Consider the following 110,707-nt stretch of genomic DNA (forward strand, 5'->3'; position numbering starts at 1 on the left):
GGCTGGGAGCGCTGGCCCTGGTGTGGTTGCTGGCGTCCTGGGTGCCGAAACGCCGGATGCTCGCTTGACCCAGCCATTACCCTCGGTGTCGTGCTCATTACCGCATGGGTCTTCGTGGGCGTTCTGGCCGGGGTCAGCGGCGTGCTCATCGGCTGTCTGGCGCTTCGCCGGGCCCAGGCCACGGTGGAGGACTGCCGGCGGATGCTCGCCCGGCAGATGCACGAGGGCGGGTGCGATCTCAAGGCGGTCAGAGACGTGGCCGTCTGCCGGTACGACGCCCTCGCGGAGATGACCGGGCGGCTGTCGTTCTCGGTGGCGATGATCAATGGGCTGGGCGACGGCATCGTGCTGACCTCGATCAACGGGCGCAGTGAGACGCGTACGTACGTGCGGTCCGTGGTGGGAGGTAAGGGCGAGCAGCAGCTGTCGCCCGAAGAGGAGGAGGCCGTACGCGCGGCCCGCCTGGGGCTGGGACCGCTGATCACGGCGCGGGCTTCGTGGGACCTGTAGCCGGTCGCTCGGTCACGGCGGAGGTTCCGTTCACGCGGCGGTTCGGGTACGGCGGAGGTTCCGTTCACGCGGCGGTTCGGGTACGGCGGAGGTTCCGTTCACGCGGCGGTTCGGGTACGGCGGAGGTTCCGTTCACGCGGCGGTTCGGGTACGGCGGAGGTTTCCCGACACCTGTGGGCGGCGGTTCGGTCACGGCGCTGTCACGCGCTCGGCCGAATGCTCACCATGCGCTGTCCACCTGCGGATACTCTGGACTCATGCCCCGACTCGCCTATCTCGGACCCGAAGGCACCTTCACCGAAGAGGCCCTGCGGCTCCTCGACCCCACCGCCGAGCGCCTGCCCTGCGCCAACGTGAGCGCCGCGCTCAACGCCGCCCGTACGGGCGATGCCGACGGCGCCGTCGTGCCGCTGGAAAACTCCATCGAGGGCGCCATCACCACGACGCTCGACGAGTTCGCCTGGGGCGAGCCGCTGCTGATCACGGCCGAGCTGCTGCTGCCCGTGCAGTTCTCGCTGCTGGCCCGGCCCGACACCGAGATCGCCCACGTCAAGCGGGTCTACACGCACCCAGCGGCCATCACCCAGTGCCGCGCCTTCATCTCGCGCGAGCTGCCCGACGCCGTCGTGGTGTCCGCCCCGTCGACGGCGGCCGCGGCCCAGGAGGTGTCGCTGCCCGGCTCTCCCTACGACGCGGCCATCGCCGCTCGCATCGCGGGCGAGCACTACGGGCTGGTCGAGCTGGCCTCCGACATCGGCGACAGGTCCGACACGGTGACCAGGTTCGTCCGGGTCGGCCGCCCCCAGCCGCTGCCCGCGCCGACCGGTTCCGACCGCACCACGCTGGTGGTCTTCCTCGCCGACGACCACCCGGGCGCGCTGCTGGAGATGCTGACGGAGTTCTCCGTACGCGGGGTCAACCTGACGCGCATCGAGTCGCGGCCGACCGGCGACGGCATCGGCCGCTACTTCTTCCATTTCGACTTCGAGGGGCACATCGCCGACGCCCGTGTCGGCGAGGCGATCGCGGGGCTGCACCGCGTCTGCGGCGAGGTGCGGTTCCTGGGGAGCTATCCGCGGGCCGACGGGGTGACGCCGCAGATCAGGCGCGGCACGTCCGACGACGCGTTCGGCGAGGCGGCCGAGTGGCTGACGCGGGTCCGCGCCGGCCAGGTCTGAGCCGGCCGACGGCTCGTGACGCGGTGTGGCGGCAAGGTCTGAGCGCAGAGAGGCCGGCCCGGGTCTGAGCCTGGCGACGCTGGGCGACGGCCAGGTGGCGCCGGGTGGCGGCGACTCGGCGTAATAGAGGGGCGGGCCGCCGTCCAAGGCCGGTAGCCTTTCGTTGTGATTGACCTGCGTACCCTTCGTGAGGATCCCGACCGGCTACGGGCGTCGCAGCGTGCCCGCGGTGAGGACGACTCCGTCGTCGACACGCTGCTCGACCTGGACGAACGCCGGCGTTCCGCGCTGACCGCGTTCGAGTCCATGCGCGCCGAGCAGAAGAGCATGGGCAAATCGGTCTCCAAGGCGCAGGGCGAGGAGAAGGCCGCTCTGCTGCAGCGGGCCAAGGACCTCGCGAGCCAGGTCAAGGCCGCCGAGGCAGAGGCGGAGAAGCTGGGTGCCGAGCTCGACGAGGTGCTCCAGACGGTCCCCAACATCGTCGACGAGGGCGCTCCTGAGGGCGGCGAGGACGACTACGTCGTGCTGGAGACCCACGGCGAGCCGCGCGAGTTCGACTTCACCCCCAAGGACCACCTGGAGCTGGGCGAGGCGCTCGGGGCCATCGACATGGAGCGGGGCGCCAAGGTGTCCGGCTCGCGGTTCTTCTTCCTCAGGGGCGTCGGCGCCCGGCTGCAGCTCGGCCTGCTCAACATGGCCATGCAGCAGGCGATCGAGGCAGGGTTCACGCCGATGATCACTCCGGTGCTGGTCAAGCCGGAGACCATGCAGGGCACTGGTTTCCACGTGGCCCACGACAAGGAGATCTACCGCCTCCCCGAGGACGACCTCTATCTGGTCGGCACCTCCGAGGTGTCGCTGGCCGGCTATCACGCGCAGGAGATCCTCGCGGCCGACGACCTGCCGCTGCGCTACGCGGGCTGGTCGTCGTGCTTCCGGCGCGAGGCGGGCTCGTACGGCAAGGACACCAGGGGCATCATCCGGGTCCACCAGTTCGACAAGGTCGAGATGTTCTCCTACGTGCGCCCCGAGGAGGCCCAGGAGGAGCACCGGCGGCTGCTCGCCTGGGAGGAGGAGATGCTGGCCAAGATCGAGGTCCCCTACCGCGTCATCGACACGGCGGCGGGCGACCTCGGCATGTCGGCGGCCCGCAAGTTCGACTGCGAGGCGTGGATCCCGACCCAGGGCCGCTACCGCGAGCTGACCTCGACCTCCAACTGCACCGAGTTCCAGGCGCGCAGGCTCGCCGTCCGCTATCGCGACAAGGACGGCAAGCCCCAACACCTGGCCACGCTCAACGGCACGCTGGCCACGACCCGCTGGATCGTCGCGATTCTGGAGAACCACCAGCAGGCCGACGGTTCCGTGGTGGTCCCGCAGGCGCTGCGCCCCTACGTCGGCCTCGACGTGCTGGAGCCGGCCAAATAGCCCGCGGCGCTCAGCGCCCGAACCCGAAGAGCCCTCCGACCCGCCCGGCGATCCGGTCGAACTGGTAGTAGAGCGCCGGCGGGACGAGCGGCTGCAACACCGAGTGCCGCTGGCCCAGCAGCGTGATCACCTGCATGGGCGAGCGGTCGATGTAGCGCGGGAGGCTCTCGAACCATCGGGCGCTGTAGCGGGCGGCCCTCTGCGGCGACCGGAGCTTCGACTTCGACTCGCGTTCGTAGGCGGTGAGGGCCGTTTCGAGATCTTTCTCCTGGTAGAGCGCCTTGGCCAGGACGGAGGCGTCCGCCAGGGCCAGGGCGGTGCCCGCGCCGATGGAATAGTGCGTGGTGTGTGCGGCGTCCCCCACCAGCACGACGTTGCCGTGGTGCCAGGTGCGGTTGGTCAGCGTACGGAAGTGCAGCCAGTGCGCGGTGCCGTCGGCCTGCGCCCGTCCGATCAGCGGGTGCCCGTCGAGGATGTCGGCGAAGAGCTTCTCCAGGATGGCCAGGCTGTCGGCCTCCTTCCCCTGGTCGAGCCCGAGTCCCCGCCAGGTCTCGGGGGTGCACTCGATGACGCAGGTGCTGTGCTCCTGGCTGTACTTGTAGCCGTAACACCAGATCCAGCCGTGCTCGGTCTCCACGAAGGCGAAGACGAACGCGTCGAAGACCTTGGTGGTGCCGAGCCAGATGTAGATGTTCTGGCCGGTATGGAACTCGGGGCCGAAGTGCTCGGCGTGGCGATCGCGCAGCACGCTGTTGACGCCGTCGCCCGCCACGACGAGGTCGGCGTCGCCGAACCCGTCCTGGTCGGTGATCTCGCGCTCCCACTCGATGCGTACGCCGAGCGACTCGGCGCGTTCCGCGAGGATGCCCAGCAACCGGCGCCGGCTGATGCCGTAGCCGGCCTCTCCTTGCTCGACCGTCACCGTGGCGCGGTCGCGGATGTCCGCGACCCAGGAGTCCCACCGGACCGAGCTCTCGCTGATGGCCCGCGCGGAGTCGGCGTCGGCCCGGTGGAGATCGTTGAACAGTTCGTCCCAGTAGGTCACGCCCCAGCCGTACGTCGAGCCGGCCGGGTTCCGTTCGTAGATGGTGATGTCGTGGGACGGGTCCACACGTTTCATCAGGATCGAGAAGTACAGGTTGGCGGGTCCACCGCCGACGCAGGCGACTTTCACCGGAGCCCCCATTGTGACGCAAAGTAATCAATCTGTGTCACAGAGTAGCAGATGGGTGGAGTCGCCCACGGGACCCGGCCGTCCGGGGGTCACGGGCCGGAGCGGCCGGCGTCGTTCCTGATGAGGGCGGCGCCCGCCACCAGCACGAGAGCGGTGAGCACCGCGGCGATCACGACGGCGACCTCGTACGCGTCGGGCGCGCCGCCGGCCCAGCCGTGGAAGGGCAGGTATACGGCCGCGAAGACGAGCGGCGCGCCCCCGACGCCGACCGCAGCCGTCACGGGACGCGCCCGGCCCCCGAACGCCAGCACGAGACACGCCAGAGTGCCGAGCGCGGCGGCGACCCCGCCGAGCACGACCACACCGAAGGCGTCATGATCCAGAAGGGCGGCCTCGGCGACGATGCCGAAGAGGCCCAGGCAGGCGAAGACGGCGAAGCCGGTGTAAACGCGGTGGAACTGCCGCACCCCCGCCCCGACGCCGCCGAACAGCATGCAGGCGGCCAGGAAGAGCGCCACGCTGCGCTCCAGGCTCACGTCCACGGTCGCGGCCTGCTCCGCGGCCTGGCCGGGCCAGCCCACCCGCCGCCACGTGCCCTGGACGTCGCGGACCAGGATGCCGTCCAGGCCGTTCGCGACGACCACGACGTGCCCGCCGGGCCGGGGCACCGCGGCCAGGCCCATCGAGTGCCGGTCGTGGCTGCCGGAGTAGGTCCTGCGCAGCCGCTCGCGGTCGTCGTCGGACGTGGTCCACGACGGCCGCCACGAGTCGCCGCCGTCGTCGGACTGCTGTACGGCCATCCGGCCGGGAACCACCCGGTAGCACCGGGTCGCCTGCATGGGCACGCACGCGGCGCTCTGCGGGCGCCTGGGCTCGTCCGCCGTCGCCCGATCGCTCTCCGACCACGTGGCTCCGCCGTCGCGGGAGATCTGGTCCTGGCCGCCCGAGACGTGGACGACGATCCGGTCGCCGTCCACCTCCACAAATTCCGCGGCGGGCATGTGGACGGCCGACGTGGCGGCCACCGCCAGCACGGTCAGCGGCATCGCCGCGATGATCCGCCACTTGGGGGAGTGGGTGTGGAGGCTGCGCCCGCGTACCCACCAGGCCAGCGCGAGCGCCGGGAGGGCCAGCAGATCCGTGGGGTCGGCCAGGACGCGCGACGGGCCCGCCACGAGGGTCCAGACCTGGGAGGCGGCCTCAGCGCCCGTCTCCGTGGATTTCACGAGCGTGAACAGCGCCCCGGTGAGCAAGGTGGCCGCCAGATCGGCCCGCCGCCAGAAGAGCAGCGCCAGCAGGGCGGGCGCCACCATGAGGCCCGCCACGTCGCTGAGCTTGCCCGTGACGAACCCGGGCCAGGCCTGCTTCAGCAGGTGGTCGTTGACCAGCAGCACGAAGACCCCGGCGACGGTCACGGGGTGACATGACCACGCATACCTCATATAGAGGTCGATGTATCAGAGGGTCCGGCGGTTCAACGGCTGTGTGAGTCGAGTCACAGCCGTGACCAAGTCGACACATGCGAAGACCGGAGCCCGCTGGAATGCGAACCCCGGTCTCTCTCGCTGCTACAGGTCAGATGGCTCGGACCTGCGAGGCCTGCGGCCCCTTCTGGCCCTGCGTGATCTCGAACTCGACCCGCTGGCCGTCTTCAAGGCTGCGGTAGCCGTTGCCGACGATCTCGGAGAAGTGCACGAACACGTCCGGCGCACCGCCGTCCGGGGCGATGAAGCCGAAGCCCTTCTCGGCGTTGAACCACTTGACGGTTCCCTGAGCCATAAAAGCTCTCCCTCAGGATGTGAATCTATGGGACCCACACCTCGTGGATCCCGGTGTGTCGTACAGCAAGCACCCGGGGTGGCTCAGACAAAGTCATGCTGGTTTTCACTACGGGATCAGCTAATACAACGCCATCACATCTAACACCATTCTGGAGCGTTGGTGTTCCCGTCGCTAGGAAGATTTCTGTCAGGCGGCATCACCAGGCAAACTGGAACCTGTTATGCAGAGCCTTCCCACACCCCGTCTTGTGGCCACCGACCTCGACGGCACCGCGTTGCGGACCGACGGAACCGTGTCTCCCCGCACGGCCGCGGCCTTCGCCAAAGTCGAGGAAACGGGGGCTGCGCTGGTGTTCGTGACGGGGCGGCCGCCGCGCTGGATGGGCGGGGTCGCGGGTGCGGTGCGTCACCACGGGCTCGCCATCTGTGCGAACGGAGCGCTGATCTACGATCTCCATACCGAACGGATAGTGGAATCTCACCTGATCACGGTCGACGTACTCGAGGAAGTCGTGGCTCAGCTAAGAGCGAACGTGTCCGATCTCGCATTTTCGGTCGAGTATGAAGCCGGTTTTGCGCACGAGTCGGATTTCCTCCTCGGCGCCCTTGACAAGGCCAAGGGGACCGCCCGCGTCGACTCCCTTACCGCACGTCCGTGCGCCAAGCTGCTGGCCCTGCACCCGGGCATGGGCGCGGACGAACTCCAGGCCACCGTGCACGAGCTGGTGGGGCATCTGGTGACCGCCACCCACTCCAGCCGCAGAGGCCTGATCGAGATGAGCGCCCAAGGCGTCACGAAGGCCAGCGCCCTGGCGGCGCTGGCCGCACAGAACGAGATCAAACCCGCACAGACCGTGGCGTTCGGCGACATGCCAAACGACCTGCCCATGCTGAGCTGGGCAGGCACGTCGTACGCCGTCGCGAACGCGCATCCCGCCGTGCTGGCGGCGGTCGATCACGTGACCGCGACCAACGACGACGACGGCGTCGCGCAGGTGATCGAGAAGCTCTACAGGTAGGGGCCGGAACCACCGGGCGGCCGCGGCTGCGGCTCCTCACCGTGCGGCACCCCGGGCAGCGCCCTGCGCATCTGCTCAAGCTGGGCACGGGCGGCCATCTGCTGCGCGAACAGCGTGGTCTGGATGCCGTGGAACAACCCCTCGAGCCAGCCGACCAGCTGGGCGTGCGCGATGCGCAGCTCGGCCTCGCTCGGCGGCGTGCCGGTCTCGTCGGTGAACGGGAGCGACAGGCGCTCCAGCTCGTCGACCAGCTCCGGCGCCAGGCCGTCCTCGAGCTCCTTGATGGACGACTCGTGGATCTCCTTCAACCGCTTGCGGCTGGCCTCGTCGAGGGGGGCCGCGCGGACCTCCTCGAGAAGCTGCCTGATCATGCTGCCGATGCGCATCACCTTCGCGGGCTGCTCGACCAGGTTGGTGACCGACCGATCGTCCTCGCCGCTATCGCCCTGACCTTGGAAGTCGGGGCCCACCACCACGATGTGGGGGGTGTTGTTGTCCTCAGCATTCATAACTCTCACCGTACTAGCAGGATCTTGCCGACGTGCTCCCCCGAATCCAACATTCGGTGAGCTTCGGCGGCGTCCGCCATGGGCACCTCCGCGTGGACCACGGGACGCACCGCACCGGCCCCGACCAGCGGCCAGACGTTGTCGACGACGCTGCGTACGATCGCGCCCTTCTCCTCCACGGGACGCGAGCGCAGCGCCGTCGCGTGCACGGCCGCGCGCTTGGCGAGCAGGGCGCCCATGTCGAGTTCGGCCTTGCGGCCGCCCTGGAGCCCGATGATCACCAGCCGGCCGCCGGTGCGCAGCGCCTTGATGTTGCCCGCGAGGTATTTCGCGCCCATGATGTCGAGGATCACGTCGGCGCGTACTTTGTCCGCGAAGTCCTCCTCGCGATAGTTGATCACCTCGTCGGCGCCGAGCTCCTTGACCCGCTCGGCCTTCTCCGCCGAGCCGACGGTCGCGACCACGTGGGAGCCGAGCGCCTTGGCCAGCTGCACCGCGAACGTCCCGATCCCGCTCGCGCCGCCGTGCACGAGCAGCGTCTCGCCCCTGCGCAGCCGCCCGGTCATGAACACGTTGGACCAGACGGTGCAGGCCACCTCGGGCAGCCCGGCCGCCTCGCGCGGCGACACCCCGTCGGGCAGCGGCATGACCTGCTGCCAGGGCACGGCTACGCGCTCGGCGTAACCGCCGCCTCCGAGCAGCGCGCACACCGCGTCGCCGGCCTTGAACTGCTCGACGTCGGCGCCCACCTCGGCCACCACGCCCGACGCCTCCAGCCCCGGATAGGGGGACGATCCGGGCGGAGGGTCGTAGAACCCCTGACGTTGCAGGACATCGGCACGATTGACCGCCGACGCGGTCACGTCGATGAGCACGTCTCCGCGCCCTACTCCGGGATCGGGCACGTCGTGCCACTCCAGCACCTCGGGGCCGCCCGGCTCGGTGATCTCAATGGCTCGCATGCGAACCACGGTAGCCGGGCAAAGAAGTTGTGGGTTGGCGGGCTGCGCAGGAGTGGGTGGCGTTAATCTGCAAGGTATTTGCTGCCCCTTTAGACCCACCCGAGGGGGAACACGGTGGCAAGACACGATCGAGAAGAATCTCTCGAGGAACAGCTGGCCTGGCTCGACGCGATCAAGGAGACGGAGGAGACCCCCGTCTCTGTCAGCGCCTCGACTGCTTCTGCCGACGAGCCGGTCGCCTCGCCGTACCCCCAGGACCCGTGGCAGCTGGTGCCCCAGCAGCACGAGACGCCGACGCCGCCGCTGTTCCGCGCGGCCGTCGACTCCGTGTACGGCACGGCCGCGGCCGAGGACGTACCCGAAGGGGAGAGCGAGGCCGGGGAGTGGCTCGGCGAGGCCGGCGCCGCCAAGACGGAGGAGCCGGCGGCGCCGCCGGCGGACTACCCCTTCAACACCCCGCTGAAGCCGCTGCCGCGCCCCGACGACACCGAGACCTTCACGCTGTCGTTCGCGCCGCCGGAGACGGCCGGCAAGGACAGGACGGAGGAGCCGGCGGACGATCCGTGGCCCACGCCGACCGAGTGGCCGCCGCCCGCGGAGTCATCCGCGTCCCCGTCCCCGGCGCCGTCCACCCAGCCGTCCGCCCAGCAGGCCGAGGGATCGGCCGGGGAGGATCCGCTGGCGGACCGGCAGCCGGCCGCGGCTGAGGAGACCTCACGGTCGGAGGAGACCTCACGCGCGGAGAAGAAGGCGGAGGAGAAGGGGGAGGAGAAGCCGGCCGACGAGGAGAAGCCCGCCTGGGAGAGCACACTGCCCGGGAACGAGCCTCCGCAGTGGTCGGCCGGATCCGATGAGACCCTTCCCGGGAACGAGGCCCCGCGGTGGACCGGCTCCGACGAGACCCTGCCGAGGAACGAGCGCCCGCGGTGGACCGACTCCGGGCCCCAGTGGGCCGGCCCCGAGCGGCGGGCCGAGCCCGAGCAGCAGCCGGAGGACGGTGCGCAGCCCGACGAGCGCTCCCCGTGGGCCGAGCCGGTCCAGGAGGACCGTCCCCGGCACCAGGACCGTCCCATGCGGCTGGAGTACTCCCAGCGCCAGGACCGCCCGCCGCACGACGACCCGCTGAGCGACAGATCCCCGCACGACGGGCCACAGCGCGACACATCCCCGCACGGCGATCCGCTACGGGACGCCCCGCTGCACGGCGGGTCCGGGTACGGCCGGTCCCAGCACAGCGGTCCCCAGCACGGCGGATCCCAGCAGAGCGAGTCCCAGAACAGCGGTCCCCAGCACAGCGGTCCCCAGTACAGCGGTTCCCAGTACAGCGGTTCCCAGTACAGCGGTCCCCAGCACAGCGGTCCCCAGCACAGCGGTCCCCAGCACGGTGGGTCGCGCCAGGAGGGTCCGTGGCACGACGCCCCCCAGCGGGAGCGTCCCGCCGAGCAGGGAGGTTCGCCGTGGGCCGACCAGCCCGAGTGGCGCCCCGCGGACCGGGACATCCCGCCGGCGCCGCCGCGCCGCCGCCCCGCCCCGGCGCCCGTCTTCAGCGCCCCGCCCAGACCTCCGGTCACCGGCAGGCCGACCGCCGAGAGCCTCGACCCGGAGTCCCTGCTCCGCGGACGGCGTAACGCTCCCTCCAAGGGGTGGCGGCGCGTGGTGTACAAGGCGTCGGGAGGCTGGATCAAGCCGGGCGAACCCCCGGAGGTGCGCCGCCGCCGCGAGCTCGTCACCAGGGCCCGCACTCCGGTGACCGCCGGGCACCACCGCGTGGCCGTGCTGAGCCTCAAGGGCGGCGTGGGCAAGACCACGACCACGGTCGGACTGGGCGCCACCCTCGCCCAGATCCGCGGCGACCGTGTCATCGCCGTGGACGCCAACCCCGACAGGGGCACGCTCTCCGACAAGCTCGTCCTGGAGACCTCGGCGACCGTGCGTGACCTGCTCAACGAGCGCGACCAGGTCAAGCGCTACGTCGACATCAGGGCGTTCACCTCGCAGGCGCCCTCGCGGCTGGAGGTGCTCGCCTCCGACCGCGACCCGTCGGTCTCCGAGGCGTTCAGCGGCGGCGACTACCAGGCCGTCTCCCAGGTGCTGGAGAACTTCTACTCCATCTGCATCACCGACTGCGGCACCGGCCTGCTCCACTCCGCCATGGGCGGCGTGCTCGGGCTCGCCGACCAGATCGTGCTGGTCAGCTCCCCGTCCGTGGACGGCGCCAGGGCGGCGTCGGCGACGCTCGACTGGCTGGAGGCGCACCACTACGGCGATCTGGTGAAGAACGCCACCGTGGTGCTGTGCAGCGTCAGGCCGCGCTCGAAGTCGGCGGTCGACATCAAGAAGCTGGAGGCCCATTTCGCCGCCAGGTGCCGCGCGGTGGTCCGGGTGCCGTACGACCCGCATCTAGAGGAGGGCGCGGAGATCGACCTGGACCGGCTCCAGGAGACCACCAGGGACGCCTACCTGCAGCTCGCCGCCTGCGTGGGCGACGGCTTCGCGGGTCTCCCCGAGTGAGGCCGCGGAGGCCGGCATAGCGAGGCCGTAAGAACGCCGGAACGCCCTGGTCTGCTGCCCTGTGCGGGCGGACAATCGCTGCATGGCAGTCTCACCGGGAGGGCCAGGCTTCGCGATCTTCACCGTCTGCTGGCTCGCGTTCCAGGCGTTCGTCATGACCACGATCGGGACGAACGTCGGGGAACGGTCAGGTCCCGCGGCCGGTTTCGTGGCCTTCGCCGCGGCCGGGGTGCTCCTCGTCTCCGCCTATCTGGGCATCGTCTGGCTCGCGGGCGCGGTCATGCGAAAGAGCGGGCACAAGCAGCAGCGGCACGCCGAAGTGATGACTGAGAGCCGGGTCCGTTCGGAATTGGGATCGGCAACGGCCGCACCGCAACCGTCCACCCCCTGGAAGCGCGACGCCCATCAGTCACGCGAGACGGAATAGGCTCAGGCGACAGGTCGGGCAGAAGTGAGGTCGGTGGACGGGTGAGCAAGTCGTTCGTGCATCTGCACGTACACACTGAGTACAGCATGCTGGACGGGGCGGCCAAGATCAAACCGCTGTTCAAAGAGGCGGCGCGGCTTGATATGCCGGCCATCGCCATGTCGGATCACGGCAACATGTTCGGTGCGTACGAGTTCCAGAAGGTGGCGAAGGACAGCCCCGTCAAACCGATCATCGGCATCGAGGCCTACGTGGCGCCGGAGTCCCGGTTCTTCAAGAAACCGGTCTTCTGGGGTTCTCGTGCCGAGACCGGTGTCGCGGACGGCGAGGGCGGCAAGGACGTCTCCGGCGGCGGCCGGTTCACCCACATGACCATGTGGGCGAAAGACGCGGACGGGCTGCGCAACCTGTTCCGGCTGTCGTCGCTGGCGTCGGTCGAGGGTTACTACGGCAAGCCCCGCATGGACCAGGATCTGGTCGCGCAGCACGCGTCCGGGATCATCGCCACCACCGGCTGCCCGTCCGGCGCCGTACAGACGCGTTTGCGGCTCGGCCAGTACGACGAGGCCGTCAGGGTCGCCGGCGAATACCAGGAGATCTTCGGCAAGGAGAACTACTTCCTGGAGTTGATGGACCACGGCATCGACATCGAGCGGGAGGTGCGGGCCGACCTGCTGCGGCTGGCCAAGCAGCTCGACATCCCGCTGCTGGTCACCAACGACTCCCACTACGTCACCGAGGACCAGGCCGACGCCCACGACAGCCTCCTGTGCGTCGGCGTCGGCAAGAACAAGGACGACCCGAACCGGTTCCGGTTCAACGGCTCCGGCTACTACCTCAAGCCGGCCGACGAGATGTACGCGCTGTTCCCCGAACTGCCGCAGGCGTGCGACAACACGCTGCTGGTCGCCGAGATGGTCGGCGACTACAGCGACGTGTTCGCCCAGGTGGATCGCATGCCTGACTATCCCGACGTGCCCGAGGGCGAGACGCAGGAGTCGTGGCTTCGTCAGGAGGTGGAGCGCGGCCTGGAGATGCGGTACGGCACCCCCGTCCCCGCCGAGGTGATGGAGCGGTACGAGACCGAGATGAAGGTCATCGGGCCGATGGGCTTCTCCTCCTACTTCCTCGTGGTGGCCGACATCTGCCGATACGCGCGGGACAACGGCATCCCGGTGGGTCCCGGTCGCGGCAGCGCCACCGGATCGATCGTCGCCTACGCCACGCGGATCACGGAGCTCGATCCGCTGGAGCACGGCCTGCTGTTCGAGCGGTTCCTGAATCCGGAGCGGATCAACCCGCCGGACGTCGACCTCGACTTCGACGACCGCCACCGGGACCGGATGGTCAACTACGTCACCGACAAGTACGGCAGCGCGATGACCGCGCAGGTCAACACGTTCGGCACGATCAAGGCCAAGGCCGCCGTCAAGGACGCGTCCCGCATTCTCGGCTACCCGTTCGCCGTCGGTGACAAGATCACCAAGGCGATGCCGCCGGACGTCATGGGCAAGGGCGTCCCCCTGGCGGACATGTTCAACGAGGATCACCCGCGCTACAACGAGGGCGGTGAGATTCGCGCGCTGTACGAGAGCGACCCGGACGTGAAGAAGGTGATCGACACCGGCCGCGGCATCGAGGGACTGATCCGCGGCACCGGTGTGCACGCGGCCGCGGTCATCCTGTCGTCGGCGCCGCTGATGGACCTGATCCCCTTGCACCGGCGGGACAAAGACGGTGTGATCATCACCGGGTTCGACTACCCGTCGTGCGAAGACATGGGCCTGGTCAAGATGGACTTCCTGGGGCTGCGCAACCTGGGCATCATCGACCACGCCATCAAGATCATCGAGCAGAACCGGGGCATCACGCTCGACACCCTGACCATCCCGCTCGACGACGCGAAGACCTACCAGCTCATGGCGCGCGGGGACACCCTGGGCGTGTTCCAGCTCGACGGCGGCCCGATGCGCCAGCTCCTGAAACTGATGGAGCCGACCCGGTTCGAGGACATCGCCGCCGTGCTCGCCCTGTACCGGCCGGGCCCGATGGCGGCCAACGCGCACACCAACTACGCGCACAGGAAGAACGCCCGGCAGGACATCGAGCCCATCCACCCGGAGCTGAAGGACGCCCTGGACCCGATCCTGGGCCCGACGTTCCACCTGCTCGTCTACCAGGAGCAGATCATGGCCGTCGCGCGGGAGCTGGCCGGCTACACCCTGGGCGGCGCCGACCTGCTGCGTCGCGCCATGGGCAAGAAGAAGAAAGAGATCCTGGACGCGGAGTTCGCCAACTTCCAGAAGGGCATGCGCGCCAACGGCTACAGCGACGACGCCATCCAGGCCCTGTGGGACGTCATGCTGCCGTTCTCCGGCTACGCCTTCAACAAGTCCCACACCGCCGGGTACGGCCTGGTCGCCTACTGGACCGCGTACCTGAAGGCCAACTACCCCGCCGAGTACATGGCCGCCCTGCTGACCTCCGTGGGAGACGACAAGGACAAGGCGGCCGTCTACCTCGCCGAGTGCCGCAAAATGGGCATCCAGGTCCTGCCCCCGGACGTCAACGACAGCCAGCTCGACTTCGTCGCGGTCGGCGACACCCAGGTGCGGTTCGGCATGGGCGCGGTTCGCAACGTCGGCGAGAACGTCGTCGACGCGATCGTGAAGGCCCGTAAGGAGAAGGGCCTCTACCAGGACTTCAACGACTTCCTCGGCAAGATCCCGCTGACCGCCTGCAACAAGCGGGTCATCGAGTCGTTGATCAAGGCAGGGGCGTTCGACTCGCGCGACCACCCGCGCAAGGGCCTGCTCATGGTTCACGAACAGGCCGTCGACCAGGTCAGCGGCATCAAGAAGCAGGAGGCGCACGGCCAGGACTCACTGTTCGGCGGCCTGGCCGACGCGGGCGCCGACGAGGTGTTCACCGTCACGGTCCCCGACATGGAGTGGGACAAGAAGACGAAGCTCGACTTCGAGCGGGAGATGCTCGGCCTGTACGTCTCCGACCATCCCCTGGCCGGCACCGAACGGATCCTGGCCAGGAACCGCGACACCACGATCGCCGACCTGCTCGAGTCCGGCCGCGACGACCGCGGCGACATCGCCGTGTGCGGCCTCGTCACCAAGGTGGACAAGAGAGTCAACAAGGCCGGCAATCTCTGGGCGATCGCCACGGTCGAGGACATGGACGCCGCCGTCGAGTGCCTGTTCTTCCCCAAGAGCTACGTGCTGTACGCCGACTCGCTGCGCGAGGACATCGTGGTGGCCGTCCGTGGCCAGATCAACAACCGGGACGGCGCCATCAGCATCTTCGCGACGGATCTCACCCCGATCGACGTGTCCGGCGTCAACAGTGACGGCGCCCCGATCACCCTCCTGCTCAGGGAGGAACGCGTCACCCCGCAGTTGCTCGAAGAGCTCCGGCACGTGCTGAAGCTGCACGAGGGCAAGGTCCCGCTGCACATCAACCTGAAGCGCCCGGCCGGGAAGACCATGGTGCTGGCGGTGCCGGACTTCCCCGTCAACGCGGAGCCCAGCTTCGCCGCCGATGTGAAGGCGCTGCTGGGGCCGGAAGCAATCACGCTGTGAACCAGCGGGTGGATGTGGTGACGTCGGCAGAGCCGCCTGTGTGCCCGCGCTGCCGCGGTGAGGCGCTGCTGTGGGCCCGGGTCCCGTACGGGTGGGCCAACAGGGAAGGCGGGCGGGTGGCTGGGCGCACGGGGGTGGTGCTGTGCCCGGCGTGCGACGCGCAGGCGCCGAACGCGGCCGCGCTGATCACCTGGTTCCATGTCCACGGCCAGGCCGACGACGAGGACGAGGAGTTCGTGCGCCTGCTGGTGGGGTGGGCCACCAGCGTGTCCGTGCCGCCGCTGGACGAGCACGCGCCGGAGGCCGAGATCGAGCGGTGGCTGCGCGGGGACCTGTAGTGACACGGCTCGCCCCGCCGGCCGGACGACCCGGCGGGGCGGCCCTCAACGGCACTTCAGCAGCTCTGAAGCGTGGCGGAGGGTGTGGGATTCGAACCCACGAGGCCATCGCTGACCTGGCCGCTTTCAAGGCGGCTGCACTCGTCCACTATGCGAACCCTCCCGTGCGGAAACCACGATAGCGGCTGTGGTGGCAGGGGTGTACGTTCAGGAGGTGGCGGATCTCGACGTCGAGGTGGAGCGCGGGCGGTGCCGCGCGCTGGTGCGGCTCGACGGTGACCTCGACAAGCTCACGGCGCCGCTGCTCAAGGAGTGGCTGGTCAAGCTCTACACCGAGGGCTTCGTGCAGGTCGTCATCGACACCTCCAGGCTCGAGTTCTGTGACTCCAGCGGGTTGTGGGTGCTGGTGGAGCACCGGCGCAGGGTGGCCGAGCACGCCGGGTCGTTACGGCTCGTCGGGGTGCACGGCGTGCTGCAGCGGGTGCTCGACGTGACGCGCCTCGGTGCCGCCTTCGACAGCGTCGCGTCCGCCGACTGCTGACCCGCCCGCACCTGCCTCGCATGCCCGGGCCACCCGCGGGCCCTACGCGCCGAGCTGGGCCAGCAGCCACTTCGGGCCCATGGTCTCGGCCCCCAGCGCGCCGACCCGCTCCTTCAGCTCTCGGTCGGCGGTGACGACGACCACGCGCTCCCACGGCCTGGCCCTGCGTACGACGTCGACGATCGCGTCGTCGCCGCTGCCGGTGGCGGCGACCACCTGGATGCCCGGGACGTCCGGCGCGTTCCTCGCCGCGCCCTCGACGACGGCCACCATCCTGGGGAACCACTGGGCCAGCACCGGATGCGCCAGACGGCGCCGGGAGACGTCCTGGAGCAGGCGGGTCGCCGCGCCGAGCCGGTCGTGCCACCAGCCGTGCTCGGCCCGCGCGCCGACGATGTTGGCCACGTCGAGGACGATGATCTCGGGCTTGATCGCCGCCTGCACCTCGCCCCAGGTCGCGGCGAAGCCCGGATGGAGGTTCCTGCCGGTGACCTCGGGCAGCGGCAGCCAGCGCAGCTCGTCGCTCTCGGCGTTGGCGGGCGCCGCGGCCAGCAGCTCGGCCGACTCGGCGATCACCGTCTCGAACACCCACCCGCCGTGGTCGTCGAGGTAGACGCCCTGCACGCGGAGCGCGTCGCCGGCGAGCGCGGCCTCCTCGCGGGCCTCGCGCAGCGCGCTGGTGACGGCGTCCTCGTGGCTGTCGCGGGCTCCGCCCGGCAGGCCCCACGTGCCGCCGTGGTGGCTCCACACGGCGCGTTTCTGCATGAGCACGTGCGGGACGCCGCGGTCGTCATGGTGTACGACGAGAAGCCCCGACGCGCCGTGGATGCCCCAGTGGCGGTGCCCCAGGGCGCATTCGGTCCAGCCGTCGCCGTCTCTGGCCGTCATGGCGTGATGCTCAGCCTCCGCCCTTGGAGAAATGCTGGTAGTCCTTGGTGCCCGACCAGTAGCCGCCCCACTCCCAGCCGACCCGGGCGAACGCCTTGACGACCTTGTCACCAGGATTTATCACACCTTTACCCTTGGTCGGGCGCTCAGTGAACTTTTTCGCATTTTGGTGTGCAGTGTTGCCACTTGCGGTGACATAGGGGTTCTCGCGGGGATTGATGTCTATCGCTTCCCCATAGGCGTGATTGGACCAGTTGCTCGATCCGGTGGCCCGGCGGCAGTTGAAGGCCGAGGTGTTGTCGGCGTCGATCGAGTCGTAGTCGTCCGCTTTGTACGCGTCGACCAGCTTCATCTGCCGGATCGGCCAGCGCCAGTCGTACAACTTCTCGAAGACCGTCTCGATGTCGTCGGTGACCGTCTTGCGCACCACCAGCTCCCCGGTGTGCGGCTTGTCGTCGAACCCCCAGTACGTCAGCGTGACCAGCCGCAGGTCGCGGTAGGAGACCGGGCAGCCGGCCTGCCATGAGTACGGCAGCCGGTCGCGGGTGACCCGGGAGACCTTGGAGCTGAACGGCGGCGGGCCCGCCGGCTTCGACGTGGGCGTGACGGCCACGGGCCTGGGCGTCTCGTGTGCCGGATCGGACGCGGGAGGGACGGGAACGGAGGTCGTGGGCGACGCGCCCTGCTCCTGAGCTCCACACGAAACGGACGCGAGCACCACGAACGCCATGGCGGCAGTACGTTTCATCTGGCCACCATATGCGACGTCGGAGCAGGTCAGGGGACGACCAGCACCGTACGGCGAGCCCGTTTGGCCAGCTTGGCCGCGACCGAGCCGCCCAGGCGGGAGCGCGAGCGGCCCACCACGATGGCGTCGGCCCGGTAGGCGCCCGCCAGCGTCTCCAGCTCGCGCGCCGCGTCACCGCGCACGCTGACGAACCGCCAGGGGACGCCCGCGCCCTTCAGTTCGTCCCTGAGGTCCTCGGTCAGGTCGGCCGCCGCGTCGGGGATGACGGGCGACCCGGCGAAGAACCACAGTGACGGGCTGTAGAGCGACTCCACGAAGGCGACGACGAGCGCGGCGTCGTCTCTCCGGGCGAGCCCGGCCGCGTACGCGAGCGCGTTGCGGCTCGGGCCCGATCCGTCGTATCCCACGACGAGAAGGCCGGCGCCGTCCTTGCCGATCTCGAACCGCCCTGCGGGGAGCCGGCCTTCCAACGGCTCCCAGTGGGGGTCCGTGCCACTGCCGAACACGGCTTGTCTCTCGTCAGGCGTCGGCGTGCTTGCCGCGGCGGGTCAGCTCGCGCAGCGCGTCGGCCGCGTAGATCACGAGGGACACGAACGAGAGCGCGGCGATCGAGCCGCCGAGCCACAGGTCGTTGACGGTCGCGTCCGCGTAGGCCGCGCCGCGTGGCTGGTAGCCGACCACGAAGGGGGCCGCGACGAGCCACAGGCCGCCGAGGAACAACAGGACGAGGGCGGATACGCCCAGCTTGGCCTTCAACGGTTCTCCTCCACTCCCACCAGGGATCCCTTGCCGTTCGGGCGGTGGTCGCCGCTCGAACGCGGGGTGTTGGTCAAGTCCTCGCGCAACGCCTCGACGAGGGGGGCGAGCAGGGTGGCCAGCTCCGCGGACGACGCCTGCGGCGCGGGGGCGGGCACCGGCTCGGGCACCGGCTCGGGGACGCGCCGCCTCACCTCCACCAGGCCGCGCGCCACCAGGTCCGCGTGGATGGCCAGCACGAACGCGATCGTGCCCGCCAGCCCCACGACGGCCACGCCGAGGCCGGTGAAGAACTCGGACCGGGTGGCGTCCGTCCAGTCGCCCGTCTCCGGCTGGGTGCCGAGGGCGAAAGGCGCGATCATCAGCCACAGCCCGGCCAGGGCGGCCAGGGCGGCCGTGACGGCGCCGACAAACTTGCGAATCATTGCGAGATTCCTCCCGTTACAAGGTCTTTCTGCGGTGGCGCGGCCTGCGCGATCAGGGCGCGTGAGGTGGGCCGCAACACGTCCTGGGCGACCGACCTGGCCCGTTCCCGCTCGGAGCGGCCGTCCGGCGGCGCCATCCTCGCGACCGCGGTGAGCAGCGCGGAGCGCTCGCCGTTCGTCCGCTCGATACGCTGGGCCACGAGCTCCAGCAGCAGCCCGGCCAGCACCAGGTCGTCCTTGCTGAGCGGCTTGGGGTCGGGCGGCGCCGCCATGGTCGACCCGCGCAGCGGCAGCTCCTTGAGGAAGATCGTGGCCACGAACCCGAGCAGGGCGATGGGCACGCCCACCATGAACACGGTTTCCAGGCCGCGCGTGAACGACTCCAGCACGATGTGTCTGATCGGCTCGGGCAGCCGCTGGATGGCGTCGGGGCTGCCGAGCTTGACCTCGGAGCCGCCGGGCAGCGCGATGTGCGCGGCCCGCAGCATCTCGGCCATCTCGTCCTTGAGCCGGTTGGTCAGGATCGCGCCGAACGCGGCCACGCCGACTGCGCCGCCCAGCGAGCGGAAGAACGAGACACCCGACGTGGTGGAGGCCATGTCACGCGGCTCGGAGCCGTTCTGGGCGGCCAGGATCAGCATCTGCATGGACATGCCGAGCCCGGTGCCCAGCACCGCGACGTCGAACCCGATGAGCCACTCGCTGGAGTCGACGTGCAGCCTGGACAGCAGGAGCAGCCCGGCGGCCACCACCAGCAGGCCCGCGACAGGGAAGAGCTTCCACCTGCCGGTCTTGGTGACGATCTTCCCGGAGACCACGCCGGACACGAACAGCGCAGCCACCATGGGCAGCGTCATCAGACCGGAGTCCGTCGGGCTGAGGCCCTTGACGATCTGCAGATACTGCGGCAGGTAGATCATCGCGCCGAACATCGCCATGCCCACGAAGAGCGAGGCGAGGCTGGTGAGCACGAACGTACGGTTGCGGAACAGCCGCGGCGGCAGGATGGGGTCGCGCGCGGTCCGCTCGGACAGCACGGCGAGCGCCAGCATGAGCAGGCCGATCGCGGCGAGGAAATAGGTCCAGACCGAGTTCCACTCGAACTCGTTGCCGCCGAGCGTCAGCAGCAGCATGAGCGCGCTCGCGCTGGCCGTGATGGTCGTCGCGCCCCAGATGTCGACCGAGGTCTTCCGCTTGACGACCGGAAGTTTCAGCACCTTCTGGATCACCAGGAAGGACACGATGGCGAACGGCACGACCACGTAGAAGCACCAGCGCCAGCCCAGCCAGTCGGCGTCCACGATGAACCCGCCGAGCAGCGGCCCCGCGACCGTGGAGATGCCGAAGACCGCCCCCATGTAGCCGGAGTACCGGCCGCGCTCGCGGGGCGAGACGATGTCGCCGAGGATCACCTGGGACAGCGCCGACAGGCCGCCGACACCCAGGCCCTGCACGGCCCGCGCCGCGATGAGCTGCCCCATGTCCTGGGACATCCCGGCGACGGCCGATGCGGCGACGAACAATCCCAGCGCGGTCTGGAAGAGCAGCTTGCGCCCGAACAGGTCGGACAGTTTCCCCCACAACGGCGTGGACACCGTCATCGTCAGCATGGTCGCGCTCGCGACCCACGAGTACTGGTCCTGACCGCCGAGTTCCCCCACGATCGTCGGCAGCGCGGTGCCCACCACGGAAGTCGAGATCATCGACGTGAGCATCGCGAGCATCAGCCCGGACATGATCTCGAGAATTTCGCGGTGGGTGTACTGCCGCTTCGTGGAGGTCGCGGTATGTGCCTGGGCTACCAAGACACCACATCCCCCTTGAAAACGTCCTTACCCGGTGGAGTATACGCCCGTTTACTAGCCGCGCGGCAAGTGGGTCGTCGCCCACGCGCCGCCGACTAGAGTTCTGGTATGGACGCCCAGGCAACGGAGGCGGGAGCCAGGCCGCGCGACCGGGAGGCCACGCGCGAGCGCATCTTGCAGGCGGCCCGCACCTTGTTCGGTGAGCACGGCTACGAGACGGTGACCGTACGCATGATCGCCGCGGCGGCCGAGGCCAACGTCGCCCTGGTGGGCCGCTATTTCGGCTCCAAGGCCGGGCTCTTCGACGCCGTCCTGCAGGGCGAGCCGACGCTCGGCAACCTGTTCGAGGGAGACGCGGAAGCCCTGCCGCGCCGGCTGGCCGAATACGCCGCCGAGCGCATGCGGCGACCGCCGGACAGCCCGATCCTGCGGGCGCTCGAACGTTCCGCGGCCCACCCCGAGGTGCGGGCCGTGGCCCGTGAGCGCCTCATCACCGCCGTGCTCAATCCCATCGTCGAGCACCTCGACGGTCCCGACGCGCTGGTCAGGGCTCGCATGGCCACCGCAGTCTTCCTGGGCATCGGCGCCACCCGCCGCCGCCTCGGCCCGCAGGAGCCCACGCCGGCCGACGTCGACCGCCTCACCGCGGTCTTCGAGGCGTGCCTGGCCGGCTGAAAGTTTCAGCTCCCGAGGCGGCTCTGGCCTGGGGTTATGGCGTGATGATCGATCCGATGTCTTGGTGCGGGCGGGGATGGCTACCTACGATCCGGAGTGCCGGTGGGAGCGCTCCCACACGACGGACGGAGTAAAACCCATGTCTCGCAGGAAGCCCCTGTTGGCGGTGCTCCTCGCCGCGGCCGCCACGGCCGCCGCGGGGGCGGTCGTCCTCTCCTCGTCCACAGCCAGGGCCGCCGACTCCGCTTTCTACGTGGATCCCCAGACGAACGCCGCCGAATGGGTGGCCGCCAACCCGGGCGACAGCCGTACGCCCGTGATCAGGGACCGGATCGCCGCCGTGCCGCAGGGCAGGTGGTTCGCCACGTACAACCCCTCGACCGTGCGCGGCCAGGTCGACGCGTACGTCGGCGCGGCAGCGGCGGCGGGCAAGAACCCCATCATGGTCGTGTACGCCATGCCGAACCGCGACTGCGGCGGCGCCAGCGCGGGCGGCGCCCCCGACCACGCCGCCTACCGGGGCTGGATCGACGAGATCGCCGCCGGGCTCGGCGGCCGGCCCGCGACCATCGTGCTGGAGCCCGACGCGCTGGCGATCATGTCCAACTGCATGAACTCCTCCGAGCAGGCCGAGGTCCAGGCCTCCATGGCGTACGCGGGCAAGAAGTTCAGGGCCACGTCGTCGCAGGCCAAGGTGTACTTCGACGTCGGGCACGACGCCTGGCTGTCCGCCTCGGAGGCCGCGGCCAGGCTGAACGGCGCCGACGTTGCCGGCAGCGCCGACGGCATCGCGGTCAACACCTCCAACTACCGGTCCACGCCCGGCCTGGTGTCGTACGCGAAGAGCGTGATCGCGGCGACCGGCGTGTCCGGGCTGAAGGCGGTCATCGACACCAGCCGCAACGGCAACGGCCCTTCCGGCAGCGAGTGGTGCGACCCGCCAGGACGCGCGACGGGCATCTGGAGCACCACGGACACGGGTGACGCGGCCATCGCCGCCTTCCTGTGGGTCAAGCCGCCCGGCGAGGCCGACGGGTGCATCGCGGCCGCCGGGCAGTTCGTGCCGCAGCGGGCGTACGACCTGGCCATGGCCGCGCCCTCGCCCACGGTCAGCCCCACGGTCACGCCGACCGTGACACCCACCGTGACCCCCACGGCAGGCCCCGGCGGGTGCACGGCGACGTACAAGGTGACGAGCGAGTGGCAGGGCGGCTTCCAGGGCGAGGTCACCGTCACGAACACGGGCTCGTCCCCGCTCGGCGGCTGGCAGGTCGGCTGGACGTTCCCCGACGGGCAGACGATCTCGCAACTCTGGAACGGCACCCTGTCCGGCGGCGGCGGCTCCGTCTCCGTCACCAACCTCGGCTGGAACGGCGCCGTGGCGGCGGGCGGCAGCACCACGTTCGGCTTCCTCGCCGCTCACAGCGGTCAGAACGGCACGCCGTCCGGCCTCACCTGCACCGCTTCCTGATCGATCGCCGGGCCCCGCCGGGGCCCGGCGAAATATCCGCGTCCCGCACGATGTTGCACAGAGCCATCCGCACTCCTCGAAAGGCGCGTACCCATGGCTCTGCCGCTGTCCATTCTTGATCTAGCGCACATCGGCGAGGGCGAGACGGCGCGCGACAGCTTCACCGCGAGCGTGGCGCTCGCCCAGCGCGCGGAAGAGCTCGGCTACAAGCGCATCTGGTACGCCGAGCACCACAACATGCCGAGCATCGCCTCCTCGGCGACGAGCGTGCTGATCGCCCACGTCGCCGCGCACACCAGCACCATCCGCCTCGGCGCGGGCGGCGTCATGCTCCCCAACCACGCGCCGCTGACCATCGCCGAGCAGTTCGGCACCCTGGAGACCCTCCACCCCGGGCGCATCGACCTCGGCCTCGGCCGGGCGCCGGGCAGCGACCAGCAGACCATGCGCGCCCTGCGCCGCAGCCCCGCCTCCGCCGATTCGTTCCCGCAGGACGTGCTCGAACTGCAGGGCTACCTGACGGGCGAGTCCCGCATCCCCGGCGTCGACGCCACCCCCGGCAAGGGCACCGACGTGCCGCTCTACATCCTCGGCTCCTCCCTGTTCGGCGCCCAGCTCGCGGCGGCCCTCGGCCTGCCGTACGCGTTCGCCTCGCACTTCGCGCCCAACGCGCTGGAGGAGGCCGTGGCCGTCTACCGGCGCGACTTCAAGCCGTCCGCGCAGCTCGACCGGCCGCACGTCATCGCGGCGCTCAACGTGATCGCCGCCGAGACGACGGAGGAGGCCGAGGAGCAGTTCCTGGCCTCCAAGCGGCTCAGGGTGACCCGGTTCCTCGGCCGGGGGCGCACGTTCACGCAGGAGGAGGCCGACATGATCCTGGAGTCGCCGGCCGGGCAGCAGATCGTGCAGATGGCCAAATACTCCGCCGTCGGCAACCCGGCCGAGGTCGAGGCTTACGTCGCCCGCTTCGCCGAGCACGCCCGGGCCGACGAGCTGATCGTCGCCTTCGCGGCCGTCGACAGGAAGGCCTGGATGCGCTCGGCCGAGCTCCTGGCGGAGGCCCACGGCCTGCGCGCCTGAGCGATCGGGGTCAGTCGGCGACGAGGCGCATCCTGCGGCCTTCGCGCTCGCGCTGCCGCCGCACCACGTACGTGCCCGGCGCGCACCCCGTTCCTCCATGCTCGGGGTGCAGCAGGTAGACGGTGGCCTGCGCCTGGAACATGCCGATCGCCAGCCGGTCGGAGTCCAGCACCTGGTCCGTCCACAGGCACGTGCCGGGGTCGGCGACGAGCGTGTGCGGGTTGCCGCCGGCCTCGCCGCGCAGCAGCTCGACGCCCGCCGACGGCACCGGCTCCCACCTGGCGCCGGGCCGGGCCCTGACGGAGCCGGCGACCATCGCGAGCGGGATGACGATCAGGTCGCCCTGGGCCTGGAGGCCGTCGACGACGGGGATGCGGACCGACTGCTCGAGGTGGTCGAGCACGGTGAGCCCGGTCCGCCGGGTCAGGGAAGCAAGAGTCACGTTCATGGTCATCACCTCAGGTTCTGCGCTGGAGTCCGGAGTAGTGCTCGGCGGACAGCCCGTAGGTCCAGCCGGCGGCGGCGATCGGATCGTCGAAGGCCGGCACGGTGAGCCCGTAGCGGCGCCGGTGGCCGTCGCGTTCGACGGATCCGTTGACGGCGAGGAGCACCCTCGTTCCCCCTCGCATGTCGTAGAGCTGCAGCTCGCAGCCCGGATTGCCGGGGTCGGGCGCGGCGGCGACGAGCCGCAGCCTGGCCTTCTCGACGTACGAGGCCCAGCCCATGTGCTCGATCGCGCACCGCCTGACCTCCACGTTCGGCTCGTCCGCGATCCGCCGCACGCTCGGATCCGTGATCACCCAGGCGGGCACCGGCATGCCGTGCCAGGCGTGCAGGTCCCAGCCGTCCGCGTACCGCACGGCCGGGCCGTCCGCGCAGTGCGGCCGGACCTCGCCGTTCTCGCCCCACACCTCGGTGTGCAGGGCGACGGGACGTTCGGAGACCACGCACGTGTCCTCCCTGGGCCACCACCAGCCGCACGACGTGGTCGCGGCCGTCCACAGGTCGAGACGGCGCAGCTGCTCGCCGGTGAAGACCGCGCCGGCGGCACGGCGCAGCGCGTCGTACTCGGCGATCCAGGAGACGTACAGCGTGTCGTACCAGACGCGCCGGAGCACCGGCGACTCGTGCGCCGCGTTCAACGCCGGGACGAGGGTGCTGGTGACGGACCGCTGGAGCGGGAAGAACGTCGTACGGCGGATGACCTGGTCGAGCGGCTGCTGACGCTGTCTGGTCCGTGCGTCGAGCTCGTGGCGCAGCGTGCTCGCCAGCGTGGACAGCCGTCCGGGCACGGGCCACTCGGCCAGGCGGTCGACGGTCTCCCAGGCGCGGGTCCCCGGCGGCACGGTCGCCAGGCCCTTGGCGGGCGACGAGACCCAGTGGAAACGGGGTGGGGGCAGGCCGATCAGGCGGTAGAGCCCTGAGATGGCGGCCTCTGCGGCCGGACGGTCGGCGGGCCGCGTCGACAACGCCCGGCCCAGCCATGTTTCGCGGATTGCGGCAGCTTCCCGCTGCACGTGGACGCTCACCGGATGCGGGTGGCGTCGTCCTTTCTCACGATCATGGATGAATAGTGACAGATCGGCGTCGGCCGTGTCCAGCGGCTAGCGGGCCTGGCCCCGCTCCTCGGTCGTCGCGAGGGTGGAGGTGCCGCCATCGGGTAGCTCGCGGTGGGTGAAGATGTCGATCAGCGCCTGCACGGGCATGTCGGCCTCGGTGTGGTGGCGGAATCTCAGGCCGGGCTCGATGTGGTAGTGGTTGCGGCGGCCGACCCTGTTGCGCTGGATGTAGCCGGCCCCCTCCAGGTCGGAGACGATGCTCTGGGCCGCGCGCTCGGTGATGCCGATCGATGCGGCGATGTCACGGACCCGCACTTGCGGGTCGACGGCGATCGCCAGGAGCACCCGGGCATGGTTGGTCAGGAACGTCCATGCTGTGCGACGCGTGCCCTCGTTGTCCATCCCCGTGCGGCTCCTCCCGGCGTTGAGCTGACCAGCAGTATACGGTGACCTGCAGCTCGTTGCGCGAAGTTTGATTGCCGAAAAGCTATTCCGGTATTGTTCTTACTAGTTTACCGTAGAGGTGTCCAGCCGCCCAGGTTTGGACCCCGTGAGGATCAGGGGGGATGCGATGTCGCACGCGAGGCATACCGTCAAGCCGCGACCGGCTTACGGATCGCGTCGCCCGACGAGCGCGGCTCGGCACGTGCGCCGAGACCGTCACACGACGACACCCGACACCTTGTGCGCCGACGAGGGCGACATGGTGTTGTCAGCGCCTCCGCCCACGCCGGAGCACCTGTTGTACGTGGATGACATCCTGCAGGTCACCTGCACCGTCAAAGCCGGGCCCTCCGTGATCAATCTCATCGGTGAGATCGACTCCAGCAACAGCGGAGAGGTCCTGCGCACGCTGACCGAGGCCCGCTACATCGACGATCAACTGATCATCGACGTCAGCGGCGTCACCTTCGCCGACGTGTCGGCCGTCCGGGCCCTGCAGTCCTTCGCCTCCGGCGGCTCAGCCACCATCCGCAACGCTCAGCCGCAGCTGAACCGCCTGGCGGGACTGCTCGGCCTGACCCTTTTCGACTGACGACCCGCCCCCGTTCCTGCGGGGGCGGGTCAGTCCAGGCAGAAGTCGTTGCCCTCGGGGTCGGTCATCACGATGAAGCCGGCGCTCATCGGGAGATCGGGTTCGTGGCGGCGGACCCGCGTCGCGCCCAACGCGACGAGCCGGTCGCACTCGGCCTCCAGCGCCGCCATCCGCTCGTCTCCCTCCAGTCCCGGAGCCGCGCGGACGTCGAGGTGAACGCGGTTCTTGGCCACTTTGTCCTCCGGCACCCGCTGGAAGAACAGCCGCGGGCCCGGCCCGTCGGGATCCTCGACGGCCGACGCCATGTTGCGCTGGTCCTCCGGCACGCCGGCCCGCGCGAGGAAGTCGTCCCACGCGGCCAGCGGGTCGGCTCCCTCGGGCACGTCGACCCCGGGAGGGCCGGGATGGACGTAACCCAGCACGTCACGCCAGAAGGTCGACAGCGCCTTCGGGTCGTGGGCGTCGAAGGTGACCTGGATCTCGCGGCTCATCGGGTCGCTCCGTTCGCGGTGGCCTGCGTGCGCAGGTAGAGGTCGCGCAGCAGGCAGACCTCCGACAGGTGGTGGATCAGCTCCCGGTGGATGTGCAGCACCAGGTCGGCCATGGGCGCGTCGGGGTAGGGCTCCTTGTCGCCGACCGGGACCAGGAGCCCGTCCTCGCCGAGGCCGCGCACCCCGGCCAGCCAGACGTCGAGCTGGGTCTCGAGCTGGTCGAGCGCGGTGGCCGCGCCGCCGGCGTACTCCCAGGTCTCGTACGACGCCGGCGGCGCGCCGAAGTGCGCCGCGTTGCGCATGGCGAGCACGCCGACGATGACGTGGCCGAGTCGCCAGGCGATCGTGGTGAAGGGCGCGGGGGACGGCTCGGGAAAGGCGTAGTCGATCGTGAAATTCCCGGCGCCGGCCTGCACGGGCGCCGTCGAAGTGCCGCGGGGCCGCACGCTCCAGGCGTCCGGCACCGGTGACCAGAGGTATTCGTCGTCGGTGAGGCCGTCGAATCGGGGCCTGAGGTGATGGTTCCAATGCCACTCCGCCTGCTCGCGCAGCGTGCGGTTCCAGTCGAGTGCTTCTCTGTCCATGAAGTCACTGTCCCCTCTCCAGCGGACAGGATCGGTCCGCTATCTGGCAGGGTGGACACATGGACGTGGCGAACGGTGCGGAGCGGGGGACGACCGAGCGGGTGCTCACCCTGCTCGGGCTGCTGCAGCAGCGCCAGGTCTGGACCGGCCCCGAGCTCGCCGACCGGCTGGGGGTCACGCCGCGCACCGTACGCCGTGACGTCGAGCGGCTGCGCACGCTCGGCTACCCGGTGCACGCCACCCAGGGCGTCGGCGGCGGTTACCGCCTGGGCCGCGGGCAGGACCTGCCGCCGCTCCTTCTCGACGACCAGGAGGCCATCGCCACCGCGGTCTCGCTGCTCGCCGGCGCGGGCGGCGCGGTCGCCGGCGCCGGCGACGCCGCGCTGCGGGCGCTGACCAAGCTCGACCGGGTGCTGCCCACCCGGCTGCGGCACGAGATCCGCGCCCTGTCCGGCTCGGTCGAGTCGTTCGGCGGAGGCCGCACGCCGGTCGACCCCGAGGTGCTCATGACTTTGGCCCGGGCCTGCCGCGACGAGGTCGAGGCCGGCTTCGACTACCCGTCAGGCGACGAGGTGCGACGGCGGCGGGTCGAGCCCTACCGCCTCGTCGCCTCCGACCGGCGCTGGTACCTCCTCGCCTACGACCTCGACCGCGACGGCTGGCGCAGCTTCCGCGTCGACCGGATGATCGACGTGACGGCCCGGACCTGGCGCTTCCGCCCGCGCCGGGCGCCCGACGCGGCGGCGTACGTGCAGGAAAGCGTGGCGAGCCGGGTCTACCCGCACCAGGCGCGCTTCCTCGTGCACGCCCCGGCCGGCACGGTTCGCGCGCAGGTCCCGCCGTCGGCGGCCGTGGTGCGACCGCGCGGAGCCGGGCAGTGCGAGGTGCTCAGCGGCGCCGGCAACCTCGACCTCGTGCTCATGCACGTGCTCCTGCTGGGGCACGGCTTCGAGGTGCTCGACCCTCCGGAGCTCGGCAGGCGCTGCCGCGAGCTGGCGGAGAGGCTGCTCGCGGCAGGCACGGCCGACGCCGGACCGGTGTGATCACCCCCACTGGCCGGGCTGGTAGGCGCCGGCGGGCTGCTGGGTGATGATGTTCAGCCGGTTGACGGTGTTCATGATGGCGACGAGGGACACCAGAGCGGCGAGCTGGTCCTCGTCGTAGTGCTTGGCGGCGTTCGCCCAGGCCTCGTCGGTGACGCCGCCGGCCGCGTCGGCGACGCGGGTGCCCTGCTCGGCCAGCTCCAGCGCGGCCCGCTCGGCGTCGGTGAAGACCGTCGCCTCCCGCCACGCCGCGACCAGGTTGAGGCGCACCGAGGTCTCCCCGCGGTGCGCGGCCTCCTTGGTGTGCATGTCGACGCAGACGCTGCAGCCGTTGATCTGGCTGACGCGCAGCGCCACCAGCTCCTGCGTCGTGGCGGGCAGGGGCGAATCGTTCACGACCTTGCCCGCGGAGAAGACGTACTTCGAGAACTTCGCCGCGACAGCGTTGTTGTGGTAGTCGAAACGGGTGTCCATGGATGATCTCCTTGCCGGTTGTACGGTTACACCGCATCGACGACGCGGCCCGGCGAGATGTGATGTGATCCGCGTCTCCCTCATGGCGAGCCATGGCTCAGCCGCCTGACCTTTTCGCCGGCAAATTCTCCGTAGCCAGGCTTTCACGGAAACTCCGGCAGGGTCCCGGCGACGTTGTCCGCGTTTTGCGGGTGACACTAAGCTCGGCGGCGACGGTGAAATGCCTGGCCCGAAATCGGAGGCGTTAGTGGGATTTTTCGCGAGAAATGCGCTGCGGCTGGCGGCGGTCGTGATGGCCGGTTGCGGCGTGGTGCTGACCGGCGCCGTCAGTTCGGTGGCAGAACCACGACCTCCTTCTCAGCTCGCCCGGCTGACCGGCGCTGACCTGGGCACGGTCATCACCATGATGCCCGGCCTCTTCTGCGGCAACCGGCTCGTCGCCTACAACTCTCCTTCGTCCAACTCGCCCACGAAGTGCGTCAACGGCGCCGAAAACAGCGGCAACTCCACCAACAGCGGCAATTACCACAACGAAGGCGATCCCATCAACAGCGGAAACTTCGCGAACGGGAACGGCTCCACGGGCAGCAACAACGCGACCAGCAGCGGCAACGCGGCCAACGGGTCCCAGACCCACTCGGTGCGCCGATGACGCACCACGCGCGGACATTCGGAAGGATGGAAAAGGTGAGCAGGGCCGGACTGCTCCTCGCCGGTTGCGGGCTGGCGGTGCTCGCGGCCGGGACACCGGCTTCTGCCGAGCACCAGGTGCTCATGGTTGATTCCGCGTATTCCGCGGCGGAGGCCGGAAACCCCCGGCCCAGGGGGAACGCCAGGAAAACGGGAAATTACTGGAGCAAGGGCCGGTCCGTCAACAGCGGCAACTTCTCCAACGTGATCGATTCGTACAGGTCCAACAATTCGCTACGCGGCAGCGCCAACAACGTCAACGGCCCGCAATGGCTCATCGTGAGATCCGGCGGAGGCAAGTGAGGTCGCCGCCGTCAACGTGGCTTGGCCCGGAACGCCCGGCGATAGGCGCCGGGCGTTGTGCCCAGGGCGTTGAGGAAGCGCCTGCGGAGGTTGGTGGCCGAGGAGAGACCGACGCGGCGGGCGACGGCGTCCAACGGGAGGTCGGACGATTCCAGCAGGTCCTGGGCCGTGGCGATCCGCTGCGCGAGCAGCCACTGCCCCGGGCTGGTGCCGAGCTGGTCGACGAACCGCCGGGTGAGCGTACGCGTCGAGAGGCCCGCGTGCGCGGCCATGCTCTCGATGGTGACCGGTTCGCCGAGCCGTCCGGCGACCCACTCCAGCAACGGCGCGAGCGTGCCGTCGATCTGAGCGGGGTGCGGCGGCGCCGAATACTGCAACTGCCCGCCCTCGCGGTGCGGCGGCATGACCATGGTCCGTGCGATGTGCGCGGCATACCAGGCGCCCTGGTCGCTGCGTACCAGGTGCATGCACAGGTCGATGCCGGCCCCGGCGCCGGCGCTGGTCGCCACGTCGCCGTGGTCGACGTACAGCACGTCAGGGTCGAGCAGGACGCCCGGGAAGCGCCCGGCGAGCTTGTCCGCCAGTGCCCAGTGCGTGGTCGCCCGCCGCCCGTCCAGCAGACCGGCGTACGCCAGCGCGAAGGCGCCGGAGCAGATGCTGACCACCCGCGTGCCGCGGGAGTGCGCCCGGCGCAGTGCCTGGACGACCGCGGGCGAGGGCGGATCGTCGGCGGGCAGCCAGCCCGGGACGATCACGGTGTCGGCACGGTCGAGCGCGTCCAGCCCGTCGGCCACGAGCATGTCGTAGCCGGCGTGCGTCGCGACCCGGCCGGGACGCTCCGTGCACACGCTGAAGGTGTACCGCGTGGGGAGCCCTGGCCGCTCGATCCCGAACACCTGGGCCGCGCAGCCGAGCTCGAAAGGGGACTGCGGTGGGCGGATCAGTGCCGTTACCCGATGCATGGCGTGAAAGTACCGCATGATGTCTTTCCTGACACTCGGCGGGGGCACGGTCGGCCGCCAGGCTGGCACTATGACGACAGAACAGAGCACCTCTGCCTATGTGTGGGCCGCCGTCCAGGACGCCCCGGTTCGCGAACTTTTCCCGGGCATCCGGGCGCGGATGTTGTGGGAGGGCGACAACGGCGCGAAGGCCTGCGTGCTGGAGATGGACGCGAACACCTGCTGGCAGGGCATCGACGTCCACGAACCCGGCCCCGAGGAGGTCTTCGTGGTCTCCGGCGTCTTCAACGACGGCGACCGGGACTACCCGGCGGGCTCCTTCATCCACGCCCCCGCTGGCTCCTCGCACGTGCCGCAGACGACGACGGGCTGCACGCTGTTCCTCTTCTACCCGGAGGGCTGACCGCCGGACGGGCTCCCGGCGTCACCAGGCGCCTGCCGCTTTCTCGGACGGCAGAAAGGAGCCACCCGGTGGTCCCGGGTGGCTCCGGCGACGGATGTCCCGGTCAGAACACCGTCTCGACGTTCGCGGAACGTACCGTCCACGGCGGCCCGCACGTGCCGCGCCCGGTGAACCGGTTCCCGGCGAAGATGATCGGGCTGGCGAACTGGTAACCGTCGGAGCAGGTCACCACGACCCTGATCGCCCCGCTGAACACCGAGCAGTCGATGTCGATGTAGTACGCCGGGATGGGGATGTTGCGGGAGCACGAGTAGGTGGCGGCCAGCGACGCCGCGCCGTCCTTGCCCGGGACGTCCGGGAGGGCAGCGGTCGACTGGTCGGCGAACCCTCGTTCGGGCGCCGCGGCGGCCGAACCCGTGCGGAGCGCGACGGAGAACAGCAGTGCCGCGAGCGCGGCCAGCACGCCGATGAGCGTTCTTCTCGCATGTACAGCCATGTGATCGAACCTCTCGCTGGATTTCCTGGCGGCCGGCCGAGCCTTGTCAGTGCTACTTTCGCCAAGCCAGGAGCGCCGGTCATCGTCACTTGCCGTAAATCTCCGCCGCGGCGGCCGGGGGACGGTTGTCACTGATGTCAAAGGGCTCCGGCACGGTGACCGGCGCGGTCAGGCCAGGCCGTGCTCGGTCCACGCGCCCGCCAGCATCCGCGTGACGGTGGTGCTCAGCACCCGTACGCCGTGCGTGGAGCCCGGCTCGATCCCCACCAGTTCCCGCACCCGCCGCAGCCGATAGTCCAGAGTGCGGGGATGGATGTGCAGGGATTCGGCCGTACGCAGGCGGTTCATGTCGTTGCGGTAATAGGCGTCCAGCGTGGGCACCAGTTCTGGCCCGTCGCCGAGCCGCTGCGCGGTCTCCCGCAACCACTGGTCCACCTGCGGCGTCTCCACCGCGCCCAGCTCCGCGAACACGTCGGCCACCCCGTACGACCGGCGCGGCACCCGCTCGATCGGCGCCACCCGGCTGACCTTCCGCGCCAGCGCGGCAGCCTGGACGAGCGCGCGGCGGCGCCCGTGTGCGGTGCCGACCGAGCACGGCCGCCCCACGACCTCCGCGACCGCCTGCGCCAGCGCCAACCCTGACCCCTCCGCCGCCGCCCGGTGCTCCGGCCGCGTCCCGTGATACGGCACGAGCGCCACGAACTCGTCCGGCTCCTGCCATCCGAACGGCACGCGGTGCCGCTGCAGCAGAGTGCGGACGACCTCCTCCCGGCACGCCTTCGGCGGCGCCGTGGCCACCCGGACCACCGTGACCAGGTAGTGCTCCGCCACCGGCACCCCGAGGCTGCCGGCCAGCTCGCCGGCCATGGGGTCGTCGTGCAGCACCATGGTGGCCAGCAGGTGGACGCGCGAGGCGGTCGGCAGGAAACGCTCATAGCCCCGGAGATAGCCGCGGGTGTAGACCGCCTGCGCCGCCGCGCCCTGCCGGGCCAGCCAGTCGATCATGCGCATCGTGTCGGTCAGATCGCCGGGTCCGGCCGCCTCCGAGATCTCTCGCATGGTGAAGGCCGCGTGCAGCGCGAGCGCGCCGCGCTGGCAGCCCGGAGCCACGCCCTGCATGCCGCGCTGCTCGCCGACCGACTCGATGAAGGCCAGGTCGCCCTCCAGCAGCGGCTCGCCGGAGGCGGCCAGCTCGGCCGTCCGTTGCCGTACGACGACCGCGAACTCCACCATCGACGCCCGCGCTCGCGGCTCGATCGCCTGGAAACCGGCGAGCTCGCCGACGCAGGCGTCCACCACTCTCCTCGCGTTGTCGTCGACCCGGCTTTTGAGCATGCCGAAGAGGTCGCCCATGAATTCTCCCCGTGACGTCGCCATTGGTCTTGTCCTTCTGAAACGCGCGCCCGGTATTCGTCGGCCGGACGCTTTCGTATCAGCGGATTCTTGGAAAACGGCGCTTGGCCAGGTGGGGATGGTGGACATCGCCATTATGGGCGTGGGGTGCGGTGAAAGTTTCATTCGGCCCGCGATTCGTGACGGCCGAAATTATTACACACGATCACCATGCGGATGCTTTCCGCCCCGGCGGTATTCCGAAGCCCTCTATAATGATTTCCGGAGCCTTCACTCTGGGTGAGGACCCGGATTACTCCCGTACGCTTCCGGCACACGAAGGGGCCCGGCACGGATGGTCGTGCCGGGCCCCTCGTCAGGGGTCTACTTCTTGAGGGTGAAGGCCGCGGTGATGGTCTGCGCGACGCGGTTGCCCGCGCGGTCCCACGCCTCGGCCCGTACGGTCACCGGACCCGTGGCGCTGCCCGGGTGCCGTACCTCGGCGGTGAACTCGCCCTTGCCGCGCGGACGCACCTTGGCCTTGGTCCAGGTGCCGCCGCCGTCGTAGCTGACCTGAAGGTCGAGCCCGGTGACCGCCGGGGCGTGGCCCTTGCCGGGCTGCCGGTCAGCGGTGACGGTGAACCGGTGTTTGCGCCCGGCGGTGACCTGGCCGGACAGGTCGAGCCCGAGGTCGTACCGCAGGAAGATCAGCGGCTCCGGGCGGCAGGGCGTTTCCGTCCGCGGGAAGTTGCCCCAGTGCTCCAGCCACGTGCCCGTGCACCGGTAGCCGTCCGTGACGCTGTCCTTCTTCGCGGTCTGCGAGTTGAAGGTCCAGGTTGTCGTGGTCTGGTCGAACTGGTGGGTGAGCCGGTACCGGCCCGGCTCCGGCGGCAGCCGGTAGCTCAGCAGGTCACCGATGTACGGGTCCGCGACCTGCGGGACCTCGGTGCCGTCCGCGCGTTCCAGCCGGACCGTCTCGTCGCCGAAGAACTGGCCGAAGTGGGTTCGCGCCTCCTGGCCGATCTGGTGCGGGTCAGGGGAGGTCGAGTAGCGCAGGCTCGGCCAGAAGAGGTCGCCCTGCCGGCATCCGCTGCACAACCCCATGTCGCTGGGAATGAACGGCATCGGGTAGCCGTCGGGCACGGAGCCGGCCAGCGGCGGAGCGACCGCCGGGACCTTCGGCCCGTCGTCCCACGCGACCTTGGTGCGGCCCGGCCTGTCGAAGCGGTCGTAACGCAGCTGGCGCGGGGTGTTCAGGCCGGCGTCGCCGACGGCGTGCCGGACGACCGTGTCGGAGGCGACCGGGCCGAGATACTCGGTGACGCGCCACGGCGCGGGAGCGAACGGCGGCAGCGACTGCGCGCCGCGGTTGTCGGCGACGGCCGGCTCGTACGGCTTCCACGCGGAGAAGGTGATCGCCCGCCACCCGGAGCCGTGCAGCTCGTGCTCCACGGTGGCCAGCTTCCGCTTGCTGAAGTCGTAGTGCAGGCGGTCCGGGATGTGGCCCTCCTCGTGCGGCTTCAGCTGGTAGTAGTACGGGGTGCGCGGCGTGCCCTCGACGGCGATGCGCACCTCGCCGGCGGCCGCGCGGACCCGCAGCCGGTCGGCGTCGGCGAACGGAACGAACACGATCGGCAGCTCGTTGACCATGGTGCGCAGGAACGTCGCCGGTGCGACGACGCCGCTCAGCCCGGGGACGTCGCAGCTCATGTAGTGCTCGGCGGGTCCGGGATAGTCGCGGTACTCGTTCTGGCCCACGACGATGCCGGCGGCACCGGCGTCGATCAACGCCCGGAACGTCGGCTCCTCAGGCCAGCACTGCCAGTAGAGGATGCTGTTCAGCGCGGCGGGATCGCGCCTCACCATGGCGAGCTTGCCCCTGACGTCGGCCGCCGCCAGTTCCTCGGGGGTGCCGAAGCCGACGTCGACCAGCTGCAACGTCTGCTTGGCCGAGAACATCTTCGAGGGGTCGGGCGCGTACGACTCCTCGCCAAGGCTGGCACCGAAGATCGGATACTGCGCGTCCAGCCGCTCCGGCTTCCTGCCCTGCAACGTCATCGTCAAGGTGGGAGCGACCCGGGTGGTCTGCGTGGCGAAGGTGAACTCGCCCTTGGTGACCCGCTCGGTCGGCGTCACCCAGAGGTTGTCGCGGCGGCCGTTCGTGGTCAGGGCGATGTCGCCCCAGGAGACGAAGAAGCCGCGCTTGTCGACGTCCTCGGGCACCCACCGCATGAACATCGTCGACCGGTTGTGCCCCTCGCTCGGGCGCGGCGTGTCGTAGGTGACCCGTACGGCCTCGGCGGCGTCCAGCACGACCTCGGCGTCGCTGGGGACGCTCACCTCAGGGTCGATCAACCTCGCCTCTTGGTGGGCGCCGGTGTCGTCTATCCAGGTCTCCGACAGCGGGGCGAACACGGTGTAGGTGCCGGCCGGGACCTGAACCGTCGCGCCCTTCTCCCAGTCCACCGTGGTCCTCGGGCCGCCGATCTTGATCCAGTCGCCCTGGCCTTCCGCGCCCTCGATCGGTGCGACGTACACGATGGCCGGTGTGAGGGCGTCCTTCTTCCAGCCGCGCGGGTTGTCCGAGTGGATCATGCGGACGGTGAGGTCGTGCAGCTCCGGGCCGAGGACGGCGCCGATCGGCGTGGTCAGCCGCACGGCGTCGTCGGAGGTGGCGGCCACCACGGAGCCGGTGTAGGTGGCGGGGGACAGGGCGCTGTGGTCGATCGTGAGGGTGACCTGGGCGGTGCCGCCCGCGGGGACGGTGACGTCGTTCCGGTCCAGGGCCAGCGCTCCCTCCGGCATCGGCTCGCCTCTGTCCGTACGGCCCGTCGCGGTAAGGGCCAGCGTCACCGGCTGGTCGCCGGAGTTGGTGTAGGACAGCGTCCTGGACAGGTCGCCGTCGATGGGAAACCGGTGGAAGCCGAAGTCCGCGGTGGCCTGGCCGGCCTGGACGTTCTGGCCGACCGCACGGGCGACGTCGAGCCGGCCCGCGCCCTGCTGGTACACGGTCGCCCCGACGTCCTGGGCGCTGGCCGTGAGCGCGGTCTTGACCTGGGCGGGAGTCCAGCCGGGGTGCTGCTGCAGCAGGATGGCCGCGGCTCCCGACACGTGCGGTGTGGCCATCGACGTGCCGTTGAGCGAGGTGTAGTGGTCGTCCACCGGACTGCCCAGCGAGGTGCCGGCGGCGCGGGCCGCCACGATCGCCGCGCCGGGAGCGGTGATCTCCGGTTTGATCGCGTGGTCGCCCAGCCGGGGGCCGCGGCTGGAGAAGCCCGTGAGCTTGTCGCTCTTGTCCACCGCGCCCACGGTCAGCGCCGAAGTCGCCGTGCCGGGAGTCGAGATCGTGAACTCCCTGCCGGCGTTGCCCGCCGCGACCACGAACAGCGCGCCGGTGCTCTCGGTCAGGCCGTCCACCGCCTGGCTGAGCGGGTCCTTGCCGTCGGTCGGGTTGCCGCCCAGGCTCAGGGACACGATGTCGGCGTCCATCTCGCCCGCGGCCCACTCCATGCCTTCGATCAGCGACGAGGACGTGCTCGAACCGCTGTCGCCCAGCACCTTGCCGACGATGAGGTCCGCGCCTGGGGCCACGCCCTTGCGCCTGCCGTCGGAGGCCGCGCCGCTGCCCGCGACCGTGGCGGCCACGTGCGTGCCGTGCCCGTGGCCGTCCTTGACCTCCTGGTCGGGGATGAAGCTCTTGGACGCGACGATCTTGCCCGCCACGTCCGGATGGTTCTCGTCGATGCCGGTGTCCAGCACGGCGACCTTGACGCCCTTGCCGTCCAGTCCCGCCTGCCACGCCTGCGGCGCGCCGACCTGCGGGACGCTGTCCTCCAGCGTCACCCGTACGACGGAGTCCAGCCACAGCCGCTCGACGCCGCCCTGCAGCGAGCGGGCGGCGGGCCGGTCACCGACGACCGACTTCCAGAAGTCGGCGGCCTTGGCCTTGTCCACGGTGGTCGCCGCGGCGCCGATGCTCTCCAGCGCGACGGCGTTGCCGGTCGCCGCGAGTTCACGGGGTTTGCCGCGCAGCGCGGACGGCGACTGCTCGCCGGCGTACTCGACGATCAAGGGCAGGCGCTTCGCGGCGTTGTCGGCATATCCGTTGGCCGCGAGGTAGGCGACGTTGAACAGCCCCCGGTCCACCCGGCCGGCCTGGATCTGCTCCAGCACGTCGTGGGAGACCACGTACACGGCGTCGCGCTGTCCGAAGGAGGTGTAGTGCAGGTCCGGCACCGAGCCGTCGGGCCTGGGGGCGGGGACGGCGTCGATGGAGAAGCGGCCGTCGGGGCCGGGCGTCAGGGTGACCCGGTCGCCGGTGACCAGCGTGACGGTGTACGGCCCGCCGCCCAGGCCGTCGAGGGCCAGGCCGGGCGGCGCGGCCTCAGGCGGGGCGGCAGCGGCCTGCGCCGCGCCGGACGGCACGGCGGCGAGCGGAACGGTCAGTGAGGCGGCGGCCAGCAGGGCGAGCAGGCGATTGCGCAAGGGTCTGGCTAAGGGCATGGTTCCTCGGTTCTCTCCCTGGGGGGTCCAGGGAGCGGGGTGGTTCGGGACTTAAAGCGGCACGTAGCCGTCGTCAGGAGGGGCGTCGTCCTCGGGCGTCTCCGGCTCGGCGGCAGGGGTGTCCGGCTCCGGGTCCTCGCGCGGGAGCTGATCCGAGGGTTCCGGCTCTGGCTGATCGTCGTGCATACACGAGAGGATCGGCCGCGCGGCCGTACGTAGCGAGTGGGTGAATCACCCAAACAATGCGGAGGGACGACGTCAGAGGGGTCCGTCGCCCTGCTCGGCGGTGAGTAGCCCGGCCTCGCTCACCGCGGCGGCCAGCGCCGTACGGGAGGTCACCGACAGCTTGCGCATGGCGGTGCTGAGGTGGCGGTCGACGGTGCGCGGCGACAGGAACAGCGTCTCGGCGATCTTCCGGTTGGTCCAGCCGCGCGCCACCAGACCGGCCACCTCCAGCTCGCGCGGCGAGAGGCGGTCGCCGTAGCCGCGCCGCCCTCCGCGCCAGGCGTTCGCCACGTCCACGCCGTGGGCGCGCAGCAGGCCGGCCACCCGGTCGGCGTCCCAGCGCGCGCCGAGGTCGCGCAACCGTGACAGCGTCTCGCCCAGCACCCGCAGGCCCTGGTCCCGCTCGCCGCCGGCGAGCAGGCAGCGGCCGCGGCGTTCCCGGGCGAGCAGCGCGTCATAGGGGCGCGGCAACGCCGCCCACGTGTCCTGCGCCTCGCCGTACAGGCCGGCCGCCCGGTGATGGTCGTTGTCGGCCTGCGCCACGACGGCCCGGCACAGGCCGAGCGAGGCGGCGGCGGCCGGCGGCACGTCTCGGCCCGCGGCCCAGCCGCCGAACCCCGCCACCAGCTCCCGGGCCTCGTCCAGGCGTCCGGCGGCGACGAGGGCGTCCAGATGCACCGGCGCCACGTCGGCCGCCCACAACCACACCTCCTTGCGGACGATCATGTCCATCACCGGTCCGGTGGCGGCCAGGGCCTCGTCGGCATCGCCCTCCGCCAGGCCGATCCGGGCCAGCGGCGCGGCCGGGATGACGAACGGGTCGGTGTTGCCCTGCCGCGACTGCCGCTCCAGCACCTCACGCAGCCGTTCCCTGGCCCGGTACGGCACCCCGCGCGCCAGGTCCAGCTCGGCCAGGACGAGCTGGGCCTCCAGCCGGTCGGACAGGTACGCCGAAGTGGACTCGGCGAGCTCGCCGGCGGTTTCCGGCAGGCGGTCCCAGGCGCCGGTGTACCAGTCGAGCCGGGCCTGGCCGATCCGCGCGCTGTTCGACAGCCGGCTGAACCCGGTGGCGTCCACCTCGCGGCGCACCTCGGCCACCCACCGTCCGGCGTCGCCGTACCGGCCCCACAGGGTGGCGAGCTGCGCGATGTTCAGCCGGCCGCGCAGCAGTTCCCGGCGTTCGGCCCGGGTCGCGGTCGTGCGCGGCATGGCCTCGGCGACCCCCCAGCCCTCCTCCTCCCCGAGCAGCAGCAGGGATGTGGCGTGGTTGGCCGCGCACAACAGCCGCTCCGCCGGATCCTCGATGCGGTCGAGCAGCGGCACCGCGCGCCTCACCCACTCCAGATGCCAGCTCGCCGGGCGGGTGCCGGCGAGGGAGATCGCCAGGTAGAGCATGGCCTGGGCGGCCAGCGCGGGCCGGTGCGCCAGGTCGGGCACGGCCGCCTCCAGAGCGGCGCTGCCGGCCGCGTACTCACCGAGGTGCATCCTGAGCCGGGCCAGGCGCAGCCGGATCTCCCCGCGCTCGTCCGCCGGAACCTCGGGATGGGCGAGCACCTCCTCCAGGGTGTCCACCACGCGGGCGCCCACCTCTCCGAGCGGGGCGACGCCGAGCGCCGCGGTCTCGCCCAGCTCTCTGGCCAGCAGAGCACGCCGCTCCGGTTCGTGCTCGGCCTGGGTCAGCAGGTCGTGCAGCATGCTGATCGCGGTGTGGTCGTCGCCGGACTCCAGGGCGAGGCGGGCGCTCGCGCGGGCGTAGTGGCACCAGGCGTCGACGTCGTTGGCCTCACGGAAATGCCGGCTCAGCCGGACGACCGGGGGGTGCTCGGCCGCGCTCAGCGCCTCACCGGCGCGGCGGTGCAGGTGCCGCCGCATCGGCGCGGGGATCGCGTCCTCCACCGCCTTGGCGGCCAGCACGTGACGGTAGCCGAACGCGCCCCGCTCGTTCTCCCGCAGCAGCCCGGCGGCCAGCGCGCCGGCCACCCCCTCGCGTACCGCGTCGTCGTCCAGGCCGGCCACGGCGGCGAGCAGCGTCTCATCGGCGAGTTCGCCGAGCACGGCGGCGGCCTCCAGCACCGCGCGCACCGGCGGGGAGAGCCGCTCGACCCGCTCCAGGACCGAGTCGCGCAGCGTGGGCGGCACGCGCAGTTCCTCGACCACGCGCCGCGTCCACCCGCTGCGGGAGCGCACGATGTCGCGCCGGTCGCGCAGCAGCCGTACGCACTCCTCGACGGCCAGCGGGATGCCGGCGGTGTGCTCGTGCAGGAACTCCGCGAACCGGGGGGAGACGTCGCCCGCCGCGAGCATGGAGGCCACCAGCCTGCTGGTCTCCTCGACGCCGAGCGGCTCCAGCGAGATGCGTACGGGCCGCATCCCGGCGGGCTGCCGGGAGGTCAGCCTGAGCAACGTCGAGCCGGACGGCACGTCCAGCGGCCGGTACGTGACCACGACCGAGGTCTTACGCTCGGCGTGCTCGCCCGAGGCGGATAACGTCAGCAGCCATTCCAGCGTGGCGGAGTCGGCCCAGTGGGCGTCCTCGATGACCAGTACGTCCACGCCGAGCCGCTCGACCACCTCGATCAGCGCGCGGAACAGCCGGTGCCTTACCTCCAGCGGGTCGGCGGGGGACTCCAGCGCGGGCGGCAGCTCGGCGGCCCACTCCGGGAAGATGGGCCGCAGCGCGCCACATAACGGGCTCAGCTCTATCTCCGCGACCCGTTCGCGCAGCCGCCGCAGACCGTCGACGATGGGACCGAGCGGGAACGGCTCGCGCAGCGGCGGGCAGGTGGCCGACACGACCAGGCGGTCGCGCATCACGGGGGAGGCCAGGCATTCCTGCACCAGGCGGGTCTTGCCGATGCCCGCTTCCCCGTCGACGAGCGCGAGCGCCGCGCCCTTGCCGAGAGCGCCGGTGAGAGCGGCCAGCGCCGCTTCCCGTCCCACGAATGCCGCCCCGGCAAAGTCACCTGGCACAATCGCACCTCTCACCTGTTATGACCCCATATACCCGATCTCCACGGTTGTGGCCAGTCAACGGCATCCGCTCGTCCTCGCTGACGCCACCACGGACCTCACTCGGTTCGCCGGTCACCGCATCCCGGAACTGGACCTCGACATCGTCTCCCTCACCGAGTTCCGCGCGGCCGGCATGCCAGGGTTCGAGCGCTACGCCCTCGCCCGCGCCACGGTCGTGCTCGACCGGCTCGACGGAGACCTCGCCCGCATCCTGGCGGCCAAGGCGCGGCTCGATGCCGACGAACCGTCCCCGCCCCTTCAACAAGTACCTGGAGTGGGAGCTCCGCCGGCACCCGCTGGACGCGTGGGGCGCGATCTCGACCTGATGCGACCGCGATAAGCGAGGAGCCGTTCTCGTCGGCCGTGACCCGACCTTCACTAAAAAGCGCCATTCCTGTAACCCATGACGGACGTCCGTCACATTTGACTGATGTCCCAACACGGCAAATAGTCATAAAACGGTCATAACGGACGGCTTGGTAGTGCGCCGGTGGGAGTGGTGTGGTGAAGGTGGAGGAACGCTCGGCTGACGCCATCCTCGAGGTGCTCGCAGGAGCGCCGGAGCCGTTGGGCGCACGGCAGGTGCTGCAGGCGCTCAAGCACGGCACCGGCCTGGACATCAGCGAGGCCACGGTCGCCCGGCGGCTGCGACTGCTGGACCGGCGCGGGTTCACCGTGGCCGCGGGCACCAAGGGCAGGATGCTCACCTCGGCCGGCCGCCAGCACGTCGCCGCCGTGTTGCGCGGGCGGACCACCGCCACCCTGTTCGCGGAAGGCACGCAGGTACGTACGTCGGAAGGACTGATCGACCTGCTGCGCGCACGGCGGACGGTGGAGCCGGAGGCGGCCAGGGAGGCGGCGCTCCGCCCGGACAACAGGTCATCGGCGCAGGCGCTCACCCGGCTGGTCGAGCGGCACGGCAGGCATTTCGCCGACGTCCACGAAGTGCCGCGCGACATCGCGCTGACCTTCCATCGCCGGGTGGCCAGGTGTACCCGCAATCCGATCGTGAAGGCCATGCTCGACGTCGTTCTCGATCCGGCGCTCGACCGCCTGGAGGCGGCCCTGGACGTCGTGCTCGACTCGCACCGTTCCGGTGAGGTCACGGTGACCGAGCACCAGAGGATCGCCGACGCGATCGCCGCGGGCCGGGCGGACGCGGCGGAGGAGGCGATGCGCGCTCACATGGATCGATTGCTGGACGAGGCCGGCCGCTTCCTCACCGAGGAGACCGCCCCCATCGTCGAGCGGCTGCTCACCTGGGGCATGCCCGGACCTACCGGACACGACACGCGCGGAGGGCCTGAGCCGGATGCCGATCATTGAGTTCACCGGCGTACAGAAGTCGTACGGCGACCTGGAGGTGCTGAACGGCATCGACCTGTCGGTCGCCGAGGGCGAAGTGGTGGTCCTGCTCGGCCCGTCGGGATCGGGCAAGAGCACGCTGCTGCGCTGCGTCAACGCCCTGGAGGACGTCTCCGGCGGCACGATCGTGGTCAACGGCCGCGATCCGCACAGCAAGGCCACGAACCTGAACGAGCTGCGTAGCGGAGTGGGCTTCGTCTTCCAGCACTTCAACCTCTACCCGCACATGACGGTGGCGCAGAACATCATGCTCGCGCCCGTCAGGGTGAAGAAGGTCTCCAAGGACGCGGCCCGCCGCCGAGCGATGGAACTGCTGGAACGGGTGGGGATACCGGAGAAGGCGGACAGCCTGCCCACGCAGCTGTCCGGCGGGCAGCAGCAGCGGGTGGCCATCGCCCGCGCGCTGGCCATGGACCCCGCGATCATGTTGTTCGACGAGCCGACCAGCGCCCTGGACCCCGAGATGATCCAGGAGGTCCTGGAGGTCATGGTCGATCTGGCCGGCAGCGGGATGACCATGGTCGTGGTCACGCACGAGATGGGTTTCGCCCGCAAGGTGGCCGACCGGGTCGTGTTCATGGACGGCGGGCGCGTCGTGGAGAGCGCCGCGCCCGACGAGTTCTTCGCCAGCCCGTCGACCGAGAGGGCCCAGGAGTTCCTGCGCCGGGTCTCACATATCTGACAGAGAGGTGTCTGTACGGATGAAAGGGGTCGTGTGCCTGGCGCTCGCGCTGCTCCTGCTCACCGCCTGCGGTGACCGCCCGAGGGCGGGGCTGTCCCCGGTGGCGGGGACCAAGGGCGGGACCGGAGTCAACTCGATGGAGAAGATCAGGAAACGCGGGGAGATCGTGTTCGGGGTCAAGTTCGACACCCCGCCGTTCGGGTCGATCGGGCAGGGCGGGACCGAGCCGGAAGGCTTCGAGATCGACCTCGTCACGGAGGTCGCCGAGCGGCTGCGGGTCAGGCCGAAGTTCGTCGAGGTCAATCCGAAGAACCGGGTGGCCAACCTGGACAGCGGGAAGATCGACGTGATCACCGCCACCATGATCGCGACTCGGGCGCGGGACAAGGCGATCGACTTCTCCGAGCCGTACTTCGAGGACGACCAGCGCCTGATGGTGCGCGGCGACTCGAAGATCACCAGCGTCGACCAGCTCGACGGCAAGACGGTGGCGCTGGTCCAGGGCTCGACGGAGGAGAGCGTGCTGCGGGAGAAGGCGCCGGGCGCGAAGATCCTCAGCTTCCAGTCCTGGCCCACGGCGCTGCAGTCACTGCTGCGCGGCGACGCCGACGCCGTCAGCACCACGGTCGGCATCCTCACCGGCTTGAAGTCGGCCGCCGACAAGGCGGGCGAACAGGTCAAGATCGTCAGCCCGGGGATCGCGCAGGGACCGCTCGCCATGGGGTTCCGCCAGAGTGACGCCGCCCTCCGCGACGAGGTCAACGGCGCCCTGATGGCCATGGCCGAGGACGGCACCTACAACCGCATCTACGCCAAGTGGTAGGGCAAGGTGCTGCCCGAGCCGTACACGATCCGTGTCCTTCCCGCGGGGTCCTGAGCCATGTTCAACGACCTCAGCTGGTCCGTGGTGCTCGACGATCCGGGCAGGAGCTTCCTGCTCCACGGCGCGTGGGTGAGCCTCCAGCTCGCCGTGCTCGCCATCATCGGCTCCACGGTGGTGGGCACGCTGGTGGCGCTCGGCCGCGTGTCGACGGCGCCCGCGCTCGCGCCGCTGCGCTGGCTGCTGTCCGCCTACGTCGAGTTCTTCCGTAACGTGCCGCTGCTCGTGCAGCTGGTCTTCTGGAGCTTCGGCATGTTCAGCCTGGACCTCGTCAGGGCCGTTGCCGCGCCGCTGAACCCCGTGTACAGCAACCAGTTCCTCGCCGGGCTGCTCGGCCTGACCATCTACACCTCGGCGTACGTGGCGGAGGCCCTGCGCAGCGGAATCCAGTCGGTGCCCAGGGGACAGCTGGAGGCGGCCAGGGCCGGCGGCCTCGGCTACTGGACGGCGATGCGCGCGGTGGTGCTGCCGCAGGCGTTCGCGCTGGCCTTCCCCGCGATCGGCAACCAGTACATCAGCGCCACCAAGAACACCTCCGTGGTCATGGCGATCGGCGTCACCGACCTGGTCTTCCAGGCCCAGCAGATCGAATCGGCCACCTTCGCCGCGTTCGAGGCCTACACCGCGGCGCTCGTCATCTTCATCGTGATCTGCCTTGCCGAGTCCGCGCTGCTGGCTCTGATCGTCCGGGGCATGCTGACCAGGATCCGGCCGGGCGCCAGGACCGCGGCACCGGCGCCGGCGTTGGAGTCGTGACCATGGGTGCGATCATCGACAACCTCCCGTTCATGCTGGCCGGGCTCTGGGAGACGGCGAAGCTGGCGGCGCTGGCCATCGTGCTCAGCTCCGTGCTCGGCGTGCTGGCGGGCGCGATGCGCTCGGCCCGCTCGCGCTTCGTCCGGTGGCCGGCGATCGGCTACATCCAGCTCATCCGCAGCGCGCCACTGATCGTTTTCATTCTCTACTGCTATTTCGTCCTGGCGGACCTCGGGTTCGACCTCACCCCCTTCTGGGCGGGCGTGGTCGCGCTGGGCGTGTTCACCAGCGCCTATCTCGCGGAGATCGTCCACGCGGGCATCGCCTCCGTGCCGCCCGGGCAGTGGGAGGCCGCGCGCGCCTCCGGCCTGTCCCAGGCGAGCACGATGCGTGACGTGGTGCTGCCTCAGGCGCTGCGCCGCATGGCTCCGGCGTTGGTGTCCGAGTTCATCAAGCTGATCAAGGACACCTCGCTGGTCTCGATCATCGGTGTCTTCGAGTTCTTCCACCGGGTCGAGGTCACCAACTCCCGGCTGTTGACCGAGCCGTTCGCGGTGCTCGGCTTCGCCGCCGTCTGCTACTTCCTGCTCAACTATGGCCTCAGCCGTGTCGCTCGCCGTCTCGAGCTGCGGCTGGATGCCTGACGCATCACCTACAAGAAGGAAAATCACGCACCATGTCGGATCTACGGCTCAACCTTCCGTTCGTTGGCATCCCGACCTTCCAGCGGTCGCCCATCGTGAGCGACCTCTCCCAGCTGGATGCCGACCTGGCCATCCTGGGAGTGCCCAACGACGAGGGCGCCCCCTGGTACCCGGGCGCGCGGATGGCACCGAGGGCGATCCGCGAGCAGTCGGTACGGTACGCCGGCTACGGCCGCATGCAGGCCAGGTCCGGATATTTCGACATCGAGGAGGACAGGCGCTTCCTCGAGTACGAAACCGCGAACCAGCGGATCGTGGACTGCGGTGACGTCGACATCATCTACTCCAACCCCGAGCAGACCTTCAAGAACATCACCCACAGCACCGCCCAGATCCTGGAGGCCGGGGCCGTCCCCATCGTGCTCGGCGGCGAGCACTCGGTCACCTACGGCGTGGTGCGGGCCTACGCGGAGCCGATCTGCGTCGTCCACTTCGACGCGCACCTCGATTACCGGCCCTTCATCCACGGGGCCCAGTACGGGAACGGCAGCCCCATGCTCAAGATCGGCAAGCTGCCGAACGTCGAGAAGATCGTCCAGATCGGCAGCCGCGGCATGCGCGCCGCCCAGGACGACCTCGCCGAGAGCCGCGCCAACGGCAACGACGTGTTCACCATGAAGGGCTTCAGGAGGGCCGGCGTCGAACACGTGCTCACGACCCTGCCCAAGGGCAGGAAGGTGTACATCAGCGTCGACATCGACGTGCTCGACATGCCGCTCGTGCCCGGATGCGCCTCCGCCGAGGCGGACGGCATGTCGTACGAGGAGCTCCGCCAGACGATCTTCGCGATCGTCCGCGAGCACGAGCTCGTCGGCTTCGACGTCGTGGAGATCAACCCGATGCTGGACGTTGCCTCCAACGTCACCTCGCAGCTCGGCGCCCAGCTGGCCATCGAAACGATGGCCCGTGCCGTCGAGAACCCCGGCTACCTGCGACGCAAGGGCCGCCTGTCCTGACACCCCGCCTCCCGCGGGGACATGACCGGCGCCACGATCACGTCCCCGCGCGGCGACCACGTGGAGGATGATGTCCCATGAGTGCATCGAGGGGTCGACCGGACACCGCGCTGACGCCTGACAGGCGTAGCGTGACGTACATGCAAAAAGTGCATTTGAGTGGTGAGAAAGCGACGATGCTCGCCACTCTGTACGGCCGAGCCGTGGATGCCGAGTCCCCCGCCCCCATTCTGGGCGACACGATGGCGCTCCAGGCGGTACGCAACATCGACACCGACTTCACCCGAGTCGGCATGAAGCGCGGCGACGCCGTGACCGTGGCCATGCGGGCCAAACACCTGGACGACTGGGCGCGCGACTTCCTCGCCGAGCACCCGGCGGCGATCGTCCTGCACCTGGGGTGCGGGATGGACACCCGGGTCCACCGCGTCGATCCCGGGCCGGGCGTGCACTGGTACGACGTAGACTTCCCCGAGGTCATCGACCTGCGCGAGCGCCTCTACCCGGCACGTGACCACCACACCGTGATCCCCTCGTCGGTCACCGACCTGACCTGGCTCGACCGGGTGGAGGGCGATCTTCCCGTACTCGTCGTCGCCGAGGGCCTGACCATGTACCTCAAGGAAGGAGAAGGCCACGCGCTGTTCCGCGCGATCACCGAGCGCTTTCCCTCCGGCAGGTTCGTCTTCGACGCGTTCAGCAGGCGCGGCATCAAATGGCAGAAGATCAACCGGGTGGTCCGGCTCGCCGGCGCGACCCTTCACTGGGGGGTGGACAGCCGTGCCGACCTCGAGGCCATCGATCCCCGGTTACGCGTCGTCACCGAGCTGAGCGCCTTCGACCTGCCGGGATACGAGAAGCTCAGACCCGGCTACCGGGCGCTGGTCGCGGTGGCGAGAGCGCTGCCGTTCATGCGCAGGATGGCCGTCTTCTACCGCCTGGACTTTCCCGCGTGAGGGGCGGGCCCGCGCCGGTCGCCCCTGCCGGCCGCGGCTAGCGCCGATATGCACCGGCCTCGGCTCCGAGGACGTTCAGAAGTGCCAGAGCCTCGGCGCCACGGGAACCCGGCGGCGCGCTGTAGATCACGAGGTGCTGGTCGCTGTCCGTGAGCAAGAGCGAGTCGCAGTCGACGGTGATCTCCCCGACGACCGGGTGACGGAAGGTCTTCGTGAGCGTCGACGCAACCTGCACGTCGTGCCGTTCCCAGAGCCGGGCGAACTCAGGGCTGCCGTCGCGGAGCTCGTCGACGAGGCCGCTCACCGCGGGGTCGGACGGATAACGGGCGAGGGCGCGCCGGAGGCCCATGACGACGTTATGCCGGAACTCGGCGGCGTCCGAGACCCCGTACAGCGCCGTGTCGGCGCGCGTCGACGTCGTGTCGGCCCGCATCGAGGTCGTGTCGGCCCGTGCCGAGGTCGTGTCGGCACGCGCCGACGTCGTATGGGCCCGCGCCGACCTGAGGAATGCCCGGCGCGCGAGGTTGCGGTCCTCCGGAGCGAGCTGGGCGAAGTCCTCCATGAGCGCGGCCGCGAGGTCGTTCCACGCGAGCACCTCGAACGCGGCGGACGTCACGAAAGCGGCGCTCTGCGGCAGCCGTTCGAGGAGCGCGAGGATGCTCGGGCGCACGTCGCGCCGGTGCAGTCCGGACCGGTTTGGGGCGGTGCCGGCGAGGACGTGGAGGTGGTCGGACTCGGCGTCCGTGAGCAGCAGCGCGCCTGCGATCCCGGCGAGGACCTCGCCAGACGGGCGCGGCGCCCTGCCCTGCTCGAGCCGGACGTAATACTCCGTGGAGATGTGCGCGAGGACCGCCACCTCCTCGCGGCGAAGACCCGGCGTCCGGCGTCGCGAGCCCGAGGGGAGGCCGACGTCCTCCGGCCGGAGCCGCTCGCGACGGCTGCGGAGGAACGCCCCGAGTTCCTGCTTGTCCATACCCTCAGTCTGCACGCTGCGCGGCGGCGGATCCTGGTACCGCCTGTGCCTGTATCCGGTCTGGAGGCCGGCTTGACACTGTCGGCATGACCCACGACATTGACATCGCTCCCATAGGCCTGCTCACCGGCAAGGTCGTGCTCATCACCGGCGCCAGCCGCGGCATCGGCGCGGCCGGCGCCCGCCTCTTCGCACGGGAGGGCGCCGCTGTCGTGCTCGCCGCCCGCAGCACCGACGCCCTCGACCGCATCGTCACCGAGGTCCGCGCGGACGGAGGCGTCGCCGACGCCGTCGCCCTGGACCTCGCCGACCGCGCGAGCGTCCGCGCCGCCGTCGACCGCGTCGAAGAGCTGCACGGGCGGCTCGACGGAGCGTTCAACAACGGGGCGGCCATCCAGCGGCGGCCCGGCCCGCTCGACACCACGACTGACGAGGACATCGACGAGCAGTTCGCCGTGAACTTCCGCTCGCACTGGACCGCCATGACCGCCGAGGCCGCACTCATGCGACGCGACGGCGGCGGGGCGATCGTCAACACCTCCAGCATCGGCAGCCGTCGCGCGAACCCAGCCCTCCCCGCGTACGGCGCCATGAAGCGCGCGCTCAACAGCATCACCGAGACCGCCGCGGTGAGCTGGGCCGCTGACGGCATCCGGGTGAACGGCATCACCCCCGGCGGCACCGCCACGGAGATGATGGATGCGTGGGAGGCGGCGACCCCCGGCATCATCGAGCGAGCCACAGCATCGATTCCGCTCGGCCGGATGGCCGAGCCGCGCGAGGTCGCCGAGGTGGCCGCGTGGTTGCTCAGCGACCGGGCCTCGATGGTGACCGGCGCGATCGTGCCGGTGGACGGCGGCGCCGGAGCCTGAGCGGACGGCCCGGGCACGCGGTGCCGGGCCCCGCCGGGGAGCTCGGCTCAGTTGCCCACGCCGAGGTTGGACATGAACGCGGACGGGTACCGGTCGCCGCGGGCCGCGCTCGGTGGCACCGCCTTCTCGATCTCCGCGAGGTCGTCCGCGGTGAGGTTCAGGTCCATCGCGGGCAGCGCCTCCGCGAGCCGCTCGCGGGTGCGGGCGCCGACCAGCGGCACGATGTCCTCGCCCTGCGCGGCCACCCAGGCGATGGCCAGCTGGGCGACGCTGCAGCCCTTCGCCTCGGCGACCCGGCGCAGGGCCTCCACGAGGGCGAGGTTGTGCTCCACGTTCTCGCCGGAGAAGCGCGGGCTGAAGCCGCGGGTGTCGCCGGGGCCGGCGGCGTGGCCGGCGGTCCAGTGCCCGGAGATGAGGCCGCGGCTGAGGACGCCATAGGCGGTCAGGCCGATGCCGAGCTCCCGCAGCGCGGGCAGGACGTCCACCTCCACCGCGCGGGAGATCAGTGAATACTCGATCTGCAGGTCGGCGATCGGGTGCACGGCGTGCGCCCGGCGGATCGTCGCCGCATCGACCTCCGACAGGCCGATGTGCCGGACGTATCCGGCCTCTACCATCTCTTTGATCGCCCCAACCGTCTCCTCGATCGGTACCGCCGGGTCCAGCCGGGCGGGACGGTAGATGTCGATGTGGTCGGTGCCCAGCCGGGTCAGCGAGTAGGCCAGGAAGTTCTTCACCGCCTCGGGACGGCTGTCATGCCCGCCGAACTCGTGGCCCGGCCCCCGCAGCATGCCGAACTTGACGCTCAGGTGGTAGCTGTCGCGATCCCGGCCGCGCAGCGCCTCGGCGAGCAGCAACTCGTTGTGGCCCATGGCGTAGAAGTCGCCGGTGTCGATCAGCGTGACGCCGCTCTCCAGCGCGGCGTGCACGGTGGCGATGCTCTCCGTACGGTCGGCCGCGCCGTAAGCGCCCGACATTCCCATCGCACCCAGGCCCAGCGCGGAAACGGCCGGTCCGGTACGGCCCAGTGTTCGTCGCCGCATCACGTTCTCCCTCGTTGTCGATGTCGTACCCCCAACCTTGGGCCCGGGCCGGGACGCGCGGTAGCGGAGCGTTCATCCTGGGAGAGCCGCTCCCTGGCTCGGCTGACGGGCGCGAGGCAGGATGAGGTCATGCAACGTGAGCAGCTCGCCGACTTCCTGCGCCGCCGCCGCGAGGCGATCCGGCCTGCGGAGGTCGGCCTCGCCGACAACCCCCGCCGCCGCACCGCCGGCCTGCGCCGGGAAGAGGTGGCGATGCTCGCCGGCATGTCGGTGGACTATGTCGTTCGCCTGGAGCAGGGCCGCAGCAGCCAGCCGTCGACCCAGCTGCTCGGCGCGCTGGCCCGGGCGTTGCGCCTGTCCGACGACGAGCGCGACCATCTGTTCCACCTGGCCGGCCACCGTCCCCCGCCCGCCGGCGGGGTGGCCCGCCCGGCCCGAGCCGGCCTGACACGCATGCTCGACCTGCTCGGCGACACCCCGGCCATGGTGCTGTCCGACCTGGGCGAGGTCCTCGCCCAGAACCGGGCGGCCGTCCTGCTGACGGGCGACCACACCGGCTTCTCCGGCGACCGGCGCCACGTCGTATACCGCTGGTTCACCGAGCCCCCCGCCCGCGCCGTCTGCCCGCCCGAGGAGCAGGAGCAACAGGCCCGTCAGCTGGTGGCCGACCTGCGTGCGGCCGCCGGCCGCCGGTCCGGCGACCCCGTGGTCGACGGGCTCGTCGACCGTCTGCAGGCCGCGAGCGCCGACTTCCGCCGGCTCTGGGCCGAGCACGAGGTGGCGGTCCGGCGTGCCGACCGCAAGACCGTGCTGCACCCGAGGGTGGGCCGGCTGACCATGGACTGCGAGACCCTGGTCGCTCCCGATCAGGGGCAGCAACTGCTGGTGCTCACCCCGGCGGACTCTGAAACGCGCGAGCGGCTGGAACTGCTGCGGGTGCTCGGCATCGAGGAGTTCCCCACGGGGGCAACGGGCACGCCCGTACGGTGAAATGATCGGAAGTACATTCTGCATCCTGCCGATCAAGGAGCGGCCATGATCACCGACCCGACGATCACCCGGATCGGCCAGGGGGTGGAGCTGCATCACCACCAAGGCCAGCGTGAGGCCGCTCGCGACCTGTTCACACAGATCTGGGGCGACATCGGCGGCGAGCAGGGCGACCCGCTGCACATCTGCGTCCTCGCACACGCGATGGCCGACGTGCAGGACGACGTGCACCAGGAGCTGCTCTGGGACCTGCGAGCGCTCGCCGCCGCCGATCAGCTCACCGACGAGCGGGTGGCACAAGCCGGGGTGACGCTTACGGTGGCCGGCTTGTACCCGTCGCTGCACCTCAACCTGACCGAGTGCTACCGCAAGCTGGGCGATCTCGGCCGCGCCCGCGAGCACCTCCAGCAGGCCCAGGCCACGATCGGCGCGCTCGGCGACGACGAGTACGCGCAGCTCATCAAGGGCGGCCTGGAGCGGCTGACCGAACAGCTCGGTTGATCCGACGTCGCCGGGGGGCCGCCCGGCGCTCGACGGTGGGGTGTCGTCGGAGGAGATGTTGCGGGCGGCACGATCCGCGAGAATGACCCGAATCGCACGGACAGCCTCGCGCTGTGCGCGGCCGTCGAAGGAGCCCCGCGGGCGATCAGTGTTGCTCTTCACGGCCGCAACGGCAGCTGTGCCGGTTCCGGCTCAGGAGAAGAAGGGTCTGATCAGAGTGGCCGCGCGGACCACCGCAGCGAGGGCATCGGGATCGTCGGTGCGGTGGTAGACGTCCAGGGCCGTGTCGGCGAGCTTGATCACGTGCTCATCCCCGTGCCGGACTGCGAGTTCGAACACCTCCTCCGCCGATCCAGGGACAGCGGGCAGATCACGGCGGGGTGCGGGCTCGGCCGGGGCGTAGGCGGCGGTCACCGCGGCGCCTGCCGCCCACGCCGCATTAAGGCTGGCGCCCCAAACATCGGCAGGCAACGCGGGTAGAGCCCGCAACACGGCCGTCGGGGCCGTCGCGGTGTGGACCAGCATGACGGGGTTGCCGTGCGCGTGAGTGACGTAACGCAGGGTCGCCGCGTCCGCAAGCCTCGTGAGGTGCGCGCGAGCTTGCTCGGCGTCGGCGGCCGGTTCGAGCGCGGCGAGCGCGGAGCCCCACCCGCTGATCCCCGCCAGCTGTTCCAGGCGATGGTTGATGCCCTTGCTCTGGTCCGGCACGCGGGGGACTCCGGCGAAGGCGCGCTCCGGTTCTGCGGTGCCGGACGGCGCGTCGAAGCCCGCGATGGCCTGCCAGCGCGCCGCCCAGTAACCGAGTGCCTGGCCCAGTTCGGCAAGACGCCTCTCGTCCTGCTGCCGCAACAACGCATGGATCGCATGCCCCGTACGAATCACTCCGTGGGTGGCTCCGGCCGCGATACCGGGCAGCAACCGTGGCCACCAGGTTTCCAGTACGGCACGCCACGGCTGCTCCCGCAACTCCCTGTCGAAGTACGTCAGCCAGTCGCCGAGACGGTTCGGATCGCCGAGCGCCTCGCGCCAATCCTCGGCACCGATTGGCGAGATGCCGCGTGGAAGCTCGTCCAGGCGGCCGACGTATGTGTCGAGCCAACGGTGCACTTCACGGCCGTATCCGTGTCTGACCATGGATTCGACCGCCATCGGACCGTGGTTGGACAGCCATCCGTCGAACTCGGGGCCTGTCCTGTGCAGCCGCCCGTACGCTTCTTCCAAAGTCCCGCTGTCATTCATGACAGTGGACGCTAGTGGCGATCGCCGGCACGCACCTCGGTCCCGCGAACTAGCGGCCCTACTGCCTTGGACCTAGGCATGTCCGACCCTTTCGGCGTGCCGCAGCCAGAGCAGGCTCAGTTCTGCTGCCGGCCGGGGTACTTAGCGGTGCTGGCCGGCATCCGCCGGGAGGACAAGCGGCTGAGCCTGCGCCAGGCGCCGGACGGGGCGCCGGCGACCCTGACATGCAAGGTCGCCGGCTGCTACGTCCGGGGCGGCGTGTCGTGGACGTAGCCAGCCGCTCCTCAAGCTTGGCCAGGCGTACCAGGTCCGGCACGGGGGCGCGCAGCTCGGCCACCTCGCCGGCTGGGTCGCTGGCGGTAGATTCCGAGATTGTCCTGACCAACACGAAGGCCCGCTCCAGGTTGCGCCTGGTGGCGGGCCTTGATGCTGCGCGGCCGAGTCGCCGCATGTGGTCGCTGGGCCGTCAGCGCCTGTTCAGCCCTCGCAGCACCGGCAGCCCCGTGCCGGAGTCAAGTACGAGGCGGTCGCCGAGCGGACGGGCGAGCGTGACGGTGGTCGTCGCCGCCTTGAGAATCGCCGGGCAAGGCTCGCCAGCGATGGAGTCCTCCTCGTCTATGTCGACCACCACCAGCTGGTCGGTCTCGTAAGCGCGCGGCCCACGAACGGTGTCGCAGGCGCCGAACCCGTAGCGGCGAAGCAGCTCGTCAGCTTTGCCAGCGACGAGGTCGAACGCCATCACCTCTTCGGTGCCTCCCGGTATCCGCTCGGGACGGGCGGTGACGGCCGAGGGGTCGACCGCCATGTGAACCTTCCTCTGCTCGACTCCCTCGACGGTGAACATCCAGGCGGGCGCCTGGATCGTGCCGCGGCTGCTCTCCAGTGGGACCTCGCCCCGACGTCCGACGCCTCCGCTTGGCTTTCCGGCTACTGACGATCTCCCCTGGGGACGCACTCGACCAGCCCGCTCATCGGGTGCAAGGATCGACGAAGGAGGGCCGCGGCAGTACCCTACTCCGACAACGGGGACGTAGTCGCTGGTCACGGTCGCTGCTTGAAGCGTCCTGAGTGCGGCGAGGACCTGCGGCACGCCTGCCTCTCCACATGGCTCAACGCGGGCGTCTCGCCGAAGCAAGTCGTATGTGAGACGACGACCACTCAAGCCCGTCGTAAACGTGTCCGGGGCAGGGAGGCGCTGATGAAGAAGTGCCTCGTGGGCCGCGATGAGATCGCCAGCTCCTACGCCCCTCCCCACACGGGAAGACATTGGGAAGGACCAGTCGGAGACCCCCGCTCAAACCGAACGCAGCCGGACACCAAGGCGCGATCGAAGACGAGAAAAGCCCTGGTCGTCGCGATGATGACCAGGGCTTTCGCTGTGCGCGGCCGACAGGAGTCGAACCCGTGACCTTCTGATCCGTAGGGAAGGGCAGATGCCTCGTCAGAGGGATCTCGCCCTGCTCAGGTGGTGGTTGCGGGTGCAGGATGATCCTTTGAGGCGGTGTTGCTGCATCGGCTGCTGTACACCACGTCCGTGGACGTGACCCCGAGGCCGACGGAAGAGGGCTCGGCGGCGATCACCCCAGCCGGCGCGAGAACCGAAGTCCGCGATCGTCACGGCCTCAGCCTGGCAGCGATAGGCGTCGTCTCAACCTCCACCGTAAAACCACATCCCGCATCTGCTGGCTCGAAACCCTGCCCTACACCAACCGAGATACTGGACTACTAGGGCCTAGTACTCCAGTGACACATAGCGATCTGAGCTGGGGTTTCTTTCGTTCCACAGCCCTCGTCGAGTACAGCATCTACGTCCATCCAGGCTGCCAGGCGCACGGCGTCGGCAAGGCGCTGCTGTCGGCGTTCATCGCCGGCAGCCAGGACGCGGGCGTGTGGACGATCTGGTCCATGGCCGTCCAGACCGGGTCCTAGCGTTTCGCTAGGGTTTGGTCCTTACCGATCATTGGGGCCGGTAAGGACGTCAGGGTACAGGCAGGGAGTCCCGATCATCATGAGGGGTTCGATGGAGGCCACGTCGGTGCTGGCGGGGCGCTATCGGGTGGATGCGCTGATCGGCAGGGGCGCGGTGGCCGAGGTGTGGAGCGGTCACGACTTGACGCGCGATTGGCCGGTGGCGGTCAAGCTGTTCGCTCCCCAGATGGCGGACCCGGCGATGCGGGCGCGTTTCGCGAGCGAGGCCCGCATCGCGGCCCGCGTGGTGCACACGAACGTGGTGAGCGTGTTCGACGTGGGCGAGCATGACGGGCGCCCGTTCCTGGTCATGGAGCTGCTGTCCGGGCGGAGCCTTGCCGCCGAGATCGCCGAGCGGGGGCCGTTGCCTCCCGAGAAGGTTCGCCATCTCATGGGCCAGGCCGCCGCCGGGCTGGAGGCCGCGCACCGGGCCGACGTGGTGCACCGCGACATCAAGCCCGCCAACCTGCACCTGACCGCGGACGAGCTGCTCAAGGTGGTGGACTTCGGCATCGCCCGCCTGGCCGGAGAGGAGATGAGCAGGCTGACCGCGGCCGGCACCGTGGTCGGCACCGCCGCCTATCTGTCGCCCGAGCAGATCCTGGGGCACGGCGGCGATGCCGGCGCGGACCTGTACGCGCTCGGCTGCGTGTGCTACGAGCTGCTGTGCGGGCGGCCCCCGTTCGTGGGCGTCCCAACCGAGCTGATTTACCAGCATCTCAACCAACCACCGGCGCCGCCACGATCGCTACGGCCGGGGATTCCCGCCGACCTGGAGGCTCTGGTGCTGGCGATGCTGGCCAAAGAGCCCGCCGCTCGCCCTGCGAGCGCGGCACAGGTACGGCACGCCCTTCTCTCCATGGGCTCACGGCGCGCACCGGGCGGCACCGCCGTGCTCGAGGTGCCGGGTCCGGACACCTGGTCTGGACACGACTCGCCCCGTCGGTGGTCCGCTCCGCGCCTCTACCTGGCCTCCGCCGCCTTCGCCGCGCTGGCCGGCGTCCTGGCACTCACGATCCTGACCGACTCGGCCCGCCAAGCCGCCGGCCCGGCGCCCTCCGCGCTCACGGCATCCCCGGTCACCGCGGCCTCGTCCGCGCTCGGCATGTCCCCGTCCGCCACGCCCACCAGCCCACGGCCGTCGTCCACGGCGCGACCTGCCGCATCAGAGGCGCTGGCCTGGCTCGCAGCCTTGGACCGGGCGCTCGCCGCCCACCAGCGGCAGGGCGGCATCGCTCCCGGCGTGGCCCGCGAGCTCCGGACCCGCATTGCAGAGGCGCGCGAGAAGCTCAACGAGGGCAAGATCGGCGAGGCGCGCAGTCGAGTTATGGATCTCGGGACGACGCTCAAGAAGGCGCGCAGAGAAGGCAGACTCGCCGATGGTCCTTTGGTCACGTTCCTGGCCCGCTCCGGCATGCCTCTCCCGCCAATCGACCAACAGCCCGATCATGGCCCTCCCGGCAAAGGTAAACACAAGGGGCACAAAGGGCATAAAAGTTACAAAAGACACAAATAGCGCCACCCTTACACCGCTACGGTGACCGACTGGCATGGCCGGCAGGTAAGCGCCCGTCCCATTGCCGCGCTGACGATCATTGGAGCGAGTACCCGAGCAACAGATGGATGGCCCCACGCCGTTCGACGTGGAGCCATCCCGGCCCTGTTACCTGAAGCGCCGCAGCCGCAGGCTGTTGCTGACCACGAACACGCTGGAGAACGCCATCGCCGCCCCTGCGATCATCGGGTTAGAGCAAGCCGAACGCCGCCAGCGGCAGGGCGGCCACGTTGTAGGCCAAGGCCCAGAACAGATTGCCCTTGATCGTGCCGAGCGTCCTACGGGACAGCCGGATGGCGTCGGCAGCTACCCGCAGGCCGAGATCGGCGAGCGCCTGGGGAGCGTACGCCTGCGGGCCAGGCGAGGAGGGTCGTGACGGCAGGGGCGTCGAGGACGGGGACGGCGGCGTGTTCCGGCCATTGCCATGCGCGGCTGCAAGCGGGGATGACCAGGAGCGTACGCCCGAGAGCGACGAGTTGGGCCAGCTGGGACTGGCTGTGGACCTCCGGCCCCGGGCCGGGCGGGTAGGTGTCGTCATGGCGTTGCCGCGGGCGATGTCATGATCTCAGCGCTGTCGAGACCGGTCATCACGTCGAACGGGGTATGCATGATCGCCATGTCGGCGCGGCCGTCGCGCAGGAGTCTGCGCTGCTCGCCGACCTCGCACAGCACCACGTCGATCTCCGCGGCGCCGGGCCGTGCGGCGTAGGAGTCGAGCAGCTCTTTCAACAACGCGGCGGCACGTGGCCCCCGGGCGACATGACCGTCACGCGCTTCGGCTACGGTGCCATGCAGCTCGCCAGGCCCGGGGTGATGGGTCCGCCCGCGGATCACGACGGTGCCCTCGCCGTCCTCCGCGAGCCGTCGACCTTGGGATCACGCACATCGACACCGCCGACGCGTACGGCCCCCGCGTCACCAACGAGCTCATTCGCGAAGCGCTGCACCCTTATCCCAGCTCGCTGCACGTGCTCACGAAAGTCGGCGCGGTCCGTGACGAGCAGGGCGGATGGCCGCCGGCCCGCGAGCCCGACCAACTGCGCCACGCGATCGACGAGAACCTCGAAGGCCTCGGGCTCGACACGCTGGACCTGGTCCACCTGCGCCTCGGCAACGCCGAGGGGCCCCGGGCGGGTCGCTTGCCCGTGCCTTCGAGACGCTGGTCGAGCTGCAGCAGCAGGGCATGATCCGGCATCTCGGCGTCAGCAACGCGACAGCGGAGCAGGTCACGGAGGCCCAGGCGATCGCGCCGATCGTAAGCGTGCAGGACATGTACAACCTCGCCCACCGCGAGAAGGGCAACGGCGAGGCCTGATATCGCAGCGGCTCCGGAGCGAAGCACCCCTGGCTCCTGCCGTGCGAGCTGCCGCTCCGAAAAGAAAAAGGCCACTTCCCTGAGGGAAGTGGCCCTCACTTACGGCCGCGCGAGAGCATACATCTTCGTGCCACCGACTGTGACCACCGTGCAGTAGTACTCGGGGCCTGCGGAGTTGGCGGCGGCATTGCAGGACTTCGCACCTGCGGTGGTGTACGGGTACCACCGGACGATCACCTCCGCGGAGGCCGGCGCCGGAACGAGGACGGCGACCATCGCGGCGGTGGTGACGGCGGCCGACATGCCCAGCGAGAGACGCCTCACGACAGTCTTCATACGGCGTTCCTTTCGATTCTTGGAGCCTCTCCGGAAAGAAGAAGCGCCCATTTCCTGCGGCTCCGTTAACGGAATTTCGGTCTGATCTTATGAAGAGCACGCCTGATTTCCGCCTGTTTTCCGCAGGCCGCTGACCTACCATGCGACCTTCAGGCAACGGGGCCTCGGCCATAGACTCTTACGGTGTCAGGAGGTGGGACGGGCCGGGAGCCGCAGGTGGGGAGGCAGGACCCCAGGGCGCCGGCGTTCCTGTTCCGCCTCCTCGGGCCCGTCGAGCTGGAGGCGGGCGCCGGGCGGGTCACCTTCCGCGGCAAGCAGGCGGCCCTGCTCACGGCACTGCTGCTGCAGGCCGGGCGGGTGATCTCGACGCAGCGCCTGGCGGAGGCAGTCTGGGACGAGGCGCTGCCCCGCGACCCGGCCTCCCGGATCAGGATGTTGATCTCCGAGGTACGCCGCGCCTGCGCCGCCCTGGGCGTCGATGTGATCGGTACGCAGCGGCCGGGCTACATGTTACGGCTGGGCGCCGGCCGGCTCGACCTCGCCTGCTTCCAGTCACAGGTGTCGCTGGCCCGGGAGGCGATGGCCGGGGGTCGGTTCGAGGAGGCGCTCGCCCTTTATGACGAGGCGCTGAGCTGGTGGCAGGGTCCGCCGCTGGGCGGACTCAGTGGCTCGTTCGCCGAGGCGCAGACCGAGTGGCTGGGCGGGCTGCGGCTCGACGCCCTGGAGGAGCGGCAGTCGGTGCTGCTGGAGCTGGGCAGGGACACCGAGGTCGTCACGGAGGCGCGCGCGCTGGCCGCCGAGGCCCCGCTCAGGGAACGCCCGCACGGGCAGCTCATGTGGGCGCTGCACCGCAGTGGGCGGCGCGGCGAGGCGCTGGAGGTCTACCGACAGTTCCGCACCCGGTTGGTCGAGGAACTGGGCCTGGAGCCCAGTGACGAGCTGCAGCAGGTGCAGCGGCAGATCCTGCGGTCCGACGCGGCCCCGCCACGGCGGCAGGACGGGCCGGCGCCGGAGACGTCCCTGCCCGTGCCCGGTCAGCTTCCAGCCGCGCCCGCCGCGTTCACCCACAGGAGCCGCGAGCTGCGCGAGCTGGACCACGTGGCCTGCGGAGCCGACAGCGTGGGCGTGGCCGTGATCAGCGGGCCCGGCGGCATCGGCAAGACCTGGCTGGCGCTGCACTGGGCGCACACCCGTCGCGACCGTTACCCCGATGGTCAGCTGTACGTGAACCTGCGCGGTTTCGGCAACGTCGAGGAGCAGCTGTCCCCGAGCACCGTACTGCGCCATTTCCTGACGGCGCTGGGCGTGCCGCCCACAATGATCCCCGCGGACCAGGAGGCGCAGGCAGCGCTGTACCGGTCGGTGCTGGCCGAGCGCCGGCTGCTGGTCGTCCTGGACAACGCCAGGGACAGCGCCCAGGTGACACCGCTCATCCCCGGTAGGCCGGGCTGCACGGTGCTGGTGACCAGCCGCAACCGGCTGGTGAGCCTGCACGCCACTCACTCGGCCCGCCTGCTGGAGGTGGGCGCCTTCTCCGATGAGGAGGCCTACCGGATGCTCTCCCACCACGTCGGCCCGCAGACGCTGGCCGCCGACCCCGCCTCCACCGCCGTGCTGCTGGAGCACAGCGGCGGCCTGCCGCTGGCGTTGGGGGTGCTGGCCGCCCGCGCCAGCGCGCAGCCCGCCTTTCCCCTGGCCGTGCTCGCCCAGGAACTCCGCGATCCGGCCACCAGGCTCGACGCGTTGCAGACCGACGACCTGGGCGCGGGCCTGCGCGCGGTGTTCGCCTCTTCGTACGCGGCACTGGACGTGCGGGCCGCCCGGCTGTTCCTGCTGTTGGGGACGGCCCCCGGCCCGGGGATCGGCCTGCCGGGGGCGGCCGCGCTCGCCGGGCTGCCGAGCGCCGAGACCCGCGCGCTGCTGTCCATGCTGGAGACCGCCAACCTGGTCAGACAGCTCTCCCCCGGCCGGTACTGGATGCACGACCTCGTCCGGCTCTACGCCGCCGAGCGGACCGAGGCCGACCTGCCGTCGGAGACGCGGGACCAGGCCCTGGGGCGCCTGGTCGAGACCTACACGGCCATGGCCCGGGCCGCGGACCGGATGCTCTTCCCGCACCGTCCGGCCATCGCGGCTCCTCCCGCGGCGGTGAACGTGCCGGCTTTCGAGGACGCCGCCGCCGCGCTGGCCTGGTTCGAGACCGAGCTGCCGTGCCTGCTGGCCGCGCAGCTCCTGGCCCTGATGCTGGGCCTGGACGTGGCAGTCTGGCAACTCGCCTGGGGCATGAACACCTTTCTGCTGCGCCGCTTTCACAACCGCGAGCGGCTCGCCGCCTGGCAGCTCGCGCTGACGGCGGCGGAACGCCTGGACGATCCGCACACCACCGCCGTCGTCCTCTGGCACACGGGGTACGCCCACGCGGCGCGCGACCGGATCGACGAGGCGGTCGACCACCTGGAGCGGGCGCTGGAGCTGTTCGAACAGGCCGGGGACCGGCTCCTGCTGGCCCAGGTACACCACACGATGGGCTGGATGTGGAGCGTACGCGGGCAGCCGCGACGTGGGCTGGGCCACGCACAAACCGCGCTGCGGCTCCAGCGCGAGGCCGGTGATCCCATCTGGGAGGCAAATGCTCTCGGCGCCGTGGGCTGGATCCGCCTGCAACTCGGCGAGCACGAGGCGGCCCGCGACGCTTGCGAGCAGGCCCTGACGATCTTCCGCCGGCACCGGGACCGCGACGGCGAGGCGGCCACGCTCGACAGTCTGGGCAAGCTCGCCTTCGACCGGGGCGACCACGAGCGCGCGCTGGAGTACTACGGGCAGTGCCTCGACCTGCGTAAGGCCACCGGCAACACCTTCCAGAGCGCCGACACGCTGGTATGCCTAGGCGACGTGCATCAGGCCCTCGGCGACGACGCCGAGGCGCGGGCCGCCTGGCGCGACGCGCTGTGCCTGTACGACTCCCACCATCGCCGGGCCGACAGCGAGCGGGTGCGGGAGCGGCTGGCGAACGCGTGAGGCCTAAGGATCAGCAGGGTGTCATGAAGATCTCGCTCCCCGGCTGCGACGGCCAGGCCATCGGCGTCTATCACGCGGTCCACCAGCTCGGCCTGCGCGTCCCTGACGGTCCCAGTGTGATCGGCTTCGACGACATGCCTTCCGCACGGTGGGCCATCCCGCCGCTGACCACCATCCGCCTGCCCCTGGCCGAGATGGCCGCGTCGGCCACCTCGATGGTGCTGAAGCTAGCCGACGTCGAACGGCTGCCGCAGAACCGCGTCGAACTCGCCGCCGAGCTCGTCGTACGCGAGAGCACCGCGCCCGCCCAGTACTCCAGTGACACATCGCGATCATGGATCGGATCTGCGCTGGTAACGGCAGTGCCGAGCCATGGCTTGGTGGCGTCGGCGCCAGTGTGACCAGCGCAGAACGTCCGTGATGGAGCGGTGCCGGATCAGCACGAGGGCGGCGAGCAGCCGGCAGATCTCGGGCAGGGTCAACCACCGCGTCAGCGATCCAGAAACCGCGACCATGACCCTCGGCGACCTCGACCCGCCCGCGCTCGTCTCCGCGCGGGCCATCGCCGCCGAGACACCCGGCGTCGCGATCGTCGCCGGACAGGACGGCCAGTGGTATCGCGCCCGCTCCTTCTACGTCACCGAAACCACCGCCGACCACGCCGCCCGCACCCACGACCACCTCACCCCCGCCTGGGACGAGATCACCGCCCACGTGCCGGATCCCGTCAACGCCTAATGGGAGCTACCGGCTCTGCTGTTGGGGCAGACTCGGTGCCTGGTAGCCGCTGGTGAATGAGTACTCCCGACGCCTGGATCTCGAGTCCTAGGGTCAGATCGTGCCCTCACCAGTAGGCCAGGGGCCTTGATCGCTGATGGATGCTCCTATGTCGTGTCAAGCGACTGCTAGAAGATCGTTTCCGCGGGCTGTCGGGCTGGTCAGGACCCAGGCCGTCAGGGCGTCCACGATCACGAAGCTGTACCGGGACCTCATGGCCGGCGGCGGGAAGAACGGCCGGCCGCTTTCCTCACGGACGGTCGACTACGTCCATGCCATCCTCCGCAAGGCATTCCGCGACGCGGTGAACGTCGACGAGTTGTTGTCGTCCAGCCCGGTCGACAAGGCCAAGCGTCCCCGCCGCGAGATCAGGGAGCCGGGCACCGTTTGGACCACGGACCAGCTCAAGGCATTCCTCCGCTACTCCCGCGATCACCGTCTCTGGCCCTTCTTCCACCTGGCGGCCTACACCGGTGCACGTCGTGGCGAGCTCCTGATCAAGCGCTACAACGAGACCTACCCGGACCACCCGCTACCGCATGCCCGGCTCCACGATCTGAGGCACATCCATGCGACCACGCTTCTCCTGGCCGGTGTGCCGGTCCACGTCGTAGCGGCCCGCCTCGGCCACGCCGACCCCTCGATCACCCTGAGGGTCTACGCCCAAGTGATCCGCGCGGCGGGAGCCTCGGCCGCGGAGGTCTTCGCGAAGTCGATCAACGACCAGAAAGGCTGGTGTTAGCAACCCTGTTAGCAAGATCGCGAAATTGTCCTGACAAACACGAAGGCCCGCTCCAGGATGTCCCTGGTGGCGGGCCTTTCGACTGTGCGCGGCCGACAGGAGTCGAACCCGTAACCTTCTGATCCGTAGTCAGATGCTCTATCCATTGAGCTACGGCCGCTTGTTGCTAGACCAGCATAGCGGGTTCTTGGGGGTGCCTCGAACCACATCTCGCAATCATGAGCTCGCCGGCTCCGCCTTGCGGGGCCACAGCGTGTAGCTGAGCGGCCAGAGCGCGGCTATCAGCGGTATCTTGAACAGACCTCCCATGAAAGCGACCAGGGCCTCCGTACGCGCCGGGTCGTCGACGAGCCACACCAGGCCGAGCAGCACGACGCAGGCGATCCCGTACGCCAGGACGATGCGCAGCCATATCGCCCATTCGTAACGGGCTCTGGCCATGCCTCCTGCCGGCGGTTTCCAGGGTGGTGGGCCGTCGGCGAAGCGGTGGTGGAAGTGGGCGTCCGCCCAGCGGATGGTGCGGTGGCCGAAGACGATCGAGTAGGCCAGGTACGCCGCCGCCAGCCCGTGCCGGAAGTCGCCCGTGGCGCCGCCGCGCATGTCGATGACGGCCGCCGCCAGGAGGATCACGTCCAGGAGGGGGACGGCGAGCAGGAGGGCGGTGCTCAGCGTGCGGCGGTTCCAGAGGTAGCGGGAGGCCAGTCCGAGGGCCAGCAGGATCCAGAAGCCGATTTCGCAGCCGATGAGGATGGCGACAATCACGTGTTCCAGTGTCCGGCGGGGTGCGGGCCGGCACATCGTCAGCGAAAACGAGCTTGTGGATACATCGAAGGGTGTATCCACAGGCGGTCGCGTAGCAGGAGGGAACCGGGTCCGGAGGGTGGTGGGATGAGGATATGAAACGGGTGGCGTTGGGTGCCGGGCTCGCGTTCGCGACGGGGCTGGTGCTGATCGCGGGCGGGGCGCACTTCCAGCGTGGCCTGCCCGAATGGTGGCTCGCCGGGCCGCTGGCGTTGACCTGCGCGGCAGTGCTGGTGCGGCGGCGGGCGCCGCGGCTGTGCCTGGGTCTGGGGGTGGCGGGCATCGCGGCCGACGTGGCGGTGGGGCCGTCGCTGGGCACGATTCTCGTCTTCACCGACAACCTGTACGCCGCGGCGCTCTACGGGCCGGCCAGGCTGGCCCGGTGGCTGCTGGGCATCAGCGCGGTGCTGGCGGTCGTCGTGGGGGCGGTGACGGGCTTCGTCGAAGGTGACTGGCTGGTGCCGGCCGTCATGGGCATCCAGGCCGGGCTCGTGCTGGTCACTCCCGTCCTCACCGCGATGGTGGTGCGGGAGCAGCGGGATCGGGCAGTGGCCGAGCGGGAGCGGGCCGAGCAGGTGGCGCATCTCGCCGAGCTCGATCGGCAGGCGGCGGTGGCGGCCGAACGCACCCGGATGGCTCGCGAGCTGCACGACATGATCGCCAACCATTTCAGCGCCATCGCCATCCAGTCCACGGCCGCGCTCTCGCGCAAGGACCTCGATCGGGCGACGGTGCGGAAAATCATGGAGTCCGTACGGGAGAACAGCCTGCAGGGCATGGCCGAGATGCGGGCGATGATCGGGCTGCTGCGGCACGAGGGCGATGATGCGGAGGAGGTGACCCGGCCGCGGCTGGCCGATGCGGAGAGCCTGGTCGACAGGGCCAGGCGGGCGGGCATGGAGGCGGAGTTCCGGGTCGAGGGCGAGCCGCGCGAGGTGCCGGCGGCCGTCGATCTGGCCGGCTACCGCATCCTGCAGGAGGCGCTGACCAACGCGCTCAAGCACGGCGACTCGCTGGTGGAGGTGGTCGTGTCCTACGGCCCCGAGCAGGTGACGTTGACGGTCGACAACCCGGTCCAGGGGAGCGACGCGCGGCTGCCGGGGGCCGGGGCGGGGCTGATCGGGATGCGGGAGCGGGCGTCCCTGGTGGAGGGCTCCTTCGAGGCGGGTCCCCAGGGGGACGGATGGCGGGTGGCCGCGGTGCTCCCCGCGGCTCCCGGTGAGAAGTCGTGAATGAAGGTGACGTGGTGGAGGTGCATGGGTGAGCATCAGGGTGCTGGTGGCCGACGATCATGCGGCGGTCAGGGCCGGGATCGTGCTGATCCTCGACGGCGTGGACGACATCGAGGTGGTCGGTGAGGCGGCCGACGGGGAGCAGGCCGTGGCGATGGCCAGGGAGTTGCGTCCGCACGTGGTGTTGATGGACGTACGCATGCCCCGGCTCGACGGCATCTCCGCCGCCAGGGAACTGTCGGGGGTGTGTGATGTGCTGATCCTGACGACGTTCGATGTGGACGAGTACGTTTTCGGGGCGCTGCGGGCCGGGGCTGCCGGCTTCCTGCTGAAGAACACCGACGCCGATGCGCTGGTCGAGGCGGTCCGGCTGGTGGCGCGGGGCGACGGGCTCATCTCGCCCGGTGTCACGCGGAGATTGATCGCCGCTTTCGCGGAGCAAGCGCCGCGCAGGGAGCCGCGTCCCGGCCCGGAGGGTCTGACGCCGCGGGAGCGGGAGGTGCTGGCCTGCATCGGGCGGGGCCTGTCCAACGCCGAGATCGCCAGAGAGCTCGACATGGCGGAGGCCACGACGAAGACGCACGTCAGCCGGGTGCTGAACAAACTGGGCCTGAAGAGTCGCGTGCAGGCGGCGATTTATTACTCAGAGGGGGCATAAAGCGTGGATGACCACGCCTCCGCCGACCGGGCCGCCGACCGGGCCGCCCTCCGGGCCGCCGTCTGGGCCGCCGTCCGGGCCGCCGCCTCCTCGCCGGACCGGGCTGGTCGTGGGGCTGGCGTTCGCCGGGGTGTTCGGCTATCTGCTCGTCAACGTGGCCGTGGGGTTGGTCGCCGTGTCCGTGGGGTCGACGGCGGCCTTCGGGGTCGCGGCGGGAGTCCTTGCGGTGGTGGGTCTCGGGCTGGGCACCGCATTCGTGCTGCTGCGCAAGCCGTGGTCGCGAGGGCTGGGGCTGGGGTTGATGATCGGGTGGGCGCTGGCGTCGATCGTGTCGGCCGGTTACTGTACGGGGCTCAATCCCGAGTTGTACGCGTAGGCGGCGCCTGTTGGCCAATGTCAACCGGTTCCTCCTAGTCTGATCCCGACTAGGAGGTGAGCGTCAGTGGGGACGCCGGGTGATGAGGGGCCGGAGCAGGGGTGGGTACCACCGCAGGGGCCTCCGTCTCAGGGGCCTCCATCTGAGGGGTCTTCGCCTCAAGGGCCAACCTCTCATGGGCCTCCGCCCCAAGGACCTCCCTCTCAAGGGAGCCCGTCCCAAGGGCCACCGCCGTACGGATCGTCGCCATACGGACCACCGCCTGAAGGCCCACCCCAAGGCCCACCTCAAGGCTCGTACCAAGGGCCGCCCCAAGGACAACCGCCCTACCAGCACCTCCCGTACGGCCCTCCGCCGCCGCCCCCGTCGGGAGGCGCCTCCGCCGGTGTGCTGATCGCGTTCATGTTCGTCGGCCTGACCGTCTACAGCGTCATCAACGCGGTCCTCGGGTTCGCCGTCTTCTTGGCCGCCATGGAAGCCGACGGTGGCTCCACCCCGTACGTGATCGTCGGCGCGGCCGTGCTCGCCCTGGTCGGATTGGGTGCGGGCATCGGGTTGTGCCTGGTCCGCGGCAAGGTCTGGGCGAGAGGCACCGGCCTCGGGCTGATGATCGGGTGGGCGCTCTGGTCGATCCTGACCGCCGGCATCTGCACGGGGCTCAACCCCAGCGTGTACGGCTGAAGCATGCCTTATCACGAGATCTTCGTCGGCCTCGGCGTCCTGGTGGCCTCCGCGGTCTTCGTGTGGGAGGCGAGAAGGCGTGGGGCGTTCAACGAGCAGTCGTTGATCGCTGTCGCCGGGGCTCTGGTGGGCGGCGCCATCGGGATGCGCCTGGCGGGCTGGCTGGAGACGCTCGACCTCGAGGACCTCTGGCTGTACGGTTCCCGCAGCGTTCTCGGCGGCCTGACGGGCGCGTACGTGGGCGTCCTGGTGGCCAAGAAGCTCATCGGTTACAAGGAGCGCACCGGTGACCTGTTCGCCCCGGCGGTGGCGCTGGGGATGGCGGTCGGTCGGATCGGCTGTCATCTGACGGAGGCTCCGGGCCGGCCGACCGATCTGCCGTGGGGCGTGCACGCCCCGCCGACCACCCCTGAGTGTCCCGGCTGTCTCACCGGCCAGGCGATGCACCCGTCGTTCGTCTACGAGATCGTCTTCCAGCTCGCCGCGTTCGCCGTGCTGCTCTGGGCCCGCAGGCGGCTGGCCCGGCCGGGGGAGTTGTTCACCCTCTACGTCGCCGCGTACGCCGTCTTCCGTTTCCTCGTCGAGTTCACCAGGGCCAACGAGACGGTCTGGCTGGATCTGACCAGGCCGCAGTGGTTCCTGGTCCCGGGCGTGCTGCTGTTGTCCCTCAGGCTCGGGTACGGCTGGCGGCGCGGCTACTACGATTCCCTCTTCGAACGGAAGGTCCTGCCATGAGCACAGGGATGGGGCTGCGGGGCGACCGCATTCTCAGGTACGTCAATGCGTTCTGCCCGAGTTGTCACGGCCGCGACCTCGATCGGGTGGAGCGGCTGAGCGGCTATCTGGCCGAGCGTGACGGCAAGGTCTGGCTGGAACGCGGATGCCGCGAACACGGATTTATCCGGACTCTGTACGACGAAGACCCGGAAATCTTGGCGTACCTCGAAGAATGGACCGCTCCCACCAAGCAGCACATGCCGGATGTGTCGGGGAACTTTCGTCAGGTCCCCGAGGCGTACCTCCACGGCCTCCCCGAGATGCAGACCCAGCACACCTGCATCCTCCTCGAAGACATCGCGGAAGCCTGCAACCTGCGCTGTCCCACCTGCTTCGCCGACAGCTCGCCCGACCTGACCGGCATCGTCCCCGTCCCCGACATCCTCGCGAACGTCGACCAGCGCCTCGGGCGCGAGAACGGCAAGCTCGACGTCCTCATGCTGAGCGGCGGCGAGCCGACCCTCCACCCCGAGCTCGGCACCCTCCTGGCCGAGCTGGTCGACCGCCCGGTCACCCGCATCCTGATCAACACCAACGGCGTCCTCGTCGCCAGGGACGACGCCCTGCTCGACCTGCTCGCCGAGCACAGGGAGCGCGTCGAGGTCTACCTCCAGTACGACGGCTCGGCCGAGGCCTCGAAACACCACAGGGGCGGCGACCTCACCCGCATCAAGGCGCAGGCCCTCCAGCGCCTGTCCGAACGCGAGATCTTCACCACCCTCGTCATGACGGCCGCGCTCGGCGTCAACGACGGCGAGATCGGCGACGTCGTACGCCTGGCCCTCGACACCCCGTACGTCGGAGGCGTGTCACTGCAGCCCCAGTTCGGCTCCGGCAGGTCGGGCACCATCGACCCGGACGACCGGCTCACCCACACCGGCGTGCTCAGCCGCCTGGGCCCGCAGACCGGCGGCCTGGTCACCTGGCGCGACCTGACCGCGCTGCCCTGTTCACACCCGCACTGCTGCTCGGTCGGCTACCTCATCCGCGACGACGCCCGCGAGTGGCGCTCGCTGACGGCGCTGATGGGTCACGACCGGCTCAAGGAGAACCTCGGCCTGGTCTCCAACCGCATCGCCGACACCGAGATCCCGCGCGAGCTGCGGCTGGCCGTACAGGAGTCCCTGCTCGGACTGCTGTCGGAGCAGTCGTCGCTCTCGCACCCGCAGATCGGCGACCTGTGGCGCGACATCTGCGAGAACTGCGACCTCGGCGTCTCCACCCTCCTCACCCTGGCGTCGTCGGCACTGCCGGGCCGGCGCAGGAAGTTGCGCAGGATGATGGGGGAGCGGATCGTGCGCATCACCGTCAAACCGTTCATGGACATCTCGACCATGATCGAGGAGCGGCTCACGCAGTGCTGCGTGCACGTGGGGACGCGTGCCGAGCAGGACCAGTGCGCGCCGTTCTGCGCCGTGCAGGCCTGGCCGCAGTTGTCGCGGCAGCGGTTGTCCGCGGTGGCCGCGCGGCCCAGCGTCCCGTTCGAGGTGGTGTCGTGAACAAGGAGCCGTACGATCCGCTGCGGTTGTGCGTGTACGCGACCGTGGCGCTGCTGGCCTGGCTGCTCGGGCCGTGGGCGGTGCTCGGGTTCGCGGTGCTGGGGTTCGCCGGTTACTGGAGGGCGCGGCGAGCCGGGCTGACCCGGAGCAAGTGCCTGCTCAGGGACACCCGGCTCGTGCTGGCCTACCTCGCCCTCATCGGCGTGGCGGCACTCGCGGCGATCATCCTCTGACGCTATTGGGCGGGTACGTACAGGCTGAGGGTCTCGGCGACGCAGGCCGGGCGCTTCTCGCCCTCGATCTCGATCGTCATCTTCAGGTTGGACAGGTAGCCGGCCGGCGTGCCCTTGACGTCGGTGAGCTCGCCGGTGGCCCTGATGCGCGCGCCGACGAGCACCGGCCTGGGGAAGCGGACCTTGTTGAGGCCGTAGTTGACGCCCATGGCGATGCCCTCGACCTTGACCATCTCGAACATGAACGACGGGAGCAGCGACAGGCTCAGGTAGCCGTGGGCGATCGTGCCGCCGAACGGGCCCTCCTTGGCGCGCTCCACGTCCACGTGGATCCACTGGTGGTCATGGGTGGCGTCGGCGAAGAGGTTGACCTGGTCCTGGGTCACCGTCTGCCACTCGGTCGGGCCGAAGGTCTCGCCGACGGCCGCCTTGAGCTCCTGTACATTCGCGAAGGTCCGCATGGTCCCGAACGCTATTGCGCGGGTGGCGCGGCTGCCAAGTTCGCCGCCTTCAGCGGGACACGTCGAGCTGTTGCGAAGATCTTTACTCGAAACCATCGCATAGATGTTCGAGTCCGCGCTACAGTCTTAGGTACCGCAATCGAACAAGGGTTCGGCCTGGTGAGAGGGGGTGTGTCCGATGACGGTGCTCGCGCTGGCCCCTGTCCGGACACGCCGTAGCACTTTCTTCCCAAATCTAAGACGGCCGCTATATCCGGCAATAGAGTCCGAGAGCGTGGACCCTGTGCGCAACCCCTATGCCCCCGGCGCCGGGCAGCGTCCGCCGGAGCTCGCCGGGCGCGATCGAGAGCTGCAGCAGTTCGAGGTCGTGCTGGAGCGAGTCGCCCGTGGGCGGCCCGAGCGCAGCATGGTCGTCACCGGCCTGCGGGGGGTCGGCAAGACCGTTCTGCTCAACACGTTCAAGTCCATGGCCATGCAGCGGTTGTGGGGCACGGGCAAGATCGAGGCCCGGCCCGACCAGTCGATCAGGCGGCCGGTCGCGGCCGCCCTGCACATGGCGATCCGCGAGCTGGCTCCGCGTCACCGCGCGCCCGAGCGCATCGAGGAGTTCCTCGGGGTGCTCAAGGCGTTCGCCATGCGCGATCCGGCCGCGGCCAAAGGCACCTCTCACTGGTCGCCCGGCATCGAGGTGCCCGCCAGCCGCGGGCGCGCCGACTCCGGCGACCTGGAGATCGACCTCACCGAGCTGTTCGTCGACGCCGCCGGCGTGGCCACCGACCTGGCGGTGGGCATCGCGCTGTTCATCGACGAGATGCAGGACGTGCAGCCCGCCGACGTCTCCGCGCTCTGCGCCGCCTGCCACGAGCTGTCGCAGTCGGGCGGGCCGCTGATCGTGGTGGGCGCCGGGCTGCCGCACCTGCCGAGCGTGCTGTCGGCCAGCAAGAGCTATTCCGAGCGGCTCTTCCGCTACGCGCGCATCGACAAGCTCGACCGCGACGCCGCCGACATGGCGCTGATCCTGCCGGCGCGCGAGGAAGAGGTGGAGTTCACCCAGGAGGCGCTCGACGCCCTCTACGAAGCCGCCGACGGTTATCCCTACTTCGTCCAGGCCTACGGCAAGGTCGCCTGGGATCTCGCGCCGCGCAGCCCGATCACCATCGAAGACGTCAAGGTCTCCGCTCCGGAGGCCGAGGAGGAGCTCGCCGTCGGGTTCTTCGGCAGCCGCTACGAGCGGGCCACCCCGGCCGAGCGCGACTACATGCACGCCATGGCGCAGATCGGCGACGAGCCGGTCGCGACCGCCGAGGTGGCCGACGCCCTCGGGCGCAAGCCGTCCAGCCTCTCGCCCGCCCGCGACAGCCTCATCAAGAAAGGGCTCATCTACAGCGCCGAGCGCGGCCTGATCGCGTTCACGGTGCCGCACTTCGGGAAGTACCTGCGCGCTCAGCCCGTCTGAGCGGCGCCCCTAGACCTCTATTGGGCTGTCTAGTGGGGAAGCTAGACAGCCCAATAGAGCTATATCGGCCTGCCTGTCGAGCGGAATCTAATGGTTTCTAGCGTCAGGCCGATACTGGCGTATATTCCGTCAGAGACTCGCTGCCCTCCGAGCCGACCACGGCCATCCGCACCGCCGGGCGCCGGCCGCTGAGATAGACGGCGAAGACGACGTCGTCGTGGTCGTGGTTCTGGAAGGCGAAGAAACGCCAGCACAGCTCGCGCCAGCTGTCGTACGGCTCGAGCGACGTGAGCCCCTCCCGGTGGGCGCGCCAGGCGCCACTCGACCTGAGCCGGGCCAGCGTCGCCGACTCCGACGGGCCGCGCCGCTGCTCGCACGGGGCACGGAAGCGGGCGCGTTCGATCAGCTCGGCGGTCTCCGGCGACAACACGAGCAGCAGGGCCACCCCCGCGGCCGTGAGCCACGACGGGTGCAACACGGCCACCCACCCGGGCACCGGCGCCAGCACCGACATCCCGGCCATCCCGGTCAACACCACGGTCCGGCCGATCGAACGCACCCCGACCGGCGCCGAGCTCACCTCGCCGAAGCAGCCGCACCCCGCGTCCGGCCGCCGCCTGCGCAACTCCAGCAGCACGTACGTGGACATCGCGAAGAAGGCGACCGTTGCCCACCTGAAGATCGCATGGCCGGTCGCCAGCAGACCCGCGGCCAGCACCAGCTCGCCGGCCGCGCACACCAGCAGCGCCGGAACCCGCAAACGCCCCGGCACCAGGACCGCCGGCCCCAGCCTGGACAGCGCGCCCGGCTCACCCCCCGAGCGCACCGTGATCACCTTGGCCATGGTGCCCAGGACGAGCAGCACGACCAGCAGCGGGAGCTGCGATTCCCACACGTGCGTCACCCCAATCCGATCTGAGCGTTGAAGCACCCCTTGACCAGGTCACCGCCGAGCTCCACGTAGGAGAACGGCGACAACTCGACGATCCGCCCGCGCGGCGAGGTGTCGCACTCGACGCACCGGTCGCAGAACCGCCCGGCCAGACACCCGCACGCCACCACCGGCACGTCGGCGGCGCGCTTGGAGCACACGTTCGTCACCCGGAGCAGCGACCCGACCGACAGGTACGGCAGCCCGGCACACGACACCCCCGCCTGGGCGCAGCCGGTGTCGGCCCGCTCCAGCATCGGGTAGGCCGCGCCCCGCTCCTCCTCGTCGAACGTGTCGGACCAGGTGGCGGTGCCCGAGATGCCGGCCGCCATCCCCGCGTGCACGGGCGGCGGCGAGGGCACGGCCCGCGCCAGGTAAGGAGGTTGCGAGGTCGCGGGGAGCAGCGCCAGGCTCCCGCCGTCCTGCCTGATCCCGATGGCGTCGAACAGGTAACCGGGCTCGAATTTGGGATGCCGTACCTGCAGCCGTCCTGAAGCCCGGTAGGGGATGGTGATCGTCCGGTGGCCGCGGTGCGGCCCGCAGTCGAGCTCGACCGCTAGGTCCCTGCGTCCCTCGATCGACAGGATCATTCCCGTGATGCGCGTGGCGTCGGCCCAGATCCGCTCGACCACCCGCCCGTCGCGTAAGGCCCGCATCATGACCATGGCGCCCACGGGAAGGTCGGTGGGCGCCGCGTCCCCGCCGTGCCACGCGGTGGCCCACGGCGCGATCACGAGCCGTTCCTCGGTGCCGTCGGGGGTCTCGATGATGATCAGATGCGGGCTGACGTCCAGAATCTCGCCGGCGACGGCGCGTAAAGGGTCCGCGTTGTCCGGAGCGGGATCCGATTCGCGGCCCAGTACGGCGGCGGCGAGCACCCGGCGGCGCTCAACGCTCGGATACCCCATGCGCCCTCCCTCGTCGGCTACTAGATTCACACGACTTGGGGGTGGCTTACACCGTACCGGGGCAGACAAGAGCAAAATACGCAACCCCGGGGAAGTGACTAGACACCCGGCGGCGTACAAACCGCCACCGACCTTGACGGACCTTTGTCGTGGGCGGGCCGAAACCTGAATTCCGGTTCAGGCCCAATAGGGCATCGGGCTGCGATTCTGGCCACGATGCAGACCACCGGCTGGGAAGACGAGTTCCGCGAGTACGTGCAGGCCCGCGGGCCTGCGCTGCTGCGTGCCGCCCACCAGCTCACCGGGCACCCGCTGGACGCCGAGGACCTGCTGCAGAACGCGCTGACCAAGACGTACCTGGCCTGGGATCGCATCGAGGACCGGGGCGCGCTCGACGGCTACGTGCGGCGGGCCATGGTGAACATCAACATCTCGCAGTGGCGGCGCCGCAAGCTGGAGGAATATCCGTCGGCCGACCTGCCCGAGACGACCACGTCCGAGGCGGTGGGCGGCGGCGAGGTGCACGAGCAGCTCGAACAGGCGCTGGAGGAACTGCCCGAGCGGATGCGGGCGGCGATCGTGCTGCGCTACTACGAGGACATGACGGAGCCGGAGATCGCCAGGACGCTGGGGATCAGCGTCGGAACGGTCAAGAGCACGGTGTCGCGGGCGATGGCCAAGCTGAGGAGCGCGCTACTGCCGTCACGATGAGGCGCGCGCTTCCGCGTACGTCGGCATCAGGATGAGGCCTGCGCACTCGCGTACGTCGGGATGAGGCCCGCACCTTCGCGTACGTTCGAGATCAGGATGTGGCCCGTGCTTCCGCGTCCGTCTCGACCGCGCCGGCGGTGGCGCAGGGGCGTACGACGTCTCTGATCTTGCGCAGGCTGCCCAGGAACGCCTCCAACTCGGACATGCTCAGCAGCCCGGTGAGGCAGTCGTCGATGTCCTGCAGGTGTTGCGGCAGCACGGTCTCCAGCCGCTCGCGCCCGGCGTCGGTCAGCACCGCGTAGGAGGCCCTGCGGTCGGTGGGGCACGCCTCGCGGCGCACCAGCCCTTCGCGTTCGAGCCGGTCGACGACCCTGGTCACGCCGCTGGTGGACAGTCCGGTCTGGGCGGCGAGATCGCTCATCCGCAGCCGCTGCCAGGGCGAGCGGGCCAGCCGGATGACGGTCTCGAAGTCGATCTCGGACAACCCCGCCGCGGTCAGCACGGGCTGGAACCGGGCCATCAGACCGGCGTACGCCTCGCTCAGGAGTCCGATGGCCGTCAGCCGTGGGTCGTCGAAGTTCAGCACACTCAACAGCTTAGCCGACGACAGTTGACGGACGGAATTTTCCTCATGTACATATTTGTTGTCGCAAATATTGCAACCCGAACCCCTTCTGAGGAGAACCCCGATGACCACTCGTACCTGGGAGTCCTTGACCATCCCGGCCGCCGGCACCTACAACCTCGACGTGGCTCACACGCGCGTCGGGTTCGTGGTGAAGCACATGATGGTCAGCAAGGTCCGCGGCTCGTTCGGCTCCTTCAGCGGCTCGGTCACGATCGCCGACAACCCGCTGGAGTCGTCCGCCGAGCTCACCATCAAGGCCGACAGCATCACCACGGGCGTGGCCGACCGCGACGGCCACCTGCGCGGCGACGACTTCCTGTCCGCCGAGAAATACCCGGAGATCACCTTCAGGAGCACCCGCGTGGTCGGGCACAAGGGTGACGAGTTCACCGTCGTCGGCGATCTGACCATCCGCGACGTCACCAAGGAGGTCGAGCTCACGGTCGAGTACGGCGGCGCCGGCACGAACCCGTGGGGCCAGGCCGTGTGGGGCTACACGATCACCACGGAGATCGACCGCGAGGAGTTCGGCCTGACCTGGAACCAGACCCTGGAGACGGGCGGCGTGCTGGTGGGCAAGAAGGTCAAGATCGAGATCGAGGGCGAAGCCAACCCCGCCTGACACTTCGCGATCTTGAGGCGTTGGGGGCCACCCGGCGACGGCCACCGCATGGTCATTCGGAGCCTGTGGACAGCCGAAGATCGTGCGGTCACGGCCAGGTCGTCACTGAGGGAATCAGTGGAACCGGTCCGGTCGGCAACCGGCGAGCTCGAGGGCTGGTAGCCCGGTGAGGATCTCGGAAGCGCCAAGGCGGCCGGCCGCGGCGGCCAGGGTGATCGCCGAGTGCATCACGCTGACGTACAGACCGCGGGTGCCGGCGGGGCGGCCGATGACCGGTTCCCCGTCGGCAGGCATCGGACGCCAGCCGATCTCGGCGGAGACGACCTCCGTGCCGCCGGCTCCGGCGAAGGAAGCAGCGAACCGGTCGCGGACACGTCGGGAGGTCCCGAGCAGCGCGGCCTGGTCCGTCTCGCCGCTGTACGCCGTAGGGGCCAGGATGGTGCCGTCGTCGAGCTGCCGGGCCTCCAGCGACGGCGTCGCGACGATCGTTCGGACCAGGCCTGGAGCCGCGCGCAACCGGACAAGGACGGCGGGCGACGGCTCGACGGGCAGGGTGATGCCAATCCCGGAGCACAGGGCAACCGTGCCGGTACCGGCGGCCAGGACGACGGTCTCAGCGGGAACGACTCCGGCGGTCGTCTGTACGCCGCTCACCGTGCCCGCCTGGTGGTCAAGGGCAGTTGCCAGCACCCCCGTCAGCAACCGTGCGCCCCGCTTGCGCGCGGCGCCGACCAGGAGATCGGTCGCCGCGACCGGGTCGAACGCCGCATCCTCCGGACGATGGACGGCCACGGCCGGAGGACTGAGCAGGTGTGGTTCCAGGGCTTCGACATCGTTGGTGCGCGGCCCCGGGGCCTCGTCGAAGCCGTCCCAGCTGATTGAACCCGACCAGCGGATCGACATTTCAGGAAGCTCCGTCTCCAGCCGCCGGTACTCGTCCAGTGCGAGGTAGCGCAGTGGGGCCGAGGGCAGGTCGCTGACGGCCGGTCGTCCGATCCAGGCGAAGGAAGCGCGGGTGGCGCCCGAACCCGGCAGACCCGCATCGATCAACGTGACCGGTCGGCCGCGCCCGGCCAGGTGGTACGCCAGTGACGCCCCGACGATGCCGGCGCCAACCACGACAATGCTGCGATCCGTCATACCAGCGTTCTAGCAAGTGCGGCACTGCCGCGACACCGGATATCGGCCACCGGGATCACCTCATCGGGCTCAACGGGTAATCCGACCTGTTGAGATGCGATGTCTCCATCGCATCGGGCCCTTCCGGTTCGCCGGTTGAGCGGCGGATCTTCGTGGCAGAGCTCAGCTCGGGCGCGTACTTCCCCGACTGGCTGCTGGAGCGCCGCCGCCGGGCCGACAAGGCGCTCATCAGCGTGGTGGCCACGAGCTCTCTGCTCGGCGTGCTGTCGGCCTTCAGCCACCGGCAGCCGACCTCGGTCAGGGTCATCCACAGCCCCGAAGCGCGCCCACGCTGTGGACGGGCCTCATCCACAGGGAGTTACCCACAGCCTGTTGATAACTCTTGGCGAAGCCGGGCGGGGAATCGCTTTGCCGCCTCGCCGGAAGGCCGGTACGCTGTGCTGAGCCGCGGTGGCTTCCGGGAGGATTCGCCTAGTCAGGTCTATGGCGCCGCACTGCTAATGCGGTTTGGTGGCAACACCATCCGGGGTTCAAATCCCCGATCCTCCGCACATGAAAGGCCCTTCACCCGTTTGTGGGTGGAGGGCCTTCGAGCTTCTGAGGCGTCATAGTTGCAGCGCTAGGTGCAACGGCTGCGGATTTCCCCACGGCCGCGGTCAGCGACGTCGGCAGAGAAACGTTGGAACGGCTTGAGTTGGCCGTGGATGACCTGGCTTCCGCCTACCCGAAAAACACCGCCCGCCCAGCTCCTCGGGCGCGTACGGCGGGCACCTGGAGTACGTTGGGCGCCTCCTCGACGGCAAGGAGACCTTCGCCGAGCATCGCCGACTGCTCGTCGCCGGCGGTTGGCTGTCACTGCTCGGCGCGACGTGCCACATCGACTTGCGGGAGTACGGCCGCGGCTGCCCGGCTGAGGACCGCGGCACAGCTGGCACACCACGCCGAGCACCCCGAGATCAGGGCGTGGTGCCTGGAGACCTGATCGTTTCGGCTGGAGGCCAGCTACAGTGTGCGGGCATGACAGAGAGTTTGGAGATCGACCGGCAGGCCATCCGGGAAGCTGCTTCCCGGATGGTTGTCCTCAGCGAGGACTTCGACGCCGCGCTGCGGGGGCTGACGGAAATCGGCGCCATAAGGGATGACGGTCTGCTCTCAGGTTTTCTCTCCGTACTCGCCGAGTGCCTCACAGAGGCGAGCGAGATGCGAGCCGCTCTCAGCCACGTGATGGCCGCGACCGGTGGTGGCTTGGGATTCGTGGCTTCCTCCACAGAGGTCGCGGACGTGGCGAGCGGCGAATATCTGGAGCCGCGGGGTGAGTCATGGGCATGATGCTCCCTGCCTGGGTGATCGACCCCGGCTACTGGCCGCCCGACGAGCAGGATTACCTGGCGAACGCGAGCACGCTGAGGACCGCTCTGGAGGGCATCCAGGTTCCGGCCGCCGAGTCGGACGCCACGATGGAGCAAGCCCAGCAGAACTACCAGGGTGAGGCATCCACTGCTCTGGCCGGTACGTGGGAGCAGGTTTCGCAGGCCCGCGCACTGGCGACGACCGCGATGAACATCATCCCCATCTCGCTCGACGGTGTCGCCGGAGTGATCAGCGGATCGAAACTGGCCATCGGCTCGGTGGCTGCGGCCACCACGGTGCTGGTCGCCGCTCATCTGCTCAACCCGCACCCTCTGAGCAGGGCCTATGCGAAGCTGAGAATCCGCGCCATGCACCGCATCGTCCAGCAGGTCGCACGCGAGGCGAAAGAGGGCGTCGAGGGGCCGATAGCCCATGCTCTCAAGCGCCGGGTGGCCGGCCATCTTCGGGAGCTCCGCGAGAACCTGCCGCATCCGGAACCGCGCCCCCAGTTCGCCGGGAGCGCCCCCGGGAGTCGCCGGCGTACCGAGCCGACGTCCGAACGCGACTCGCACATGACGATGATGGCCGGCAGGGGTTGGTTCGGAAAGACGACCAGAGACGAGGAGAGAGTAGCGGAGAGGGAGGTCGAAACCCAGTACCTGAACACCAACTACAAGGTGCAAGAGCTTGAAGAGCTGGCGCGGGACGAGGACGAACTCGCGGCCGACGCGGCTCAGGGCATAAGCGGCGAGGCAGCACAGCGACATTGGCAGCAGGCGGACGCGTTGAGAGAGCGGGCAGAGAACCTGCGAAACACGAGAAGCCGGAATTGATCTCACCTTGTTGGAGTCATCATGCAGCCGGCATCCACGCCTCAAGATGATCAGGAACGGCTGGAGCAGATCCTGGGACAGGCCGCGAAGGCGATGCGAGAGCTTCAGGGGGCCCAAACCAGGATCGGTGCCGTCACAGGCGTTGGCACGAGCGTCGATGGCCTGGTGACGGCCACGTCCGATGGGCACGGCGCCATCATCTCGTTGAAGCTTGACCCCCGCGCCATGCGCCTCGACGCGGCAGTCCTCGCTCGGCACATGACGATGGCGATGCAGGAGGCCCAGCGGGTTGCGGAGCAGCAGACACGAGACGTCCTGAGTGAGCTCCCCCATACCCGGGCCATGCCGAAACCGCTGGGCTCTTCCTTGGTTCGAGAACGCGTGGAGGAAGCGACCCGCCGGCTCCTGGGTTAGCCGGCGATCTGCGGTCTCACGTCATCGTTCCGCTCCTTCACGACCGCCGATCTTGGGCTCGCCTTCAAGAGCAGAGCGCGGGCTGTGTCGGCCCTTTGCCGCGAGGGCCGATTCCCGCCAGAGCTTCGAGCGTAGGGAGCGGAAGCATAGGCGCCGATGGGGGCGGCCCTGGAGAAGCCGGGCGTCCGATCGTGTGCCCGGAAGGCCCGTCCTTGCCGGGGAATGGGGGTTTCATGCGGCCGCGGTTGCCCGGAGGCGGGCAAGGCGGACGAGGATGGATGATCATCCTGTCGGCCCAGTTCCTGATCATGTTGGATGCGTCGATCGTCACGGTCGCATTGCCTGATATCCAGCATGAGCTGGGCTTTTCCGCGTCAGGTGTGCAGGCCGTCGTCACCGCCTACAACGTCGCGTTCGGGGGTGCGCTCATCCTCGGTGGCAGGGTGGGGGACCTTTTCGGGCGGCGTCGCTTCTTCGTCCTGGGCATGGCCGGGTTCGCGCTGTCCTCGTTGTTGTGCAGCTTGTCCGTGGACGCCACCATGCTCGTGGCCTGCCGTGTCCTGCATGGCCTCGCGGCGGCGGTCATCGCTCCGACCGCGCTGGCCCTGCTGGCCGACACGTTCCCTGAAGGGGCGGCGAGGGCCAGGGCGATGAGCAGGTTCGGCATCGCCACCGTGCTGGGATTCGTCGGCGGCCTGGTGCTCAGCGGCCTGCTGGTGGAATCGCTGGGCTGGCAGAGCGTCTTCTACGTCACGGTCCCTGTCGGTGCCCTGGTGGCGGTCTTGATCCCCCGTCTCATCGCACCCGCGCCAGTAGCCGCGCGACCTGGCAGGCTCGATGTGCTGGGCGCGGTACTGATCACCACGGGGGTCGCGCTGGTCGTCGTCGCGCCCACCCAGGGAAGCGCTCAGGGATGGACCTCCCCTCAGTGCGTCGTTCCCCTGGTCGCCGGGCTCATTGTGCTCGTGCTCTTCGTGTTCGCGGAACGCCGCCACCCCGATCCGCTGGTCCGTCCCGGGCTGTTCCGGTCGGGCATGCTGCGGGCCGCCAATGTCGTGACGCTGGCTTCGGGGCTGCTGTCCGGTTCGGCGTATCTTCTGGTCACCTTGTACCTGCAAGAGGTCATGGGGCGCACACCGGTGCAGGCGGGGCTCATCGTGGCGCCCATCGGTCTGGTGAACGTCGTTTTCGGCATGGTTCTCGGACGACTGATCCCGCGTGTCGGTCTGGCGGCGTCGCTCACCGGCGCGACCGTGTGCGCCGGCCTGCTGGTCGCCCTGGTCGCGTCGCAGGTGACGGTGACGCGGAGTCTGGTGCTGTTCGCGCTCGTGCTGTTCCCCATGGGCATGTCGATCCTCGCCACCACGGTCAGTTCCACTCTCGCGGCCACGGCGGGGGTCTCACCTCGTGAGCAGGGCCTGGCGGCGGGTGTGCGGCAGACTTCCTTCCAGCTCGGCATCGCCCTTGGTGTCGCCGTGTTGCTGTCGCTGGCGTCCAGCCGGACCAGCGTGATGGAGGGGAAGGGCGTCGCGCACGGGCAGGCTCTGGCAGCGGGGTACCAGGCGGCCATGTACGTGCTTGCCGTCCTGGTGATCGTGGCAGGCGTCGTGACGTTCGCGGAGGTGCGCAACCACAAAAGGGCGATCACCGCCCGCCGCGTGCCGGCGACGATCACTTGACTGCCGCCGCCGCCCTCGTACGGCAGACGACGAGACGATCAGCTGATCATTCCCGAGCGCGCCGGCGTCCGGTCAGGCGGCCCCACGCTGCTACGACAGCGATGGAGACGGTCAGCAACACGGCGCTTCCGGCGATGTCGAGGACGTAGTGGTTGCCGGTGATGAGCACGACTGCCGCCATGCCCAGTGGAAAATTCCACGACAGCAGTGCCAGTCGCGGGTGGGAGGCTCGCAACGCGGACCATGCGGCGTACGCGCACCACAACGACCATCCCACGTGCATGCTGGGCATCGCCGAATACACGTTCTGGCCGTTCGCGATCTCTCGTGTGGCATGGCCGCCCAGGATGTCGTACGTGGCGATGATGTCGACGACGCCCGGCAGGGCGAACCGTGGGGGCGACATGGGCAGCGCCCAGAAGACGGGCAGGACGAGGACGGCCATCGCGACGAGGGTCCGGCGGACCTTGATGTAGACCTCGGCGTGCCGGACGAAGATCCACACCAGCACACCGGTGATCGCGAGGTAGTACAGGCGGTAGTAGTACACCGCCGGCTGGATGAGGGCTGGATGCTCGGTCAGCCACTGGTTCGCCCTCAGTGCGATGTCCAGGTGGAGGGCCCGCTCCAGGGACTGCAGGGCCAGCGCGTTGGCGGTGGCGGCTGCGGCGTCCTTCCCGGCGGCGGCATGCAGCCGTGCGAAGAGCAGGATCACGAGCAGCAGGCCCGCCACTTCGACGAGCGGGGCGGGGCGCCGCCCGCCTCTGCTTCCGGCAAGTGCGGCTGACCGGACCCATGCGACCGAGCGCGATAACCAGCCGGCGGCCACCTCGAGCAGGCTCACTCGGGTCACCCTAACTCGCTCCCGCGGCGGTGCTGGGTTGGCGATCAGATGTGTGGGCTCGCCGACAGCGGCCGGATCTTGGAGCGCAACGCGTGTTGAAGGCGATCACGCGGGCGGGCGGCGGGCGCGGTGGTTGGCGACGTTGACGCGGTTGCCGCAGAGGTCGGGCGTGCAGTAGCGGCGGCGTCCAGCGCGGCTGGTGTCGACGAACATGCCGTTGCACGCCGGGGAGGCGCAGTGGCGGAAGCGGTCGTGGCTCAGGGTCCGCAGGACGGCGAGCAGGCCCACGCCTACGAGTACGGCCAGCTCGTCGGCGACGGAAGCCTGTGGGGTGGTCGCGACGTACCACTGCCATCTGCCGTCGGTGTCACGGTAGAGGCCCGGAGCGGTGCCCGCTCTTCTGGCGAGCGTGGTGGCCAGGAGGGCGGCGTGTTCCTCGGCGGTGGCTTCGAGGATGGCGCGGACGTCACGGCGGAGGGCGAGCACCTGGTCGAGATCGTCGCGGGACGGGGTGTGGCCGGCGGCCAGGGCGTCGAGGTGGAGGTCGTGCTCGGCCAGGAACCGGGCGAGCGCGGCCGGGTTGGGCAGCAGCTCGCCCGCGCTCTGCACTGCCGGTGAGGTGTTGACCAGATCTGTCGCCACCCCGGCCGCCCACGCGTAACCGGTAAAAGTTGCCTTCAAGCCTTACATCTCCTACTGTAACCGGAATAAGCTAATTATACCCCTTACAAGAGGAGTGGTATGAGCACGCACACCGAGTCCGGCACGTGGAAGCTTCGTCACCGGGTCCGCGTGTCCGGCGGTGAGGTCGCCACCGACGTCTTCGGCCAGGGGTCACCCGTGATCCTCATCCACGGCACCCCCGCCTCCTCCTTCCTGTGGCGCGAGGTCGTCCCCATCCTGGCCCGCGAGCACGCCGTACACGTGTGGGACCTGCTCGGATACGGCGACTCCCAGCCGGCCCCGGGCGTCGTCCCGTCCATCGACCTGCAGGCCCGTACGCTCGCCGAGCTCGTCAGGCATTGGGATCTCGGCGCCCCCGCCCTGGTCGGGCACGACATAGGCGGAGCCGCCGCGCTCCGCGCCCACCTGGTCCACGGGGTGCCCGTCCGCCGCCTCGCGCTCCTGGACGCCGCCGTCCTCGGGGCGTGGCTGACGCCGTTCACCCACCACATGCGGACCCACGCCGGCGTCTACCGCACGATGCCCGCGCACGTCTTCGCCGACATCATTCGGCCGCGCCTGCACACCGCCACCCACCGGCCCATGCCCGAGGCCGTCGCGAGCGCCTACCTGGCCCCGTGGGACGGAGCCGCCGGGCAGCAGCGCTGGATCGATCAGGTCGAGGGCGTGAGCGATGACGAGACCCGGGACATCGAGGCCAGGCTGCATGAGATCACCGTTCCGGCCCACGTCCTGTGGGGCGGGAACGACGAGTGGCTCCCTCCTGCGACCGCCGCCCGCCTCGCCGCCGCTATCCCTGGCGCCGGCCTGACCATGATCCCGGACGCGGGCCACTTCCTTCCCGAGGACAGCCCGTACGACACCGCGCAGGCGCTCCTGCGGTTCCTCGACTGACGGGAAGGCCAGGCCGGCGCGCAGGGCGTAGGTCAGCCGGCGAACCTCTTCGCGCGGTCCCGGGCCCATCGGGCGGCCTGGACGGCCTGGTCGCCGGTGATGGGGGAGCCGGGCATACCGCCCAGCCGCTCCGTCAGGTCGGCGAAGCGTACATATTCCTGCTGGGCGTGTTCGCGGCAGGCGAGGCAGGTGACGCTTTCCGGATGCGGCGAGGTCATCGCGTGGGACACCTGGATGCCGCAGCCGGTGGTGACGATCGCCGGCGCGTCAGGCGCGCGGCCGAACATCGACGTGAGCACGTTGCGGAAGTCGGCGCCGGCCTCCAGCACCTTCCGGTCGACGTGGATGTGCGGATCTGTCTCGCTCATATGTGCCCGCGCCTCCGTCGTGGGTCGTCCACATCACAGTATGACGTCGACCGGCCTGGCGGGTGTCAGATCACTTCGCGGAGCACGTCGTCGACCGGTGTGGCGCTCACCCCGAGGATCTTCTCGGTCTCGGAGTGGTCGACGACGAACGGGTGGCCCGGCTTGATCAGCACTTCGTGGAACTCCGCCCAGAACGGATCGCCGAACGCGAGCAAAGTCATGTCGCGTTCGGTCAGCTCTTCCAGGCGCGGCTCCGGCGCCCCGGAGAGTGCGGCGAGCCGGCCGGCCAGGTCCCGCACCGACAGGGTGGAGGTGGGGGCGTGCCACGCCCGCCCGTACGCCTGCTCGTTGCGGGCGGCGGCGACCAGCGTACGTGCGGTGTCGCCGATCGCGGAATAGCTGTGCGGCACGTCGGGTTCCTGCGGCACGAGGGCGAGCCGGCCTTCGAGCACCTGGCGCTGCACCATGAGACTGAACACCGAGAAGGCGCCCGCGCCGTAGAACTGGCCGGCCCGCACCTCGGTGACCTTGACCCCCGAGGCGGCGGCCTCCTCCCAGACCCGCGCCCTGGCCCGTCCCTTGGGCCCGGTGGCGGCCAGCGGGAAGTCGGGTCTGATCGGCTGGTCCACCGGCCCGTAGCCGTACAGGTTGCCGAGCATGACGTAGGCGGCTCCGGTCCGCTTGACCGCGGCGAGCAGGGACGCCGACAGGATCGGGAACTGCTCCGGCCACGTGTGGTACGGCGGCGCGGCGGTGGTGAACAGGGTGTCCGCGCCTTCCGCCAGCCGGGTGAGCCGGTCGGTGTCGGTGGCGTCCGCGGCGACCCTTTCGACGAGCGGGTGCTCGGGCCCTCCACCGGTGCGGCTGATCATTCGTACGCGCTCGCCGTCGCCGGCCAGTTGCCGGGCGGTCCTGGTCGCGGTGGCCCCGCGACCCACGATCACATGAAAGGTCATGACGACCACGATGCCGATCTGCGACTTCATGGCATAGTGGCCGGAATGCCGACTATCCGGAGGATCTGGCCATGCACCGCATCGCCGCAGTCGTCGTGTCCCCTGTGCTGAGTTTCGACGTCTCGATCCCGCTCATGGTGTTCAACAGCGTTGCGCACTACGACGTGCGCATCTGTACGGCACGCCCCGGCCCGCTGGCGACCGTCGGAGGCCCGGACATCGTGGTGCCGTACGGCCTGGACGCGGTGGAGGGCGCCGACACGGTGATCGCCGTCGGCAGCGGCGGCGAACCGGCTCCCACGGAGACGCTCGACGCCCTGCGGAAAGCCGCGGCCGGCGGCACGCGCATCGCCTCCCTGTGCACGGGCGCGTTCGTCCTGGCCCAGGCCGGCCTGCTGGACGGGCGCCGCGCCACCACCCACTGGAGCCTGGCCGGCGACCTCGCCGCCCGTTTCCCGTCGGTCGAGGTGCAACCCGACCTGCTCTTCGTCGAGGACGGCGGCATCTACACCTCGGCGGGCGCGGCGGCCGCCATCGACCTGTGCCTCCATCTGGTCAGGATCGACTACGGCGCGGCGGTCGCCAACACGGCCGCCCGGCTCGCCGTCGTCCCTCCCGTGCGGCCGGGCGGCCAGTCCCAGTACATCGAGACCCCGCTGCCCGCCGAGCGCGGCACCTCCCTCGCCACCACCCGAGCCTGGGTGCTCGAACGCCTCGACCGCCCGCTCTCGCTGGCCGACCTGGCCGGTCATGCGAGGATGAGCGTGCGGACCCTGACCAGGCGCTTCCACGCGGAGACCGGGATGAGCCCGCTCCAATGGCTGCTGCACCAGCGCGTCGACCGCGCCAGGGAACTTCTGGAGACCACCCGGCTGCCCATGGATCAGGTGGCCGCGCGGAGCGGGCTGGGCAGCGCCGACTCCCTCCGCAAGCACATGGTCGGCCGGGTCGGGCTCACTCCCACGGCCTATCGCGCGAGCTTCACCCAGGTGCCCGCGGGTACGTAGCCAGGGCATGGACCGCGATCGTGCCCGTGCTCTGTTCGCCGGCGAGCGAGTCGCCCGCCTCGCCACGGTGGGTGGCGGCGGTGTCCCTCGTCTGGTGCCCGTCACGTTCGCCGTGTCGGGCGACGACGTCGCGATCGCCGTCGATCACAAGCCGAAGTCGACCACCCGCCTGCGTCGGCTGCGCGACATCGAGGAGAACCCCTCCGTCTGCCTCCTGGCCGATCGTTACGACGACGAGGAATGGGCGCGGCTGTGGTGGGTGCGCGCCGACGGCCGGGCCCGCATCGTGTCCGGCGGGCCCGATCGGGACCGGGCGATCGACGACCTCGTCACCAAGTACGCGCAGTATCGCGAGCGACGACCGCAGGGGCCGGTGATCCTCGTGAACGTGCGCCGATGGTCGGGTTGGGCGTTCGCGGAGTAGCGGGACATCACCGTGCGCATCGGCGCGCCGATGCGCACGGCCCCTACCGCCCCGGAGTGTGGAGGTCGGTGAGGAACTCGTCCCGCGAGGCCGCCGCGGCCTCCTCGGCCGTGGTGATCGCCGCGAGAATGGCGTCGGCCAGGTTCGTCGCGTCCAGCTTTCTCCTGCTCCGTGGGGAGATCTCCAGCCGGGTGAGGATGCCGAGCGCGTCGGTGACGGCCACGATGCCGCCACCGTCGGCGCGGCCCGTGAACTCGGCGGCCGTCCACTCCTCCACCCTGGCCTCCGCCCGTTCGGCGGCGGCGATCAGCGCCTCGAGCCGCGCCTGCGCCTCCTCCATCGATCACTCTCCCCGGAGGACGTCGCGGATGTGGCCTGCGAGCGGGTCGGCGGGCACCGCGGTGTCCGGGTGCCGGCCTGTGAGGGTCTGGACGACCTCGGTCAGCCGCTCGTCCATCGCAAGGTGGGCGGCGACGATCGCCTCGCGGACGGCCTGGGCGAGCTGGACGTGGTCGAGGGCGCGCAGACCTCGCGGATCGATGGACAACGTACGCAGGCGGCCGGCGCCGGACACCTCGGCGCGGACGGTGCCGGACGGGTCGGCGCCGGCCAGGCGCTCCGCCTCCAGCTCGCCCAGCGCCCCGGTCACGGTGCCCGTCCAGCCTTCGGTCTCGCGCAGCAGCCCGGCGACGTCGTCCTGCCGGCCTGCGGAGAACGCGTCGGCGTGCCTCATGAGGCCTCCTTGCCGGCGGGGATCCAGTAGTCGTCCACCATGGACGGATCCTCGATGTTGGGCGTGAGGTGGAGGTCGCGCGGACCCATGGCCGGGTTGCCGGAGCGGAAGAAGGCGCCCCTCACGTCGTTGAGCTTGAGTTCCAGCTTGTTGAGGTCGCCCTCGTAGGAGTTGTACACGTCGGCGAACTGCTTGACCAGGTTGCCGGCCGCGCTCATGAACAGGCCGACCTGCGTCATCAGGGCGACCTTCCCCACCGGGTGCGCGCTCATGGCGGCGACCGTACGCAGGATGGGCGCCGAGGTGGCGTACAGCCCGAACACCGACAGGTCGTACTCCAGCACCTCCTTGTACTGGCTGTGCATGGTCCCGCTCATCTCGTCGGAGACCTTGCCGAGCTGGCCGTAGAGGCCGTTGACGTTGAACCGCACATATTGCTGGAGAGTCTCCACCGCCGCGCCCTTCCAGTTGGGCGAGATGTCGTCGAAGTAGGCGCGCCACAGATTGGACCGGCTGCCCTCCAGCAGCCCGGACATCTCCTTCCACTGCTCGCGGCGGTCGTAGAACAGGAACGGGTTGCCCAGGTTGAGGGTGGCCGCCACGTCCAGGGCGAGCGCGGCGACGCCGATCCCCGACATCGCCATCGCCGCCCTGGTGGACTGGCGCAGCGGGTTCAGCTGCGCGATCAGCCGCTTGTAGAAGCCGGGGTCGGTGCGTTTCGGCGTGACCGTGACGGTCCGTTGCACCGTTCCGCCGGCGTTGGTGACGTGGAGTTGCTGGTTGGCCGTCGGCGCGCTCTGGCCGGGCAGGATCAGCTTCGGCGGTTCGCCGGTCGTCATCGTGTCCCTCTCACTTGACGGTGCCGGCCCGCTCGGCGGCGACGTAGTTGTCAGCGGCCCTGGAGACCTTGCCGCTGTCGGTGCGCAGCACTTCGGAGAGGATGCCGGCGCTGTCCTTCCAGGTGTCGGTGATCGTGTTGAACCGGTTGACGAACATCAGCCCGACGATGGGCACGCCGGCCAGGGGGACGAGGTCCCAGCCCTCGAAGCGGGGGGTCGCTTCCTTGACCGTGTCGACGCCGGTGGCGGAGGCGTCCATGGTGCCGGCGAACTTGCGTACGTATTTTGCGCTGGTTTCGTAGCCGTCATGGGAGCCGCTCGAGGTGCCCGGCGGTTGCGTCGGCTCGGGCGTGGCGGCCGGCGTGGACGGGGTGCGCAGGCTCGACGGGAGGCAGATGGGCGGCGGGCACGCGGGGGTGTGCGGGCACGGGCTCACCAGGGACTCTGAAGGGCCGGGTGTCCCGGGAGTGGCCGCCGGAGGCGTCGTGCTCGGTGGCACCGTCGTCGTCGGCTGGGTCGTCGGCTGCGTTGTCGTCGGCGTGGTCGGCGAGGTGGTCGTTGACGGCGTCGGCGTGGTGGCCGGGCCGGACGCCGACGGGCTCGGTGAGACGGTCGGCGAACCGCTCGCGGATGGCGTACTGGCCGTGAAAGACGATTCATCGGTCGACACGGGGTCTTTCTACCATCACTGAGTAACGTCATAACCGCCTGCATCCCTCTTTGGCAGGCTGTCATAAACGTTCAGCAGAAATTCACTCCTGCGAGACCTTGACGACGGTTGGAATTCGGGCTCTCTCGGTTGCGGCGCGAATAGAAGGCCAGGTCAGTAACGGTGGGTCAGTTTCTTTCTCCGTACGGTCGCCGTCGCATCGAACGGAGCGAGGCAGGGAAACGCCCCGGGTCAGGGCGCGGTCACGAGGGTGGTGGCCTGGCGATCGCGCCCGGTCCGGGGCGTGGATCCGGTGGTGGCGGTCACTCGGGCATGAGGACCTTGTCGATGACGTAGATGGTGGCGTTCTTCGTCTGCACGCCGCCGCAGACCAGCTTCGCGTCGTTCACCGTCAGGTTCTCGCCCGAGCCCTTGACCTCGAGCTCGCCGCCCTCCAGTGACGTCAGCGTGCCTTCCTCCTCGAGGTCGGCGGGCGTCTTCTTGCCCTCCACGACGTGGTAGGTCAGGACCCTGGTGAGCTCTTCGTTGTCGCCCATGAGCTGATCGCGGGCATCCTGCGGGATGGCCTCGAACGCCTTGTTGTCGGGCGCGAAGATCGTGAGCGCTTCGGCCTGGTCGAGCCGGTCGGCCAGACCCGCCTCCTGCACGGCCTCGTCCAGCGAGGACAGGTCCGGCACCTCGGAGAGCGCGGTCGCGGCCGTCTGGTCGGCGATGTTCGGCAGGCTGCTCTCGAGCGCGGAGCATCCGGGGCCGATCGGGGCGCCCCCCGGCCCTGGCGACGTGTCAGGTGATGTGCCGGGTGACGAATCCGGCGAGGGGACCGGCGACGAGAGGGTTGGTGAGTGCGCGGATGCGCCGGTCATTCCGGCCGTGGAGGCGGTCAGCGCCAAGGCCGCCGCGAGAAGCATTCGTTTCACTGTGTACCCCCGTGTTCTGTGGCGCCGTACCGGGCGGGGCCTGCACGGCGTCGAGGTGCCCGGGTTCGCGGCCCGGGTCTCCACTACCAGTGTCGGAGGTCATAGAGCATGCCGGAGTTGCATTTACCCCAAAAAGCACAAAAGCCATAGAACGAGACTTTTGCCGTATAGGGGATTAAAACCTCACAAGTAGCTATTCATCGCGGCCGTGCCCCGGCCGCGTCAGGCGGGAGGGCCGGTGACGTAGAGGTTCATGCCGGTGAAGTCGAACGTGATGGCGAAACGTTTGAGGAACTCGTGGCCGAAGGTCGCGATCGTGTCGAATCCGAGACGGTCGTCGAGCAACGGCCCCACCACCCCCGGGATCCCGCGGCCCGTCGCGGCACCGAGCGCCACCTCGTCCGCGACGATCGGATAGCACGGGGCGCCGCCGCTCCCCGTACGAGGGGCGCCGAACTCCAGGCCCCAGCGCGTGGCGAACTTCTCCGAGGTGGTCACCCCGACGCCGGGCTCGCCCGTGGACAGGCAGACCAGGCGCGGGCCGTGGCCGTTGACGCTGCCCACCGTGCACGGGAAACGCCCACCCGCCAGCCACAGCGGCAGGATCTCCGCGTCGTGCCGCGCCGACTCCGCCTTGAACGCCCGCAGCTGCGACCTGCGGCGCAGGACGAGAGCCTGGCGTACGTAGTCGATCGTGGTGAGGAACCGGGACATGACGATCAGCCCGATGGCGCCGGACGCGGGCAGGTCGACGTCGCGCCAGACGACGGGCACGTTGCGCACCTCGATCGACCCCAGCCGGAACGACCTCACGACGCCGAGATGCGTCTCCGTGCCGTCCCCCGCACGGGTGGAGGCCACCGCGCGCAGGCGCGCCCGCTCGGCCGCCTCCATGGTGAGGACCGGCTCCGCCGCCGTGTCCAGGAGGAACCTCATCGGCGCCGACCCGTTGACCGACGCCTCCACGGCGGGCAGCGGGTCCAGCTCCTGGAAGGCCAGCTTGGTGCTGCGCGGGCCGTGCAGGTCGAACGGGGTGTCGCCGGCGGCGGCGTACTGCTCGGCGACCGCGTCCCTCCCGGCGGCCCTGAGCACCGGAACGGCTCGGGCAAGCTTGTTCTGGCGTGCGTAGCAGTCCGCCAGCAGCTCCTTGAGCGCGTCGTCGCCGGGAGCCAGCTCCACGGCCCTGGCCAGATACTTCTCGGCGGTGATGAACGCGTTCGACAGCAGGGCGATGCGGCCGACCTGCGCGTTGGCGTGGGCATCACCCGGGTCGGCGCGCAGGATGTCCGCGTAACCGCGGCGAGCTTGCGCGAAATGGCCGGCGCGGAACAGGCCGTCAAGCGAGGTCAGCATGGTCAGACCAGGAGACCAGGCGGCGTGTTTCCCCGGAGTTTCCGACTTCGAGGGCGCCCTTGGGCGCCCTCGCGCGAGGCACTAGGCCTGGATGACCGACAGGACGTTTCCCGCCGGATCCCTGAACCAGGCGATCGGCGGGCCCTCCGCGCGGAGAACCCCCTTCTCGTCCGTCGGCATGCCCTCGTAACGCTCGAAACGCACCCCCCGCGCCGCGAGCTCCTCCACCGCCTTGTCGATGTCCTCGACGGGGAAGTTGAGAACCGTGAACGACGCCGGCGTGTGGGCGTCGCCCTTCGGATAGATCAGGACGCCGTTGCCGCCCTCGATGTGCAGCGTCAGCATTCCGTGCTCCTCGGAAATCCGGAGCCCGAGCGTGCCGCCGTAAAACTCCTTCGCGGCCGCGACGTCGTTCACGGAGAAACCGCTGAATGCCTTTGTCGTGCCGAACAATATGACCGCCGCCTTTCGTCGTATGATCCCGCGGCGCGCCGGTCTTCTCCTCCGGCTCCAGCGCCGCGTGCCTTCCTACGACAGACCTGCCCGCCGCGGGAAACTCATCGCCGCCGCAGGAGTTTCTCTCCCGGCAGCGGAAAGGCGCGCAGCGCGCCCGGCCGGCGGGCGCGCTGCGCGTGTTCTCCGGAAGGTCAGCCGGTGCGGAGCGTGAGCCCGTACGTGCTCAGGATCTCGTTGACCGGCTGGTGGTACGTCGTGCCGCCGACGCGGCAGTTGCCCGAGCCGCCGGACGTGACGCCCTGGGCCTGGTTGCCCGAGATGAACGAGCCGCCCGAGTCGCCGGGCTCGGCGCAGGCGGACGTGCGGGTCAGGCCGCGCACCGTGCCCTGCGGGTAGGTGACGCTGGCGTTGTGCTGCTGGATGGTGCCGCAGCGCCAGCCCGTGGTGGAGCCGGAGCGGCAGATGGACGAGCCGACGGAGGCCTGCGACGAGCCGCGGACGGTCACGGTCGAGCCGCCGGAGCCGCGCACCAGCGGCTGCGGGGTGTTGCCGGGCGCGGCGACCCAGGCGTAGTCGTTGCCCGGGAAGGACGAGCCCTGGAAGGTGCCGGTCGGGTTGCTGGTCCTGGCGCCGGTCCGGCCGCAGTGCCCGGCGGTGACGAAGCCGGGGGTGCTGCCCCGGGTCACGGAGAAGCCGACGCTGCATCGGCTGGAGCCGATGTAGTAGGCGGAGCCGCCGATGATGTTGATGAACGGCTTCGGCTGCTCGGCGGTCGCCGACACGCTCAGCGCCTCCTTGTCGACGCCCGCGGCGTCGGCGAGGGCCTGCGCGGCTTCGACGGTGGACGCCTGGACGGAGACGTTGTTGGCGGTCACGTCCGCGTACCAGAGGGCGGCACCGGACCTGGCGGTCTCCGGAGCCTGGTCGATCTTCTGGACGATCCCCTGGAGCTCGGCCAGCGTGCGCTTGACGACGACGGGCTGCGCGCCCTGCTCCTCGATGGCGGCGGTCTCGGCGGGGTCGGTGGTGGCGACCATGAGCTTGGAGGCGTCGGCGTTGAGCCAGGCGCCGCCGAACGAGTCGTCGCCCAGCTTGCCGCTGAGCGTGGCCTCGGTGGCCGCGGCGCGCTGCTCGTTGGCCAGCCGGGTGATGACCTGCTCCTCGGAGAGGCCGAGGTCGCGCTCGAGCGCGTCGATCACGGGGGGAGGCGCGGAGGGGGGAGCTGATTGCGGTGCCGGGTCAGCGAACGCTGGGCTGAGGGGGGTGGCCAGGCAGGCGGCGAGGATGATGGATCCCGCCACCGCACCGCGTTTACTCAACATGAGCACTCCTCGGTTGGGGGTGCTGTCAAGTTAACGGTTGTTAACGCCTCTTGTCAGATGTCAAACATGCCCTATTTCGGTGTTATATCCGCGGTTTCGGCCGTGGGCCCGAACCGGCGGCCGTCCGCCTATAAGGCCGCCCCCGGCGGCGAGCAGGCCACCGCCGGGAGCGGCCCCGGTCACCGGCGCGCCGGGACGAGTGCCATGGAGCGCGCCGTCAGCAGGGCGATGAGCGCGTACGGCACCACCATGAGGGCGAACGTCAGGCCGTGCGACACGTACGACGACGTCGCCCCGTACGCGGCGTAGACGGCGAGCGTGACCACGTTCATGCCCAGACCGGCGACCGACGTCACGGTGGCCCTGGCCGTGCCGGTGATCCGCTCCTGCATCCGCGCGTCCGCCACCACCCCTGCCAGCTGGAACGCCCCGAAGGCCAGGGCGATCAGCACGAACCCGGCCGGGTGCCCGCTCACCGCCCCCGCCGCCATGGCCAGCGCGGCGAGGGCGATCGTCAGGGCGTACGCGCGGGGCGGCATGTGCCGGGCGCGTCCGGCCAGCAGGCCGCCCGCCGTGGCGCCGACCCAGGTCAGGAGGATGAGCAGCGGGATGACGGCCTTGGTCACACCCGTGTCGGCCGCGAGGTACGGGACGTACTCGTCCAGCGCCCCCCAGATCGCCGTCACGAAGGCGACCAGCACCACCGCACGCAGGACGCGGCGGTCCGTACGGGCCTCCGTCAGACCGGCCTTCAGGATCGCCAGGTAACCCTCCTCCGCGCCGTCGTCGCCGCGCGTGCGGTGCTCGGGCAGGGTGAGCGCCGTGGCCGCGCACAGGACGCAGGCCAGCACGCTGGCGACGCCCACGGCCGGATAACCGCCGGCCGCGAACACGGGCACGGCCAGGCCGATCGCCGACGCGACCGCGACCGTGCCCACGGCGGTGGCCCGGCCCATGACGGCGGCGTAGCGGTGCGCCTGGCCGCGGCGCTCCAGCTCCTCGTAGGAGAGAGCCTCGAACGCGCCGGAGACCAGCGCGCCCTCGGCGCCCCACAACACGAAGCCGAGCGCGAACGCCCAGTAGGAAGGGAAGACTAACCACAGAGTGAAACCCAGCCCGGCCAGCAGCGGCCCGAGGAACAGGGTGACACGCCTGGACAGCCGGTCGGCCCAGGCGCCGGACGGGATCTCGAGCACCATGCCCGTCACCGACCAGATGACGAACAGGGACGACGTCTCGGCCACGGACAACCCGGTGTCGATGAACAGCAGCGTGTAGACCGGGTAGATCAGCAGGAATTCGCCGAGGAACGCGTAAACGTACAGCGACGCGACAAGCATGAGGCCTTCCAGGGGGACGAGTAGGGACTCCGAGTGCTTGTCGCCTCGGAGGCCCGCGCGCCCCGCGCCGGCCCCTGGTTATGGATCAATGTCGCCAGGTCATACGGGGCAGTCTAGCGCCCCCTCCGTCGCCGTCCACCCCGCCGCGACCCCAGGGCGCGCGGCGGTCACCGCGCAGCGTCGAGCGGACCCACCCGCCGGTGGGCGCGTCGCGTCAGTCGCGCCCGTCGTCGTCGAACGACTGCAGCACCCGCTCGAACGCGTCGCCGACAGGCCGCAACACCTCCGTGAACGCGTTGACCAGCGGGCCGAAGATCTCGGTCACCTCGGTCATGAGGTCGGGACTCTTGCTCTCGGGAGGCGCCCAGCGCATGGCGTCGGCGCTCAGCGTCTCCCACTCGTCGACTACGCCGTCGATCGCGTCGAGCACATGGTCAGGATCGCTTGGCATGGCCGTTCCCCTGGAAGTCACCCGGTGGAATCGCTCCGTGGCGAAGGAGCCGTCATGACCACGGTACTTCAGGCCGGGACGGACACGCCCACGCCGCCTCGGGTCTGTGCGCCGTACCGCTCCTTGTCGGCGCTCAGGTCGAGCGGGCGGATGCTGGAGCGGGCGGCGAGCACCTCCTCGGTCAGCAGCGCCGCGGGAACCAGCCACGACACCTCGAACTCCAGCCCGTCGGGGTCCTTCGCGTAGAGGGCCTTGGTGGTGCCGTGGTCGGAGGCGCCGACCAGCGCGCCGAGCTCGCGCAGCCTGGCGGCGATGCGCTCGAGCTCGTCCAGGGTGTCGACCTCCCAGGCCAGGTGGTAGAGGCCGACCGAGGTGCGGCCCGCCGGTGAGGGGGCCGCGTCGCCGCCGATCTCGAACAGGCCCAGGTCGTGGTCGTTCGTCGAGCCGGGGGCCTGCAGGAAGGCGGCGCCCGGCAGGCCCATGACGACCTCGAAACCGAGGGCGTCACGGTAGAAGGCGACGCTGCGCTCCGTGTCGCGAACGTAGAGGACCGCGTGGTTGAGCCGCTGAACCGGCATGGTGTTCCCCTCTCGACGGAGCTCACCTCAAATGTATGAGAATTCAACCACTTTGGGTGTTTCGGCCACGACATCCATCCCGGCCGGGATCGCTCCATGACGAACCGTGATCGGACGGCTGCGGGAGGAGGAGGCGGGGAACACGCGGGCGGGTGTGGCGCGCAACTGTCGGACCGAGGCCGTACCGTTCTCCGGGTACCCGAACCTAGGAGATTGCCGATGCACGACACCGAAGAGGCGCTGTTCAGGGCGGTCCACGGCATCGCGGGCAGGCTCGCGGGCCAGCCCGTGCCCGTGGTGATGGACGCGCTGCTGCGCGGCCTGCCCAAGGCTCCCGGCCTCGAGGTGACGGAGATCCGCAGGATCGCCGAGGAGATCAGCGTTGGCCGCGATCCATCGGGGTTGTGAACACCTGGTCGCGGGGGGAGCATCGAGGCATGGGCCAGCCGACCGTGCCGATCGGGAGGGAGTCTCGGGCGCGCATCCCCGCCCGGCCGCGCATGCCCTGGCCGCCCGCGTCCTCAACGGGCGCGGGTAGCATTTCCCCATCTCAACCAGCTTTGCGCTGGAACACGTGTTAGGAGTACGTGGGTGACGCTGGTCGCAGGGGTCGATTCCTCCACGCAGAGTTGCAAGGTCGTCATTCGCGACGCCGGGACGGGCGCGCTGGTCCGGCAGGGCCGGGCCCCGCACCCCGACGGCACCGAGGTCCACCCGTCACACTGGTGGGCCGCGTTGCTGCAGGCCATCGAGGAGGCCGGCGGGCTCGACGACGTGGCCGCCATCAGCGTGGCCGGCCAGCAGCACGGCATGGTCTGCCTCGACGCGTCGGGAGACGTCGTCCGCGACGCCCTCCTGTGGAACGACACCCGCTCCGCCCAGGCCGCCGCCGACCTGGTCACCGAGCTGGGCGGCCCCCGGGCGTGGGCCGACGCGGTGGGCTCGGTGCCCGTGGCGTCGTTCACCGTGACCAAGCTGCGCTGGCTGGCCGAGCACGAGCCTGCCGACGCGCAGCGCACGGCGGCGGTGTGCCTGCCGCACGACTGGCTCACCTGGCGCCTGGCCGGCGCCCTCGCCTCCGGCCCCTTCGACGCGCGGGCCTGGCGCGAGGCCCCCACGCCGCCCCTCGACCAGCTCGCCACCGACCGCGGCGACGCCTCCGGCACCGGCTACTGGTCCCCCGCGACCGGCGCCTACCGCACCGACCTGCTGAAGACCGCCCTCGGCACCGTCCCGCACCTGCCCAAGGTGCTCGGGCCGCGGGAGGCGGCGCCGGGTTCCGCGCGCGTGCTGATCGCGCCGGGCACCGGCGACAACATGGCGGCGGCGCTCGGCGTCGGCGCGCGGTCCGGCGACGTCGTGGTGTCGCTCGGCACGTCCGGCACCGTGTTCGCGGTCGCCGAGACACCCAGCGCCGACCCCACCGGCGCGGTCGCCGGGTTCGCCGACGCGACGGGGCGCTTCCTGCCGCTGGTGTGCACGCTCAACGCCGCCCGCGTCATGGACGCCGCCGCCCGCATCGCCGGCGTCTCGCTCGACGAGCTGAGCGACCTCGCCCTCCAGGCGCCGCCGGGGGCGGAAGGTCTCACGCTCGTCCCCTACCTCGAGGGCGAGCGCACCCCCAACCGCCCCACCGCGACAGGCTCGATCCACGGGCTGAGCCTGTCCACCGCCACCCCGGCCCACCTGGCCAGGGCGGCCATCGAAGGCATGCTGTGCGGCCTGGCCGACGCGCTCGACGCGCTGAGCATGCGGCCCGAGCGGGTGCTGCTGATCGGGGGCGCGGCCCGCTCGAAGGCGGTCCGCCGCATCGCGCCCACGGTCTTCGGCGTGCCGATCGCGGTGCCGCCACCGGCCGAATACGTCGCCGACGGCGCCGCCCGCCAGGCCGCCACCCTGGTGACCACCCCTGAGTGGCGCTCGGAGGACACCCGGACGTACGAGGGAGAGGCGGTCCAGGAGATCCGCCACCGCTACGCCCGCGCGACCGCCCACATCCTCGACTGACGCCGGCTCCGCCGCACCAGGGCCGCTCCGCGTCGCGTGGTGGTACGGCCCGCGCCCTGCCCCACAGAAGAGGGCTCAAGGTGGGCGAAGGTGAGGGTGCCGGGGCGCCGTTGCGGCGGGGCGGCGGTGAGGCTGGTGAGCGTCCCCCTGGAGGGCCGGGAACCCGGGACGGCGGGTGGGGCCGGCCGTGCGAAGCCGTACGAAATGATCAAAGGACTCAGGGAAGCGTCAGGGTCGGGTCGGGGGTGGAGCCCGATGTGGGGGAGCGGTCGCCAGGGGCAGAGTGAGGCCCATGACCGCAGCAAAGAGGCTCTACCCCCTGATCGCCTGCGCCTCGATCCTGTTCTCGGTGGTCGCCGTGGTGGTCGGCCAGTTGGGTGCCGACCCCGACCTCGACCCCCTGAACGTGACCGTGAGCGAGTTCGCCGTGTCCGAGCGCGGGGGCGTGACGGAGGCGGCGATGGCGGTTCTCGGGGTCGGGTCTCTGGTGTTGCTGGCGGGGCTGCGGTCCGTGGGGGCGCCCGTGCGGGGGATGCCCGGGCGGTTGCTGATGGTGTGGTCGGGAGCGCTGATCGTGGGGGCGATCATCCCGACCACACCCATCGGCCAGAACCTGGACCTCGCGGCGCAGGTCCACAGGTACGCGTCGGTCGCGGCGTTCGTGAGCCTGCCGGCCGCGGGCGCGCTGCTGGTGCCCCGGCTGACCGCGCACGCCGCGTGGAAGCCCGTCGCGCGGGCCGTGGAGTGGGTGGCGCTGGCGGGCGGGTTCGGGCTGCTGGCGATCACCTACGTGGCGCTGCCGGGCGAGCGGGTGATGATCGGATTGGTGGAGCGGTTGCTGCTGGCCGCGGAGGTGTCGTTGCTGGCGGTGCTGGCGGGATGGCTGGCGTGGCTGGCCTGGCGGCCGAGCGCCTCAAAGGCCCTCAATTTCCCGACATATCACAGATTTATCGCTAGTCGATCTTAAAAGCATCTGTTTCGATGCTATTCTCTCCCGCGATCTTCTATCCGGGAGCAGGTGTCATGGCATCGGGCAGATCCATCAGATTCAAGATCTCGACGCTGCTCGTCATCCCCTTGGTCTCCCTGATCGCGCTCTGGGGCTTCGCCGCGAGCACCACGTCGGGAGAGGCGCTCAACCTGCTCAAGGTCGAGACCATCTGGACCGGTGTCATCAACAGGGCCGACGCCCTGGTGTCCGGCCTGCAGGCCGAGCGGCTGGCCTCGGCCGAGCGGCTCGCGGGGGCGGTGCGGGATCCCCAGGCGCTGGAGCAGGCGCGGGACAAGGTCGACGTGGCCAGGAAGAACCTGCGCGACGGCGCGATGGCCCAGGACACCCAGGACGTCCTCACCCCGGACATGCGGACCCAGCTCCAGACCGTGCTCGCGGAGGCCGACCGGCTGCCCGACATCAGGAACAAGGTCGACGACCGCAGGTTCGTCGCCGGCAACCTCGTCACGGAGTACTCGAAGATCTCCGACGAGATCCACCTGCTGTACTCCAGGCTGGTGGTCAGCACCGACCTGGAGCTGTCCCTGCAGGGACAGGGCCTGATCGCCGCCGACCAGGCGCGCGAGCTGCTCAGCCGTGAGCACGCGCTGATCGTGGCCACGAACGGCCGCGCCACCATGCACGAGACGCACATGCTGGCCGGGATCGACGGGGCCAGGACGTACCTGTATCCCCAGGCTCTGGCCAACCTCGACACCGAGCTGCGGGCGCCGTTCGAGAAGCTGTACTACTCGCCCCGCTACGTCACGATGGAGAACCTCCTGGAGGGCTACATCGGCGGCCAGCGGGTGGACATCCAGCTCTGGCGGGGCATCGCCGACCAGGTGCAGGCCGAATATCGGGAGGCCATCGCCACCACCGGCGACAGGCTGCTCGCCAGGATGGAGCCCGCGGGCGTGGCCGTCCTGGTGCGGGCCGCCGTCGCCGGCGCGCTCGGCCTGATCGCGGTCGTGTTCTCCGTCTTCATCTCGATCAGGGTCGGCCGCCGCATCACCCGCGAGCTGGCCGCGCTGCGCCGCACGGCGCTCGACCTGGCGGAGATCAGGCTGCCCGAGGTCGTGTCGAAGCTGCGCAAGGGCGAGAGCGTCGACATGGCGACCGAGGCCCCGCCGATCAAGGTGAGCGAGAACTCGACCAGCGAGGTCAGCGACCTCGCGGCGGCGTTCGACAGCGTCCAGAGCACGGCCGTGGACGCCGCGGTCGAGCAGGCCAGGCTGCGCGACGGCGTGTCGGAGGCGCTGCGCAACCTGGCCAGGCGCAGCCAGTCGTTGCTCCAACGTCAGCTCCGGCTGCTGGACGAGATGCAGCGGCAGACGGAGGAGCCGGAGGCCCTGGAACGGCTGTTCAGGCTCGACCACCTCACCACCCGCATGCGCCGCCACGCCGAGGGCCTCGTGCTGCTCTCCGGCGGCTCGGCGGGCCGCAAATGGCGCGGCGTCATCCCGATGGAGGACGTGCTGAGCGGCGCGGCCGCACAGGTCGAGGAGTACACCCGCGTCCGCGTCTACCCGATGTCCGAGTGCGGCGTCTCCGGCGCCGCGGTGGCCGACCTCATGCACCTGTTCGCCGAGCTGATCGAGAACGGCACCTCGTTCTCCTCCCCCGGCAACGAGGTCTCCGTGCGCGGCGAGATGGTCGGCAAGGGCTTCGCGGTCGAGATCGAGGACCGCGGCCTGGGCATGGACGAGCACACCCGCAGGGCCATCAACGAACGCCTGGCCAGCGCGCCGGAGTTCGACCCCGCGCAGACCGAGCGGCTCGGGTTCGCGGTGGTCGCGATGCTCGCCGCAAGGCACGGCGTCAAGGTCACGGTCAAACCCTCACCGTACGGCGGCACCACAGCCATCGTCCTCGTGCCCGGTTCGCTGGTCGAACCCATCCCCACGCCCGTGCAGCCGATGGAATTCGAGCCCGTCTCCGTGTCGGTCGTCAGGGAGGAGCCGACCGGGCCGGGCGAGTTGCCGCGCCGCATCCGCACCAGCAGGAGGGCGGTGGCCCAGGGGAGCGGCCCCACGGCGGTGCCGCAGCAGGCCCTGGGGAACGGTCGCACGACGGTGCCGCAGCAGCTCCAGGGGAACGGTCGTACGGCGGTGCCGCAGCAGGTCCAGGGAAGCGGCCCGGCGGCGTTGCCGCAGCGGCAGGACTCAGAACCGGCCGAGCCGCCGCGGCGCGAGCAGGAGACGGGTCTGCCGCGGCGCGAGCAGGAGACAGGGCTTTCGCAGCGCGATCGGGAGACGGGGCTGCCGCGACGCGAGCAGGAGACGGAACTGCCGCGGCGCGATCGGGAGGCAGGGCTGCCGCGGCGCGAGCGGAAGACGGGCCTGCCCCAGCGGGAACGGGAGACGGGGTTGCCGCGGCGCGAGCGGCAGGCGAACCTGCCGCAGCGGCTCAAGGAGGCGCCGCCCGCCGAGCCGCCCGTCGCGGAGCGCTCACCTGAGGAGGCCAGGGCGTTGCTCTCCTCGCTCCAGTCCGGCTGGCAGCGCGGGCGGCAGGACAGCGAGCAGGATGGGGGATCTGAATCGTGAGCCGCGAGCACGAGTGGGTCGACGAGGAGGCGGGGCCGGTCGTCCGGCCGTACGCGGTCACCCGCGGGCGCACCAGGCCCACGTCGTCGACGGCGCTCGACCTGCTGGCGACCGTCGTCTCGACGGGCCTGCCCGCGCCCGCCAAGGCGGAGCTCGGCTTCCAGCACCGCCGGCTGCTGACCTGCGTGGCGGGGCAGTCGAAACCCGTCGCCGAGGTCGCCTCGACTGTCGGCCTGCCGGTCGCCGTCGTGCGGGTGCTGCTGGGCGACCTGCTCGACCACGGCCTGGTGACCGTGCGCCCGCCGCGCGACAAGGCCGCCGCCCCCTCGGAGTCGTTGCTCCGAGAGGTGATCAACGGCCTGCGTGCCCTGTAGCCCCGGGCCCGCGCGTCAGTTGGCGGAGGCGAGCGTCCGCAGCGAGTGTTCGACCAGGGTGATCATGACCTCCTTGGCGGAGGTGCGCCGCCGTACGTCGCAGAGCAGCACCGGTACGTCGTCTTCGAGGTCGAGCGCGATGCGTACGTCGTCGACGCTGTGCTGGGCCGCGCCGTCGAAGCAGTTGACGGCCACCACGAACGGCGTGCCGCGCTGCTCGAAGTAGTCGACGGACGGGAAGCAGTCGGTCAGCCGCCGGGTGTCGGCGATCACGACCGCGCCCAGCGCGCCGTGGGACAGCTCGTCCCACATGAACCAGAACCGCTCCTGGCCCGGCGTTCCGAACAGGTACACCACGAGCCCGTCGCGGATCGTGATGCGGCCGAAGTCCATGGCGACGGTGGTGGTGGACTTGGCCTCCACCCCGTCGAGGTCGTCGACGCCGATCCCGCGGTCGGAGAGCACCTCCTCCGTGCGCAGCGGCTTGATCTCGCTGATCGACCCGACCAGGGTGGTCTTGCCGACGCCGAACCCCCCTGCGACAAGAATCTTGAGCGCGACGGGGTCCTCAGAGAGCACGGAGTCCATTGATCACTTCCTTGAGAATGCGCTCGTTCGAGCGCGCCCCTCCAGCCGAGGGCGACGTCACCGAGATGAGGCCGTTGTCACGCAGGTCGCCGAGCATGACCCGGACGACGCCGACGGGCAGGTCGATCTCGACGGCCAGGTCCGCCACCGAGATCGGGTTCCGCGCTGCCCGCAGGATCAGTTGCAGTTCTGGGCCGAGCTCGTCAGGCGGGTCGCCGATGACGCGCACGGTGGCCACGAGGTCGAACGTGTCTCCGGAGGAGTGCGTGCGACCGCGGATGAGAGCATAGGGCCGGACGATGGGCCCCGCCTCCTCATCGAACCACTGCGGGCTATCGCTCATGACGCCCCAGCGCGTGGGTTGGTGCTGATGTGCTGACCCACCCGCTTGACCAGCATCGCCATCTCGTAGGCGATGTGGCCGACGTCCACGCTGGCGTCGGCGATGACGGCCAGGCAGGTGCCCTGTCCCGCCGCGGTGACGAACATGAACGCGGTCTCCATCTCCACGATGGTCTGGCGCACGTCGCCGCCGCCGAAATGCCGCCCGGTGCCGCGGGCCAGGCTCTGGAACCCGGCCGCCACCGCTGACAGGTGCTCGGCGTCGTCGCGGGTCAGCCCGCTGGAATAACCCACCGCCAGGCCGTCTGTCGACAGGATGACCGCCTGGCGGACCGCGGCGACCCTCGTCGCGAGGTCGTCCAGCAGCCAGTTCAGTTCACCGGTGTTGGTGGCCGGCACACTCATGCATCCCCCTTACTCATGGGCCCCTCCTCAGAGGCTTCTTCTCGGGCGCGTTGCGTTCCCCGCTGGAACGCGGAGAACAGGTCGCGTACCTCATCGGGAGAGCGTTCGGCCTGCGGCTCCGGCTCAGGCGGTTGTTGCTTGAGCTGCGGCGCCAGTTTGGCCTGACGCACTCGCCTGGGCAGCCCGGCGTGGGTGCCCGAGGTCACGACCGCGAGCGCCTTCTTCCGTGTACGGCTCGGCAGGGCGGCCTTGCCGTCGCCGCCGCCCGCTTCCAGTGTCGCCTGGTCGGTCACCATCGTCCGCGGCACGAGCACGATGGCCGCCGTGCCGCCGAAGGGCGAGCGTCGCAGGAGCACCTGGATCCCGTGCCGTTCGGCCAGCCTGGCCACCACGAACAGGCCGAGCCTGTCGCTGTCGGCCAGGTCGAACTCGGGTGGCGCGGCCAGCAGCGCGTTGAACTGGGCGTATTCGCCGGCCGACAGCCCGAGGCCTTTGTCCTCCACCTCGATGGCGTATCCGTTGCTCACCATGTCGCCGCGCACCTGGACCGTGGTGTCGGGCGGAGAGTAGATGGTGGCGTTCTCGACCAGCTCGGCCAGCAGATGGGTGATGTCGGCCGCTGCGGTGCCGTCGACCGCGCTGACCGGCATCGCCTCCACGGCGACCCTGGTGTAGTCCTCGACCTCGGCGACCGCGGCCCTGACGATGTCGATCACGGGAACCGGCCTGCGCCAGGCCCTTCCGGGCTCGGCGCCCGACAGCACCATCAGGCTCTCCGCGTGGCGGCGCATGCGGGTGGTCAGGTGGTCGAGCCTGAAGAGCTCCTCCAGCCGGTCGGGGTCGTGCGTGCGGCGCTGCATGCCGTCGAGGAGCGCGAGCTGGCGGTGGAGCAGGCCCTGCTTGCGGCGGGCGAGGTTGAGGAAGACCTGGCCGACGCCGCGCCGCAGCGAGGCCTGGCCGACCGCGGCGTTGACGGCGGTGCGCTGCACGGAGCCGAAGGCCCTGGCCACGTCGGTGATCTCCGCGGACCCGCTCACCTTGATCGCCTTCGTCTCCTTCCGTACGTCGACGTCCTCGCCCCTGCGCAGCTGCGCCACGATCTCGGGCAGCCGTGTCTGCGACAGCTCGACCGCGGCGGAACGCAGCCCGCCCAGCTCGCCGGCCAGGCGGCGACCGAAGCGTACAGAGATGATGATTGACGCGAGCACCGCGATCAAACCGACGCCGCCCGCGATGGCGATCTTGACGATGGTTGAGGTGGCGGCCTCGGCCGCGCGCGAGGCCACGGTCGCGGACGACTCGGCGCCGATCTCGTCGAGCTGGGCGGTGAGCCGGTCGACGACCTCGTGCCAGCGGTCGTCCTCGGTGGGCAGCTCGCCGGATCCGGCGACGCGCGCCTCCAGGCTGGTGAAGGTGAGGAACGGGTCGGTGGCGAAGACCAGCTTGTAGGGCTCGCGCAGCCGCACGTCGAGCCCGGCCAGCCCGCGCGCGTGCAGGAACTTCCTGGAGGCGACGTATTCGGTGAAGGCCGCCGCCTCGGGTTCGCTGAGCCGCTTGGCGCCGCGCGTCCCGACGATGAGGGCGTGTTCCCTGGCGATGTACTCCCTGGCCATGCCCATGGCCTGCATGGAGGAGGCCTGCTGGAAGATGGCCAGGTCGGAGACGGTGACCAGGTGGTCGTAGACCAGGAAGAGCCGGTCGAGCACGTGGTTGTAGGCGTTGAGCGTGGTGAGGCGGTTGCCGCGGCTCTCGTCGACGCCGGCCCTGATCTGGCCGAGCCGGTCGAGGGCGACGTTGAGGTTGCCGATCGGGCGGTTCAGGTCGCCGTCGACGGCGTCGCCTGCCTCGTCGACGGCCCGGCGGAAGTCGTCGACGGCCTTGTCGGTGCGGGAGCGCTGGCTGCCGAGCACTTCGGAGAGCTCACGCGCGGTGAGCGGCTCCATCGAGCGCACGCGTTCGGCCTGCAGCTGTAAGCCCAGGTCGGTGGAGGTCACACCGATCGTCTGGTAGAGCGTGTCCGCCCGGAGTAGTGACTGGGTGTCGCCCATGGTGAGGTTGAGGACGAAACCCCACAGCGCGCTCAGAGACAGGAGGGGTAGCAGCAGCAATAAGAAGATCTTGAACCGAATTGACCGGTTTCGCGAGCCCATGTCCCAACCTCGAGTCGGGGGCATTTCCACACCTTGTGTAAATACACCTCCGGAAGATCGCACAGGAGACTAGCACCGTTTATGGTCCCCGCGCAGTGGGGGGAAGACGTTCATTACCGGGATTATTGGGACGAGATCTTGGGCTGCCGGCGGGCCGAAGCGACGATCCTCTCCAGCCAGGCCAGCGCGACCAGCGAGATCACGATGAGTCCACCCCAGTTCAGCAGGGTGTACACGTGCACCTGCCAGTCGGTCACGTTCGGCACCCGGCCGATCCGCAGCAGCTGGAACTGCCACGGCTGCCCTGTCAGCACGAGGGTGATGGCGATCGCGATGGCGGTCATCGAGTCCCACAGCGCGTGCACCAGCGAAACTCCCAGATAGGTCAGCCAGACCGGCGCCGTGAGCCGCCCGCCCGCCGCGAACAGCACGCCGCCGGCGATCGCCGTCCACAGACCGTGCCCGACCGGCGTCAAGATGCCGCGCAGCACCTCCGTCTCCACGAGCTGCACCAGCGACAGGCCCTCGGAGGTGAACAGGGCGTTGAAGGCGTACCCCGCGCTCTCGAAGGCGGCGAACCCGAACCCCACAGTGGCCCCCAGTACCAGCCCGTCCTGTATCGAGGGCGATGTCGACGGCGATGTTGATGGCGATCCTGCGGATCGCGGCCCGGTCGCATGGGTCGGGTGTCTTCCCTCGTCGTCCGGTCGCTGCGCTCCCTCTCTCCTCAGTCCAGACACCGGCGCTCCCTCGCGGGCGCGGAGGGGGCGGGCGATGAAGATCAGCGCCGCGAGCTTCACGCCCTCCTCGATCAGGCCGACCAGGACGAACATCAGGATCGACGGCCGGACCAGCCAGCTCTCCAGCAGGGAGGCGCCGAGCACGCCCAGCACGCCGCCCACCACGAACGCGGTGAACAGCAGCTCGACCGTGACCCGGGGCGAGCGACCCCGCCCGTACGCCCAGACCACGAACGTCACCGGCACCAGGAAGCTGCCGAACAGCACCACGGTCGGCACCAGGTTGGAGTTGCGCGTCCAGGCCGTGACGACGACGGTGGCCAGCCAGAGCACGAAACCCGTCACGAAGATGCGCAGCCACGGCCTCATCGCGCGAGCTCTCCGACGGCGCGGAGCGCGGCGGACACGGCCGCGTCGGCGCGGCCGACGGGCGCGGAGTCCGAACCCGCGATCGCGATCCTGCCGAACCTCCTGCGCGCGACGTCCGCGGGGAACGGCCCGTCGGGATAGTACGGGTGCCAGGGCCGGCAGTACTCGGGCGTGTTCGCGTGCCCCCACCGGTCGACGATGATCGCCTCGATGTCCGCCGCGGGATCGAAGCCGGCGGGGCCGAGCAGCCGGGCGAGCTGGTCGCGGATGGTGTGCTCGAGCCGGCCGTACGGCGTCCTGACCAGTTCCCGCCTGCCCGCCGCCGCGCCCGCGCCGGGCCCCAGCTCGGAGCGGCACGGCGCGGCCAGGAGGTGCACGGTGGCGGGCGGTTCGAGCTCGCAGAAGCACCAGTACGCGCCCGTCCAGCGCACCCGCAGGACGCCGAGCCGCTGCCACGCGCGCGCGTCGCGCACCCGCACCGTGGCGTGCAGCAGCGGCACCCTGATCGCCGAGCGCAGCGCCCGCCGCTGGTCCTCGGGCAGCTCGGGCACCAGGTACGGGACGACCGCGCTCCAGCAGGCCAGGATCACCGATCCGGCCTCGACGGTCATGACCTGGTGGCCGTCGAAGTAGCCCACGGTCGCGGCGTCGGCGCCGTCGCGCGCGAACACCACGGGGCTGGACAACCGCAGCCGCGCCCGGCCGTCGGCCGGCGGCGTGGTGACGCGGTCTCCTCCAGCGCCCGCCTGCCATTCCTGCCGCACGCTGGGCGAGTTGAGCCGGGAGGGTTTGTCCCGGTCGAGCCCGAGGCCGCCGAATCCCGGACAGCCGGCGCCCCAGGCGTCGATCGCGCCGAAGGCCCGGGTGTCGTAGGCCCATTCGCGGCACGGCATGGTCCGGCAGAACCGCTCGACGTCGGGATGGACCCCGCACACCTGCAGCAGGAACTCGGAGTACGTGAGCGCGGCCAGCCGTTCCTGCTTCTCCTCCGCCGACAGCCTGGGGAACCAGTCGGGCGGGTCCTCGTGGAGCATGCGCAGGTCGCGCCTGGCCCGTTCGGCGATCGGCACCTCGTCGGCCCATCCGGGGGAGGCGAGCCTGACCAGCGTGTCGGTGCCGAAGGTCTCCGCGTCGCACATCACGCCGTCGGGCCGTCCCTGGCGGATCCTGCGGCGCAGCGCGTCGCGCCGGGCCTGCCCGGCGTCCTCGTCGTGGTTGTCGAGGACGAGGACGGCGGCGCCGGGATCGCGCCGCAGCCATTCGGCGGCCGCGCTCATCCCGCTGCGCCCGCCGCCGGCCACCACGAGGTCGTAGCGCTCACCTGTCGCCTCCGGCGGGCCCGCGTGGGCCCAGAACCGCCCGTCCCGCAGCGCGTGCGGCACGCTGAGCGCTTCACTGGTGTCTCCCCGCACTGTGAAGCCGCCCGGCCCGTACGCGGCGTTCTGCGGCGTCTCAGCTTGCCCAGGGGCGCCATGCGCCACTCGCGCCGCCGCCGGGCTCCCAAGAGCGCTCACGGCTATGCCGTCGAAGAAGTCCCGGCGGGAAATGATCTGGTTCATCCCGAGGTCGCGTGGAGTCAGGCCCATGGCGCGATCATCAGCAGCCAGGCGAAAAGCGGTGTCATGCCGCGCAGTGGTTCGAGAAACATTTTGCGCGACCTATTACGGCGAATGCCTGATTGGGCCACCCGTCCGGCATGTCAGACCGGGGAGTCAAGTGACCGGCAAGCACCCCTTCGACGCCTCCTGGGTGCTTGTCCGGGCGATGGCGAGTGGCCTGACCAGCACGATCGTGAAGGGCGTGCGGCGTCCCTCGTATGCCCCAGAACCGGAGAAAGCCGCGAAACCATTGAATTCCGCGAATAGCGACGTTGCCCGGCTGCGTACTCCCCGCTTCCTCTAGCGTTTTCGACAATGCCGCGCGAGTGAATTGGAGCGTATATGCTTAAGACCATTTCTGGCATATGTCTGGGCATGCTGGCCCTTGCCGGATGTTCCTCCGGGGAGGAGCCGCAGGCGCCCGCCGCCTCGGCGTCCGCGTCCTCGCCGTCCGCCGCCTCGGCCAAACTCCGCGCCGCCCTGCTGCCGGTGCCCGACGGCATGCACGTCGCCTACGGCCCGGAGCTCGGCGCGTTCGGCACGCTCAAGTCCACCCAGCAGGGCATCGCCGCGCTGCGCCAGGCCAAGCTGCAGCGGCCGGAGTGCGCGGGCGCGGCCCAGCTCGACATCGAGCAGCCCGACATCGCGGGGGCGCCCGCCGCTGTGATCGCGTTCGCCGCCGAGCGCGGCTCGATCACGCAGGCGGTGGTGTCGCTGCCGTCGGAGTCCTTCCCCAAGCCGCTGCCGCGCCAGTGCGCCTCCTACACGGCCGACGTCGGCGGCACGCAGGTGACGTACAAGACCAGGACGCTGAAGATGCCGCGCAAGGGCGACGAGTCGCGCGCCTACCTCACCTCGGCCGCGGGCGGCGAGAAGAACGCGCAGATCGGCTCCGTCATGATCAGGCGGGGCACCGTGGTCATGAGCATGCTCGTGGTCGGCCAGAAGGTGAAGGCGCAGGGCCTGTACGAACTGGCCCGCCTCGCCGACAAGAACCTCGAACAGGTCGCCTGACGGGTCAGATGAGCACGTGGTCGTCAGGGCGGCCGACGAAGGAGAACTGCGCGTTGCGGGTCAGCTTGATGTGGTCGGCCTGCCACGTGTGCATCGAGGCGTCGGCGCTGCGCCAGTAGACGAAGTTGAAGCGGTCCGCCGAGTAGATCTTGACGGCGTCCTCCTTCAGCCGCCGTACCAGCTCGGTGTCCTCGCCGCGGGTGATGTCCGCGAAGCCGTACGAGCGGAACATGTCGGCCTTGCCGAGGAACGTGCCGCCCTGGACGAGGAACGAGTAGCGGTGCTCCAGGCCGGGCAGGCGCAGCATGGTCGTGTTCATGCCCTCGAAGTACGCGTAGTGCGCGCCCTTGCCGACCAGCTCGGCGTCGGAGTAGTCGAACGCCCTGACCAGGTCCGACAGATAGTGCTCGCCGTAGAGGTTGTCGTCGTCCATCTTGGCGATCAGGTCGCCCTCGGCGGCGCCGATCCCCAGGTTCATGCAGGCGCCGAGCGAGAGCGAGGCGTCCGCCGGGAGGACGACGACGTCGGTGATGCCCGCCATGCGGGCCTTGTCGGCGACCACGACCGGGTCGATGTCCAGGCCGTGCAGCACCATGACGAGCTGGAGCGGCCGGTGGATCTGGCGGGCCACCGACGAGATCGCGTGCTCGATCTGGGAGGCGCGGTTGGTGGGCAGCACGACGGAGATCGAGCGCGACCGCGCCCGCACCTGGTGCCCGAGGACCTGGAGGATCTGGTCGACGCGGTGGGAGAACAGATGCTTGTCGAAGACGTCGCGCATCGCCAGGTGGCCCGTCCTGGCCCGCAGCTCGGGGCTGTTGATCAGGTGCAGCACCTGGTTGTACGACTCGACCGGCTCGCGCGCGATCGGGACGAGCCCGCCGAAGGTCTCCTCGATCGCCCGTGACCACCCCGACACGACGGGGGTCGCGCAGGCCGACAGCTCGAAGACACGGCGGGCGCACATGGTCGGCGAGTCCAGCACCGAGTTGACGTTGAGGAAGACCTTGTACATCCGGTACGCGGCCAGCATCCGGTCGTAGGGCAGCTCGCCCACGATGTGCGGCCGGTACTTCTCCGGCCAGGCGTACTTCTCGTCCACCTCGCCGTTGCGGGCGAAGATGTGCAGGCCCAGCTCCCTGATCGGGTCGAGCACGGTCTCCATCTGCTCGCGGCGCTCGGGGTGCTTGTCGCGGAAGTACATCCCGGCGAACACCACGTCGTGCAGGCGGCCCTGGCGCTGCTGGATGGGGTTGTGCACGCGGGGCTGGGCGGCGAACTGCAGCACGTCCACCCGGTCATGTCCTAGAACTTCGCGATATTTCGGCAACATGTCACCGTCGCAGGTGAACACGTAGTCGAACAGCCTGGCCGTGTCGATGAAGAAGTCGAAGTTCGGCGGGTCCTCCTTGTTCCAGAAGACCGTGGGGATGCCCTCCGCACGGCACCAGGCCACCAGGTCGCGCAGCGGCTCCTTGGGGGCGTTGGTGCCGGTCATCTGGTAGCGCCAGCGGCCCTGGTTGCCGTGCCAGGCCGACTCGCAGAACAGCAGGTCGGGCCGCTTCTCCGCGAAGATCTCCGGCCAGTCCTTGAGCCCGAACTCGATCTGGTCCCACTCGTAGCGGAAGGCCATCCTGGAGAAGTCGTCAAGGATGACCGCGACCTTCAGGTCGGGCCTGTTGACCGGGCCCGACGGCCACTTCACCGCCGGCACCTCGACCAGCGGCGGCCGGTTGCTCGCCGCCTCGACGACCTCGGTGACGGGCGTGGGCGGCTTGGGGGCCTTCTGCTTCGACCTGACCGCCTCGACGATCTTCCCGGGACTCTTCGAGCCCAGCGCCTCGCCCAGCTTGAACGTGCGCTTGGCCTGCGTGGCCTCCAGCTTCCAGCCGGCATACGCGGCCTTGGCCTCGGCGATCTCCAGCCGCCGCCGCAGCTCTCTCAGCTCCGCCTCGTACCGCTCGACGACCTTGCGGTCCTCGGGCAGCCAGTTGACGGGGCCGAGTCGCTGGAACACGAACCCGGAAGGTTCGGGGTGAGAAGAATCGTGCGAAGCACCAAGATGTGCGGGGGGAACGCGGGGGGCCTGCCCCCCGCGGGGATTTTCGGCCATGGTGGACGCCTAACGCTCAGCGGAGGTACATCATGCTACGGCGGAAATGGCCACTATTCGGGGCGTTTGCCCTGAGAGGCGGGGGCCAGGTTGTCCCCCTTGAGCCAGGCGGAGATCACCTTGGCGACCCGCGGGCCGGCCTGGCCGTCCCACAACACCGGCAGCTCGCCCGCCGGCGTCGAGGCGCCGTCGGCCAGCGCCTTCTCCGCCGCCGCCGGCAGCAGCGCGGGCGTGACCAGCCGGTTCGTGCCGTGCGTGATCGTGATCGGCCGCTCGGTGTTGGGCCGGACGGTCAGGCAGGGCACGCCCAGCACGGTCGTCTCCTCCTGTACGCCGCCGGAGTCGGTGATCACCAGCGCCGCCCCGCGTACGAGTGAGAGGAAGTCCACATAACCCAGCGGATCCACCACCTTGACCGACGGGCCGTCCAGACCCGCCGCGGCCAGCCGGGCCTTGCCCCGCGGGTGCACGGGCACCACGAGCGGGATCTGCCGCGACACGTCCAGAACCGCGTCGACCAGCTCCTTGGCGGCCTCGACCGTGTCCACGTTCGCCGGCCTGTGCAGGGTCGCCACGGCGTAGCGCTCGGGCAGGCCGAGCCGCTCCACCACGGGCGCCGGGTCCAGCGAGGGCAGGGCCGCGTACAGGCTGTCGATCATCGGGTTGCCCACCAGGTGCACCTTGGACGCGGGCACGCCTTCGGACGCCAGGTAGGAAAGCGCCTCAGGCGAGGTGGCGAACAGCACGTCGGCCAGCGCGTCGGTGACGACCCGGTTCACCTCCTCCGGCATGCCGCGGTCGAACGAGCGCAGCCCCGCCTCCACGTGCGCGGTCTTCACGCCCAGCTTGGCGCAGACGAGGATCGCGGCCAGCGTCGAGTTGACGTCGCCGTACACCACGACCAGGTCGGGCTCCTGCTCCTGCACGACCTCCTCCAGGCCGACGAGCAGCGCGGCGGTCTGCTTGGCGTGGGTGCCCGAGCCGACGCCCAGGTTCGCCACCGGCTCGGGCAGGCCGAGATCGGCGAAGAACACGTCCGACATCAGCGCGTCATAGTGCTGACCGGTGTGGATGATGCCCTGCCGCACGCCGAGTTCACCGAGTGCCCGGACCACCGGGGCCGCTTTCACGAAATTGGGACGAGCACCCAATACGTGCAGGACCAGGGGGTTCTCCCTCATTGACCTCGCCTTTCATAGCGGAAGGGAAAAAACGCTGCCTATGGTACGGTCACCGCGTGGCATCCGACGCCAGTCGTCAAGACTCCTCCCGCTCATCCGACAGGGTTTCCGCGAAGTCCGCCCGTGCCGGCGTCGGTGGACTTCTCAAAGGCTTCGTCCAGCACCCGATCATCGTTTCCCGGGTGGTCATGACGAAGGTCAGGTCCGACCCCGTCCGCGTGGCCCAGGCCGCCGCCGACACGCTCCCGCCCCGGATGCGCCCCATCGTGGGCAGCGTGGCCTGGCCGGCCGCGCGGCGGGCCCGGCGCATGGTGCGCAAGTTCGGCATGCGCGTGGTCAAGGGCCCGTGGAACGAAGCCAAGACCCACTGGGACGCCGGCCGCGTCAGCGAGGCCGCCGCCGTGCTCGAGGCGCACACCAAATACCCCTTCGTCAAGCGCAGGGCCGCCTACTACCGCGGCGAGCTGGCCGCCATCAGCCCCGACCCGATCCCGCCGGGGCCC

122 protein-coding genes, 3 tRNA genes and 2 pseudogenes (2 of these 127 cut by a window edge) are annotated in these 110,707 nt (G+C 70.1%); 64 read left to right on the top strand and 63 right to left on the bottom strand.

The window, feature by feature from the left end:
• The 4 genes from E1292_RS00275 to serS all read left to right on the top strand — a co-directional run.
• A protein-coding gene (locus tag E1292_RS00275; RefSeq protein WP_132590734.1) for a glycosyltransferase 87 family protein crosses the window boundary here: on the top strand, positions 1-68 show its 3' end. The gene continues 1,123 nt to the left of window position 1, outside the view; only the last 68 of its 1,191 coding nucleotides appear in the window; its start codon lies off the left edge, out of view; the stop codon is at positions 66-68.
• A gap of 22 nt (positions 69-90) precedes the next feature.
• On the top strand, positions 91-510 hold the full coding sequence (locus E1292_RS00280) for a DUF4446 family protein (RefSeq protein WP_246089809.1): 420 nt from the start codon (positions 91-93) through the stop codon (positions 508-510).
• 257 nt (positions 511-767) lie between these two features.
• Entirely contained in the window at positions 768-1,688 is a 921-nt protein-coding gene (gene pheA, locus E1292_RS00285; protein WP_132590736.1) for a prephenate dehydratase, read from the top strand.
• Positions 1,689-1,853: 165 nt separating this feature from the next.
• Complete coding sequence (serS, locus tag E1292_RS00290) at positions 1,854-3,116, top strand: serine--tRNA ligase (RefSeq protein WP_132590738.1); 1,263 nt, start codon at positions 1,854-1,856, stop codon at positions 3,114-3,116.
• A 10-nt stretch (positions 3,117-3,126) separates the two neighbouring features.
• Here the strand turns inward: serS and E1292_RS00295 are convergent, their stop codons facing one another.
• The 3 genes from E1292_RS00295 to E1292_RS00305 form a co-directional block, all read right to left on the bottom strand.
• Entirely contained in the window at positions 3,127-4,290 is a 1,164-nt protein-coding gene (locus tag E1292_RS00295) for an FAD-dependent monooxygenase (protein ID WP_181958168.1), read from the bottom strand.
• Positions 4,291-4,379: 89 nt separating this feature from the next.
• Positions 4,380-5,705 (bottom strand): hypothetical protein, encoded by a 1,326-nt coding sequence (locus E1292_RS00300; protein ID WP_132590742.1) that lies wholly within the window; start codon positions 5,703-5,705, stop codon positions 4,380-4,382.
• Positions 5,706-5,865: 160 nt separating this feature from the next.
• Positions 5,866-6,069 (bottom strand): cold-shock protein, encoded by a 204-nt coding sequence (locus tag E1292_RS00305; protein ID WP_043619750.1) that lies wholly within the window; start codon positions 6,067-6,069, stop codon positions 5,866-5,868.
• Positions 6,070-6,319: 250 nt separating this feature from the next.
• Between E1292_RS00305 and E1292_RS00310 the strand changes: the two genes are divergently transcribed.
• A complete protein-coding gene (locus E1292_RS00310) occupies positions 6,320-7,090 on the top strand; it encodes an HAD family hydrolase (protein WP_342775587.1) in 771 nt (256 codons plus the stop codon).
• Here E1292_RS00310 and E1292_RS00315 read toward each other — a convergent pair.
• Complete coding sequence (locus E1292_RS00315; protein WP_132505806.1) at positions 7,081-7,599, bottom strand: bacterial proteasome activator family protein; 519 nt, start codon at positions 7,597-7,599, stop codon at positions 7,081-7,083. The two genes, E1292_RS00310 and E1292_RS00315, sit on opposite strands and share 10 nt — an antisense overlap.
• 5 nt (positions 7,600-7,604) lie before the next feature.
• Entirely contained in the window at positions 7,605-8,561 is a 957-nt protein-coding gene (locus E1292_RS00320) for an NAD(P)H-quinone oxidoreductase (protein ID WP_132590746.1), read from the bottom strand.
• A gap of 114 nt (positions 8,562-8,675) precedes the next feature.
• On the opposite strand from E1292_RS00320, the gene E1292_RS54730 reads away from it, so the two are divergent.
• The 4 genes from E1292_RS54730 (at position 8,676) to E1292_RS50740 (ending at position 15,430) form a co-directional block, all read left to right on the top strand.
• Positions 8,676-11,072 (top strand): MinD/ParA family ATP-binding protein, encoded by a 2,397-nt coding sequence (locus E1292_RS54730; RefSeq protein WP_281283991.1) that lies wholly within the window; start codon positions 8,676-8,678, stop codon positions 11,070-11,072.
• An 82-nt stretch (positions 11,073-11,154) separates the two neighbouring features.
• Positions 11,155-11,499 (top strand): hypothetical protein, encoded by a 345-nt coding sequence (locus E1292_RS00330; RefSeq protein ID WP_132590748.1) that lies wholly within the window; start codon positions 11,155-11,157, stop codon positions 11,497-11,499.
• Positions 11,500-11,540: 41 nt separating this feature from the next.
• A complete protein-coding gene (gene dnaE / locus E1292_RS00335; protein ID WP_132590750.1) occupies positions 11,541-15,092 on the top strand; it encodes a DNA polymerase III subunit alpha in 3,552 nt (1,183 codons plus the stop codon).
• A 17-nt stretch (positions 15,093-15,109) separates the two neighbouring features.
• Entirely contained in the window at positions 15,110-15,430 is a 321-nt protein-coding gene (locus tag E1292_RS50740; RefSeq protein ID WP_165974292.1) for a DUF6300 family protein, read from the top strand.
• 73 nt (positions 15,431-15,503) lie between these two features.
• On the opposite strand, the gene E1292_RS00345 is transcribed toward E1292_RS50740, so the two are convergent.
• Positions 15,504-15,593, bottom strand: a tRNA-Ser gene (locus E1292_RS00345).
• Between the two features lie 24 nt (positions 15,594-15,617).
• Here E1292_RS00345 and E1292_RS00350 point away from each other — a divergent pair.
• Positions 15,618-15,971, top strand: coding sequence for an STAS domain-containing protein (locus E1292_RS00350; RefSeq protein WP_165974293.1), 354 nt, complete (start codon positions 15,618-15,620; stop codon positions 15,969-15,971).
• Between the two features lie 42 nt (positions 15,972-16,013).
• On the opposite strand, the gene E1292_RS00355 is transcribed toward E1292_RS00350, so the two are convergent.
• Genes E1292_RS00355 through E1292_RS00380 form a run of 6 tightly spaced genes read right to left on the bottom strand, consistent with a single transcriptional unit; the run spans position 16,014 to position 20,593 of the window.
• The gene (locus E1292_RS00355) at positions 16,014-16,859 is read right to left on the bottom strand and encodes an NUDIX hydrolase (protein ID WP_132590756.1); all 846 of its coding nucleotides are present in this window, start codon (positions 16,857-16,859) and stop codon (positions 16,014-16,016) included.
• 10 nt (positions 16,860-16,869) lie between these two features.
• Positions 16,870-17,607 carry a M15 family metallopeptidase gene (locus tag E1292_RS00360; protein WP_246089810.1) on the bottom strand — a complete coding sequence of 246 codons (738 nt, stop codon included), beginning with the start codon at positions 17,605-17,607 and terminating at the stop codon, positions 16,870-16,872.
• Between the two features lie 29 nt (positions 17,608-17,636).
• Positions 17,637-18,113 carry a universal stress protein gene (locus E1292_RS00365; RefSeq protein ID WP_132590758.1) on the bottom strand — a complete coding sequence of 159 codons (477 nt, stop codon included), beginning with the start codon at positions 18,111-18,113 and terminating at the stop codon, positions 17,637-17,639.
• A gap of 13 nt (positions 18,114-18,126) precedes the next feature.
• A complete protein-coding gene (locus E1292_RS00370) occupies positions 18,127-18,363 on the bottom strand; it encodes an SPW repeat protein (RefSeq protein WP_132590760.1) in 237 nt (78 codons plus the stop codon).
• Entirely contained in the window at positions 18,360-18,788 is a 429-nt protein-coding gene (locus E1292_RS50745) for a hypothetical protein (protein ID WP_165974294.1), read from the bottom strand. The genes E1292_RS00370 and E1292_RS50745 overlap by 4 nt, the downstream gene beginning before the upstream one ends.
• On the bottom strand, positions 18,785-20,593 hold the full coding sequence (locus tag E1292_RS00380; RefSeq protein WP_132590762.1) for an MDR family MFS transporter: 1,809 nt from the start codon (positions 20,591-20,593) through the stop codon (positions 18,785-18,787). Before E1292_RS00380 ends, E1292_RS50745 begins: the two co-directional genes overlap by 4 nt.
• Positions 20,594-20,701: 108 nt before the next feature.
• Between E1292_RS00380 and E1292_RS00385 the strand changes: the two genes are divergently transcribed.
• The 3 genes from E1292_RS00385 (at position 20,702) to E1292_RS00395 (ending at position 23,819) form a co-directional block, all read left to right on the top strand.
• On the top strand, positions 20,702-21,268 hold the full coding sequence (locus E1292_RS00385) for a TetR/AcrR family transcriptional regulator (protein ID WP_132590764.1): 567 nt from the start codon (positions 20,702-20,704) through the stop codon (positions 21,266-21,268).
• Between the two features lie 139 nt (positions 21,269-21,407).
• Positions 21,408-22,739, top strand: coding sequence for a glycoside hydrolase family 6 protein (locus E1292_RS00390; protein ID WP_132590766.1), 1,332 nt, complete (start codon positions 21,408-21,410; stop codon positions 22,737-22,739).
• Positions 22,740-22,832: 93 nt separating this feature from the next.
• The gene (locus E1292_RS00395) at positions 22,833-23,819 is read left to right on the top strand and encodes an LLM class flavin-dependent oxidoreductase (RefSeq protein ID WP_132590768.1); all 987 of its coding nucleotides are present in this window, start codon (positions 22,833-22,835) and stop codon (positions 23,817-23,819) included.
• 10 nt (positions 23,820-23,829) lie between these two features.
• On the opposite strand, the gene E1292_RS00400 is transcribed toward E1292_RS00395, so the two are convergent.
• The 3 genes from E1292_RS00400 to E1292_RS00410 form a co-directional block, all read right to left on the bottom strand.
• Positions 23,830-24,267 (bottom strand): DUF8820 family protein, encoded by a 438-nt coding sequence (locus tag E1292_RS00400; protein ID WP_220446584.1) that lies wholly within the window; start codon positions 24,265-24,267, stop codon positions 23,830-23,832.
• A 10-nt stretch (positions 24,268-24,277) separates the two neighbouring features.
• Positions 24,278-25,348 (bottom strand): DUF6745 domain-containing protein, encoded by a 1,071-nt coding sequence (locus E1292_RS00405; RefSeq protein ID WP_132590772.1) that lies wholly within the window; start codon positions 25,346-25,348, stop codon positions 24,278-24,280.
• Positions 25,349-25,423: 75 nt separating this feature from the next.
• Positions 25,424-25,780 (bottom strand): helix-turn-helix transcriptional regulator, encoded by a 357-nt coding sequence (locus E1292_RS00410; RefSeq protein ID WP_132590774.1) that lies wholly within the window; start codon positions 25,778-25,780, stop codon positions 25,424-25,426.
• Between the two features lie 244 nt (positions 25,781-26,024).
• On the opposite strand from E1292_RS00410, the gene E1292_RS00415 reads away from it, so the two are divergent.
• Positions 26,025-26,414, top strand: coding sequence for an STAS domain-containing protein (locus E1292_RS00415; protein WP_165974295.1), 390 nt, complete (start codon positions 26,025-26,027; stop codon positions 26,412-26,414).
• Positions 26,415-26,443: 29 nt separating this feature from the next.
• Here E1292_RS00415 and E1292_RS00420 read toward each other — a convergent pair whose 3' ends face one another.
• Complete coding sequence (locus E1292_RS00420) at positions 26,444-26,905, bottom strand: VOC family protein (RefSeq protein ID WP_132590778.1); 462 nt, start codon at positions 26,903-26,905, stop codon at positions 26,444-26,446.
• On the bottom strand, positions 26,902-27,489 hold the full coding sequence (locus E1292_RS00425) for a DinB family protein (protein WP_132590780.1): 588 nt from the start codon (positions 27,487-27,489) through the stop codon (positions 26,902-26,904). Before E1292_RS00425 ends, E1292_RS00420 begins: the two co-directional genes overlap by 4 nt.
• A gap of 59 nt (positions 27,490-27,548) precedes the next feature.
• Between E1292_RS00425 and E1292_RS00430 the strand changes: the two genes are divergently transcribed.
• Complete coding sequence (locus tag E1292_RS00430; protein WP_132590782.1) at positions 27,549-28,532, top strand: helix-turn-helix transcriptional regulator; 984 nt, start codon at positions 27,549-27,551, stop codon at positions 28,530-28,532.
• Here E1292_RS00430 and E1292_RS00435 read toward each other — a convergent pair whose 3' ends face one another.
• The gene (locus E1292_RS00435; RefSeq protein ID WP_132590784.1) at positions 28,533-29,006 is read right to left on the bottom strand and encodes a carboxymuconolactone decarboxylase family protein; all 474 of its coding nucleotides are present in this window, start codon (positions 29,004-29,006) and stop codon (positions 28,533-28,535) included.
• A gap of 247 nt (positions 29,007-29,253) precedes the next feature.
• Here E1292_RS00435 and E1292_RS00440 point away from each other — a divergent pair, with 247 nt between their 5' ends.
• Complete coding sequence (locus tag E1292_RS00440; protein WP_220446585.1) at positions 29,254-29,658, top strand: hypothetical protein; 405 nt, start codon at positions 29,254-29,256, stop codon at positions 29,656-29,658.
• A gap of 35 nt (positions 29,659-29,693) precedes the next feature.
• Complete coding sequence (locus E1292_RS00445; RefSeq protein ID WP_132590786.1) at positions 29,694-29,999, top strand: hypothetical protein; 306 nt, start codon at positions 29,694-29,696, stop codon at positions 29,997-29,999.
• A gap of 11 nt (positions 30,000-30,010) precedes the next feature.
• Here the strand turns inward: E1292_RS00445 and E1292_RS00450 are convergent, their stop codons facing one another.
• The gene (locus E1292_RS00450; protein WP_132590788.1) at positions 30,011-30,961 is read right to left on the bottom strand and encodes a helix-turn-helix domain-containing protein; all 951 of its coding nucleotides are present in this window, start codon (positions 30,959-30,961) and stop codon (positions 30,011-30,013) included.
• A gap of 70 nt (positions 30,962-31,031) precedes the next feature.
• Between E1292_RS00450 and E1292_RS00455 the strand changes: the two genes are divergently transcribed.
• The gene (locus E1292_RS00455; RefSeq protein ID WP_132590790.1) at positions 31,032-31,364 is read left to right on the top strand and encodes a cupin domain-containing protein; all 333 of its coding nucleotides are present in this window, start codon (positions 31,032-31,034) and stop codon (positions 31,362-31,364) included.
• 103 nt (positions 31,365-31,467) lie between these two features.
• On the opposite strand, the gene E1292_RS00460 is transcribed toward E1292_RS00455, so the two are convergent.
• The 5 genes from E1292_RS00460 to E1292_RS00475 form a co-directional block, all read right to left on the bottom strand.
• Positions 31,468-31,860 carry a hypothetical protein gene (locus E1292_RS00460; RefSeq protein WP_132590792.1) on the bottom strand — a complete coding sequence of 131 codons (393 nt, stop codon included), beginning with the start codon at positions 31,858-31,860 and terminating at the stop codon, positions 31,468-31,470.
• 168 nt (positions 31,861-32,028) lie between these two features.
• A complete protein-coding gene (locus E1292_RS00465) occupies positions 32,029-33,213 on the bottom strand; it encodes a PucR family transcriptional regulator (protein WP_132590794.1) in 1,185 nt (394 codons plus the stop codon).
• 363 nt (positions 33,214-33,576) lie between these two features.
• Positions 33,577-37,677, bottom strand: coding sequence for a S8 family peptidase (locus tag E1292_RS00470; RefSeq protein WP_165974296.1), 4,101 nt, complete (start codon positions 37,675-37,677; stop codon positions 33,577-33,579).
• A gap of 69 nt (positions 37,678-37,746) precedes the next feature.
• Positions 37,747-37,881 (bottom strand): hypothetical protein, encoded by a 135-nt coding sequence (locus tag E1292_RS54735; RefSeq protein ID WP_281283992.1) that lies wholly within the window; start codon positions 37,879-37,881, stop codon positions 37,747-37,749.
• 72 nt (positions 37,882-37,953) lie between these two features.
• The gene (locus E1292_RS00475; RefSeq protein ID WP_165974297.1) at positions 37,954-40,890 is read right to left on the bottom strand and encodes a helix-turn-helix transcriptional regulator; all 2,937 of its coding nucleotides are present in this window, start codon (positions 40,888-40,890) and stop codon (positions 37,954-37,956) included.
• Positions 40,891-40,939: 49 nt separating this feature from the next.
• Between E1292_RS00475 and E1292_RS00480 the strand changes: the two genes are divergently transcribed.
• The 8 genes from E1292_RS00480 to E1292_RS00515 all read left to right on the top strand — a co-directional run bounded on the left by E1292_RS00480 (position 40,940) and on the right by E1292_RS00515 (position 47,231).
• The gene (locus tag E1292_RS00480) at positions 40,940-41,272 is read left to right on the top strand and encodes a hypothetical protein (RefSeq protein ID WP_220446587.1); all 333 of its coding nucleotides are present in this window, start codon (positions 40,940-40,942) and stop codon (positions 41,270-41,272) included.
• Positions 41,273-41,436: 164 nt separating this feature from the next.
• Complete coding sequence (locus E1292_RS00485) at positions 41,437-42,258, top strand: FCD domain-containing protein (RefSeq protein WP_165974298.1); 822 nt, start codon at positions 41,437-41,439, stop codon at positions 42,256-42,258.
• Complete coding sequence (locus tag E1292_RS00490) at positions 42,245-42,979, top strand: amino acid ABC transporter ATP-binding protein (protein WP_132590802.1); 735 nt, start codon at positions 42,245-42,247, stop codon at positions 42,977-42,979. Before E1292_RS00485 ends, E1292_RS00490 begins: the two co-directional genes overlap by 14 nt.
• A 19-nt stretch (positions 42,980-42,998) precedes the next feature.
• The gene (locus tag E1292_RS00495; RefSeq protein ID WP_132590804.1) at positions 42,999-43,802 is read left to right on the top strand and encodes a transporter substrate-binding domain-containing protein; all 804 of its coding nucleotides are present in this window, start codon (positions 42,999-43,001) and stop codon (positions 43,800-43,802) included.
• Positions 43,803-43,859: 57 nt separating this feature from the next.
• Entirely contained in the window at positions 43,860-44,615 is a 756-nt protein-coding gene (locus E1292_RS00500; protein ID WP_132590806.1) for an amino acid ABC transporter permease, read from the top strand.
• Positions 44,616-44,617: 2 nt separating this feature from the next.
• Positions 44,618-45,259 carry an amino acid ABC transporter permease gene (locus E1292_RS00505; RefSeq protein WP_132590808.1) on the top strand — a complete coding sequence of 214 codons (642 nt, stop codon included), beginning with the start codon at positions 44,618-44,620 and terminating at the stop codon, positions 45,257-45,259.
• 32 nt (positions 45,260-45,291) lie between these two features.
• Positions 45,292-46,275 (top strand): arginase family protein, encoded by a 984-nt coding sequence (locus tag E1292_RS00510; protein WP_132590810.1) that lies wholly within the window; start codon positions 45,292-45,294, stop codon positions 46,273-46,275.
• Between the two features lie 176 nt (positions 46,276-46,451).
• Complete coding sequence (locus E1292_RS00515; protein ID WP_220446588.1) at positions 46,452-47,231, top strand: class I SAM-dependent methyltransferase; 780 nt, start codon at positions 46,452-46,454, stop codon at positions 47,229-47,231.
• Between the two features lie 37 nt (positions 47,232-47,268).
• Here the strand turns inward: E1292_RS00515 and E1292_RS00520 are convergent, their stop codons facing one another.
• Positions 47,269-48,204: a helix-turn-helix transcriptional regulator gene (locus E1292_RS00520; protein WP_132590814.1), complete on the bottom strand. Its 936-nt coding sequence runs from the start codon at positions 48,202-48,204 to the stop codon at positions 47,269-47,271.
• Between the two features lie 86 nt (positions 48,205-48,290).
• On the opposite strand from E1292_RS00520, the gene E1292_RS00525 reads away from it, so the two are divergent.
• Positions 48,291-49,076: an SDR family NAD(P)-dependent oxidoreductase gene (locus E1292_RS00525; RefSeq protein ID WP_132590816.1), complete on the top strand. Its 786-nt coding sequence runs from the start codon at positions 48,291-48,293 to the stop codon at positions 49,074-49,076.
• A 47-nt stretch (positions 49,077-49,123) separates the two neighbouring features.
• On the opposite strand, the gene E1292_RS00530 is transcribed toward E1292_RS00525, so the two are convergent.
• Positions 49,124-50,119 carry an aldo/keto reductase gene (locus E1292_RS00530; RefSeq protein ID WP_132590818.1) on the bottom strand — a complete coding sequence of 332 codons (996 nt, stop codon included), beginning with the start codon at positions 50,117-50,119 and terminating at the stop codon, positions 49,124-49,126.
• Between the two features lie 129 nt (positions 50,120-50,248).
• Here E1292_RS00530 and E1292_RS00535 point away from each other — a divergent pair, with 129 nt between their 5' ends.
• Both E1292_RS00535 and E1292_RS00540 read left to right on the top strand, forming a co-directional pair.
• Entirely contained in the window at positions 50,249-51,109 is an 861-nt protein-coding gene (locus tag E1292_RS00535) for a helix-turn-helix transcriptional regulator (RefSeq protein WP_132590820.1), read from the top strand.
• Between the two features lie 45 nt (positions 51,110-51,154).
• Complete coding sequence (locus tag E1292_RS00540) at positions 51,155-51,610, top strand: hypothetical protein (protein WP_132590822.1); 456 nt, start codon at positions 51,155-51,157, stop codon at positions 51,608-51,610.
• A 192-nt stretch (positions 51,611-51,802) separates the two neighbouring features.
• On the opposite strand, the gene E1292_RS00545 is transcribed toward E1292_RS00540, so the two are convergent.
• Entirely contained in the window at positions 51,803-52,849 is a 1,047-nt protein-coding gene (locus E1292_RS00545; RefSeq protein WP_132590824.1) for a questin oxidase family protein, read from the bottom strand.
• 78 nt (positions 52,850-52,927) lie between these two features.
• Between E1292_RS00545 and E1292_RS00550 the strand changes: the two genes are divergently transcribed.
• Positions 52,928-53,122 carry a hypothetical protein gene (locus E1292_RS00550; protein ID WP_132590826.1) on the top strand — a complete coding sequence of 65 codons (195 nt, stop codon included), beginning with the start codon at positions 52,928-52,930 and terminating at the stop codon, positions 53,120-53,122.
• A gap of 193 nt (positions 53,123-53,315) precedes the next feature.
• Here the strand turns inward: E1292_RS00550 and E1292_RS00555 are convergent, their stop codons facing one another.
• The gene (locus E1292_RS00555) at positions 53,316-53,693 is read right to left on the bottom strand and encodes a hypothetical protein (RefSeq protein WP_132590828.1); all 378 of its coding nucleotides are present in this window, start codon (positions 53,691-53,693) and stop codon (positions 53,316-53,318) included.
• An 899-nt stretch (positions 53,694-54,592) separates the two neighbouring features.
• Between E1292_RS00555 and E1292_RS00560 the strand changes: the two genes are divergently transcribed.
• Both E1292_RS00560 and E1292_RS00565 read left to right on the top strand, forming a co-directional pair.
• Positions 54,593-54,778, top strand: a complete 186-nt coding sequence (locus E1292_RS00560) for a GNAT family N-acetyltransferase (protein ID WP_132590830.1) — start codon at positions 54,593-54,595, stop codon at positions 54,776-54,778.
• A gap of 79 nt (positions 54,779-54,857) precedes the next feature.
• Positions 54,858-56,333, top strand: coding sequence for a serine/threonine-protein kinase (locus E1292_RS00565; RefSeq protein ID WP_132590832.1), 1,476 nt, complete (start codon positions 54,858-54,860; stop codon positions 56,331-56,333).
• Between the two features lie 147 nt (positions 56,334-56,480).
• Here the strand turns inward: E1292_RS00565 and E1292_RS53315 are convergent.
• Positions 56,481-56,688, bottom strand: a pseudogene (locus tag E1292_RS53315) (hypothetical protein); the annotation flags it as partial.
• 218 nt (positions 56,689-56,906) lie between these two features.
• On the bottom strand, positions 56,907-57,206 hold the full coding sequence (locus E1292_RS52445; protein ID WP_220446597.1) for a substrate-binding domain-containing protein: 300 nt from the start codon (positions 57,204-57,206) through the stop codon (positions 56,907-56,909).
• On the opposite strand from E1292_RS52445, the gene E1292_RS00580 reads away from it, so the two are divergent.
• Positions 57,116-57,559: an aldo/keto reductase gene (locus E1292_RS00580; protein ID WP_281283993.1), complete on the top strand. Its 444-nt coding sequence runs from the start codon at positions 57,116-57,118 to the stop codon at positions 57,557-57,559. The two genes, E1292_RS52445 and E1292_RS00580, sit on opposite strands and share 91 nt — an antisense overlap.
• On the top strand, positions 57,556-57,687 hold the full coding sequence (locus tag E1292_RS54740; protein ID WP_281283994.1) for an aldo/keto reductase: 132 nt from the start codon (positions 57,556-57,558) through the stop codon (positions 57,685-57,687). Before E1292_RS00580 ends, E1292_RS54740 begins: the two co-directional genes overlap by 4 nt.
• A 99-nt stretch (positions 57,688-57,786) precedes the next feature.
• On the opposite strand, the gene E1292_RS00585 is transcribed toward E1292_RS54740, so the two are convergent.
• Complete coding sequence (locus tag E1292_RS00585; protein WP_132590834.1) at positions 57,787-58,023, bottom strand: hypothetical protein; 237 nt, start codon at positions 58,021-58,023, stop codon at positions 57,787-57,789.
• A 216-nt stretch (positions 58,024-58,239) separates the two neighbouring features.
• On the opposite strand from E1292_RS00585, the gene E1292_RS00590 reads away from it, so the two are divergent.
• Together E1292_RS00590 and E1292_RS00595 are read left to right on the top strand one after the other, a co-directional pair.
• Positions 58,240-61,041 carry an AfsR/SARP family transcriptional regulator gene (locus E1292_RS00590; protein WP_165974299.1) on the top strand — a complete coding sequence of 934 codons (2,802 nt, stop codon included), beginning with the start codon at positions 58,240-58,242 and terminating at the stop codon, positions 61,039-61,041.
• Entirely contained in the window at positions 60,957-61,442 is a 486-nt protein-coding gene (locus E1292_RS00595) for a substrate-binding domain-containing protein (protein WP_132590973.1), read from the top strand. The genes E1292_RS00590 and E1292_RS00595 overlap by 85 nt, the downstream gene beginning before the upstream one ends.
• Here E1292_RS00595 and E1292_RS56065 read toward each other — a convergent pair.
• Positions 61,374-61,523 (bottom strand): annotated as a pseudogene (locus E1292_RS56065) (IS701 family transposase); the annotation flags it as partial. The gene E1292_RS00595 and the pseudogene E1292_RS56065 sit on opposite strands and share 69 nt — an antisense overlap.
• On the opposite strand from E1292_RS56065, the gene E1292_RS00605 reads away from it, so the two are divergent.
• On the top strand, positions 61,462-61,779 hold the full coding sequence (locus tag E1292_RS00605) for a hypothetical protein (RefSeq protein ID WP_246089813.1): 318 nt from the start codon (positions 61,462-61,464) through the stop codon (positions 61,777-61,779). The pseudogene E1292_RS56065 and the gene E1292_RS00605 sit on opposite strands and share 62 nt — an antisense overlap.
• Before the next feature lie 148 nt (positions 61,780-61,927).
• Positions 61,928-62,560: a tyrosine-type recombinase/integrase gene (locus tag E1292_RS00610; RefSeq protein ID WP_246089815.1), complete on the top strand. Its 633-nt coding sequence runs from the start codon at positions 61,928-61,930 to the stop codon at positions 62,558-62,560.
• 87 nt (positions 62,561-62,647) lie between these two features.
• Here the strand turns inward: E1292_RS00610 and E1292_RS00615 are convergent.
• Together E1292_RS00615 and E1292_RS00620 are read right to left on the bottom strand one after the other, a co-directional pair.
• Positions 62,648-62,720, bottom strand: a tRNA-Arg gene (locus E1292_RS00615).
• 56 nt (positions 62,721-62,776) lie between these two features.
• The gene (locus E1292_RS00620) at positions 62,777-63,322 is read right to left on the bottom strand and encodes a hypothetical protein (RefSeq protein ID WP_132590842.1); all 546 of its coding nucleotides are present in this window, start codon (positions 63,320-63,322) and stop codon (positions 62,777-62,779) included.
• Positions 63,323-63,456: 134 nt separating this feature from the next.
• On the opposite strand from E1292_RS00620, the gene E1292_RS00625 reads away from it, so the two are divergent.
• The 7 genes from E1292_RS00625 (at position 63,457) to E1292_RS00655 (ending at position 68,817) form a co-directional block, all read left to right on the top strand.
• Positions 63,457-64,593: a sensor histidine kinase gene (locus E1292_RS00625; RefSeq protein WP_132590844.1), complete on the top strand. Its 1,137-nt coding sequence runs from the start codon at positions 63,457-63,459 to the stop codon at positions 64,591-64,593.
• 28 nt (positions 64,594-64,621) lie between these two features.
• Positions 64,622-65,251, top strand: coding sequence for a response regulator (locus E1292_RS00630; protein WP_132590846.1), 630 nt, complete (start codon positions 64,622-64,624; stop codon positions 65,249-65,251).
• A 7-nt stretch (positions 65,252-65,258) separates the two neighbouring features.
• Positions 65,259-65,627: a hypothetical protein gene (locus E1292_RS00635; RefSeq protein ID WP_220446589.1), complete on the top strand. Its 369-nt coding sequence runs from the start codon at positions 65,259-65,261 to the stop codon at positions 65,625-65,627.
• A 387-nt stretch (positions 65,628-66,014) separates the two neighbouring features.
• Positions 66,015-66,308 (top strand): hypothetical protein, encoded by a 294-nt coding sequence (locus E1292_RS50750; protein WP_165974300.1) that lies wholly within the window; start codon positions 66,015-66,017, stop codon positions 66,306-66,308.
• 3 nt (positions 66,309-66,311) lie between these two features.
• Positions 66,312-67,043, top strand: coding sequence for a prolipoprotein diacylglyceryl transferase (locus E1292_RS00645; RefSeq protein ID WP_132590848.1), 732 nt, complete (start codon positions 66,312-66,314; stop codon positions 67,041-67,043).
• Positions 67,040-68,584 carry a radical SAM protein gene (locus tag E1292_RS00650; RefSeq protein ID WP_132590850.1) on the top strand — a complete coding sequence of 515 codons (1,545 nt, stop codon included), beginning with the start codon at positions 67,040-67,042 and terminating at the stop codon, positions 68,582-68,584. Before E1292_RS00645 ends, E1292_RS00650 begins: the two co-directional genes overlap by 4 nt.
• On the top strand, positions 68,581-68,817 hold the full coding sequence (locus E1292_RS00655; RefSeq protein WP_132590852.1) for a hypothetical protein: 237 nt from the start codon (positions 68,581-68,583) through the stop codon (positions 68,815-68,817). Before E1292_RS00650 ends, E1292_RS00655 begins: the two co-directional genes overlap by 4 nt.
• A 2-nt stretch (positions 68,818-68,819) precedes the next feature.
• Here E1292_RS00655 and E1292_RS00660 read toward each other — a convergent pair whose 3' ends face one another.
• Entirely contained in the window at positions 68,820-69,278 is a 459-nt protein-coding gene (locus E1292_RS00660) for a MaoC family dehydratase (protein WP_132590854.1), read from the bottom strand.
• Between the two features lie 274 nt (positions 69,279-69,552).
• Here E1292_RS00660 and E1292_RS00665 point away from each other — a divergent pair, with 274 nt between their 5' ends.
• Positions 69,553-70,734 (top strand): ATP-binding protein, encoded by a 1,182-nt coding sequence (locus E1292_RS00665; RefSeq protein WP_132590856.1) that lies wholly within the window; start codon positions 69,553-69,555, stop codon positions 70,732-70,734.
• 103 nt (positions 70,735-70,837) lie between these two features.
• Here E1292_RS00665 and E1292_RS00670 read toward each other — a convergent pair whose 3' ends face one another.
• On the bottom strand, positions 70,838-71,629 hold the full coding sequence (locus tag E1292_RS00670; RefSeq protein WP_246089817.1) for a MauE/DoxX family redox-associated membrane protein: 792 nt from the start codon (positions 71,627-71,629) through the stop codon (positions 70,838-70,840).
• A gap of 5 nt (positions 71,630-71,634) precedes the next feature.
• Positions 71,635-72,573, bottom strand: a complete 939-nt coding sequence (locus E1292_RS00675; protein WP_132590860.1) for a hypothetical protein — start codon at positions 72,571-72,573, stop codon at positions 71,635-71,637.
• Positions 72,574-72,789: 216 nt separating this feature from the next.
• Here E1292_RS00675 and E1292_RS00680 point away from each other — a divergent pair, with 216 nt between their 5' ends.
• Positions 72,790-73,284 carry a SigE family RNA polymerase sigma factor gene (locus E1292_RS00680; protein WP_132590862.1) on the top strand — a complete coding sequence of 165 codons (495 nt, stop codon included), beginning with the start codon at positions 72,790-72,792 and terminating at the stop codon, positions 73,282-73,284.
• A gap of 91 nt (positions 73,285-73,375) precedes the next feature.
• On the opposite strand, the gene E1292_RS00685 is transcribed toward E1292_RS00680, so the two are convergent.
• Positions 73,376-73,870 (bottom strand): MarR family winged helix-turn-helix transcriptional regulator, encoded by a 495-nt coding sequence (locus E1292_RS00685; RefSeq protein WP_246089819.1) that lies wholly within the window; start codon positions 73,868-73,870, stop codon positions 73,376-73,378.
• Between the two features lie 103 nt (positions 73,871-73,973).
• Between E1292_RS00685 and E1292_RS00690 the strand changes: the two genes are divergently transcribed.
• A complete protein-coding gene (locus E1292_RS00690) occupies positions 73,974-74,534 on the top strand; it encodes a YceI family protein (RefSeq protein WP_132590866.1) in 561 nt (186 codons plus the stop codon).
• Positions 74,535-74,648: 114 nt separating this feature from the next.
• Here the strand turns inward: E1292_RS00690 and E1292_RS00695 are convergent, their stop codons facing one another.
• Entirely contained in the window at positions 74,649-75,674 is a 1,026-nt protein-coding gene (locus E1292_RS00695; protein WP_132590868.1) for an NAD(P)/FAD-dependent oxidoreductase, read from the bottom strand.
• Positions 75,675-75,729: 55 nt separating this feature from the next.
• Positions 75,730-75,981: a hypothetical protein gene (locus tag E1292_RS54745; protein WP_132590870.1), complete on the bottom strand. Its 252-nt coding sequence runs from the start codon at positions 75,979-75,981 to the stop codon at positions 75,730-75,732.
• A gap of 153 nt (positions 75,982-76,134) precedes the next feature.
• On the opposite strand from E1292_RS54745, the gene E1292_RS00705 reads away from it, so the two are divergent.
• The 5 genes from E1292_RS00705 (at position 76,135) to E1292_RS00725 (ending at position 79,950) form a co-directional block, all read left to right on the top strand.
• Positions 76,135-76,223: transfer RNA gene (locus E1292_RS00705), tRNA-Ser, on the top strand.
• A 468-nt stretch (positions 76,224-76,691) separates the two neighbouring features.
• Entirely contained in the window at positions 76,692-77,003 is a 312-nt protein-coding gene (locus E1292_RS00710; protein WP_132590872.1) for a hypothetical protein, read from the top strand.
• Entirely contained in the window at positions 76,994-77,857 is an 864-nt protein-coding gene (locus E1292_RS00715) for a hypothetical protein (protein ID WP_132590874.1), read from the top strand. The genes E1292_RS00710 and E1292_RS00715 overlap by 10 nt, the downstream gene beginning before the upstream one ends.
• Before the next feature lie 21 nt (positions 77,858-77,878).
• Entirely contained in the window at positions 77,879-78,271 is a 393-nt protein-coding gene (locus E1292_RS00720) for a YbaB/EbfC family nucleoid-associated protein (RefSeq protein WP_132590876.1), read from the top strand.
• A gap of 278 nt (positions 78,272-78,549) precedes the next feature.
• Positions 78,550-79,950, top strand: coding sequence for an MFS transporter (locus E1292_RS00725; protein WP_165974301.1), 1,401 nt, complete (start codon positions 78,550-78,552; stop codon positions 79,948-79,950).
• A 46-nt stretch (positions 79,951-79,996) separates the two neighbouring features.
• Here the strand turns inward: E1292_RS00725 and E1292_RS00730 are convergent, their stop codons facing one another.
• Positions 79,997-80,794: a phosphatase PAP2 family protein gene (locus E1292_RS00730; RefSeq protein WP_220446591.1), complete on the bottom strand. Its 798-nt coding sequence runs from the start codon at positions 80,792-80,794 to the stop codon at positions 79,997-79,999.
• A 105-nt stretch (positions 80,795-80,899) separates the two neighbouring features.
• Positions 80,900-81,475, bottom strand: a complete 576-nt coding sequence (locus tag E1292_RS00735) for a CGNR zinc finger domain-containing protein (RefSeq protein WP_165974302.1) — start codon at positions 81,473-81,475, stop codon at positions 80,900-80,902.
• Between the two features lie 60 nt (positions 81,476-81,535).
• Here E1292_RS00735 and E1292_RS00740 point away from each other — a divergent pair, with 60 nt between their 5' ends.
• On the top strand, positions 81,536-82,372 hold the full coding sequence (locus tag E1292_RS00740; RefSeq protein WP_132590880.1) for an alpha/beta fold hydrolase: 837 nt from the start codon (positions 81,536-81,538) through the stop codon (positions 82,370-82,372).
• A 32-nt stretch (positions 82,373-82,404) separates the two neighbouring features.
• Here the strand turns inward: E1292_RS00740 and E1292_RS00745 are convergent, their stop codons facing one another.
• Positions 82,405-82,740 carry a hypothetical protein gene (locus tag E1292_RS00745; protein ID WP_132590882.1) on the bottom strand — a complete coding sequence of 112 codons (336 nt, stop codon included), beginning with the start codon at positions 82,738-82,740 and terminating at the stop codon, positions 82,405-82,407.
• 65 nt (positions 82,741-82,805) lie between these two features.
• A complete protein-coding gene (locus E1292_RS00750) occupies positions 82,806-83,726 on the bottom strand; it encodes a Rossmann-fold NAD(P)-binding domain-containing protein (protein ID WP_220446592.1) in 921 nt (306 codons plus the stop codon).
• Positions 83,727-83,767: 41 nt separating this feature from the next.
• Here E1292_RS00750 and E1292_RS00755 point away from each other — a divergent pair, with 41 nt between their 5' ends.
• Positions 83,768-84,703, top strand: a complete 936-nt coding sequence (locus E1292_RS00755) for a GlxA family transcriptional regulator (RefSeq protein WP_132590884.1) — start codon at positions 83,768-83,770, stop codon at positions 84,701-84,703.
• 7 nt (positions 84,704-84,710) lie between these two features.
• Complete coding sequence (locus E1292_RS00760) at positions 84,711-85,127, top strand: TIGR03668 family PPOX class F420-dependent oxidoreductase (protein WP_132590886.1); 417 nt, start codon at positions 84,711-84,713, stop codon at positions 85,125-85,127.
• A 43-nt stretch (positions 85,128-85,170) separates the two neighbouring features.
• Here E1292_RS00760 and E1292_RS00765 read toward each other — a convergent pair whose 3' ends face one another.
• Genes E1292_RS00765 through E1292_RS00780 form a run of 4 tightly spaced genes read right to left on the bottom strand, consistent with a single transcriptional unit; the run spans position 85,171 to position 87,135 of the window.
• Positions 85,171-85,467: a YbaB/EbfC family nucleoid-associated protein gene (locus E1292_RS00765; protein WP_132590887.1), complete on the bottom strand. Its 297-nt coding sequence runs from the start codon at positions 85,465-85,467 to the stop codon at positions 85,171-85,173.
• Positions 85,468-85,470: 3 nt separating this feature from the next.
• Positions 85,471-85,860, bottom strand: a complete 390-nt coding sequence (locus E1292_RS00770) for a YbaB/EbfC family nucleoid-associated protein (protein ID WP_132590889.1) — start codon at positions 85,858-85,860, stop codon at positions 85,471-85,473.
• A complete protein-coding gene (locus tag E1292_RS00775) occupies positions 85,857-86,699 on the bottom strand; it encodes a hypothetical protein (RefSeq protein ID WP_132590891.1) in 843 nt (280 codons plus the stop codon). Before E1292_RS00775 ends, E1292_RS00770 begins: the two co-directional genes overlap by 4 nt.
• Before the next feature lie 10 nt (positions 86,700-86,709).
• Positions 86,710-87,135, bottom strand: a complete 426-nt coding sequence (locus E1292_RS00780) for a hypothetical protein (RefSeq protein ID WP_132590893.1) — start codon at positions 87,133-87,135, stop codon at positions 86,710-86,712.
• 49 nt (positions 87,136-87,184) lie between these two features.
• Here E1292_RS00780 and E1292_RS00785 point away from each other — a divergent pair, with 49 nt between their 5' ends.
• The gene (locus tag E1292_RS00785) at positions 87,185-87,391 is read left to right on the top strand and encodes a hypothetical protein (protein ID WP_132590895.1); all 207 of its coding nucleotides are present in this window, start codon (positions 87,185-87,187) and stop codon (positions 87,389-87,391) included.
• 280 nt (positions 87,392-87,671) lie between these two features.
• On the opposite strand, the gene E1292_RS00790 is transcribed toward E1292_RS00785, so the two are convergent.
• The 7 genes from E1292_RS00790 to E1292_RS00820 form a co-directional block, all read right to left on the bottom strand.
• Positions 87,672-88,277, bottom strand: coding sequence for a fasciclin domain-containing protein (locus tag E1292_RS00790; protein WP_132590897.1), 606 nt, complete (start codon positions 88,275-88,277; stop codon positions 87,672-87,674).
• Between the two features lie 231 nt (positions 88,278-88,508).
• A complete protein-coding gene (locus E1292_RS00795) occupies positions 88,509-89,639 on the bottom strand; it encodes a retropepsin-like aspartic protease (RefSeq protein ID WP_132590899.1) in 1,131 nt (376 codons plus the stop codon).
• Between the two features lie 81 nt (positions 89,640-89,720).
• Complete coding sequence (locus E1292_RS00800; RefSeq protein ID WP_342775589.1) at positions 89,721-90,056, bottom strand: VOC family protein; 336 nt, start codon at positions 90,054-90,056, stop codon at positions 89,721-89,723.
• Positions 90,057-90,286: 230 nt separating this feature from the next.
• Positions 90,287-91,294: a S1 family peptidase gene (locus E1292_RS00805; protein WP_246089821.1), complete on the bottom strand. Its 1,008-nt coding sequence runs from the start codon at positions 91,292-91,294 to the stop codon at positions 90,287-90,289.
• 302 nt (positions 91,295-91,596) lie between these two features.
• Positions 91,597-92,757 carry an MFS transporter gene (locus tag E1292_RS00810; protein ID WP_132590905.1) on the bottom strand — a complete coding sequence of 387 codons (1,161 nt, stop codon included), beginning with the start codon at positions 92,755-92,757 and terminating at the stop codon, positions 91,597-91,599.
• A gap of 214 nt (positions 92,758-92,971) precedes the next feature.
• Complete coding sequence (locus tag E1292_RS00815) at positions 92,972-93,208, bottom strand: hypothetical protein (protein WP_132590907.1); 237 nt, start codon at positions 93,206-93,208, stop codon at positions 92,972-92,974.
• A gap of 68 nt (positions 93,209-93,276) precedes the next feature.
• Positions 93,277-93,786, bottom strand: a complete 510-nt coding sequence (locus tag E1292_RS00820; protein ID WP_132590909.1) for a VOC family protein — start codon at positions 93,784-93,786, stop codon at positions 93,277-93,279.
• A 219-nt stretch (positions 93,787-94,005) separates the two neighbouring features.
• Here E1292_RS00820 and E1292_RS00825 point away from each other — a divergent pair, with 219 nt between their 5' ends.
• From E1292_RS00825 to E1292_RS00845, 5 genes are all read left to right on the top strand, one after another.
• Positions 94,006-94,194, top strand: a complete 189-nt coding sequence (locus tag E1292_RS00825; protein ID WP_132590911.1) for a hypothetical protein — start codon at positions 94,006-94,008, stop codon at positions 94,192-94,194.
• 183 nt (positions 94,195-94,377) lie between these two features.
• Positions 94,378-95,793, top strand: a complete 1,416-nt coding sequence (locus E1292_RS00830) for a xylulokinase (RefSeq protein WP_132590913.1) — start codon at positions 94,378-94,380, stop codon at positions 95,791-95,793.
• 292 nt (positions 95,794-96,085) lie between these two features.
• Complete coding sequence (locus tag E1292_RS00835) at positions 96,086-96,760, top strand: DUF998 domain-containing protein (RefSeq protein ID WP_132590915.1); 675 nt, start codon at positions 96,086-96,088, stop codon at positions 96,758-96,760.
• 56 nt (positions 96,761-96,816) lie between these two features.
• Positions 96,817-99,330 carry a sensor histidine kinase gene (locus E1292_RS00840; protein ID WP_165974303.1) on the top strand — a complete coding sequence of 838 codons (2,514 nt, stop codon included), beginning with the start codon at positions 96,817-96,819 and terminating at the stop codon, positions 99,328-99,330.
• Positions 99,327-99,704 (top strand): DUF742 domain-containing protein, encoded by a 378-nt coding sequence (locus E1292_RS00845; RefSeq protein ID WP_132590919.1) that lies wholly within the window; start codon positions 99,327-99,329, stop codon positions 99,702-99,704. The genes E1292_RS00840 and E1292_RS00845 overlap by 4 nt, the downstream gene beginning before the upstream one ends.
• 15 nt (positions 99,705-99,719) lie before the next feature.
• Here the strand turns inward: E1292_RS00845 and E1292_RS00850 are convergent, their stop codons facing one another.
• The 6 genes from E1292_RS00850 to E1292_RS50760 form a co-directional block, all read right to left on the bottom strand.
• Complete coding sequence (locus E1292_RS00850) at positions 99,720-100,292, bottom strand: GTP-binding protein (protein ID WP_132590921.1); 573 nt, start codon at positions 100,290-100,292, stop codon at positions 99,720-99,722.
• On the bottom strand, positions 100,273-100,635 hold the full coding sequence (locus tag E1292_RS00855; RefSeq protein ID WP_132590923.1) for a DUF742 domain-containing protein: 363 nt from the start codon (positions 100,633-100,635) through the stop codon (positions 100,273-100,275). The genes E1292_RS00850 and E1292_RS00855 overlap by 20 nt, the downstream gene beginning before the upstream one ends.
• Entirely contained in the window at positions 100,632-101,039 is a 408-nt protein-coding gene (locus E1292_RS00860) for a roadblock/LC7 domain-containing protein (RefSeq protein ID WP_132506466.1), read from the bottom strand. Before E1292_RS00860 ends, E1292_RS00855 begins: the two co-directional genes overlap by 4 nt.
• Positions 101,036-103,147, bottom strand: coding sequence for a sensor histidine kinase (locus E1292_RS00865; RefSeq protein ID WP_165974304.1), 2,112 nt, complete (start codon positions 103,145-103,147; stop codon positions 101,036-101,038). Before E1292_RS00865 ends, E1292_RS00860 begins: the two co-directional genes overlap by 4 nt.
• A gap of 164 nt (positions 103,148-103,311) precedes the next feature.
• Positions 103,312-104,298, bottom strand: a complete 987-nt coding sequence (locus tag E1292_RS50755; protein WP_165974305.1) for a PrsW family glutamic-type intramembrane protease — start codon at positions 104,296-104,298, stop codon at positions 103,312-103,314.
• Complete coding sequence (locus tag E1292_RS50760) at positions 104,295-105,884, bottom strand: FAD-dependent oxidoreductase (RefSeq protein ID WP_165974306.1); 1,590 nt, start codon at positions 105,882-105,884, stop codon at positions 104,295-104,297. The genes E1292_RS50755 and E1292_RS50760 overlap by 4 nt, the downstream gene beginning before the upstream one ends.
• 387 nt (positions 105,885-106,271) lie before the next feature.
• Here E1292_RS50760 and E1292_RS00875 point away from each other — a divergent pair, with 387 nt between their 5' ends.
• The gene (locus tag E1292_RS00875) at positions 106,272-106,910 is read left to right on the top strand and encodes a hypothetical protein (RefSeq protein ID WP_132590927.1); all 639 of its coding nucleotides are present in this window, start codon (positions 106,272-106,274) and stop codon (positions 106,908-106,910) included.
• Positions 106,911-106,914: 4 nt separating this feature from the next.
• Here the strand turns inward: E1292_RS00875 and E1292_RS00880 are convergent, their stop codons facing one another.
• Positions 106,915-108,927, bottom strand: coding sequence for a glycosyltransferase family protein (locus E1292_RS00880; RefSeq protein WP_132590929.1), 2,013 nt, complete (start codon positions 108,925-108,927; stop codon positions 106,915-106,917).
• A gap of 149 nt (positions 108,928-109,076) precedes the next feature.
• Entirely contained in the window at positions 109,077-110,204 is a 1,128-nt protein-coding gene (wecB, locus tag E1292_RS00885) for a non-hydrolyzing UDP-N-acetylglucosamine 2-epimerase (protein WP_132590931.1), read from the bottom strand.
• A 188-nt stretch (positions 110,205-110,392) separates the two neighbouring features.
• Between wecB and E1292_RS00890 the strand changes: the two genes are divergently transcribed.
• Positions 110,393-110,707 carry the 5' end (the start) of a glycosyltransferase family 4 protein gene (locus E1292_RS00890; protein ID WP_246089828.1) on the top strand. It continues 1,236 nt past the right edge of the window, so the window shows 315 of its 1,551 coding nt (coding positions 1-315); the start codon lies at positions 110,393-110,395; its stop codon lies beyond the right edge, outside the window.

The sequence above is a fragment of the Nonomuraea deserti genome (assembly GCF_004348685.1).
Taxonomy (GTDB): domain Bacteria; phylum Actinomycetota; class Actinomycetes; order Streptosporangiales; family Streptosporangiaceae; genus Nonomuraea; species Nonomuraea deserti.

Bases quoted from the DNA above. Each gene is read 5' to 3' on its own strand.
- E1292_RS00515 (WP_220446588.1), top strand. From the start codon at position 46,452: ATGCTCGCCACTCTGTACGGCCGAGCCGTGGATGCCGAGTCCCCCGCC.
- E1292_RS00395 (WP_132590768.1), top strand. From the start codon at position 22,833: ATGGCTCTGCCGCTGTCCATTCTTGATCTAGCGCACATCGGCGAGGGC.
- E1292_RS00675 (WP_132590860.1), bottom strand. From the start codon at position 72,573: ATGGGGTATCCGAGCGTTGAGCGCCGCCGGGTGCTCGCCGCCGCCGTA.
- E1292_RS00535 (WP_132590820.1), top strand. From the start codon at position 50,249: ATGCAACGTGAGCAGCTCGCCGACTTCCTGCGCCGCCGCCGCGAGGCG.
- E1292_RS00790 (WP_132590897.1), bottom strand. From the start codon at position 88,277: ATGCTTCTCGCGGCGGCCTTGGCGCTGACCGCCTCCACGGCCGGAATG.
- pheA (WP_132590736.1), top strand. From the start codon at position 768: ATGCCCCGACTCGCCTATCTCGGACCCGAAGGCACCTTCACCGAAGAG.
- E1292_RS00510 (WP_132590810.1), top strand. From the start codon at position 45,292: ATGTCGGATCTACGGCTCAACCTTCCGTTCGTTGGCATCCCGACCTTC.
- E1292_RS00400 (WP_220446584.1), bottom strand. From the start codon at position 24,267: ATGAACGTGACTCTTGCTTCCCTGACCCGGCGGACCGGGCTCACCGTG.
- E1292_RS00610 (WP_246089815.1), top strand. From the start codon at position 61,928: ATGTCGTGTCAAGCGACTGCTAGAAGATCGTTTCCGCGGGCTGTCGGG.
- E1292_RS00545 (WP_132590824.1), bottom strand. From the start codon at position 52,849: ATGAATGACAGCGGGACTTTGGAAGAAGCGTACGGGCGGCTGCACAGG.
- E1292_RS00875 (WP_132590927.1), top strand. From the start codon at position 106,272: ATGCTGGCCCTTGCCGGATGTTCCTCCGGGGAGGAGCCGCAGGCGCCC.
- E1292_RS00585 (WP_132590834.1), bottom strand. From the start codon at position 58,023: ATGAAGACTGTCGTGAGGCGTCTCTCGCTGGGCATGTCGGCCGCCGTC.
- E1292_RS00410 (WP_132590774.1), bottom strand. From the start codon at position 25,780: ATGGACAACGAGGGCACGCGTCGCACAGCATGGACGTTCCTGACCAAC.
- E1292_RS50760 (WP_165974306.1), bottom strand. From the start codon at position 105,884: ATGGGCCTGACTCCACGCGACCTCGGGATGAACCAGATCATTTCCCGC.
- E1292_RS00855 (WP_132590923.1), bottom strand. From the start codon at position 100,635: ATGAGCGATAGCCCGCAGTGGTTCGATGAGGAGGCGGGGCCCATCGTC.
- E1292_RS50755 (WP_165974305.1), bottom strand. From the start codon at position 104,298: ATGAGGCCGTGGCTGCGCATCTTCGTGACGGGTTTCGTGCTCTGGCTG.
- E1292_RS00775 (WP_132590891.1), bottom strand. From the start codon at position 86,699: ATGACGACCGGCGAACCGCCGAAGCTGATCCTGCCCGGCCAGAGCGCG.
- E1292_RS00565 (WP_132590832.1), top strand. From the start codon at position 54,858: ATGAGGGGTTCGATGGAGGCCACGTCGGTGCTGGCGGGGCGCTATCGG.
- E1292_RS00710 (WP_132590872.1), top strand. From the start codon at position 76,692: ATGACAGAGAGTTTGGAGATCGACCGGCAGGCCATCCGGGAAGCTGCT.
- E1292_RS00495 (WP_132590804.1), top strand. From the start codon at position 42,999: ATGAAAGGGGTCGTGTGCCTGGCGCTCGCGCTGCTCCTGCTCACCGCC.
- E1292_RS00520 (WP_132590814.1), bottom strand. From the start codon at position 48,204: ATGGACAAGCAGGAACTCGGGGCGTTCCTCCGCAGCCGTCGCGAGCGG.
- E1292_RS00690 (WP_132590866.1), top strand. From the start codon at position 73,974: ATGACCACTCGTACCTGGGAGTCCTTGACCATCCCGGCCGCCGGCACC.
- E1292_RS00605 (WP_246089813.1), top strand. From the start codon at position 61,462: ATGGAGCGGTGCCGGATCAGCACGAGGGCGGCGAGCAGCCGGCAGATC.
- E1292_RS54745 (WP_132590870.1), bottom strand. From the start codon at position 75,981: ATGACCCTGACCGAGGTCGGCTGCCGGTGGCTGAAGGCCGACAGCACG.
- E1292_RS00500 (WP_132590806.1), top strand. From the start codon at position 43,860: ATGTTCAACGACCTCAGCTGGTCCGTGGTGCTCGACGATCCGGGCAGG.
- E1292_RS00625 (WP_132590844.1), top strand. From the start codon at position 63,457: ATGAAACGGGTGGCGTTGGGTGCCGGGCTCGCGTTCGCGACGGGGCTG.
- E1292_RS00305 (WP_043619750.1), bottom strand. From the start codon at position 6,069: ATGGCTCAGGGAACCGTCAAGTGGTTCAACGCCGAGAAGGGCTTCGGC.
- E1292_RS00745 (WP_132590882.1), bottom strand. From the start codon at position 82,740: ATGAGCGAGACAGATCCGCACATCCACGTCGACCGGAAGGTGCTGGAG.
- E1292_RS00860 (WP_132506466.1), bottom strand. From the start codon at position 101,039: ATGAGTGTGCCGGCCACCAACACCGGTGAACTGAACTGGCTGCTGGAC.
- E1292_RS00455 (WP_132590790.1), top strand. From the start codon at position 31,032: ATGACGACAGAACAGAGCACCTCTGCCTATGTGTGGGCCGCCGTCCAG.
- E1292_RS00490 (WP_132590802.1), top strand. From the start codon at position 42,245: ATGCCGATCATTGAGTTCACCGGCGTACAGAAGTCGTACGGCGACCTG.
- E1292_RS50745 (WP_165974294.1), bottom strand. From the start codon at position 18,788: ATGATTCGCAAGTTTGTCGGCGCCGTCACGGCCGCCCTGGCCGCCCTG.
- E1292_RS00465 (WP_132590794.1), bottom strand. From the start codon at position 33,213: ATGGGCGACCTCTTCGGCATGCTCAAAAGCCGGGTCGACGACAACGCG.
- E1292_RS00635 (WP_220446589.1), top strand. From the start codon at position 65,259: ATGACCACGCCTCCGCCGACCGGGCCGCCGACCGGGCCGCCCTCCGGG.
- E1292_RS00650 (WP_132590850.1), top strand. From the start codon at position 67,040: ATGAGCACAGGGATGGGGCTGCGGGGCGACCGCATTCTCAGGTACGTC.
- E1292_RS00825 (WP_132590911.1), top strand. From the start codon at position 94,006: ATGCACGACACCGAAGAGGCGCTGTTCAGGGCGGTCCACGGCATCGCG.
- E1292_RS00660 (WP_132590854.1), bottom strand. From the start codon at position 69,278: ATGCGGACCTTCGCGAATGTACAGGAGCTCAAGGCGGCCGTCGGCGAG.
- E1292_RS00505 (WP_132590808.1), top strand. From the start codon at position 44,618: ATGGGTGCGATCATCGACAACCTCCCGTTCATGCTGGCCGGGCTCTGG.
- E1292_RS00320 (WP_132590746.1), bottom strand. From the start codon at position 8,561: ATGCGAGCCATTGAGATCACCGAGCCGGGCGGCCCCGAGGTGCTGGAG.
- E1292_RS00450 (WP_132590788.1), bottom strand. From the start codon at position 30,961: ATGCATCGGGTAACGGCACTGATCCGCCCACCGCAGTCCCCTTTCGAG.
- E1292_RS00835 (WP_132590915.1), top strand. From the start codon at position 96,086: ATGACCGCAGCAAAGAGGCTCTACCCCCTGATCGCCTGCGCCTCGATC.
- E1292_RS00330 (WP_132590748.1), top strand. From the start codon at position 11,155: ATGGCAGTCTCACCGGGAGGGCCAGGCTTCGCGATCTTCACCGTCTGC.
- E1292_RS00725 (WP_165974301.1), top strand. From the start codon at position 78,550: ATGATCATCCTGTCGGCCCAGTTCCTGATCATGTTGGATGCGTCGATC.
- E1292_RS00460 (WP_132590792.1), bottom strand. From the start codon at position 31,860: ATGGCTGTACATGCGAGAAGAACGCTCATCGGCGTGCTGGCCGCGCTC.
- E1292_RS00550 (WP_132590826.1), top strand. From the start codon at position 52,928: ATGTCCGACCCTTTCGGCGTGCCGCAGCCAGAGCAGGCTCAGTTCTGC.
- E1292_RS00435 (WP_132590784.1), bottom strand. From the start codon at position 29,006: ATGGACACCCGTTTCGACTACCACAACAACGCTGTCGCGGCGAAGTTC.
- E1292_RS00840 (WP_165974303.1), top strand. From the start codon at position 96,817: ATGGCATCGGGCAGATCCATCAGATTCAAGATCTCGACGCTGCTCGTC.
- E1292_RS00760 (WP_132590886.1), top strand. From the start codon at position 84,711: ATGGACCGCGATCGTGCCCGTGCTCTGTTCGCCGGCGAGCGAGTCGCC.
- E1292_RS54735 (WP_281283992.1), bottom strand. From the start codon at position 37,881: ATGCACGACGATCAGCCAGAGCCGGAACCCTCGGATCAGCTCCCGCGC.
- E1292_RS00420 (WP_132590778.1), bottom strand. From the start codon at position 26,905: ATGAGCCGCGAGATCCAGGTCACCTTCGACGCCCACGACCCGAAGGCG.
- E1292_RS00810 (WP_132590905.1), bottom strand. From the start codon at position 92,757: ATGCTTGTCGCGTCGCTGTACGTTTACGCGTTCCTCGGCGAATTCCTG.
- E1292_RS00680 (WP_132590862.1), top strand. From the start codon at position 72,790: ATGCAGACCACCGGCTGGGAAGACGAGTTCCGCGAGTACGTGCAGGCC.
- E1292_RS00555 (WP_132590828.1), bottom strand. From the start codon at position 53,693: ATGTTCACCGTCGAGGGAGTCGAGCAGAGGAAGGTTCACATGGCGGTC.
- E1292_RS00430 (WP_132590782.1), top strand. From the start codon at position 27,549: ATGGACGTGGCGAACGGTGCGGAGCGGGGGACGACCGAGCGGGTGCTC.
- E1292_RS00360 (WP_246089810.1), bottom strand. From the start codon at position 17,607: ATGAAACGTACTGCCGCCATGGCGTTCGTGGTGCTCGCGTCCGTTTCG.
- E1292_RS00425 (WP_132590780.1), bottom strand. From the start codon at position 27,489: ATGGACAGAGAAGCACTCGACTGGAACCGCACGCTGCGCGAGCAGGCG.
- E1292_RS00820 (WP_132590909.1), bottom strand. From the start codon at position 93,786: ATGCCGGTTCAGCGGCTCAACCACGCGGTCCTCTACGTTCGCGACACG.
- E1292_RS54740 (WP_281283994.1), top strand. From the start codon at position 57,556: ATGATCCGGCATCTCGGCGTCAGCAACGCGACAGCGGAGCAGGTCACG.
- E1292_RS00385 (WP_132590764.1), top strand. From the start codon at position 20,702: ATGGACGCCCAGGCAACGGAGGCGGGAGCCAGGCCGCGCGACCGGGAG.
- E1292_RS00525 (WP_132590816.1), top strand. From the start codon at position 48,291: ATGACCCACGACATTGACATCGCTCCCATAGGCCTGCTCACCGGCAAG.
- E1292_RS00850 (WP_132590921.1), bottom strand. From the start codon at position 100,292: ATGGACTCCGTGCTCTCTGAGGACCCCGTCGCGCTCAAGATTCTTGTC.
- E1292_RS00315 (WP_132505806.1), bottom strand. From the start codon at position 7,599: ATGAATGCTGAGGACAACAACACCCCCCACATCGTGGTGGTGGGCCCC.
- E1292_RS00765 (WP_132590887.1), bottom strand. From the start codon at position 85,467: ATGGAGGAGGCGCAGGCGCGGCTCGAGGCGCTGATCGCCGCCGCCGAA.
- E1292_RS00720 (WP_132590876.1), top strand. From the start codon at position 77,879: ATGCAGCCGGCATCCACGCCTCAAGATGATCAGGAACGGCTGGAGCAG.
- E1292_RS00795 (WP_132590899.1), bottom strand. From the start codon at position 89,639: ATGCTGACCTCGCTTGACGGCCTGTTCCGCGCCGGCCATTTCGCGCAA.
- E1292_RS00770 (WP_132590889.1), bottom strand. From the start codon at position 85,860: ATGAGGCACGCCGACGCGTTCTCCGCAGGCCGGCAGGACGACGTCGCC.
- wecB (WP_132590931.1), bottom strand. From the start codon at position 110,204: ATGAGGGAGAACCCCCTGGTCCTGCACGTATTGGGTGCTCGTCCCAAT.
- E1292_RS00750 (WP_220446592.1), bottom strand. From the start codon at position 83,726: ATGAAGTCGCAGATCGGCATCGTGGTCGTCATGACCTTTCATGTGATC.
- E1292_RS00540 (WP_132590822.1), top strand. From the start codon at position 51,155: ATGATCACCGACCCGACGATCACCCGGATCGGCCAGGGGGTGGAGCTG.
- E1292_RS00695 (WP_132590868.1), bottom strand. From the start codon at position 75,674: ATGACGGATCGCAGCATTGTCGTGGTTGGCGCCGGCATCGTCGGGGCG.
- E1292_RS00715 (WP_132590874.1), top strand. From the start codon at position 76,994: ATGGGCATGATGCTCCCTGCCTGGGTGATCGACCCCGGCTACTGGCCG.
- E1292_RS00390 (WP_132590766.1), top strand. From the start codon at position 21,408: ATGTCTCGCAGGAAGCCCCTGTTGGCGGTGCTCCTCGCCGCGGCCGCC.
- E1292_RS00740 (WP_132590880.1), top strand. From the start codon at position 81,536: ATGAGCACGCACACCGAGTCCGGCACGTGGAAGCTTCGTCACCGGGTC.
- E1292_RS00755 (WP_132590884.1), top strand. From the start codon at position 83,768: ATGCACCGCATCGCCGCAGTCGTCGTGTCCCCTGTGCTGAGTTTCGAC.
- E1292_RS00645 (WP_132590848.1), top strand. From the start codon at position 66,312: ATGCCTTATCACGAGATCTTCGTCGGCCTCGGCGTCCTGGTGGCCTCC.
- E1292_RS00355 (WP_132590756.1), bottom strand. From the start codon at position 16,859: ATGACGGCCAGAGACGGCGACGGCTGGACCGAATGCGCCCTGGGGCAC.
- E1292_RS00815 (WP_132590907.1), bottom strand. From the start codon at position 93,208: ATGCCAAGCGATCCTGACCATGTGCTCGACGCGATCGACGGCGTAGTC.
- E1292_RS00530 (WP_132590818.1), bottom strand. From the start codon at position 50,119: ATGCGGCGACGAACACTGGGCCGTACCGGACCGGCCGTTTCCGCGCTG.